Source organism: Nocardiopsis suaedae (assembly GCF_027706745.1).
GTDB lineage: Bacteria > Actinomycetota > Actinomycetes > Streptosporangiales > Streptosporangiaceae > Nocardiopsis_A > Nocardiopsis_A suaedae.
Map to the genome: position 1 here is coordinate 56,498 of NZ_JAQFWP010000001.1, position 114,667 is coordinate 171,164.

General features: G+C 73.4%; 100 protein-coding genes and 1 pseudogene (2 of these 101 cut by a window edge). 61 read left to right on the top strand and 40 right to left on the bottom strand.

The window, feature by feature from the left end:
- Window positions 1–716: the final stretch of a GTPase HflX gene (gene hflX, locus O4U47_RS00235; RefSeq protein ID WP_408638908.1), read on the top strand. It extends 748 nt beyond the left edge of the window; 716 of the gene's 1,464 nt are visible here — the last part of the coding sequence; the start codon falls outside the window, past its left edge; the stop codon is at window positions 714–716.
- 338 nt (window positions 717–1,054) lie between these two features.
- Window positions 1,055–2,263, top strand: a complete 1,209-nt coding sequence (locus O4U47_RS00240) for an amidohydrolase family protein (RefSeq protein WP_270674799.1) — start codon at window positions 1,055–1,057, stop codon at window positions 2,261–2,263.
- A gap of 1,040 nt (window positions 2,264–3,303) precedes the next feature.
- On the opposite strand, the gene holA is transcribed toward O4U47_RS00240, so the two are convergent.
- From holA to O4U47_RS00270, 6 genes are all read right to left on the bottom strand, one after another.
- The gene (gene holA, locus O4U47_RS00245) at window positions 3,304–4,278 is read right to left on the bottom strand and encodes a DNA polymerase III subunit delta (protein WP_270674801.1); all 975 of its coding nucleotides are present in this window, start codon (window positions 4,276–4,278) and stop codon (window positions 3,304–3,306) included.
- Entirely contained in the window at window positions 4,251–6,842 is a 2,592-nt protein-coding gene (locus tag O4U47_RS00250) for a ComEC/Rec2 family competence protein (protein WP_270674804.1), read from the bottom strand. The genes holA and O4U47_RS00250 overlap by 28 nt, the downstream gene beginning before the upstream one ends.
- Window positions 6,843–7,559: 717 nt before the next feature.
- The gene (locus tag O4U47_RS00255; RefSeq protein WP_270674805.1) at window positions 7,560–8,705 is read right to left on the bottom strand and encodes a helix-hairpin-helix domain-containing protein; all 1,146 of its coding nucleotides are present in this window, start codon (window positions 8,703–8,705) and stop codon (window positions 7,560–7,562) included.
- Between the two features lie 171 nt (window positions 8,706–8,876).
- Window positions 8,877–9,884, bottom strand: coding sequence for an aminoglycoside phosphotransferase family protein (locus tag O4U47_RS00260; RefSeq protein WP_270674808.1), 1,008 nt, complete (start codon window positions 9,882–9,884; stop codon window positions 8,877–8,879).
- Between the two features lie 120 nt (window positions 9,885–10,004).
- Window positions 10,005–10,271, bottom strand: coding sequence for a 30S ribosomal protein S20 (rpsT, locus tag O4U47_RS00265; RefSeq protein ID WP_270674811.1), 267 nt, complete (start codon window positions 10,269–10,271; stop codon window positions 10,005–10,007).
- Between the two features lie 257 nt (window positions 10,272–10,528).
- The gene (locus O4U47_RS00270; RefSeq protein WP_270674814.1) at window positions 10,529–11,554 is read right to left on the bottom strand and encodes a hypothetical protein; all 1,026 of its coding nucleotides are present in this window, start codon (window positions 11,552–11,554) and stop codon (window positions 10,529–10,531) included.
- 212 nt (window positions 11,555–11,766) lie between these two features.
- Between O4U47_RS00270 and lepA the strand changes: the two genes are divergently transcribed.
- Complete coding sequence (gene lepA, locus O4U47_RS00275) at window positions 11,767–13,608, top strand: translation elongation factor 4 (RefSeq protein ID WP_270674816.1); 1,842 nt, start codon at window positions 11,767–11,769, stop codon at window positions 13,606–13,608.
- Window positions 13,609–13,678: 70 nt separating this feature from the next.
- Here lepA and O4U47_RS00280 read toward each other — a convergent pair whose 3' ends face one another.
- Entirely contained in the window at window positions 13,679–14,734 is a 1,056-nt protein-coding gene (locus O4U47_RS00280) for a LacI family DNA-binding transcriptional regulator (protein WP_270674818.1), read from the bottom strand.
- Between the two features lie 111 nt (window positions 14,735–14,845).
- Between O4U47_RS00280 and O4U47_RS00285 the strand changes: the two genes are divergently transcribed.
- The 6 genes from O4U47_RS00285 to O4U47_RS00310 all read left to right on the top strand — a co-directional run bounded on the left by O4U47_RS00285 (window position 14,846) and on the right by O4U47_RS00310 (window position 22,028).
- Window positions 14,846–16,510 carry a glycoside hydrolase family 13 protein gene (locus O4U47_RS00285; RefSeq protein ID WP_270674820.1) on the top strand — a complete coding sequence of 555 codons (1,665 nt, stop codon included), beginning with the start codon at window positions 14,846–14,848 and terminating at the stop codon, window positions 16,508–16,510.
- A gap of 334 nt (window positions 16,511–16,844) precedes the next feature.
- Complete coding sequence (locus tag O4U47_RS00290; protein ID WP_270674824.1) at window positions 16,845–18,083, top strand: sugar ABC transporter substrate-binding protein; 1,239 nt, start codon at window positions 16,845–16,847, stop codon at window positions 18,081–18,083.
- Between the two features lie 4 nt (window positions 18,084–18,087).
- A complete protein-coding gene (locus O4U47_RS00295) occupies window positions 18,088–19,692 on the top strand; it encodes an ABC transporter permease subunit (RefSeq protein ID WP_270674826.1) in 1,605 nt (534 codons plus the stop codon).
- Window positions 19,692–20,579 carry a sugar ABC transporter permease gene (locus O4U47_RS00300; RefSeq protein WP_408638903.1) on the top strand — a complete coding sequence of 296 codons (888 nt, stop codon included), beginning with the start codon at window positions 19,692–19,694 and terminating at the stop codon, window positions 20,577–20,579. The genes O4U47_RS00295 and O4U47_RS00300 overlap by 1 nt, the downstream gene beginning before the upstream one ends.
- Window positions 20,580–20,750: 171 nt before the next feature.
- Window positions 20,751–21,338 (top strand): hypothetical protein, encoded by a 588-nt coding sequence (locus tag O4U47_RS00305; RefSeq protein ID WP_270674829.1) that lies wholly within the window; start codon window positions 20,751–20,753, stop codon window positions 21,336–21,338.
- Window positions 21,339–21,440: 102 nt separating this feature from the next.
- Window positions 21,441–22,028 (top strand): dihydrofolate reductase family protein, encoded by a 588-nt coding sequence (locus tag O4U47_RS00310; RefSeq protein ID WP_270674830.1) that lies wholly within the window; start codon window positions 21,441–21,443, stop codon window positions 22,026–22,028.
- Between the two features lie 111 nt (window positions 22,029–22,139).
- Here O4U47_RS00310 and O4U47_RS00315 read toward each other — a convergent pair whose 3' ends face one another.
- A complete protein-coding gene (locus O4U47_RS00315; protein ID WP_270674832.1) occupies window positions 22,140–22,562 on the bottom strand; it encodes a cupin domain-containing protein in 423 nt (140 codons plus the stop codon).
- A 52-nt stretch (window positions 22,563–22,614) separates the two neighbouring features.
- On the opposite strand from O4U47_RS00315, the gene O4U47_RS00320 reads away from it, so the two are divergent.
- On the top strand, window positions 22,615–23,625 hold the full coding sequence (locus O4U47_RS00320; protein ID WP_270674834.1) for a helix-turn-helix domain-containing protein: 1,011 nt from the start codon (window positions 22,615–22,617) through the stop codon (window positions 23,623–23,625).
- Here the strand turns inward: O4U47_RS00320 and O4U47_RS00325 are convergent.
- Entirely contained in the window at window positions 23,568–24,347 is a 780-nt protein-coding gene (locus O4U47_RS00325) for a MerR family transcriptional regulator (protein WP_270674836.1), read from the bottom strand. The genes O4U47_RS00320 and O4U47_RS00325 overlap by 58 nt on opposite strands.
- A 159-nt stretch (window positions 24,348–24,506) precedes the next feature.
- On the opposite strand from O4U47_RS00325, the gene O4U47_RS00330 reads away from it, so the two are divergent.
- Window positions 24,507–25,835: an erythromycin esterase family protein gene (locus O4U47_RS00330; protein WP_270674837.1), complete on the top strand. Its 1,329-nt coding sequence runs from the start codon at window positions 24,507–24,509 to the stop codon at window positions 25,833–25,835.
- On the opposite strand, the gene O4U47_RS00335 is transcribed toward O4U47_RS00330, so the two are convergent.
- The 3 genes from O4U47_RS00335 to O4U47_RS00345 all read right to left on the bottom strand — a co-directional run bounded on the left by O4U47_RS00335 (window position 25,814) and on the right by O4U47_RS00345 (window position 27,153).
- A complete protein-coding gene (locus tag O4U47_RS00335; protein WP_270674840.1) occupies window positions 25,814–26,185 on the bottom strand; it encodes a hypothetical protein in 372 nt (123 codons plus the stop codon). The genes O4U47_RS00330 and O4U47_RS00335 overlap by 22 nt on opposite strands.
- On the bottom strand, window positions 26,182–26,649 hold the full coding sequence (locus O4U47_RS00340; protein ID WP_270674843.1) for a hypothetical protein: 468 nt from the start codon (window positions 26,647–26,649) through the stop codon (window positions 26,182–26,184). The genes O4U47_RS00335 and O4U47_RS00340 overlap by 4 nt, the downstream gene beginning before the upstream one ends.
- Before the next feature lie 246 nt (window positions 26,650–26,895).
- Window positions 26,896–27,153, bottom strand: a complete 258-nt coding sequence (locus O4U47_RS00345) for a DUF6891 domain-containing protein (protein WP_270674847.1) — start codon at window positions 27,151–27,153, stop codon at window positions 26,896–26,898.
- 192 nt (window positions 27,154–27,345) lie between these two features.
- Between O4U47_RS00345 and O4U47_RS00350 the strand changes: the two genes are divergently transcribed.
- The 4 genes from O4U47_RS00350 (at window position 27,346) to O4U47_RS00365 (ending at window position 30,995) form a co-directional block, all read left to right on the top strand.
- A complete protein-coding gene (locus O4U47_RS00350; RefSeq protein ID WP_270674850.1) occupies window positions 27,346–27,939 on the top strand; it encodes a M48 family metalloprotease in 594 nt (197 codons plus the stop codon).
- Between the two features lie 109 nt (window positions 27,940–28,048).
- Complete coding sequence (locus tag O4U47_RS00355) at window positions 28,049–28,462, top strand: DUF6153 family protein (RefSeq protein WP_270674853.1); 414 nt, start codon at window positions 28,049–28,051, stop codon at window positions 28,460–28,462.
- Between the two features lie 66 nt (window positions 28,463–28,528).
- Complete coding sequence (locus O4U47_RS00360; RefSeq protein ID WP_270674856.1) at window positions 28,529–30,070, top strand: multicopper oxidase family protein; 1,542 nt, start codon at window positions 28,529–28,531, stop codon at window positions 30,068–30,070.
- Window positions 30,071–30,422: 352 nt separating this feature from the next.
- Window positions 30,423–30,995 carry a hypothetical protein gene (locus O4U47_RS00365; RefSeq protein ID WP_270674859.1) on the top strand — a complete coding sequence of 191 codons (573 nt, stop codon included), beginning with the start codon at window positions 30,423–30,425 and terminating at the stop codon, window positions 30,993–30,995.
- Between the two features lie 267 nt (window positions 30,996–31,262).
- Here O4U47_RS00365 and O4U47_RS00370 read toward each other — a convergent pair whose 3' ends face one another.
- A complete protein-coding gene (locus O4U47_RS00370; RefSeq protein WP_270674862.1) occupies window positions 31,263–31,436 on the bottom strand; it encodes a zf-HC2 domain-containing protein in 174 nt (57 codons plus the stop codon).
- Window positions 31,437–31,513: 77 nt separating this feature from the next.
- On the opposite strand from O4U47_RS00370, the gene O4U47_RS00375 reads away from it, so the two are divergent.
- The gene (locus O4U47_RS00375) at window positions 31,514–32,044 is read left to right on the top strand and encodes a sigma-70 family RNA polymerase sigma factor (protein WP_270674864.1); all 531 of its coding nucleotides are present in this window, start codon (window positions 31,514–31,516) and stop codon (window positions 32,042–32,044) included.
- Window positions 32,045–32,352: 308 nt separating this feature from the next.
- Here the strand turns inward: O4U47_RS00375 and O4U47_RS00380 are convergent.
- Window positions 32,353–32,844, bottom strand: a pseudogene (locus O4U47_RS00380) (Dyp-type peroxidase); the annotation flags it as partial.
- A 389-nt stretch (window positions 32,845–33,233) separates the two neighbouring features.
- Here O4U47_RS00380 and O4U47_RS00385 point away from each other — a divergent pair.
- Complete coding sequence (locus O4U47_RS00385) at window positions 33,234–33,629, top strand: Panacea domain-containing protein (protein WP_270675285.1); 396 nt, start codon at window positions 33,234–33,236, stop codon at window positions 33,627–33,629.
- A gap of 107 nt (window positions 33,630–33,736) precedes the next feature.
- Window positions 33,737–34,114 carry a hypothetical protein gene (locus tag O4U47_RS00390; RefSeq protein ID WP_270674867.1) on the top strand — a complete coding sequence of 126 codons (378 nt, stop codon included), beginning with the start codon at window positions 33,737–33,739 and terminating at the stop codon, window positions 34,112–34,114.
- Here O4U47_RS00390 and O4U47_RS00395 read toward each other — a convergent pair.
- Window positions 34,081–34,674: a copper resistance CopC family protein gene (locus tag O4U47_RS00395; RefSeq protein WP_270674870.1), complete on the bottom strand. Its 594-nt coding sequence runs from the start codon at window positions 34,672–34,674 to the stop codon at window positions 34,081–34,083. The genes O4U47_RS00390 and O4U47_RS00395 overlap by 34 nt on opposite strands.
- 194 nt (window positions 34,675–34,868) lie before the next feature.
- On the opposite strand from O4U47_RS00395, the gene hemW reads away from it, so the two are divergent.
- A complete protein-coding gene (hemW, locus tag O4U47_RS00400; RefSeq protein ID WP_270674872.1) occupies window positions 34,869–36,101 on the top strand; it encodes a radical SAM family heme chaperone HemW in 1,233 nt (410 codons plus the stop codon).
- A 40-nt stretch (window positions 36,102–36,141) separates the two neighbouring features.
- Here hemW and O4U47_RS00405 read toward each other — a convergent pair whose 3' ends face one another.
- The 3 genes from O4U47_RS00405 to O4U47_RS00415 form a co-directional block, all read right to left on the bottom strand.
- Entirely contained in the window at window positions 36,142–36,813 is a 672-nt protein-coding gene (locus O4U47_RS00405; protein WP_270674874.1) for a DUF4870 domain-containing protein, read from the bottom strand.
- A gap of 123 nt (window positions 36,814–36,936) precedes the next feature.
- Window positions 36,937–37,266, bottom strand: a complete 330-nt coding sequence (locus O4U47_RS00410) for a DUF4870 domain-containing protein (RefSeq protein ID WP_270674877.1) — start codon at window positions 37,264–37,266, stop codon at window positions 36,937–36,939.
- Between the two features lie 577 nt (window positions 37,267–37,843).
- Entirely contained in the window at window positions 37,844–38,656 is an 813-nt protein-coding gene (locus O4U47_RS00415; RefSeq protein ID WP_408638909.1) for a DUF3097 domain-containing protein, read from the bottom strand.
- 447 nt (window positions 38,657–39,103) lie between these two features.
- Here O4U47_RS00415 and hrcA point away from each other — a divergent pair, with 447 nt between their 5' ends.
- Genes hrcA through O4U47_RS00430 form a run of 3 tightly spaced genes read left to right on the top strand, consistent with a single transcriptional unit; the run spans window position 39,104 to window position 42,042 of the window.
- The gene (hrcA, locus tag O4U47_RS00420) at window positions 39,104–40,117 is read left to right on the top strand and encodes a heat-inducible transcriptional repressor HrcA (protein ID WP_270674882.1); all 1,014 of its coding nucleotides are present in this window, start codon (window positions 39,104–39,106) and stop codon (window positions 40,115–40,117) included.
- On the top strand, window positions 40,118–41,266 hold the full coding sequence (gene dnaJ, locus O4U47_RS00425) for a molecular chaperone DnaJ (RefSeq protein WP_270674884.1): 1,149 nt from the start codon (window positions 40,118–40,120) through the stop codon (window positions 41,264–41,266).
- Entirely contained in the window at window positions 41,266–42,042 is a 777-nt protein-coding gene (locus tag O4U47_RS00430) for a 16S rRNA (uracil(1498)-N(3))-methyltransferase (RefSeq protein WP_270674886.1), read from the top strand. The genes dnaJ and O4U47_RS00430 overlap by 1 nt, the downstream gene beginning before the upstream one ends.
- A 328-nt stretch (window positions 42,043–42,370) precedes the next feature.
- On the opposite strand, the gene O4U47_RS00435 is transcribed toward O4U47_RS00430, so the two are convergent.
- Both O4U47_RS00435 and O4U47_RS00440 read right to left on the bottom strand, forming a co-directional pair.
- A complete protein-coding gene (locus tag O4U47_RS00435; protein WP_270674888.1) occupies window positions 42,371–43,168 on the bottom strand; it encodes a hypothetical protein in 798 nt (265 codons plus the stop codon).
- Window positions 43,165–43,698 carry a SigE family RNA polymerase sigma factor gene (locus O4U47_RS00440; RefSeq protein ID WP_270675287.1) on the bottom strand — a complete coding sequence of 178 codons (534 nt, stop codon included), beginning with the start codon at window positions 43,696–43,698 and terminating at the stop codon, window positions 43,165–43,167. The genes O4U47_RS00435 and O4U47_RS00440 overlap by 4 nt, the downstream gene beginning before the upstream one ends.
- A 580-nt stretch (window positions 43,699–44,278) precedes the next feature.
- On the opposite strand from O4U47_RS00440, the gene O4U47_RS00445 reads away from it, so the two are divergent.
- The 8 genes from O4U47_RS00445 to O4U47_RS00480 all read left to right on the top strand — a co-directional run bounded on the left by O4U47_RS00445 (window position 44,279) and on the right by O4U47_RS00480 (window position 53,385).
- Window positions 44,279–44,665: a histidine triad nucleotide-binding protein gene (locus O4U47_RS00445; RefSeq protein ID WP_270674890.1), complete on the top strand. Its 387-nt coding sequence runs from the start codon at window positions 44,279–44,281 to the stop codon at window positions 44,663–44,665.
- A gap of 130 nt (window positions 44,666–44,795) precedes the next feature.
- Complete coding sequence (locus O4U47_RS00450) at window positions 44,796–45,893, top strand: PhoH family protein (protein ID WP_270674893.1); 1,098 nt, start codon at window positions 44,796–44,798, stop codon at window positions 45,891–45,893.
- Between the two features lie 45 nt (window positions 45,894–45,938).
- Entirely contained in the window at window positions 45,939–46,427 is a 489-nt protein-coding gene (gene ybeY / locus O4U47_RS00455) for an rRNA maturation RNase YbeY (protein WP_270674894.1), read from the top strand.
- A 1-nt stretch (window position 46,428) separates the two neighbouring features.
- Window positions 46,429–47,757: a hemolysin family protein gene (locus O4U47_RS00460; RefSeq protein ID WP_270674897.1), complete on the top strand. Its 1,329-nt coding sequence runs from the start codon at window positions 46,429–46,431 to the stop codon at window positions 47,755–47,757.
- Window positions 47,754–48,104 carry a cytidine deaminase gene (locus O4U47_RS00465; protein WP_270674900.1) on the top strand — a complete coding sequence of 117 codons (351 nt, stop codon included), beginning with the start codon at window positions 47,754–47,756 and terminating at the stop codon, window positions 48,102–48,104. The genes O4U47_RS00460 and O4U47_RS00465 overlap by 4 nt, the downstream gene beginning before the upstream one ends.
- 64 nt (window positions 48,105–48,168) lie before the next feature.
- Window positions 48,169–49,140, top strand: coding sequence for a GTPase Era (gene era / locus O4U47_RS00470; RefSeq protein ID WP_270675289.1), 972 nt, complete (start codon window positions 48,169–48,171; stop codon window positions 49,138–49,140).
- A 2,056-nt stretch (window positions 49,141–51,196) separates the two neighbouring features.
- A complete protein-coding gene (locus tag O4U47_RS00475) occupies window positions 51,197–52,036 on the top strand; it encodes a class I SAM-dependent methyltransferase (protein WP_270674903.1) in 840 nt (279 codons plus the stop codon).
- Between the two features lie 119 nt (window positions 52,037–52,155).
- Window positions 52,156–53,385 (top strand): MFS transporter, encoded by a 1,230-nt coding sequence (locus O4U47_RS00480; protein WP_270674905.1) that lies wholly within the window; start codon window positions 52,156–52,158, stop codon window positions 53,383–53,385.
- Here the strand turns inward: O4U47_RS00480 and O4U47_RS00485 are convergent.
- Window positions 53,349–53,873: a hypothetical protein gene (locus O4U47_RS00485; RefSeq protein ID WP_270674908.1), complete on the bottom strand. Its 525-nt coding sequence runs from the start codon at window positions 53,871–53,873 to the stop codon at window positions 53,349–53,351. The genes O4U47_RS00480 and O4U47_RS00485 overlap by 37 nt on opposite strands.
- An 80-nt stretch (window positions 53,874–53,953) precedes the next feature.
- Complete coding sequence (locus O4U47_RS00490; RefSeq protein WP_270674910.1) at window positions 53,954–54,754, bottom strand: IclR family transcriptional regulator; 801 nt, start codon at window positions 54,752–54,754, stop codon at window positions 53,954–53,956.
- Window positions 54,755–55,035: 281 nt separating this feature from the next.
- Here O4U47_RS00490 and O4U47_RS00495 point away from each other — a divergent pair, with 281 nt between their 5' ends.
- Together O4U47_RS00495 and allB are read left to right on the top strand one after the other, a co-directional pair.
- Entirely contained in the window at window positions 55,036–56,274 is a 1,239-nt protein-coding gene (locus tag O4U47_RS00495; protein WP_270675291.1) for a DUF6986 family protein, read from the top strand.
- Window positions 56,275–57,077: 803 nt separating this feature from the next.
- Complete coding sequence (gene allB / locus O4U47_RS00500; protein WP_270674912.1) at window positions 57,078–58,421, top strand: allantoinase AllB; 1,344 nt, start codon at window positions 57,078–57,080, stop codon at window positions 58,419–58,421.
- Between the two features lie 320 nt (window positions 58,422–58,741).
- Here the strand turns inward: allB and O4U47_RS00505 are convergent, their stop codons facing one another.
- From O4U47_RS00505 to uraD, 5 genes are all read right to left on the bottom strand, one after another.
- The gene (locus tag O4U47_RS00505) at window positions 58,742–60,241 is read right to left on the bottom strand and encodes a nucleobase:cation symporter-2 family protein (RefSeq protein WP_270674915.1); all 1,500 of its coding nucleotides are present in this window, start codon (window positions 60,239–60,241) and stop codon (window positions 58,742–58,744) included.
- A 157-nt stretch (window positions 60,242–60,398) separates the two neighbouring features.
- Entirely contained in the window at window positions 60,399–61,847 is a 1,449-nt protein-coding gene (locus O4U47_RS00510) for a nucleobase:cation symporter-2 family protein (RefSeq protein ID WP_270674918.1), read from the bottom strand.
- Between the two features lie 180 nt (window positions 61,848–62,027).
- Window positions 62,028–62,924, bottom strand: coding sequence for a factor-independent urate hydroxylase (pucL, locus tag O4U47_RS00515; RefSeq protein WP_270674921.1), 897 nt, complete (start codon window positions 62,922–62,924; stop codon window positions 62,028–62,030).
- Between the two features lie 188 nt (window positions 62,925–63,112).
- A complete protein-coding gene (gene uraH / locus O4U47_RS00520) occupies window positions 63,113–63,454 on the bottom strand; it encodes a hydroxyisourate hydrolase (protein WP_270674925.1) in 342 nt (113 codons plus the stop codon).
- Window positions 63,451–63,987 carry a 2-oxo-4-hydroxy-4-carboxy-5-ureidoimidazoline decarboxylase gene (gene uraD / locus O4U47_RS00525; protein ID WP_270674929.1) on the bottom strand — a complete coding sequence of 179 codons (537 nt, stop codon included), beginning with the start codon at window positions 63,985–63,987 and terminating at the stop codon, window positions 63,451–63,453. The genes uraH and uraD overlap by 4 nt, the downstream gene beginning before the upstream one ends.
- Window positions 63,988–64,447: 460 nt before the next feature.
- On the opposite strand from uraD, the gene O4U47_RS00530 reads away from it, so the two are divergent.
- The 4 genes from O4U47_RS00530 to leuA all read left to right on the top strand — a co-directional run bounded on the left by O4U47_RS00530 (window position 64,448) and on the right by leuA (window position 70,134).
- A complete protein-coding gene (locus O4U47_RS00530; protein ID WP_270674932.1) occupies window positions 64,448–65,248 on the top strand; it encodes a hydroxypyruvate isomerase family protein in 801 nt (266 codons plus the stop codon).
- A gap of 44 nt (window positions 65,249–65,292) precedes the next feature.
- Window positions 65,293–66,183, top strand: coding sequence for a 2-hydroxy-3-oxopropionate reductase (locus O4U47_RS00535; protein WP_270674935.1), 891 nt, complete (start codon window positions 65,293–65,295; stop codon window positions 66,181–66,183).
- A 150-nt stretch (window positions 66,184–66,333) separates the two neighbouring features.
- Window positions 66,334–68,064, top strand: coding sequence for a glyoxylate carboligase (gcl, locus tag O4U47_RS00540; RefSeq protein WP_270674937.1), 1,731 nt, complete (start codon window positions 66,334–66,336; stop codon window positions 68,062–68,064).
- Window positions 68,065–68,424: 360 nt separating this feature from the next.
- Window positions 68,425–70,134, top strand: coding sequence for a 2-isopropylmalate synthase (gene leuA, locus O4U47_RS00545; protein ID WP_270674938.1), 1,710 nt, complete (start codon window positions 68,425–68,427; stop codon window positions 70,132–70,134).
- Window positions 70,135–70,196: 62 nt separating this feature from the next.
- Here leuA and O4U47_RS00550 read toward each other — a convergent pair whose 3' ends face one another.
- The gene (locus O4U47_RS00550; protein ID WP_270674941.1) at window positions 70,197–71,111 is read right to left on the bottom strand and encodes a CAP domain-containing protein; all 915 of its coding nucleotides are present in this window, start codon (window positions 71,109–71,111) and stop codon (window positions 70,197–70,199) included.
- Between the two features lie 202 nt (window positions 71,112–71,313).
- Between O4U47_RS00550 and recO the strand changes: the two genes are divergently transcribed.
- From recO to O4U47_RS00570, 4 genes are all read left to right on the top strand, one after another.
- Window positions 71,314–72,042: a DNA repair protein RecO gene (gene recO, locus O4U47_RS00555; protein WP_270674944.1), complete on the top strand. Its 729-nt coding sequence runs from the start codon at window positions 71,314–71,316 to the stop codon at window positions 72,040–72,042.
- Complete coding sequence (locus O4U47_RS00560; RefSeq protein ID WP_270674947.1) at window positions 72,039–72,905, top strand: isoprenyl transferase; 867 nt, start codon at window positions 72,039–72,041, stop codon at window positions 72,903–72,905. Before recO ends, O4U47_RS00560 begins: the two co-directional genes overlap by 4 nt.
- On the top strand, window positions 72,902–73,705 hold the full coding sequence (locus O4U47_RS00565) for an SGNH/GDSL hydrolase family protein (protein WP_270674949.1): 804 nt from the start codon (window positions 72,902–72,904) through the stop codon (window positions 73,703–73,705). The genes O4U47_RS00560 and O4U47_RS00565 overlap by 4 nt, the downstream gene beginning before the upstream one ends.
- Window positions 73,706–73,814: 109 nt before the next feature.
- Entirely contained in the window at window positions 73,815–74,648 is an 834-nt protein-coding gene (locus O4U47_RS00570) for an SGNH/GDSL hydrolase family protein (RefSeq protein WP_270674951.1), read from the top strand.
- Window positions 74,649–74,727: 79 nt separating this feature from the next.
- On the opposite strand, the gene O4U47_RS00575 is transcribed toward O4U47_RS00570, so the two are convergent.
- From O4U47_RS00575 to O4U47_RS00590, 4 genes are all read right to left on the bottom strand, one after another.
- Entirely contained in the window at window positions 74,728–75,111 is a 384-nt protein-coding gene (locus O4U47_RS00575; protein WP_270674953.1) for a Fur family transcriptional regulator, read from the bottom strand.
- Complete coding sequence (locus O4U47_RS00580; RefSeq protein ID WP_270674957.1) at window positions 75,108–76,022, bottom strand: metal ABC transporter permease; 915 nt, start codon at window positions 76,020–76,022, stop codon at window positions 75,108–75,110. The genes O4U47_RS00575 and O4U47_RS00580 overlap by 4 nt, the downstream gene beginning before the upstream one ends.
- Window positions 76,015–76,857 carry a metal ABC transporter ATP-binding protein gene (locus O4U47_RS00585; RefSeq protein ID WP_270674960.1) on the bottom strand — a complete coding sequence of 281 codons (843 nt, stop codon included), beginning with the start codon at window positions 76,855–76,857 and terminating at the stop codon, window positions 76,015–76,017. The genes O4U47_RS00580 and O4U47_RS00585 overlap by 8 nt, the downstream gene beginning before the upstream one ends.
- A 111-nt stretch (window positions 76,858–76,968) precedes the next feature.
- Window positions 76,969–77,328, bottom strand: a complete 360-nt coding sequence (locus tag O4U47_RS00590; protein WP_270674963.1) for a DUF6703 family protein — start codon at window positions 77,326–77,328, stop codon at window positions 76,969–76,971.
- A gap of 252 nt (window positions 77,329–77,580) precedes the next feature.
- Between O4U47_RS00590 and O4U47_RS00595 the strand changes: the two genes are divergently transcribed.
- Window positions 77,581–81,261, top strand: a complete 3,681-nt coding sequence (locus tag O4U47_RS00595) for a CDP-glycerol glycerophosphotransferase family protein (RefSeq protein ID WP_270674966.1) — start codon at window positions 77,581–77,583, stop codon at window positions 81,259–81,261.
- A 96-nt stretch (window positions 81,262–81,357) separates the two neighbouring features.
- Here the strand turns inward: O4U47_RS00595 and O4U47_RS00600 are convergent, their stop codons facing one another.
- Complete coding sequence (locus O4U47_RS00600) at window positions 81,358–82,200, bottom strand: copper homeostasis protein CutC (protein WP_270674969.1); 843 nt, start codon at window positions 82,198–82,200, stop codon at window positions 81,358–81,360.
- 92 nt (window positions 82,201–82,292) lie between these two features.
- Here O4U47_RS00600 and O4U47_RS00605 point away from each other — a divergent pair, with 92 nt between their 5' ends.
- Both O4U47_RS00605 and O4U47_RS00610 read left to right on the top strand, forming a co-directional pair.
- Window positions 82,293–82,592 carry an antibiotic biosynthesis monooxygenase family protein gene (locus O4U47_RS00605; RefSeq protein WP_270674972.1) on the top strand — a complete coding sequence of 100 codons (300 nt, stop codon included), beginning with the start codon at window positions 82,293–82,295 and terminating at the stop codon, window positions 82,590–82,592.
- Window positions 82,593–82,765: 173 nt separating this feature from the next.
- A complete protein-coding gene (locus O4U47_RS00610) occupies window positions 82,766–84,157 on the top strand; it encodes a glycine--tRNA ligase (RefSeq protein ID WP_270674975.1) in 1,392 nt (463 codons plus the stop codon).
- Window positions 84,158–84,397: 240 nt separating this feature from the next.
- Here the strand turns inward: O4U47_RS00610 and trhA are convergent, their stop codons facing one another.
- A complete protein-coding gene (gene trhA / locus O4U47_RS00615) occupies window positions 84,398–85,108 on the bottom strand; it encodes a PAQR family membrane homeostasis protein TrhA (RefSeq protein WP_408638904.1) in 711 nt (236 codons plus the stop codon).
- Window positions 85,109–85,530: 422 nt separating this feature from the next.
- Between trhA and ppdK the strand changes: the two genes are divergently transcribed.
- The 3 genes from ppdK (at window position 85,531) to O4U47_RS00630 (ending at window position 90,645) form a co-directional block, all read left to right on the top strand.
- Window positions 85,531–88,212 carry a pyruvate, phosphate dikinase gene (gene ppdK, locus O4U47_RS00620; protein ID WP_270674978.1) on the top strand — a complete coding sequence of 894 codons (2,682 nt, stop codon included), beginning with the start codon at window positions 85,531–85,533 and terminating at the stop codon, window positions 88,210–88,212.
- A 195-nt stretch (window positions 88,213–88,407) separates the two neighbouring features.
- On the top strand, window positions 88,408–89,388 hold the full coding sequence (locus O4U47_RS00625) for a YdcF family protein (protein WP_270674980.1): 981 nt from the start codon (window positions 88,408–88,410) through the stop codon (window positions 89,386–89,388).
- Between the two features lie 3 nt (window positions 89,389–89,391).
- Entirely contained in the window at window positions 89,392–90,645 is a 1,254-nt protein-coding gene (locus tag O4U47_RS00630; protein ID WP_270674983.1) for a deoxyguanosinetriphosphate triphosphohydrolase, read from the top strand.
- Between the two features lie 410 nt (window positions 90,646–91,055).
- Here O4U47_RS00630 and O4U47_RS00635 read toward each other — a convergent pair whose 3' ends face one another.
- Entirely contained in the window at window positions 91,056–91,553 is a 498-nt protein-coding gene (locus O4U47_RS00635) for a DinB family protein (protein ID WP_270674985.1), read from the bottom strand.
- 10 nt (window positions 91,554–91,563) lie between these two features.
- Window positions 91,564–92,205 (bottom strand): class I SAM-dependent methyltransferase, encoded by a 642-nt coding sequence (locus tag O4U47_RS00640; protein WP_270674987.1) that lies wholly within the window; start codon window positions 92,203–92,205, stop codon window positions 91,564–91,566.
- Window positions 92,206–92,293: 88 nt separating this feature from the next.
- Here O4U47_RS00640 and O4U47_RS00645 point away from each other — a divergent pair, with 88 nt between their 5' ends.
- The gene (locus tag O4U47_RS00645; RefSeq protein WP_270674990.1) at window positions 92,294–92,899 is read left to right on the top strand and encodes a helix-turn-helix domain-containing protein; all 606 of its coding nucleotides are present in this window, start codon (window positions 92,294–92,296) and stop codon (window positions 92,897–92,899) included.
- A 307-nt stretch (window positions 92,900–93,206) separates the two neighbouring features.
- Here the strand turns inward: O4U47_RS00645 and O4U47_RS00650 are convergent, their stop codons facing one another.
- The gene (locus O4U47_RS00650; RefSeq protein ID WP_270674993.1) at window positions 93,207–93,380 is read right to left on the bottom strand and encodes a type II toxin-antitoxin system VapB family antitoxin; all 174 of its coding nucleotides are present in this window, start codon (window positions 93,378–93,380) and stop codon (window positions 93,207–93,209) included.
- A gap of 163 nt (window positions 93,381–93,543) precedes the next feature.
- Here O4U47_RS00650 and O4U47_RS00655 point away from each other — a divergent pair, with 163 nt between their 5' ends.
- The 12 genes from O4U47_RS00655 (at window position 93,544) to mmsB (ending at window position 108,556) form a co-directional block, all read left to right on the top strand.
- Window positions 93,544–94,572, top strand: a complete 1,029-nt coding sequence (locus O4U47_RS00655) for a LacI family DNA-binding transcriptional regulator (RefSeq protein WP_270674996.1) — start codon at window positions 93,544–93,546, stop codon at window positions 94,570–94,572.
- Between the two features lie 80 nt (window positions 94,573–94,652).
- Window positions 94,653–96,395, top strand: coding sequence for a ribulokinase (araB, locus tag O4U47_RS00660; RefSeq protein WP_270674997.1), 1,743 nt, complete (start codon window positions 94,653–94,655; stop codon window positions 96,393–96,395).
- On the top strand, window positions 96,392–97,087 hold the full coding sequence (locus O4U47_RS00665) for an L-ribulose-5-phosphate 4-epimerase (protein WP_270674999.1): 696 nt from the start codon (window positions 96,392–96,394) through the stop codon (window positions 97,085–97,087). Before araB ends, O4U47_RS00665 begins: the two co-directional genes overlap by 4 nt.
- Window positions 97,084–98,478 carry an L-fucose/L-arabinose isomerase family protein gene (locus O4U47_RS00670; protein WP_270675001.1) on the top strand — a complete coding sequence of 465 codons (1,395 nt, stop codon included), beginning with the start codon at window positions 97,084–97,086 and terminating at the stop codon, window positions 98,476–98,478. Before O4U47_RS00665 ends, O4U47_RS00670 begins: the two co-directional genes overlap by 4 nt.
- An 82-nt stretch (window positions 98,479–98,560) precedes the next feature.
- The gene (locus tag O4U47_RS00675) at window positions 98,561–99,874 is read left to right on the top strand and encodes an extracellular solute-binding protein (protein ID WP_270675003.1); all 1,314 of its coding nucleotides are present in this window, start codon (window positions 98,561–98,563) and stop codon (window positions 99,872–99,874) included.
- A 38-nt stretch (window positions 99,875–99,912) separates the two neighbouring features.
- Window positions 99,913–100,869 (top strand): carbohydrate ABC transporter permease, encoded by a 957-nt coding sequence (locus O4U47_RS00680; protein WP_270675004.1) that lies wholly within the window; start codon window positions 99,913–99,915, stop codon window positions 100,867–100,869.
- A complete protein-coding gene (locus O4U47_RS00685; RefSeq protein ID WP_270675007.1) occupies window positions 100,866–101,762 on the top strand; it encodes a carbohydrate ABC transporter permease in 897 nt (298 codons plus the stop codon). The genes O4U47_RS00680 and O4U47_RS00685 overlap by 4 nt, the downstream gene beginning before the upstream one ends.
- Window positions 101,763–101,841: 79 nt before the next feature.
- Window positions 101,842–102,879, top strand: a complete 1,038-nt coding sequence (locus O4U47_RS00690; RefSeq protein ID WP_270675010.1) for an arabinan endo-1,5-alpha-L-arabinosidase — start codon at window positions 101,842–101,844, stop codon at window positions 102,877–102,879.
- 79 nt (window positions 102,880–102,958) lie between these two features.
- Complete coding sequence (arfA, locus tag O4U47_RS00695) at window positions 102,959–104,485, top strand: arabinosylfuranosidase ArfA (protein ID WP_270675013.1); 1,527 nt, start codon at window positions 102,959–102,961, stop codon at window positions 104,483–104,485.
- Between the two features lie 14 nt (window positions 104,486–104,499).
- Window positions 104,500–105,612 (top strand): multiple monosaccharide ABC transporter substrate-binding protein, encoded by a 1,113-nt coding sequence (gene chvE, locus O4U47_RS00700; RefSeq protein ID WP_270675015.1) that lies wholly within the window; start codon window positions 104,500–104,502, stop codon window positions 105,610–105,612.
- A complete protein-coding gene (locus O4U47_RS00705; RefSeq protein WP_270675018.1) occupies window positions 105,609–107,192 on the top strand; it encodes a sugar ABC transporter ATP-binding protein in 1,584 nt (527 codons plus the stop codon). Before chvE ends, O4U47_RS00705 begins: the two co-directional genes overlap by 4 nt.
- Entirely contained in the window at window positions 107,189–108,556 is a 1,368-nt protein-coding gene (gene mmsB, locus O4U47_RS00710) for a multiple monosaccharide ABC transporter permease (protein ID WP_270675021.1), read from the top strand. The genes O4U47_RS00705 and mmsB overlap by 4 nt, the downstream gene beginning before the upstream one ends.
- Here the strand turns inward: mmsB and O4U47_RS00715 are convergent.
- Genes O4U47_RS00715 through O4U47_RS00725 form a run of 3 tightly spaced genes read right to left on the bottom strand, consistent with a single transcriptional unit; the run spans window position 108,461 to window position 111,640 of the window.
- Window positions 108,461–109,366, bottom strand: coding sequence for a carbohydrate ABC transporter permease (locus O4U47_RS00715; RefSeq protein WP_270675023.1), 906 nt, complete (start codon window positions 109,364–109,366; stop codon window positions 108,461–108,463). The two genes, mmsB and O4U47_RS00715, sit on opposite strands and share 96 nt — an antisense overlap.
- Window positions 109,363–110,298 carry a carbohydrate ABC transporter permease gene (locus O4U47_RS00720; RefSeq protein ID WP_408638905.1) on the bottom strand — a complete coding sequence of 312 codons (936 nt, stop codon included), beginning with the start codon at window positions 110,296–110,298 and terminating at the stop codon, window positions 109,363–109,365. Before O4U47_RS00720 ends, O4U47_RS00715 begins: the two co-directional genes overlap by 4 nt.
- Window positions 110,291–111,640 carry an extracellular solute-binding protein gene (locus O4U47_RS00725; protein ID WP_270675026.1) on the bottom strand — a complete coding sequence of 450 codons (1,350 nt, stop codon included), beginning with the start codon at window positions 111,638–111,640 and terminating at the stop codon, window positions 110,291–110,293. The genes O4U47_RS00720 and O4U47_RS00725 overlap by 8 nt, the downstream gene beginning before the upstream one ends.
- A gap of 134 nt (window positions 111,641–111,774) precedes the next feature.
- On the opposite strand from O4U47_RS00725, the gene dnaG reads away from it, so the two are divergent.
- Both dnaG and rpoD read left to right on the top strand, forming a co-directional pair.
- Window positions 111,775–113,658 carry a DNA primase gene (dnaG, locus tag O4U47_RS00730; RefSeq protein WP_270675029.1) on the top strand — a complete coding sequence of 628 codons (1,884 nt, stop codon included), beginning with the start codon at window positions 111,775–111,777 and terminating at the stop codon, window positions 113,656–113,658.
- Between the two features lie 71 nt (window positions 113,659–113,729).
- Window positions 113,730–114,667, top strand: partial view of an RNA polymerase sigma factor RpoD gene (rpoD, locus tag O4U47_RS00735; RefSeq protein ID WP_270675296.1) — the 5' portion only. It continues 211 nt past the right edge of the window; the window shows 938 of its 1,149 coding nt (coding positions 1–938); the start codon lies at window positions 113,730–113,732; its stop codon lies beyond the right edge, outside the window.

Consider the following 114,667-nt stretch of genomic DNA (forward strand, 5'->3'; position numbering starts at 1 on the left):
CCACCGCGCGCGAGATCAAGCGGGACCGGCGGCGCACCCGGCAGGTCCCGGCGGTCTCCATCGCCGGGTACACCAACGCGGGCAAGTCCAGCCTGCTCAACCGGCTCACCGGGGCCGGTGTGCTGGTCGAGGACGCCCTGTTCGCCACCCTGGACCCGACCGTGCGCCGGGCCCAGACGCCCGACGGGCGCGCGTTCACCCTCAGCGACACCGTCGGGTTCGTCCGGCACCTGCCGCACCAGCTGGTCGAGGCGTTCCGCTCCACCCTGGAGGACGTCGCCGACGCCGACCTGATCGTGCACGTCGTGGACGCCTCCCACCCCGACCCCGAGCAGCAGCTCGCGTCGGTGCGCGAGGTCTTCGCCGACATCGGCGCCCAGGACGTGCCCGAGCTCGTGGTGCTGAACAAGACCGACGCCGCCGACCCGGTCGACGTCAAGCGGCTGCGCACCCGCGAGCCGGACGCGGTCGAGGTCTCGGCCCGCACCGGCGAGGGCGTCGACGCCGTCATCGCGGCGGTCGCCGCCGCCCTGCCCGAGCTGCAGAACGAGGTCCGCGTCCTGGTCCCCTACGACCGCGGGGACCTGGTGTCCCGGGTCCACCAGGAGGGGCGCATCGTCTCCGAGGAGCACACCGGGGAGGGCACCGCACTGCACGCGTGGGTGCCCGCGCTGCTCGCCGGGAAGCTGCGCGAGTACGAGGCGGCCCTGAGCTGACCCGGCGGCCCGCCCGCCACGGGCGGGCGGCCGGGGCCGAACGGCGCGCGAACGGCGGAACCCTGCGCAGGGTTCCGCCGTTCGCTCTATCGTGGAGGTGCCCCGGGTACGGGGAGGCCCACGCGCCGCGGCGGATTCGCGGTGCGGAGGTGTACACGCCGTCCACGCATGAACTACCGTTCTGGGACACTGGCGGCGGGCCTCCCGAACACCCGGCGCCCACGCCTCCCCGGCCGAGTCGAGATCGAGGTCCGTCCATGTCCTCCCCGAAACCGTGCAGCGCCGCCCCCTCCGCCGCGGCGCGGCCGTGAGCGCCTCGGGCGGGAGCCGCTGAGACGATGACCGTGCGACTGCTCACCAACATCGGGCGCCTGTGGACCGGCACCGACCTGCTCAGCAACGCCGCCATGCTGCTGCACGGCGACCGCGTCGCCTGGGTCGGGGCGGCGGCCGACCTGCCGCAGAGCCTGCCCGGGGTCATCGACGACATCGTCGACGTCGACGAGGTCGACAACCTGGGCGGGGGACTGGTCACCCCCGGCCTGATCGACGCCCACTGCCACCCCGTCTACGCCGGGAACCGCTACGCCGAGGTGGCGATGCGCGCCGGGGGCGCCACCAAGTCCGAGATCGCCGGGGTCGGCGGCGGGGTGGCCTCCACGGTCACGGTGACCCGCGGGACCGACCCGTGGACGCTGTGCAACGCGGTGCGCGAGCGGCTGCGCTACTGGGTGCTGTCCGGGTGCACCACCGTCGAGGCCAAGACCGGCTACCACCTGACCCGGGACGGCGAGCTCGCCGACGTGCGGCTGCTGCGCACCCTGGAGGAGGAGCCGGGCATGCCGCGGCTGCACGTCACCTTCTTCGCGGCGCACGCGGTGCCGCCGGAGTACTTCGGCCGCCCGCAGGACTACGTGGACGCGGTCGCCTCCTGGCTCGGCGACGCCTCCCAGGCCGGGGCCGAGGGCATGGACGTCTACTGCGACAACCACCAGTTCACCGCCGAGGACGCGCAGCGGCTGCTGTCGGCGGGCCGGGCGTCGGGGCTCCGCACCCACCTGCACGCCTGCGCCAAGCCCCGGCACGGCGCCGTGCGGATGGCCGCCGACCTGCAGTGCTCCTCGGTCGACCTGCTGCACGAGATCGACGAGGACGACGTGCTGGCGCTGGCCAAGACGGCCACGCCGGTGGTGGTGTGCCCGACGACGTCGCTGATGGAGGGCTCCCGCCCGCCGGTGCGCACGCTGCTCGACCACGGGGTCCCCATGGCGCTGGGCACCGACCACAACCCGGGGCAGGCGGGGGCGACGTCGCTGCCGCTGGCCGTGTCGATGGCGGTGGCGATGTTCGGCATGAGCGTGCTGGAGGCGCTGCGCGCGGCCACCGCGGGCGGCGCGCACGCCCTGGGGTGCGGCGACCGCGGGGTGCTGGCCCCGGGCAAGTACGCCGACATCGTCCAATGGGACGCCGACCACGAGGGGGCGTTCGCGTGGTCGTACGGGTTGAAGTCGCTGCGCGTATGGCGCGGCGGCGAGACGATCCGCTGACGCATCGCGCCCTCGACCTCTCGACCCCCTGATGCGCCGGCTCGACCCGCCCTGAGTCCGGCAGGGTCGTGACCTGGGCGAACACTCCGCGTTAAGGGGTGGTCGGACCGCGAAGCGCGCTCAGCGACACCCGTGTGGGCCCCGGGCGTGCGAAGTCGACGATTCCAGAACAGGTTCTGGAAACGGAATGCCCGGTTCGTGCCTGCATGGAGCGTTCGCCTCGGGTGTCGGGGCGGGTCCAGGGGTGCCTGGGCGCCCCCGCCGGGCGTCCGGGGTCCACTCGGGGTCGATATCGGCTACACACAGTGACAGTGGGGGGCGGTAAACGGGCCTGCTGTGTTGTTTGGGCCCTTTCGGAGGCAGGACGTGTTCTGGAACCGCGATGACCGTGCACCTCCGCCGCCCGCGCCGCCCTGGGGCGTCGAACAGGGCGCAGGAGGAGCATCGACACCCCGAGGGCCAGGCGAACCGGACACCGGACAGGTGGCGGCTCGTCCGGAACTCGCCTTCCGGACGCCACGGGCGGCCCGGGTCCATCCTGCTTGGCAGATCCGCCACCCGATCACGCGAAAAGCGTCCATTTCACGACGCAGGATCGCCGCCCCCTTCGCGTCGCACCCGATACGCCCGAAATGTTCGACCCCGGTGGCCCGCCGCCCGGCCAGGGCCCGTCAGCGGGGAACCAGCCGAGCCGCCGCCCCCCCCGCACCGCGAGGAACCCGCCGGACGGCAGGCAGGGCCGGGGAACCGTCCCGCTCGGGCCGTCGCCGCCCACTGCGGTGACCACGGACACGCCCGGCAGTCGACAGCGCTGCAGGTAGGGCCGCCGATCCTTCGTCGTCGCTGCCTTCCGCCTGGCACCTCGGTGGCCTGGCGGACGGCCGGGGGCGTGAGCGGGGTACGTGCCGAGCCGTCCACCTGGACCGCGAGGGGCCGGCCGCCCGGCAGGGCCGGGGAACCGCTGGGCTGTTGCCGTCGCCGCCTACTGCCGTGCACCCCTGGGGCCGGTACTCGGCCGAGTGCTGGGCCCCGGCGATCCCTCAGCCCCTGCCCGCGTTGCGGGCGGTGGCGATTTCGATGACCGCGCGTTCCAGGGCGTAGGCCGGGTCGCGGCCCGCGCCCTTGATCAGGGCGTCGGTCTCGGCCACCACGCGCATGGCCCGTGCCACGCCCTGCGGGGTCCAGCCGCGGGCCTGCTGGCGCAGCGTCTTCAGCTTCCACGGCGGCACCTTGGCCCGCTTGGCGATCTCGGCCTCGGGGATCCCGCGCGGCGGCTGGGCGGCCATGGCGATGCCCCGGACCGCGCCCGCCAGGGCGCTGTTGATCAGCACCGGAGCCGTGCCCACCGACAGCGACCAGCGCAGCTGTTCCAGCGCCTCGGGCAGCCGCCCCTCCACGGTCCGGTCGGCGACGGTGAAGCCCGTGGCCTCCGCCTTGCCGGTGTGGTACCGGGCGACGGCGGCCGCGTCCACCCGCCCCTCGGTGTCGGCGATGAGCTGGGTGCAGGCGGCGGCGATCTCCCGCAGGTCGTTGCCGACCGCGTCGAGCAGGGACTGGGCCGCGTCGGCGGTGATCTGGCGGCCGCCCCGGGAGAACTCCTCCTTGATGAACGTGAGGCGCTCGGCGGGCTTGGTGGGCTTGGCGCACTCCACGCGGGCGGCGCCGGCCTTCTTCGCGGCGTCCAGCAGCGCCTTGCCCTTGGCCCCGCCCGCGTGGACGAGCACGAGGACCACGTCGTCGGCCGGGTCCTTGAGGTAGGCGGTGACCTCCGCGGCCAGGTCCTTGGTGAGGTCCTGGGAGGAGCGCAGCACCACCACGCGGCGCTCGCCGAACAGCGACGGCGAGGCGGCCTCGGCCAGCTTACCCGCGGTGACCTGCGCCGGCACCAGGTCGTGCACGTCCACCTCGGGGTCGCCGTCCCGGGCGGCGGCGACGAGCGCGGCGACGGCGCGGTCGACCAGCAGCTCCTCGTCGCCGACGACGAGGGTCACGGGGGAGACGGAGGTGGAAGCCATACGAGCAGCATGCCACGCGCGGGTGACCGAACGGGGCGGATCCGGGTGCCGCCCCGCTCACGCCGCCCCGCTGACGCCGCCCCGCTCACGCCGCCCCGCCCTCCCGCGCCCGGCCTCGTCCCCGCGCCCTGCTCCCCGTCCGCCTCCTTCCTTCCCCGGGGCACGGCCTCTGGGCCGCCTGGTCCGGGGACGACGGCGACGTCGCCGTGGAGGTCGGTGCGGTAGTGCTCCGCGGTGATCCCTTCGATGACGGCCAGGGTCTCCGGAGCCGGATGTCCGTACGCGTTGTCCCGTCCGACTGAGGTGAGGACCAGGCGGGCGCGCGTGGCGGCCAGAAACGCCTCCTCCTGTGTCTTCGCCCCGTGGTGGGGCGTCTTGAGGACGTCGACCCCCTGGGTGATGCTCTCCTCGCCCATCAGCGCGCGCTGCGGCGACACTTCGATGTCCCCGGTGAGGAGGACCGTCACCGGTGAGGCGTCGGCGCCGGGCGGCGGCGCCCACCGGGCGTGCAGCACCACACTGCTGTCGTTGCTATCGGCGTCCTCAGCGGTGGAGGTGCCGCCGGGCCACAACACGGTCAGCGTCCACGGACCCGCCGTCCAGACCTGTCCGGCCTCGGCGGCGTGGAGCGGGACGCCCTCGGTGCGCAGATGTTCGGCGGCGGGGGAGTCCTCGAACCCCGCAGGGGCCAGGGCGACGTGCGCGCGGCGTCCGCGGAGCGCGCCGAGGACATCGCCCGCGTGGTCGGAGTGGCCGTGGGTGAGGACGAGCAGCGACAGCCGGTCGACGTCCAGGTCGCGCAGGCAGCGGTCGACGCCGGCATCCTGTTCACCGGTGTCCACCAGCACGGCCTGCCCGTCCCCGCCGGCCAGGGCCAGCGCGTCGCCCTGGCCGACGTCGCAGGCGGCCACGGCCCACCCGTCCGGGGGCCAGTCCTTCAGGGCGCAGGTGGTCGCCGCGACCGAGACGGCCGCCGCCGTCAGGCCCGCCAGGAAGGCCTTCCGGGCGCGGCCGTGCAGCACCAGGACGGCGGCCACGAGGACGGCCAGGGCCAGCGCCCCGACGGCGTCGCCGCGCCAGGGCGGCGCCGTCAGCGGAGGTGCCGCCTGGTGCAGGTCGGCGGCGGCCTGGGCGATCGCGGCGATGCCGAGCACCGCGGTCCCGGGGACCCAGGCGAGCACCGGGGCGGCCGCGGGCAGGACCAGCGCGGCGACCGCGGTGGCGAACCCGCCCGCCATGGCGACGGGGACCAGCGGTGTGGCGGCGGTGTTCGCGGGAACCGCCACCCACCCCAGCTCGGGGGTGAGCAGCACCAGCACGGGGAGGCAGGCGAGCTGGGAGGCGAGGGCGACGGAGGCCGCGTCGGCGGCCCAGCGCGGCACGAGGGGGACGCGGGCGCGCAGGGCGCGGCTCCATCCGGGGGCGAGCACCATGATGCCGCCGGTGGCCAGGACCGACAGGGCGAAGCCGTAGGCGCGGGACAGGTCGGGGTCGAACAGGACCAGCGCCAGGACCGCCGCGGACAGGGCGGCCAGCCCGCTGCGGGTGCGCCCGGTGGCCAGGGCGGCCAGCGCGATCAGCGCCATCAGGGCGGCGCGCAGCACGCTGGGGCGGGGACCGGCGACCAGGACCATGGCGGCGATCAGGCACGCGGCGGCGGCCGCGGCGGCCCACGGGGGCAGGCGCGCCCACCGGGCAGCGGCGAGGGCGGCACCGGTCAGAACGGCCAGGTGGGTCCCGGAGACCACCATCAGGTGGGTCATGCCGGAGGCGCGGAACTCCTCGCGGACGGCGGCGGGGACGTGCGCGGCGTCCCCGGCCACGAAGGCGGGCAGGAGGGCGTCGGCAGGGGAGGGCAGGTCGGCGCAGGCGGCGTGCAGCCGGGCGCGGACCCGCCCGGCCCAGGCGTGGGCCCCCGGCGGCGGCCGGACCCCGTCGGGCGGACCCCGGACCAGGACGAGCGCCCGGGCGCGGCCGCCGCCGTCGGCGGGGACGACCGTGCCGGACAGGCGGAGGCGCTGCCCGGGGAGGAGGTCCCCCCAGCCGGGGCCGCTGGTGATGAGCACGACCGGGACGCGGGTGGGGAGGCGCCGGGCGCCGGGAGGCGTCACGGAGACCGTCATGGCGGCCGTGATGCGGCGGTCTCCGGCCGGGCGCGACTCGTTCCCGGCGCGGGCTCCGGCCCTGGGGCGCGGGGGTTCGGACAGCCCGACCTCCAGCTCGGCGACGGCCTCGCGCGCCGCGAGTCCGGCCACGGGCGAGCCCTCAAGGGAGGCGAGCCGTCCCGCGCAGGCGACGGCCGCCGCGGCGCAGCAGGCGAGCAGGGCGGCGAGCGCGGGCTTCCAGGGGGCGGGCCGACGGAAGGCCTGAAGGACGGCGCCGCCGGTGAGCAGGAGGAGGACCGCGGCGACCCAGGCGGCGGGGACGGCGCCCACGCCGATGAGGCACGCGGCCGTCACCCAGGCCCCGACGGCGGGCCCGACGAGCCGCAGGTCGTGGGACCCGGCACCGCCATCGTCGACGGAATCGGGAACGTCCGTCCCGAAGAGCACAGACGAGCGCAAGGGCCACCTCCGGACCGGAGAACCCGTCCGAGGCCGACCGGCCAAGGACGGAGGAGTGGGGGCATGGGCGGGCGGGAAGGCGGCGGGGTGCTCCGCCCCCGGAGCGCGGTCGAGTGCTGGGCCTCCGGAACGCCGGGGAGAGGGCGGCGACGACAGGAGGCTGCGGCCCTTTGGGGAGCGCTGTCGGCTGGCAGGCGTGTGCGTGGCCGCCGTGGACGGCGGCGACGGCCGAAGCGGGGCGGTTCCCCGGGTCTGCCTGCCGTCCGTTGGGCCTCTCGCGGTCCAGGCGGGCGGGCGGCTGGGCTGGTGCCCCGCTCACGGGTCCCGGCCGGGCGGTGGGTCGCCGGAGTACGGGGGAGAGGACAGGAGCAACGCGGATGGGGCCGGGGCCGGGCGCCCTGACCGGAGGCGCCCGGGGGAGGCACGTCATCCGGACAGCTCGTCCCATCATGCGAGAAACCCCGCCCCTGAAACCGGGCATATCAGACCACTTCACGCTCGTTGGCCGATCCAGCGCGGCGAACGAACCACCTGAAGGGCGATTGCGTGGCATGAGCACCGCCCTCGTCGCCCCCGCACCGCCCGACGGCGTTTCCGGGTGGGGCGCCGCCCCTTGTCGTCGCCGCCTTTTCCCCTACGGCGGCCCGCCGCTCGGCCGCGGCCCGTGAGCGGGGTATCTGCTCTTCCCCCGCCGCTGGACCATTTCTGCCCTGGGGGTCAAGGGCCGGGGCCGGCCACCTGGACCAGGTCCTTCAGTTCCGCGTAGCGCTTCTCTCCGATCCCCGAGACCTCCTGGAGCTGCTCCACCGCCTTGAAGCCCCCGTGCTCGGTTCTGAACGCGATGATCCGCTCCGCCAGCACCGGCCCCACGCCCGGCAGCGTCTGCAGCTGCTCCTGCGTCGCCGTGTTCAGATCGATGAGCGCCCCCTCCCCGCCTCCAGGCGGAGCGGCCCCGGGTGCGGGAGGCGGTGGCTGCTCGTACTCCTCGCCGACCAGGATCTGTTCGCCGTCGGCCAGCGGCCGCGCCAGGTTCAGGGTTCCGGTGTCGGCGCCGTCCGCCACCCCGCCCGCCTCCTCGATCGCGTCGGCCACGCGGGCCCCGGCAGGAAGGGTCACCAGCCCCGGGTCGTTCACCTCCCCGCCGACGTGCACGGTCACCTCCCCCTGTGGTGCCGCGCCCTCGGCGCCCGGTGGAGCCGGATCGGCGGAGGACCGCGCCGCCGGGGACGGTTCGGCCGGTGCCGACGCCGCGTCCGCCTGCAGCCGGGGCGCCGGGTCGCTCGCGGGCGGCCCACCGAGCGTGAACCACGCCGTCGCCGCCACCGCCGCCGCGCAGACGAGCAGCAGCCCGCCGAGCCCGGCCCGCCCCAACCGGGCGCGTCCGTCCGGCGCGCTCAACTGGAGGCGCTCGGCCAGCAGCTCCGGCAGCGACGGCCGGAGCGACGCCGCAGTCGCCTCGGTGTACCCGAGCGGCAGGGGTTCCTCGCCGCCTTCGCGCCCCTCACGAGGCGCGGGCGGTCGGTGCCGGGGACGGGAGGGGCCGGGCCCAGGCGCGGGCGGATCCGGTGAGGGCGTGTCGGCGTCGAGGGCGTACGGCGGTGCCGGGAGGTCCACTTCGGGGACGGGCTCCTCGGCGGGGCCGGGCGGGGGAGGGCCGTCCGGCGTGACGGGGGAGGGACCGCGACCGTACTCCACCGGCCGCCCCGGCGGCGCGCCCGGGGCGGCGCCGCCGAGCTCGGTCACCGCGCGGTCCGTGTGCCCGGCGCCGGGGAGGACGGGCCCGGTACCCGTGGCCGAACGCAGGCGGTCGGCCGACGTGCTGTGCGCTTCGGAGCGGCGGCCTCCGCCGCGGAATGGGGACATGGGGCCAGCCTGCTCCGCATCCGCGCCGAACGGCGGCCCGACCGGCGCGCTGTGGACAACCGGCGGGGACGCCCCCGTCGCGCCAGGAGGCCCCCGATGATCTCGACGACAGTGCTGTCAAGTACGCCGGAATGGCAGCACTCTTGTCGAGATCATCGCGAAGGGGGCCGCTCAGGCGTCGCGGAACGGGACGCCCAGTTCACCGGTGGCCAGGGTCCTCAGCCAGGCCGCCATGCTCGCGTCGCGGGCGCGTTCCACCTGCGGGCGCAGCTCGGGGAACACCCGCCCCCACGCCATCGCCCTGGACACCGGCCCCAGCCGCAGTGCCGTCTGCGCCTCCTCGCGCAGCTCTGCCATCGACCCCCGGTCGCTCCACGGCTCCAGATAGGCGTCGCGCAGCCGCGCCAGCTCGGCCGGGGTCGCACCGTACTCGGCGGCCGCGAACCGCAGCGGCACCAGCAGGCTGGTGAACGGGTGCGCCACCGACGCGTCCCCCCAGTCCGTGAACCGGTACCCGCCCTCCAGCAGGAACACGTTGCCCATGTTCAGGTCGGAGTGGTCCAGCGTCAGCGGCACCGGCGACGCCGCGAGCCGCGCCCGCAACCGCTCGAACTCCGGGCGGAACGCCTCGACTCCCTCGCGGTCCCGCCCCAGGTGCGCGGACACGCCGCGGTCGGCCAGCAGTTCGTTCAGCAGCGCCCCCAGCCGCCGCGGCCGCAGGTCGGGCACGCCCAGGGCGAGCATGTCCCGCACCCGCGGCGCCAGCACCCGCTGCAGCTGGGCGTAGGCCCGCAGCACCGACTCCCACAGCCCCAGGTCGCGCGGGCGCCCCAGCAGGTCGACCAGCGGAGGCCCGCCGTCGGGCAGCAGCGCCCATCCGCGCTTGGCGTCCACCGCGACGGGGGTGAGCACCCGCCCCGGCGCCCACGCGTGCAGCGCCCCGGCCAGCGCGGCCTCGAAGTCGGCGCCCGGCGCCCCCGCCTTGAACCAGACGGTGCCCAGCGAGGTCGCGAAGCGGGCCGTGGTCGACCAGGGCCGCACCCGCACCCGCGGGGGCACCGGCAGCAGGCTCCCGCCGCGCTCGGCGATCCGGCCCTCGACCCACGCGGTCACCTCGCCCCGCGGCCCCGGGTCCTCCCAGAGGGAGAGCCGGAGCGCGGCGTAGTCGACATCGTCCACGACGACCACGCTAGATCAGGAGCCGCCCCGCGTCCCGGGTCCGGGCGGAGACATGGGAAAGCGGGCCGCCCCCGTGTCGGGGACGGCCCGCGCACGCCCGGTACGGGCCGGGCGCCCTGCCTACTTCTGGAGCTGCTCCAGGCGCTTGGCGATGGCGCTCTTGCGGTTCGCGGCCTGGTTCTTGTGGATGATGCCCTTGCTGGTCGCCTTGTCCAGCTGGCGGGCGGCGGCGCGCTGCAGGACGACGGCCTGCTCCGCGTTCCCGGCCTCGGCCGCCTCACGGAACCGGCGGATGGCCGTCTTCAGGGACGACTTGACCGCTCGGTTGCGCAGACGAGCCTTCTCGTTCTGCCGGATGCGCTTCTTCTGCGACTTGATGTTCGCCATGCGAAAACGTGCTCCAGTGAAATTTCGGGTGGTGGGATCCTGGCGCGCGGCCCCTACCGCGGGCAGCCGTTCCGCGGTGGGCCGGGCGTGGACCGGCACCGGGTGTATGAGACCGAAGGGCTCAATCGAACGTGGAACGTCCGAGACACGGACTTCCATTATGCATCCGCAGGGGGAGTGCTTCCGCCGTGCCGGGCAAGGGACACGTCACGGAGACACGTCGCTGGGACCGTCACAGCGCAGCGGTGCCCGGCCGCTCAGCCGGACGGCTCCACCCACTCGGACACGTAAGCGTCCCACTCCTCGTCCGAGGCCGTGTCGAGCAGGTACAGCGCCACACCGGCGTCCCTGTCGCGCATCCGCGGCGCCCCCGCCTTGGTCATGCCGATCCGCACGGCCTCCAGCGCCGTGGCGGCGTCCTCGCTCCCGCTCTCAGGGCCCCACTCCTCGCCCTCATAGGCCGGAATGCCGAAGCGCACCGCCGTGTCCTCGACCCTCTCCTCGTCCAGGGCCTCAGCGGCCTCCTCGACCTGGCGCACCATGTACCCGCCGTACATCGACCCGACGGGCATCCCCGAGCCGTGACCCGGTATGACGACCACGTCAGCGCGCTCGGCGACGCGCCGCAGGTACCCCTTGGACCAGTACCGCTCGCCCCTGTCGATCGCGAAGTAGGGCACCCGCAGCCCCGGTACCAGCTCCACCGGGAGCGCCTGCACCGACAGCACCGCGTCGTCCCCGATCTCCTCCCGGACCGACTCCAGGAGCACCGGGTAGGAGGGGTCGTTCACCGACACCGGCGCCACGTCCAGGTGGACGCCCGCGAACCCGGCCCCGGCCATGCTCCCCGCGGCGGCCGAAAGCTCCTCCCGCCCCTCCTCGTCGAAGCGGTCCTCCACCAGGGACGACCCGTCCGCCCGGTGCCGCAGCCACGCCAGCACCCGCACGTCGGGCAGCTCCTCTGCGGCCCATGCCAGGAAGTCCGCCGCCTCCTCGGACCCGCCTGCGCCCTCGACCGTGCCGTCCGCGCCGATCGTCCCGGCGAGCACGTACAGCTCGCCGATGCCCGCCCGCTCCACGCGGGCCTTGAGCGTGTCCCGGTCGCCCGCCCCGCGCTCCCCGGTCAGCCATTCCCCGGACAGCCAGGCGGCGTCCCCGCCGGCGCCCGCCGCCCAGTCGGCCTTGTCGCCGGAGAACCGCATGCCCAGCAGTGCCCCGGCCGCCACGACGACGACCAGCAGCGCGGCCACACCCGCCGCGACGCGCTTCAGCAGCCACTTCACCGCATGTCTCCCGTTCTCCCGCCGTCGCATAGCCTGTGACCCGTACGCCCGGGGACACGGCCCGCCCGTACCGCCCGGAGGCCCACCGCGGCCCCGGCCGCCGGTGGACATGGGACCATGGAGGGCGGTACCCGCGCAGCACGGCCGCTCACGCGCCCGCGCGCGCACCCCTGCGTACCGATACGACCGACGACGAAGGTGAACGGAGCACGGTGGCACAGCCGAAACGGACCGATCCCGCGCTGATCCGCAACTTCTGCATCATCGCGCACATCGACCATGGCAAGTCGACGCTGGCCGACCGCATGCTCCAGTTGTCCGGCATCGTCGAGGACCGCCAGATGCGCGCCCAGTACCTGGACCGCATGGACATCGAGCGCGAGCGCGGCATCACCATCAAGTCGCAGGCCGTGCGCCTGCCCTTCACCGCGCTCGACGACACCACCTATGTGCTGAACCTGATCGACACCCCCGGGCACGTCGACTTCAGCTACGAGGTCTCCCGTTCGCTCGCGGCCTGCGAGGGCGCCATCCTGCTGGTCGACGCCGCGCAGGGGATCGAGGCGCAGACCCTGGCCAACCTGTACATGGCCCTGGAGAACGACCTCGCGATCATCCCGGTCCTGAACAAGATCGACCTCCCGGCCGCCCAGCCGGAGAAGTACGCCGAAGAGCTGGCAGGGATCATCGGCTGTGAGCCCTCCGACGTGCTCAAGGTCAGCGCCAAGACCGGCGAGGGCGTCGAGGAGCTCCTCAACGAGCTGGTGCGCCAGGTCCCCGCTCCGGTGGGCGAGGCCGACGCCCCCGCGCGCGCGATGATCTTCGACTCGGTCTACGACACCTACCGCGGCGTGGTCACCTACGTGCGGGTCGTGGACGGGGCGCTGAGCACCCGCGAGCGCATCGAGATGATGTCCACCGGCGCCACGCACGAGATGCTGGAGGTCGGCGTCATCTCCCCCGAGCCCACCAAGGTCTCCGGCCTGGGCGTGGGCGAGGTCGGCTACATCATCACCGGCGTGAAGGACGTCCGCCAGTCCAAGGTCGGTGACACCATCACCTCGGCCGCCAAGGGCGCGACCGAGATGCTCCCCGGCTACCAGGACGCCAAGCCGATGGTGTTCTCGGGGCTCTACCCCATCGAGGGCACCGACTACCCGGTGCTGCGCGACGCCCTGGAGAAGCTTCAGCTCAACGACGCCGCGCTGACCTTCGAGCCGGAGACCTCGGCCGCGCTCGGCTTCGGGTTCCGCTGCGGGTTCCTGGGGCTGCTGCACCTGGAGATCACCCGCGCGCGCTTGGAGCGCGAGTTCGACCTGGCGCTCATCTCCACCGCGCCCAACGTCGTCTACCAGGTGATCATGGAGGACGGCACCGAGCACACGGTGACCAACCCCAGCGAGTTCCCCGAAGGCAAGATCGACCAGGTCTTCGAGCCCGTCGTCAAGGCGACCCTGCTCTCGCCGTCCGACTACGTGGGCGCGATCATGGAGCTGTGCCAGGGGCGGCGCGGCACCCTGCTCGGGATGGACTACCTGTCCGAGGACCGGGTGGAGATGCGCTACACCCTGCCCCTGGCCGAGATCGTCTTCGACTTCTTCGACCAGCTCAAGTCGCGCACCAAGGGGTACGCCTCGCTGGACTACGACACCTCCGGCGAGCAGGCCTCCGACCTGGTCAAGGTCGACATCCTGCTGCAGGGCGAGGCGGTCGACGCCTTCTCGGCGATCGTGCACCGCGACCACGCCTACACCTACGGCACCGAGATGACCAAGAAGCTGCGCGAGCTGATCCCGCGGCAGCAGTACGAGGTTCCGGTGCAGGCGGCCATCGGCTCCCGGGTCATCGCCCGCGAGAACATCCGCGCGATCCGCAAGGACGTGCTCTCCAAGTGCTACGGCGGCGACATCAGCCGTAAGCGCAAGCTGCTGGAGAAGCAGAAGGAGGGCAAGAAGCGCATGAAGATGGTGGGCCGTGTCGAGGTCCCCCAGGAGGCGTTCATCTCCGCGCTGTCCACGGGCTCGGAGCCCAAGGAGGACGCGAAGAAGAAGTAGGCCGCGCCCCGCACCCCCGGGGCGAAGGTCCGACGGCCGCCCGCGCGCGCTGCGCGGGCGGCCGTTCGCGTCAGGCGCCGGCGCCGGGGCCGGCGGCGGCCGCCGCCGCAGGGGTGGGGCCGGCGTTCGGGGGCACCGCGGTCGAGGCGCGCACGACCAGTTCGGGGTCGAACAGGTACTCGTCGTGCGAGACGGTGTGCCCGTTGATGGCGTCGGTCAGGCTGCGCACCGAGGCGTGCGCCATGGCCTTGACGGGCTGGCGCACCGTGGTCAGCGGCGGGTCGGTGAAGGCGATGAGCTGGGAGTCGTCGAAGCCGACCGCGGAGAAGTCCCGCGGGACCGACAGCCCGCGCTGGCGGGCCGCGCGGATCGCCCCCAGGGCCATCAGGTCCGACCCGCAGACCAGGGCGGTCGCCCCTTCGCGCAGCAGCCGCACGGCCGCCGCGTACCCGCCCTCGACGCCGTACTGGGCCAGAGTCACCAGGTGCTCGGGGTCGAGTCCGTGCCGCAGCATGGCCGCGCGGTAGCCCTGCCTGCGCCGCTGCACCGGGACGAAGCGCTCGGGGCCGCTGGCGAAGCCGATGCGGGTGTGGCCGAGGGTGGCCAGGTGGTCGACGGCCAGCCGGGCGGCCTCGTGCTCGTCGCACGAGACGAACGCCGCGGGGACGTCCTCGGCGTACCCGTTGACCAGCACGATCGGCAGTCCCTGGGAGGTCAGGCGCCGGTAGCGGTCGTGGTCGGCGGTGGTGTCGGCGTGCAGCCCGGACACGAAGATGATGCCGGCGACGTTGCGCTCCAGCAGCATCTCGACATACTCGTCCTCGGTGTTGCCGCCGGGGGTCTGGGTACCGAGCACGGGTGTGTACCCGTGCTGGCCGAGTACCTTCTCGACCTCTTGGGCGAACATCGGGAAGACCGGGTTGTCCAGCTCGGGCACGACCATGCCGACCAGCCCGGCCGACCGCTTGCGCAGCCGTGCGGGGCGCTCGTAGCCCAGCACGTCCAACGCGGTCAGCACCGCCCGCCGGGTCTCGGCTCCCACCCCCGGCTTGTCGTTGAGCACGCGGGACACGGTCGCCTCGCTGACGCCCGCGTGCCGGGCGATGTCGGTCAGTCGTGGAGCCATGGGCAGCACTCTAATGCAGAATTCTCGGCAATCCTCCGCAAGATTTGGGTAAGATTGCGCAAGCTCTTGCAGAGCTCAGGAACATCCGGGTGATCGTGGAGGTACCCCCGCATGCCGCAGTCCCCTACGTCCCAGGCCCTCCGTGCGCCGGAGGAGGCCTCCGGCGCCCGCGCCGACTGGTGGCGGGACGCCGCCATCTACCAGGTCTACGTCCGCAGCTTCGCCGACTCCGACGGCGACGGCGACGGCGACCTGCGCGGAGTCCGGCAGCGCCTGCCCGAGCTGGCCGCGCTGGGGGTGGACGCCGTGTGGCTCACCCCGTTCTACGTCTCCCCGCTGGCCGACGGGGGCTACGACGTGGCCGACTACCGCGACGTCGACCCGCGCTTCGGAACGCTGGAGGACTTCGACGCCATGCTCGAGGCCGCCCACGGCCTGGGGCTCCGCGTCATCGTCGACGTCGTCCCCAACCACACCTCCTCGGAGCACCGCTGGTTCGCCGAGGCCGTGGCGGCCGGACCCGGCTCCCCCGAGCGCGCGCGCTACATCTTCCGGCCCGGAAAGGGCCCAGACGGTGAGCAGCCGCCGAACAACTGGCGGTCCATCTTCGGCGGCCCGGCCTGGACGCGCCTGAAGCGCCCCGACGGCACGCCCGAGGAGTGGTACCTGCACCTCTTCGCCCCGGAACAGCCCGACCTGGACTGGACCAACGCCGAGGTGCGCGCCGAGTTCGAGGACGTGCTCCGCTTCTGGCTGGACCGGGGCGTGGACGGCTTCCGCATCGACGTCGCGCACGGGATGGTCAAGGACCCCGCGCTGCCCGACATCGACGACGGCGCCAAGCCGGACCTGCTGGACGGCTCCACCCGGCTGCCCTACTTCGACCAGGACGGGGTGCACGAGATCTACCGCGACTGGCGGCGGATCGTCGATTCCTACCCCGGCGAGCGCGCGCTCGTGGCCGAGGCGTGGGTGGAGGACTCCGAGCGGGTGGCGCGGTACGTGCGCCCCGACGAGCTGCACCAGGCCTTCAACTTCGAGTACCTGGGGGCCGGGTGGGACCCGCAGGAGGTGGCGCGGGTCATCGACGCGACCCTGGAGGCCAACGGGAAGGTCGGGGCGCCCACCACGTGGGTGCTGTCGAACCACGACGTGACGCGCCACCGCACGCGCTTCGGCGGGCCCGAGGGCGGGCTCAAGCGCGCGCGGGCGGCCGTGATGCTCACCCTGGCCCTGCCCGGCTCGGCCTACCTCTACCAGGGGGAGGAGCTGGGGCTGCCCGAGGTGACGGACCTGCCCGAGGAGGCGCTGCAGGACCCGACGTGGGAGCGCTCGGGGCGCACCGAGCGCGGCCGCGACGGCTGCCGGGTGCCGCTGCCCTGGGAGGGCGGCCGCGCCCCCTACGGCTTCGGGCCGGACGGCAGCGAGCCGTGGCTGCCGGTGCCGCCGGAGTGGGCGGGCCTGAGCCGGGAAGCGCAGAACGCGGACCCCGGGTCGGTGCTGGCGCTGTACACCGAGGCGCTGCGGCTGAGGCGCGGAGTGGTGGCCGAGACCCCCGGTGACCTCGGTCTGGAGTGGGAGCGGTCGGCCCGCGGCGTGCTGCGGTTCCGCCGCGGGGACCGGTTCGCCTGCGCGGTGAACATGTCGGGCGCCCCGGCCGAGCTGGACGGCGTCGGCGAGGTGCTGCTGGCCGGCGGCGGGGTCGAGCACCGGGACGGGGCCGCGGTGCTCCCGCCGGACACCGCGGTCTGGTTCGTGCCGCAGGCCGGGGCCTAACAGGAAGGACCCTTCCGAGGGAGGCGGCGGGCGCCGCCTCCCTCGTCGGCGTGCCCGCGAGGGGCGGGGCGCCGGGCCGGGTGCCGGGTCGGTCGGCGGCGCAAGCCGAACGCAAGACAGCGGCAAGGTTTCCGGGATGTTTCCGGATTGTGATGGAAAATACCTGCAATTTCTTGCAAGGCTTGCGGAAGGTAGGGGGCACGGGCGCGGCCCCGCTCCGCCGCCGCCGACACCGCGGGGACGGCCCCGCGGCCCCGCCGAACGGCGCCCCCGCCGTCCACCACCCCCGACCGCCGCTGCCAGGCGGAAGCGGCCGAGACGAGGAGAACCCCCGATGAGACCGAGAACCGCCACACCGCGCGCTCTCGCCGGCGCCGCCGCCCTCGCCCTCGCGGCGACGGCCTGCGGCTCCGGGGAGCCCGCCGAGGACGCCGCGGGCAGCCTGGTCATCTGGGCCGACCCCGAGCGCACCGACGTCCTGCAGCCCTTCGCCGAGGAGTTCGGCGAGGCCAACGGGGTCCGGGTCGAGGTGCAGTCGCTGCCCGTCGACGACATCCAGGGCGACTTCGTCACCGCCCACGAGGCCGGGTCCGGCCCCGACATCCTCGTCGGCGCCCACGACTGGATCGGCAACCTGGTCCAGAACGGCGCCATCGACCCGGTGCAGCTGCCCGGGGACGCCGCCGAGCGCTTCGACGAGGGCGCCGTCGAGGCCGTCACCTACCAGGGCCGGCTCTACGGCGTCCCCTACGCCATGGAGTCCCTGATGCTGGTCCGCAACACCGAGCTGGCCCCCGAGGCGCCCGCCACGGTCGAGGAGATGGTGGAGACCGGCACGGCCCTCAAGGAGGACGGCGAGGTCGAGGAGGCCCTCGGCCTCCAGGTCAGCCAGACCGGTGACCCCTTCCACCTGCAGCCCTTCTACACCTCCGCGGGCGGCTCCCTGTTCGGCACCGACGACGAGGGCGACCCCGACCCCTCCGACCTGGGCGTGGGAACCGACGCCTCGGTCGAGGCCATGGAGAAGGTCGCCGAACTCGGCGAGGAGGGCGAGGGCGTGCTCAAGCGCTCCATCGACGGCGACAACGTCAACGGCCTCTTCGAGCGCGGCGAGACCCCCTACTTCGTCACCGGCCCCTGGTCCCTGGCCGGGATCAAGGACGCGGGCGTGGACTACGCCATCTCGCCGGTCCCCGGGTTCGAGGGGATGGACGAGGCGCGCCCCTTCCTGGGCGTGCAGAGCTTCTTCGTCGCCTCCGGCGGCGAGAACAAGGTGCTGGCCGAGGAGTTCATCGTCAACAACGTGGCCCAGCCCGAACTGGCCACCGCGCTGTACGAGGCCGACCCGCGCCCGCCGGCGCTGCGGGAGGTCTTCGAGGCCGCCGAGGCCGACGACCCCGACCTGGCGGCGATGATGGAGGCCGCCGGGAACGCCGAGCCCATGCCCGCCATCCCCGAGATGAGCGCGGTCTGGGACCCGTTCGGCAAGGCCCAGGCGGCCGTCATCGGCGGTGAGGACCCCGCCGGTGCCGTGGACTCCGCCGAGCAGGCCATCTCCGAGCAGATCGGCTGATCCAGTGGCGAGGCAGAGCGGCGGGGCGGGCGCGCCGAAGGCGCCCGCCCCCCTCCCCGGAGCACGCCTGGTCCCGCGCGGCGGCATCGCCGGGCACCTGGTCAAGGCGGTGCTGCTGGCCGTGTCGGTGGGGGTCGCGGTGTGGGCCGCGCTCCCCCTGGCGGCGGCCGGGAACTGGATCGGACTGGCCGCCGTGGTGGCGGTCACCGCCCTGGTCTTCTGGATCTACCTGTCCAAGCGGCACATCCCCGCCAAGTACCTGCTGCCCGGCGTCCTGCTGCTGGTCGCCTTCCAGGTGGTGCCGGTGCTGTACACCATCGGCACGTCGGTCACCAACTACGGCGACGGTCACCGGGGCACCAAGGAGCAGGCGATCGCGCAGATCGAGGCGGCGTCGGTGGCGCAGGGCGAGGGTGCGGACGACTACGTGCTCACCCTGGCCGCGCGCGGCGGCGCCGCAACCGGCGACCTGGTCTTCCTGCTGACCGCGGACGACGGCCGGGTCCTCGCCGGGGACGCCGACGGCCTGGAGCCGGTGTCGGACGCGAGCACCGGACCCACCGGAAAGGTCACCGAGGCGGACGGGTACACGCTGCTCACGGCAGCCGAGGCGGGCGGGCGCAGCGAGGAGATCTCGGAGATGGCGGTGCCCGCCGAGGAGGGCACCGGAATCCGCGCCAGCGGGCTGTCGGCCGCCTACGAGGGCCGGGCGACGCGGGTCTACGACGCCGACTGCGACTGCATCACCGACACCTCCACCGGCGAGGTGTACACCGCGGACGACGAGCGCGGGGCGTTCTACAACGAGGACGGCGACCGCCTCTCCCAGGGGTGGCGGGTCGGCGTCGGCGCGGACAACTACGCGCGTGTGGTGGCCGACCCCGGGATCGCCTCCTCGTTCTTCTCCATCCTGGGGTGGAACGTGGTGTTCGCGGCGGGGACCACGTTCGGCGTGTTTGTGCTCGGCCTGTCCGTGGCGCTGGCGATGCACACCCGCCGGCCGCTGCGCGGCAGGACCGTGTACCGGCTGCTGCTGGTGCTGCCGTACGCGATGCCCGCGTTCGCGATGATGCTGCTGTGGCGGGACATGTTCAACGCCGACTTCGGGCTCATCAACCGGATGCTCGGCACGGACGTGGACTGGCTGGGCGGCACCGCCACCGCGCGCGCGGCGGCGCTGACCATCAACATCTGGCTCGGGTTCCCGTACATGTTCCTCATCGCCACAGGGGCGCTGCAGGCCATCCCCCGGGAGCTGGTCCAGGCGGCGCGCATCGACGGGGCCGGGGCCTGGCAGGCGTTCCGCAACGTCACGCTGCCCCTGCTGATGGTGGCGATGGCCCCGGTGCTGATCGCCACGTTCGCGTTCAACTTCAACAACTTCAACGCGATCTGGCTGACGACCGAGGGTGGGCCGTTCCCGTCGGACAGCCCCATGGCGGGGACGACGGACCTGCTGATCACCTACACGTACCGGCTGGCGTTCGGCGGGCAGAGCGCGCAGTACGGCTACGCCGCGGCGATCTCGGTGTTCATCTTCCTCATCGTCACCCTGATCTCCTATCTCAGCCTGCGCAGGAGCGCGGCGCTGGAAGAGGTGAACCGCTGATGGCGCAGTCGACGACGGTGCAGCGGCCGATGCGGCGCCGGGCGTCCCGCCGCACCTTCGGCCACATGTGGCGGCACCTGTTCCTGCTGGCGATGACCGCGTTCGCGGTGTTCCCGGTGCTGTTCGTGGTGTCGGCGGCGCTGAACCCGCTGGGCACGCTCAGCAGTGCGCAGCTCGTGCCGACAGGGGTGAGCACGGACAACTTCGCGCAGCTGCTCACCGAGACCCGCTTTCCCCGCTGGTACCTGAACTCGCTGGTGCTGGCGGTGTCGAACGCGGCGGCGACGGTGTTCCTGTCGGCGCTGGCGGCCTACGTGTTCAGCCGCTTCCGCTTCCGGGGGCGCCGCGTCGGGCTGTACGGGCTGCTGATCATCCAGATGTTCCCGCAGTTCCTGGCGATCGTGGCGATCTACCTGATGTTCTCGGCCGTCACCGACCTGCGGCCGGAGGTCGGGTTCGACACGCACTGGGGGCTGCTGCTCGTGTACATGGGCGGGGCGCTGAGCATCAACACCTGGCTGATGAAGGGGTTCTTCGACACCCTGCCGAGCGAGCTGGACGAGGCCGCCCGGGTGGACGGGGCCACGCACGCCCAGATGTTCTTCCGCATCCTGGTGCCGCTGGTGACACCGGTGCTGGCGATCGTCGGGCTGCTGGTGTTCATCGCGACGGTGAACGAGTTCATCATGGCGAGCGTGTTCCTGCGCGACCCGGACTCCCAGACGGTGGCGCTGGGGCTGGCGGCGATGGTCGCCGACCAGCGGGACAGCAACTTCGGCATGTTCGCGGCGGGGACGCTGCTGCTGGCGCTGCCGGTGCTGGCGGTGTTCTGGTACCTGCAGCGCTTCATCGTCGAAGGGCTGACGAGCGGAGCCGTGAAGGGGTAGGTATGTGGGCCCCGCCCGCCAGAAGGGCGGGGCCCGCCGACCCGTCGGAGGCGGGGCACCCGTGAGGGGCGGTCGGGGAACCAGGGGGGTCCGTGCCGCGTCGGATGTGTGGTCCTGTCAGGACCCCTCTCTCCGCCATCCCCCGTCCCGGAGGCGCCAGTGCTCTCCTTGGTGAACGTGAACCCCCTGGTCATCGGATCCGTCGACAAGTCGGACGTGCTGTACGGAGGGTTGGAGTACGAGCTGCGCTCCACCGACGGGGCGGTGCTGGCCCGGGCCCGTGAGGACCTCGGCGACTCGACGGGGAAGCGGCTCGTCCGCTCGTTCATGCGCACGATGACCAGCACCCGGAGCCTGGTGGTGGAATCCCCTGACGGGGAGACGCTCCACCTCCAAGAGGAGCGCACTCGCAGGGAGTCCCGCACGTCGGTGAGCACCGCCGCGGGTGTCCTGATCGGCACCGTCACCCTCACCGAAAGGTTCGGTGCGTCGCGCCGCTTCGCCGTGCACGACGCCTATGGGCGGGACATGGCGTCGTTCGGCATCAGCGGCCCGAAGAACATGTGGGAGGGGTGCCCGGTCACCGGACCGGACGGGCGGCCCCTGGCCGACATCGCGATCACGGGGCGCCGGAACAAGACGCTCACGTACTTTCCCGACTTCACGGTCCACCAGCGGGTGGCCTTGCCCGACCCGTTGCCGCTCCTGCTGCGCGTGGCCGCGATGCCGCTCGACTACGCGGAGATCGAGGATCCCTGACCGGCCTCCGGAGCCGTCGACCGTTCACCGGGCGATGAGTTCCCGGTCCCTACGGGGTCAGAGGGATGACGGAGCAACGAGCGGCGGCGGAAGGACGGAACCATGGGCAAGGTCATCGCGATCGAGCACCTGAGCCTCGACGGGGTCATGCAGGCGCCGGGCGGCGTCGACGAGGACCCCCGGGACGGGTTCGACCAAGGCGGGTGGGCCGCCCAGCGCGGCCAGGACCCGCGGCTCCAGGGGGCCATGGGGGAGTACATGTCGGGGGACTGGTCGCTCCTCCTCGGACGCAGGACCTACGTCCAGTTCGCCGGGTTCTGGCCCAAGCTGGACGACAACCCGTTCAGCAAGGCCCTGACGGAGGCGCGGAAGTACGTGGTGTCGTCGACGCTGACCGAGCCGCTGCCGTGGGAGAACTCCGAACTGCTGAAGGGGGAGGTCGCCGGGTCCGTGGGGACGCTGAAGGAGCGGGTGGACGGCAACCTGGTGACGATGGGCAGCGGCGACGTCGTGCGCGCGCTGCTGCCGCACCGTCTGGTCGACGTGCTGCTGCTGGCCGTCCACCCGGTGGTGCTCGGGTCGGGCCGCCGCCTGTTCCCGGAGTCGGGCCCCGGCCCCGAGAACCTGCGCCTGCTGGGCAACGTCACGACCGACAGTGGCGTAGTGGTGTCGACCTACGCCCCGGAGTGACCCGGGAAGCGCGAGGCCTCGGCAAGGATGCGGGACACTTCGGCTGGGGCCTCACGCCGCTCCGCTCGCTGCGACCTCCGGGAGTCGGTGGGAGAGGAGCGGCGGGGCCGTTCACTCGTTGAAGGTGCGCCCTGATGTCGCGGCGATCCCGTCAGGGAGAGGGCCGTCGTGGTCGCCGACGTTCACGGTGCCTGAGAGTTCGAACATCAGGATCGACGCACCGCCCGGGGAGACCGGGCGGTGCTCCACCCCGCGCGGGACCGTGAACGCCTGGCCCGTCGCCAACACGACCTCGCGCTCGGTACCGCCCTCGCGTAGGCCGATGCGCAATTCGCCCTCGATGACGAGGAAGAACTCGTCGGTGTCCTCGTGGGAGTGCCAGACGAAGTCGCCCTTCACCTTGGCCAGGCGGACATCGTAGTCGTTCACCCGCAGGGCGATGCGCGGGTCCCACGTCCTATCGATACGGGAGAGGGAGTCCTGCAGGTCGACGGGCTCACCGGAGCGGACGGGGCGTGTGTTCTCGGTGCTCATGTCAGGGATTCTTCCGGTGTCCGGGAGCGCACGTCAGTGATAGGAATCGCCTATGCCGCAAGCATCCTCGCAAAGCGCCCCAGAGCCGCACCGCGTCGTGCTGATCGCCGACCACGGCTCCAACCCCTTCGAGATGGGTGTCGCGACCGAGCTGTTCGGCCTCAGACGCCCCGAGCTGGACATCCCCTGGTACGACTTCTCCATCTGCGCCCCTGAGACGGGCGTCCGGATGCACGAGGGGATGTTCCACCTGGCGGCCGCCCAAGGGCTGGACGCCGTCCAGCGGGCCGACACCGTGATCGTGCCCAACCGGCCGGATCCCTTGGCCGGAGCCTCACCAGCCGTCGTGGAGGCGGTCCGGGGCGCCGCAGCGCGCGGGGCGCGGCTCGTCGGCTTCTGCACGGGCGCGTTCACCCTCGCGGAGGCCGGCGTCCTGGACGGCCGCCGCGCCACCACCCATTGGCGGTGGGCGCAGACGTTCACCGCGCGCCACCCCCGGGTCGACCTGCGCCCCGACGTGCTGTTCATCGATGACGGCGACGTGCTGACCTCCGCGGGCAGTGCGGCCGCCCTCGACCTCGGCCTGCACCTGGTGGCCCGGGATCACGGGGCGGAGGTCGCGGCGGCGGTGGCCCGGCGGCTGGTCTTCGCCGCCCACCGGGACGGCGGCCAGCGCCAGTTCATCGAACGGCCCCTCCCGCGGCTGCGGGACTCCTCGCTGGGCCCCGTCCTCGACTGGGCGCGCGAGCGCCTGGTGGGCCCACTCACCGTCGCCGACCTCGCCCGCCGCGCGGGCGTCAGCCCCGCCACGCTGCACCGGCGCTTCCGCGCCGAGGTCGGTGCCACCCCGATGGAGTGGGTCGCCGGTGAGCGCGTGCGGCTGGCCTGCCGCCTCATCGAGCGGGGAGAGGAGGGCACCGAGCGCGTGGCCCACCTCAGCGGGCTGGGAACCGGTGCCAACCTGCGCACGCAGATGCGCCGCCGGACCGGGGTGACGCCGAGCGCCTACCGTGCCCGGTTCGCCGCGGAGAAGGCCCCCGCCCCGGCCGCCGTGGCGAGGTAGGCCTCCAGCTCGCGGGCGCCCGCCAGCATCGCCCTGCTCCGGGCGTTGATCCCCGCCCTCCACTCATCGAGGGTCGCCCCCAGGTATGACGGGTCGCCCGCGCCGCGCAGGCGGTCCAGGAAGTCCCTGATCCTCGTCAGCGGGAACCCTCCCCGGCGCAGCTCCCGCGCCGCATGGGCGTCGCGGGCGGCCTCGGGGGAGTAGACCCGGTACCCGGTCGCCCGGTCGCGTTCGGGGCGCAGGATTCCCACGCGCTCCCACGTGCGCAGCGTCGCCGGGTGCAGCCCGACCTGGTGGGCCAGCGCTCCGACGGTCAACGGCTCTGCGGAGGCGGCGACGGCACGCCCCCGGGGCGCATGCGGGGACGGCTCGGGCGGGGACGCGAGCAGCGCCTCCAACGCGTCCTCCACCTCGTCCAGGGTCTCCCTCTCGTGCAGCAGTGCCGCGTGCGCCCGGTCGATGATCCGGAACATCGCCTCGTCCTCGCCCCGGTTGGCCGCGTTCAGCACTTCTGTTGCCGTCCGGTGGCCGAAGCCCCGCCGCAGCGCGAGGAACGCCCGCAAGGCCTGGGCGTGGACGGCGCCGTACCTCCTGTACCCGTTCGCGCCGCGCTCGGCGGGCGGCAGGATCCCCTGCTCCTCGTAATTGCGCACGGCCTGGGCGGACAGCCCGTGCTCGCCCGCCAGGTCGGTCGGGCGGAACGCGGTGGAGCGGGGCGGCATGGTCCTCCGGTTGAAGGTTTCCGCGGTCGTTGAGCGGTTGATGGAGCAAAAGTCTCAACGGTTCCTTCAAGGATACGGTCGAAGGCACTTCGATCGTGCAGAGGGCGCGGACGGCGCCGCTGTGCGTTGAAACCCCTGCGGAGGAGAGGCGGTCCCGGAATGCCCCTGGACAAGGACGGAGAGAAGTTCGGTTTCGGTGAGGAAGGAGGAACGGCCGGAGAGGCCGTCGCCCGCTACCTCGACACGCTCGGCAGCGCACCGGCCCTCCTCGGGCTCGGTGAGCCGACCCATGGCGTCGAATCGTTCCCGCAGATGCGCAACCGGATCATCGAGTACCTGGTGCGGTACAAGGGATTCCGGTCGGTCGCCCTAGAGAGCTCCTGTCTGGCGGGCCGCATCGTCGACGCCTTTGTCACCGACGGCGAAGGCGGTCTGGACGAGGCGATGGCGCGCGGCTTCAGCCACGAATTCGGTTCGCTGCCCTCCAACCGTGCCCTGGTGGCCTGGCTGAGGGAGGTCAACGCGGACCGGGAACCCGCCGACCGGGTCAGGTTCTACGGCTTCGACGGGCCGATGGAGATGATGTCCGTCCCCAGCCCGCGCGCCGCGCTGATGGAGGCGCACGGGTACCTGGTCGAGCACATGGGGCAGGCGCGTGTCCGGCACGCTGCGGACCGGATCGACGGGCTCCTCGGCTACGACGGCGTCTGGGCCTCCAGCGCGGCGATGATGGACGCCACGCAGTCGGTGGGGGACACCCAGGCCGCGCGCGCTCTGCGGCCCATTGCCGACGACCTCCTCGCTCTCATGGAGGCCGAAGCCCCTACGCTCCGCGAGGCGTCGTCCGACGCCGCCTACCAGGACGCGCACATGCTCATCCGGACCGCCCTGGGCCTGCTCCGCTACCACTCGGCCATGGCATGGGCGGCCCCGATGCCGGAGCGGCTTGCGGCGCTGGGCGGCCTGCGGGATGCGCTGATGGCCGAGAACCTGAGGGCCGTCGTCTCAGCGGAAGCGGAGCGTGGGCCGACCCTGGTGTTCGCGCACAATACCCACCTTTGGAAGCGGCGGACCGCGATGGACATGGGCGGTATGGCCGTGCAGTGGTGGTGTGCGGGAGCCCTGGTCGCCCCCGAGCTCAAGGACCGGTACGTCGTCATCGCCTCGGACATGGCCGAAGCGGAGGGCACCGACGCCGCCGAAGGCGCCCCGGACAGCCTGCAAGGGGTGCTCTCACAGGCGGTCGCCCCGGAAGCCTCGCGCGCGCGGGAAGGCGCGCTCTTCCCGGTCGACGCGGTGCGCGAGGTGCGCTCGGGAGGAAGGGCCATCCAAGCCAGAGGCGACCTGAAGGACCCGCGCTACATCCCGATCGACGGGCTCGACGGCATGAACGCCATCGCGTTCATCCAGGGCCGGGGGAGCGAGCGCGTCCTCTGGGGCGGCCAGGAGGGCGGCGGAGGCGGCGATCAGCCTTCCCGCCCCTCCTGACTCCGCCGGACCGAGGGGTGCTGAGGCTCCTGCACCACGCGCGGTCGCTTCAGGCCCTGCAGCGGCTCGCGCGGGGTTCGACCGCCGTCGGCTCCAGGGGCGGAAGGGATGCGGCGCACCGCCAGCAGGCCGCCGACGCCGGGGACCAGGGCGAGGAGCCGGGCCGCCGGGGTGGCCCGGCCGTACGCCCACACCCCGACGGCCGCGAACAGGTAGGAACAGCCGTGCACCGGCCCCAGCAGTGACGACGCCGCCTCGTGGTGGACCGTGGCCAGGTTGGCCAGCATGAGCAGCAGCGAGGCGAACTCGATGTGGGCCCCGATGCGCAGGACGACGGGGTTCACGCTCACACCCCGGTGGTGGAGCCGGGCCTGACGATCATCAGGACCGTGACCACCACCCACAGCAGGTTGAACACCCCGGTGACCATCGCCAGGCGGGCGGGGGGAACGGAGCCGCCCTCGGCCTCCCCGCCGTCCAGGGCCGCGATCTCCCGGGCCTGGTCGGGGAGGATCTTCAGGGCCAGGACGGCCGCGGCCGCGGCGGTCAGCACGATCGACACGAGCAGCCACGCGTCGCCGAGCACTCCTAGGGCGCTCGCGGTGGCGAACCCGAAGACCGGGACGGCGATCCCGACGTAGGCGTACACGCGGCAGAGCCGGTGCAGCAGCCGCAGGGTGCCGAGGCCTTCGTGCGGGGGCTCCGACGCGTGGGTGCGCCGCAGGGCCGGAGGGAACATGCTGGCGGCGACGGTGACCGGGCCGATGGCGATGATCGCGGCCACGACATGCAAGGAGAGGAAGAGCTTGGCCATGGTCAGCGCTCCGGGCCCGAGCAGGGGCGCGGGGCGGAGGCTCTGCCCGGTATCGGCGGACCGGAAGCGGGCATGGCGGTACAGGGGCGCATCGACACTCCTTCAGGAACGGTGGAGAATCCGGCGACGGCCGGTGCGCCCTGAAAGCTAGTGCCGTGCCACGGTGTGGGCCCAGTGGCAGGGCGGACACGTTCCCCCGGGAAACTGCCACGCAGGCGCGGCGCCCCTCCGCTCGTCCTCCGGCCTCTACTGGGGCAGGCGGCGGCGCCACTCCATGGGGGAGATCTCGATCCGTGTGCCAGGGGCGCCGTCCCAGTGGGCCGTGAGGCCCGCCTCTTCGAACCGGGCGTGACCGCGGCGGACCAGTAGCCGTGCCAACTCCTCGGCGTCCTCCACGGCCTCGGCGTCCGGCTCGGGCGCCGCCCGCTTCTCGGCCGCCTCCCCGGCCTCCGCCAGGCGCGTCGCCCAACCGACCACGACGTCGGCGATCTCGTCGCGCGGCACCGGCCGCGACACGACCGGGCCGCGGTGCCGTCGCCGGTCTCGGCGTCGAGGATGAACGGCGTCCAGGGCACGCCGTCGACGTCGTGCTGCACCGGCTGCTCCTCCCAGCCGAGCCGCCGGTAGAAGCACTGGGCCGCCTCGTTGCCGTGCCCGGTGTACAAGCGCAGCCGTTCCACGCCGTGTACCCGCGCGATGCCGGTGAACCCGTCCACGCTTCTGGGTGTGCGCTGGTGGCGCGGCGTGCGCGAGGCCCGGCGGCGCGGTGCCGGTGCGGGGGTGGTCGCCGACGACCGGCCGATGGCCATGGCGGTCCCCGGGCGGCGCGGCGGCGTCGTGCTCTCCCGGGGTCTGCTGCGCCTGCTCAGCCGCGAGCAGCTCGGCGTGGTGCTCCGGCACGAGCACGCCCACCCGCGGCACCGCCACCACGTCTACGCTGCGGCGGGGGCGCTGGCCGCCGCGCTCTTCCCGCCGCCGGCGCCGGTCCACCGTCGGCTCCGGTTCGACCTGGAGCGCTGGGCCGACGAGGAGGCGGCCGCGGCGGTCGGCGACCGGGGGCTCGTCGCCCGCACCATCGCGCAGGCCGTCCCGGCCGCGCCGGGCCCGGCGCGGCACCCGGGGCTGGCCGACTTCCAGGTCGTGCGGCGGGTGGAGGCGCTGCTGGGCGAGCCCCCGGCGGCCAACCCGGTGGCCGGTCCGGCCCTCCTCGGCGGCACCGGCGCCGCCTCCGGGGGAGTGGCCTCCACCTGTATCGAACTGCACCACATCGCCTTCCTCCTCCTGCTGTGAGGGGCACCACGCGGTGAATGGGGGCGGGCGGTCGGCTCATGCGGCACGCTGGGACCGAAACGAGCGGAAAGAGCGGGGGACGATGCGGCCGACGAGGACGGGCGGGCGCGTGCCGCGCCGCCCCGCGGGGGCGTACGCGGCCGTGGTCACCGCCCTGCTGCTCGCGGCCTTCGCCCTGGTCGCGCACCACGGTTCGGTGCCCCGGCAGGCACTGCAGGCGGCCGCTCCGGCCCCCGCCGCGGCAGCGGCGGCCGAGACCCCGGAGGTCCCGCACGCCCACCCCGCGCCGACCGCCCTGTCCGAAGCGGCGCCCTCCGGCCATGACCACGGCGGACAGGACGACTGCGGCCCGGCGTCGGGCACCTGCCAGAGCGCCAAGGCGGCCGTCGACGTGGCCCTGCCGCCCCGCGCCCGGCTCGTCCTCCCCGGCCCGGCGCCGCGCCCGCTCCCCCTGCCGCACGCCGCGCGCGCGGCCCCGCCCACCCCGCCCGAGCTGGCAGAACTGTCGATCCTGCGGATCTAATACCCGGCACTCTCAGCACGCCGAATCCGATCCGCACATCCCTTTCACGCGAAGGACAGTTCAGTCATGCCCGAATTCAGCCGCCGCTCCTTCATCGGTGCAGGCGCCGCCGTCTCCGGTCTGGGCCTGCTCGCGGCCTGCGGCCGCACCGGGCCCGCGGGTCCCTCCGCCGGGGCCCTCGTCACTCCCGCCGACGCCATCGTCGATGCCGTCGAGAAAGAGCGCGCGGGTACCGGCAAGGAGCGCGCGTTCACCCTGCGCGCCGCCGAGTCCGAACTGGACCTCGGCGGCCGCACCGTGCGCACCTGGAGCTACGGGGACGCGCTCCCCGGCGGGGAGCTGAGGGTCTCCGCCGGGGACACCCTCAAGGCCACCCTGGAGAACCGCCTTCCGGACCCCACCTCCGTGCACTGGCACGGCCTGGCCCTGCGCAACGACATGGACGGGGTCCCACCCGTCACCCAGAAGGCGGTGCGGCCCGGCGAGGACTTCACCTACCGGTTCATCGTGGACACGCCGGGGACGCACTGGTTCCACCCGCACGTGGGCACCCAGATCGACCGGGGCCTGTACGCGCCGATCATCGTCGACGACCCTGACGAGCCGCTCGCCTACGACGAGGAGTGGGTGGTGATGCTCGACGACTGGCTGGACGGGGTCGACGGCACCACCCCCGACGCCGTGCTGGAGGAGGTGCGCGGCGGCATGGACCACGGCGGCCACGGCGGCCACGGGGAGGGCGGCGGCATGGGCGACGGGCCCATGCGCATGGGGAACACCCTCATGGGCGCCTCCAGCGACCTGCTGGGCGGCGACGCCGGGGACATCTACTACCCGATGCACCTGATCAACGGGCGCCCCGCGGGCGACCCGCGGACGTTCACGGCCGAACCGGGGGCGCGGCTGCGGCTGCGCCTGGTGAACGCCGGGGGCGACACCGCCTACCGGGTCGTCCTGGGCGGGCACCGGATGACGGTCACGCACACCGACGGCTACCCGGTGGAGCACCGGGAGGTCGACGGGGTCGTGCTCGGCATGGGGGAGCGCTACGACGTGCTGGTGACGCTGAAGGACGGCGTATTCCCGCTGGTGGCGCTGGCCGAGGGCAAGGACGCCACGGCACTGGGCGTGGTGCGCACCGGCTCGGGGCGGGCCCCGGGCGGGGACGTGCGCCCCGACGCGCTCGACGGGGAGATCGTGCACGCCACGGAACTGAAGGCCGCCCCGGAGGTGCGCCTGGAGAAGCGGAGCCCGGAGGCCGAGCACACGATCGAGCTGACCGGCGGCATGGGCGCCTACGACTGGGCGCTCAACGGGCGGAGGTTCGACCACGACGACCCGACGAAAGGCGCCTACAAGTGCGAGCAGGGGCAGCGCGTACGGGTGGTGTTCAAGAACTCCACCATGATGTGGCACCCCATGCACCTGCACGGCCACACGTTCCAGATCGCGGGAGGCGGCCCGAGGAAGGACACCGTCATCGTGCTGCCCGGTGAGTCGGTGAAGGTCGACTTCGAGGCCGACAACCCGGGCCAGTGGCTGGTGCACTGCCACAACATCTACCACGGCGAGGCCGGAATGATGGGCCTGCTCGCCTACACGGTGTAGCCGTCGCCCGGGGTGCGTCCGCGCATCCCGGGGAGTCCCGGGTCCGGGCGGCGGCGCATCGCCGCATCGCCGCCCGGACCACGGTCGCGTCCGCTGGAGCGGTGGAGGCTCCGTTCGGCCGGTTCTGCGCTGCGACGCGTGGCGCGGGGCGGGGCGGCGCGTGGCGCGGGGCGCACACCGGCCCGGCGAACGCCGTCCGGCGCTGGGGCTCGGCTCGCCCAAGGGGCGCCGAAGCACCCGCGGGGCCCCTGCGGGGCGGCGGCCACCCGGGGACCGCCCCCGACGGGCGCCGATTCCGGCACTTCGGGGGCCGTGGCCGGGCCGGATCGGGCGGTGCGAAGATGATCGCACCATGGCGAGGGCAGAGACGTTCCGCACCGTCCGCGCCGGGGTGTTCGCCTCGGTGTCGGTCGGTGTGTCCGCCGCCGGGCACGCCGCCATGTCCGACCACGTCCTCCCGCCGGTGGGACCGGTGGCCGGGTTCCTCCTCCTCTTCACACTCGCCTGGGCCGCCGCCGAGAAGGAGCGCGGCCTGGCCGGGATCTGCGCCCTGATGCTGTGGGGGCAGCTCGCCCTCCACCTGCTGTTCTCCTTCGCCCAGGCGGGCGCCGGATCCCACCACGCCGGGGCGGCTGGGGCCGCCGAGGCGGGCGCCGCGGTCGCCGACGGCGGGACGGGGATGCTGGCCGCGCACATGGTCGCCGCGTTGATCAGCGGATGGTGGCTCCGCCAGGGCGAGGCCGCCCTGTTCGGCCTGCTCCGCCTCCTAGGGCTGCTGATCCTGCCGGTCCTGCTGGTCGGGGGCTCCGGAGCCGCCGCCCCGCCGCCCCCGTCCACGCGCCGCCCCGACCGGGGCGACGGGGGCCGCATCGCCCGCGGCCTGCGCCACACCGTGGTGCTGCGCGGCCCACCGCTCCGCTGCTGAGGCCTCCGCACACCCGTTCCGCGCCCCGCACCGGGGCACGCGCCGGAACGCCGCTGCCGGAGGCGTGAATGCGTCCATCCTGCGGTCGGCCGCGTCGCCGACCGTCTCCGTCGTGCGCATCGGCCTCCGTCGCGGAGCCGCCGGTGCGCCGGTCGCCGCTGCCACGGTCGCCCCGCGGGCGCGGGGCGCTGCGCGGCGACGCGTCTCAGCAGCAGAGGAACGGCCTTGCAACCACCATGTACGAGGACCCCGCTCCGCTTCGCCCTCTCACCGGCCGCCCTCGGCGGCGTCGAGGAGGCCCTCCAGCGCCCAGCAGGCGTCGAGCCAGCGGGCGCACCCGGCGCACGCGGACAGGTGCCTGCGGACGGCCCGCGCGCCCTGGCCGGTCCCCTCGCCGTCGATCTCGGCCGACAGCGCCGTCCGGCATTCCTCGCATGTCACCCGCCCATGATCGCCCATCGCCCGGCCGGGGCGGGCCGTCGTCCGGTGCGCTCCGACCGGCGGACGGGAGGGGCGCGGTGAACGACGAGGAACTGACCGCCCTGGCCGGGACGGCCGGCCGGGGCGACGACCGGGCGCTGGAACGCCTGATCGCCGAGACCAGGGAGGACCTGGCCCGGTTCATCGCCCACCGCGTGGACCCGCTGTGGGTGGAGGAGCTCACCCAGGAGACCTACGTGCGGGCCATGACGGCGCTGCCCGGGTTCGCCGGGCGCTCGTCCGTGCGCACCTGGCTGAAGTCGATCGCCCGCAGGGCCGTGGCCGACCGCTACCGGTGGACCGCGGCGCGCCCCCGGACCACGGTGCTGCCGGAGGACCCGGCCGGGAGCGGCCTCCTGGCCGACCGCGGGGCCCGGTTCGAGGAGGAGATCGCCCTGGGAAGCCTCCTGGCCGACATCTGCCCCGAACGGCGCCGGGCCTTCGTGCTGACCCGGGTCCACGGCTACTCCTACGCCGAGGCGGCCGAGGAGCTGGGGGTGCCGGTCGGGACGGTGCGCTCGCGGGTGGCGCGGGCCCGCTCCGACCTGATCCGGGCGATGGCCGCCTGATCCGCGAAGCGCGGTTCCCGGACCGGGCAAGGAGCGGGGAACCAACGCCCCCGCCCGTCCGACCGACGGAGTGCGGTCGCCACATCCGCGCGGTAGAGAACCGGTGAAAGCCCTGTGGCCGGCCCGGCGGAGCCCTGCCGGGCCGGCCACAGGCGGAGCCGTGAGCCGCGGGGGAGCGTCCCTGCGCCCGCCGCGCGCTGCCCCCCGAGCCCGCGGGGACGAAGACCCGGTGGAGCAACGGGGCACCGGGACGCGCGGCACTGAGGACGCGGCCGTACAGGTCACGCGGCGCTCAGGTCACGCGGCGCTCATGACGTGAACAGGCCCTCTCCGATGAAGCCGTCCTCCCCGTGCCCGGGAGGGACGGCGAACACGGCCGAGCCGATGGCGGCCACCCACTCGTTGAGCAGGTCGAGTTCGTCCAGGCGCTTCTGGATCGGCACGAACTGGCGGACCGGGTCGGCCTGATAGGCGGCGAAGAGCAGCCCCGCCGCGTCCGCGTCGTCCCGGTCGACCAGCTCATAGTTGTAGCCGCGCCGGAAGAACCGCGCGTCCGGGTCGTCCGAACGGGCCCGTCGGATGTGGGCGAACTCGCCGATCCTCGGGAACCCCAGCGGCGTGACGGCCGTGAAGTCCGGCTCGTCGTGCTCGCGCGCCCCGGTCAGCGGGGCGCCGTCCGACAGGCGCCTGCCCACGGCCTCCTCCCTGCCCGGCCGGTCGAGCCGGTCCCAGGCCTCCAGATCCATGGCGATCCGGCGGAGCACCAGGCCCGTCCCGCCGCGCAGCCACCCCGGCCCCTCTCTGACGGCCGGGGGCGTCTCCGACGGTCTGGCGCGGGTGCGGGCGGGTTTCGGGCCCGCCCAATCCCGCCAGGTCAGGAAAGAGTGTCCTGTACCTGCGTCGACCGCCGGTGCTCCGTGTTGCAGACGGCAACGACGTGGATGTTTTTAGTAGTTTTGCCAACACCGAGCGTTGCAGGGGGTAGATTTGTCGCACCCCAGGGGTACAGAAATACATGCAAATCGGACATACGATTGAGTTGGGATCCCTGACGTGCCCGCCGCCCCCCACGTGCGACCCGCAGTCGTCAGTCAGATGCACAGTGCGACCGACAGGAAGGGAGACCGCCGTGGCTAGCGCACATGACGTAGCCGCTTACGTCCTGTCCAAGGTCGGCCCCGTGTCCACTATGAAGCTTCAGAAGCTCGTCTACTACTCGCAGGCGTGGTCGCTGGTCTGGGACGAGGACCCCCTGTTTCAGGAGCACATCGAGGCATGGGCCAACGGTCCTGTCGTACGTGAACTGTTCGCGGAGCACCGCGGACAGTTCTCCGTTGGGGAGTGGCCTCGTGGCGACGTCGACCAGCTGACTCCTGACCAGCGCAAGAGCATCGACGTTGTGGTCGACGCCTACGGGAAGCTGACGGGGAAGCAGCTCAGCGAGATGACTCACAATGAAGACCCGTGGAGGAAGGCTCGTGCGGGTCTTCCCGCCCACGTCGGCAGCAATGCTGAGATCTCGCCGGAAGCAATGAAGGAGTTCTACGGCTCGCTGCTCGACAGGGACGACGCCGAGACCGTATGAGCAAGGGCAAAAAGCAGAAGCGCGTTCCCGCTTCGGCCCTACCTGCGCAGCCCAGTCGTGTACCTCGTCGGCTCCCTGCCAGCCACGCCCCTGAGGGGGAAAGCCCCATGTGGAGGCTCTCGCTGCTTGACCGTGAGTACCAGGGGAGTTGGTCCTGGGGAGTTGATGAGGCCACCCTTCTCAAGATCATCTCTCTCCTCAGTGAGATGGAGAGTCTGACATGGAAAGAGATCCTTAACCAGCAGACCGGGGGCAATAGACGTCGCGGCGCCAGGAACAAGTTCATTCCTGTTGAGAATCTTTGCCCGGAAGCCCAGAAACGCTTGAGTGAGCTGAAATTGGAAGAGTGGGACGAACTCTTCCGTTTTCGCGAGGGCAACATGGGGCGACTATGGGGAATTGTGATTCCGGAGGGGCCCCGCGTTTTCTACCCGATCTGGTGGGATGCAGATCACAAGGTCTGCCCGGGGAAGGACCGAGACTGACGAGCGCCCCGCTCCCACATGACGGATTGGGGCGGAGATTGGTTGTCCGCGGCACGGGGAAGGCGGTCAGTCGGCGCGGCGCCGTCGCCTGAGGAGGGTCGAGACGACCAGGTAGAGGAGGGCGGGGCGGTCAGGTCCGGGAGGTCGGTGTCCTCGCCCACCGCGAAGGGGAAGGCTCCGCTGATGGGGTGGCCGTCGCCGGAGACGACCCTCCAGCGCACCACGTAGCCGCCGTCCGGTAGGGCCCCGGACAGGCGTTGGGAGACCTCGTCGCCGTCGATGGCCGGGCCGCCCCGGGAGACCTGGGCGCCCTCGGCGTCGAGGACGGTCACCGCCGCGCCGACGTCCATCACCTCGCCGCTGAAGACCAGCGTCACCTCTTCCGGCCCGGTGGTCAGGCGCTCCTCGTCCTCGGGGCCGGAGGAGACGAGCCGGTCGTGCGCCAGCGCGGGTGCGGCCGGGGTGGTGAGGACCGCGGCGAGGGCGAGCAGGGCGCCGACGACCGCGGCCCGCAGGCGGCGGCCGCGCGTTCGGTCCGGGCCGGTGATCCTGGTGAGCACTGTGCCTCTGCCTCCCCGCCGAGCCGTTCCGGTGCCGCTTCCTCGGTAGTCGGAGGGCCGGGGGCGGTGGTTCCCGCGAATCCGTCTCCGGTCGCCGAGGCGGCGAGGGGCGCGTCGTGGCCGGGGGACGCGTGCGCGCGGGCGGGTTCCGGCGCTCGGCGCGGGCATCGTTCCCGATCACCGACACTGGAGGCATGCCTTCTGTTGTCCTCGACGGTGACCCCGTTCCGTCGGACGGGTCCCTGCCCGACGCCTCGCTCAAGGGTCTCGGGGAGCGGCCCTTCGGGGTGTACGTCCACGTGCCCTTCTGCGTCACCCGGTGCGGGTACTGCGACTTCAACACCTACACCGCCGAGGAGCTCGTCTCCCGGGACGGGACCGCCACCGCCTCCCGGGACGGGTACGCCGACCTCGCCGTGCGCGAGGTCCGCCTCGCCGGGCGGGTGCTCGGGGACGCGCGCCTGCCCGTGCGCACCGTCTTCGTCGGCGGCGGAACGCCGACACTCCTTCCCCCCGAGGACCTGGGCCGGGTCCTGGCCGCGATCGAAGAGGAGTTCGGTCTCGCCCCCGGCGCCGAGGTCACCACCGAGGCCAACCCCGAGACCGTCGACGCCGACTACCTCAAGCGCCTCCGCGACGCCGGATTCACGCGCGTCTCCTTCGGCATGCAGAGCGTCCGCCCGCACGTGCTGGAGGTGCTGGAGCGCACCCACACCCCCGGGCGCCCGCAGCAGTGCGCCGCCTGGGCGCGCGAGGCCGGGTTCGAGCACGTCAACCTCGACCTCATCTACGGAACCCCCGGCGAGACCGACGACGATTGGCGCGCCTCCCTGGAGGCCGCCCTCGAGGCCGACCCCGACCACGTGTCCGCCTACTCCCTCATCGTGGAGGAGGGCACCCGCCTCCACGCGCGCGTGCGGCGGGGCGAGCTGCAGGCCCCCGACGACGACGTGCTGGCCGACCGCTACCTGATCGCGGACACGATGCTGGAAGGCGTGGGCCTGCACGCCTACGAGGTCTCCAACTGGTCGCGCGGCGTCGACGCCCGCAGCGAGCACAACCGCCTGTACTGGACCGGCGGGGACTGGTGGGGCGTCGGTCCCGGCGCCCACAGCCATGTCGGCGGCACCCGGTGGTGGAACGTCAAGCACCCCGCCGCCTACGCCGCCCGCCTGGCGCAGGGCATCTCGCCGGGCCACGCGCGCGAGGTGCTCACCGAGGACGAGCGCCGGTTCGAGCGCGTCCTCCTGGAGCTGCGCATCGCCGAGGGATGCCCCCTCGACCTCCTTGAGGCGGATGGGAGGGCGGCCGCCGCGCGCGCCGTCGCCGAGGGCCTGCTCGACCCCTCCGCACACGAAGACGGCCGCGCCGTCCTCACACGGCGCGGCCGCCTCCTCGCCGACGCGGTGGTCCGCGACCTCACCTGAGGCCGCCGCCGCGCGGCACCGCTGGAACGCGGGCCGGGTCCTACTTGGCGACCGGGATGCCGAAGGGGTACTTGAACCAGACCCCCTTCTTGGCCTCGGAGTTGGCCTTGATGCCGAAGTAGATGGCCAGCCCGAGGGCGATGAGGTAGGTGAGGATGCCGATGATGACGAACATCAGCAGCCCGCTGACGAAGTAGGCGATGATCATCGCGACCTGGAAGTTGCTCGCCTGGGCCAGGTGGTGCTTGGCGAACGGCGACGCGTCGCTCTTGGCGAAGTACAGGATGATCGGGAGAAGCGGGATGAACGCGCCGCCGATGTGGGCCGCGGCGACCAGCCCCTCCTCATCGGGCCGCATCTGGCCGTAGCCCTGCTGGGCGTACCCCTGCTGGTAACCGCCCTGCTGGCCGTACACCTGGTCGTAGCCGGGCTGCTGCTGGTAGCCGCCCTGCTGGGGGTACTGCTGCTGCTGGTAGGGCTGCATCTGCTGGCCCTGCTGCCCGTAGCCGGGCTGCTGCGGCTGCTGCGGCTGCTGCCCGTATCCGGGCTGGCCGCCCGTGGGCTGGCCGTAGCCCGGCTGGCCCCCGGTCGGCTGCCCGTAGCCGGGCTGCTGCGGGGCGGGCGGCTGTCCGTAGCCGGGCTGCTGCGGCTGCTGGCCGTAACCCTGCTGGGGGTGGGGCTGCTGCCCGCCGGGCTGGGGTGGGTAACCCATGGTCGGTCTCCTAGGTCGATCAGGTCGTTGAGCCGGAAGCGCTCTGCGGAGCACGCAGAGGGGTCGGTCGCCGGCCGAAGGGGCAGGGGCCGGCCGTCGGCCGGCGCCGCGGGGCGGCGCCGGTCACTTCACGAGGCGGACGGCCACCGGGTACCGGTACCACCCGCCCTTGTTGGCGTTGGCGGCGGCCAGCACGCCGAACACGATGGACAGCCCCCAGACCAGTGCGATCAGCACCGATCCGATCCACACCACCGTCGGTGTCAGGAACGCGAGCACAATGTAGACGATCCACGCGAGGGCGTAGGGGATGAGCAGGGTGAGTTGGAAGTTCAGCGCCTCGGAGGAGTGGTGGCGGGCGAAGGCCGACCGCTGCTTCTGGCTGGCGTGCACCAGCAGCGCCGGCAGCCAGCCCAGGCAGGCCACCACGATGCCGGACAGGTGGGCGATCATCGCCCAGCTGGGGTCCTCCGCCGAGGGCGCCGGGCCCGAGCCCGGGACCGGGCCGCCACCCGGGAACCCGGGGACCGCCGGGCCCGGCATCCCGCCCATTGCGGGCTGCTGTCCCGTCACGGGCTGACCGGGCGCACCCTGGCCCGGGGCGGGCGCCCCGGGGGGAACGGGGCCGCCGGGAGGTGCCATCCGCGGGCCGCCCTGCGGCCCTCCCTGCGGCTGCTGCTGGGGGTACGGCGACGGCTGCGGGGCGGTACCGGGGTATCCGCCGCCGGGGTGCGGCGCCTGGGGCGCCGGGCCTCCGCCCGGCGGGGTGTGCCCCGGCTGCTGCGGGGGCGGCCCCTGCGGCTGCTGGGGCGACTGCGGCGCGAACCCCGGCCGGCCGCCGGTTCCAGGGCCCGAGGCGCCGGGCGCGGCTCCGCCCGGTCCCTGCGCGGGGTCCTGGGGCTGGTGCTGATTGGGCGGGGTCTCGCTCATGTCGTCCCTATTGGCTTGCCGATTGCGTGGTGCCGCGGTCCGGGGAGGGCGCCTGCGGGCGCCCGGCGACCGCGCGCCGCGCCGATACTGCGGTTCCGCCCTAGTCTTGCATCGCGGGCGGCACCGTGACGAAGTCGATCAACTCTTCGACGCGCCCGAGCAGCTCCGGTTCCACGTCCTTGTACGACCGGACCGCGCCGAGGATGCGCCGCCACGCCTCCCCGGGCTCCTCGCGGATGCCCAGCGCCCGCAGCACCCCCTCCTTCCAGGGCGTGCCGCGCGGCACCTCCGGCCAGGCCCCGATGCCCAGCACCGAGGGCTTCACAGCCTGCCACACGTCGATGAACGGGTGACCGGTGACCAGCACGTGCGGGGAGGAGACCCGTTCGGCGATCCGGCTCTCCTTCGACCCCGGGACCAGGTGGTCCACGAGCACGCCGAGGCGCCGCTGCGGGCCCGGCCCGAACTCCTCCACGATGGCCGGGAGGTGGTCGACGCCCTCCAGGTACTCCACGGCCACGCCCTCGACGCGCAGGTCGTGGCCCCAGATCCGTTCGACCAGCTCGGCGTCGTGCACCCCTTCGACGTAGATGCGGCTCTCCCGCGCCACGCGCGCGGACGCCCCGCGCACCGCCACCGAACCGGAGGCGCTGAGCAGTGGGCCCGAGGGCGAGGGGGAGGGGGAGGAGGGCCGGACCGCCGTCGCGGGCCGCCCGTCGACCAGGAACGCCGCGGGCTCCAGCTGGAAGACGCGGGTCGCCCCCTGCCGGTCCTCCAAGGTGACGGTCGACTTGTCCCAGGCCACCACGGCCCCGCAGAAGCCCTCGTCGGCCGATTCCAGGACGAGGCCCGGCTCCAGCTCGACCTCGGCGACACGGTCCTTGTGCGGCCGCCGCCAGTCGCCCGCCAGCACGTCCGAGCCGTATCTGTCGGAATTCTTAGGCACGGCGGGGATTGTAGTGGCAGACGGGGCGCGGAGCCGGGGTCTCCGTGATCCGGGGCGGGCCGCGCGGGGTGGGCAAGGCCACGTGCGGCGCGTGGGGCCCGTGGGGGTGCCGTGCCGCCCGGGGCGGCCGCCGAGCCGCGGCCGCCGCACCCCGGGGATCCCCGGCCGCGGCCCCCGCCTCCGCGCGGTCCGCGGCGCCCCGCCGCAGGTGGCCCCCGGGTGTCGGCGATGCGACGTCGGGGTGCGCGCATGTGCCATGCTCCGGAGGGCCCACCGCGGTGCCGCGCCCCGGCCGGGGCGTCCGGAGCCGTGCGCGGCCCGGACCGCGGCCTCCGTCGGGGCAGGTCCCGAGGCGGTTGGACCGGGGCGCATAGAATTAGCACTTAAGACCACGGAGTGCCAGGAGGTGAGCGCGTGCTCGACGACCGCAAGCTGGCCGTTCTGCGTGCCATCGTCGAGGACTACGTGTCCACGAACGAGCCGGTGGGCTCCAAAGCCCTCGCCGAGCGCCACTCCCTGGGCGTGTCCCCGGCCACGATCCGCAACGACATGGTGGCGCTGGAGGAGGAGGGCTACATCGCCCAGCCGCACACCAGCGCCGGGCGCATCCCCACCGACAAGGGGTACCGCCTGTTCGTCGACCGCCTGTCCACGGTCAAGCCGCTGTCGGCGGCCGAGCGCCGCGCCATCGAGTCCTTCCTGGGCGGCGCCGTCGACCTGGACGAGATCGTGGCCCGGACGGTGCGCCTGCTGGCGCAGCTCACCCGGCAGGTCGCCATCGTCCAGTACCCCTCCCTCACCCGCTCCTACGTCCAGCACGTGGAACTGGTGCCGCTGGGCCCGCACCGGGTGATGATGGTCCTCATCACCAACACCGGCCGGGTCGAGCAGCGCGTCATCGACCACTTGGACGCCGTGGACGAGGAGGGCGTGGACCGGCTGCGCCAGATCCTCAACCAGACCACCGCCGGGCAGTGGCTGACCGACGTCCCGGGCGCCGTGGCCGACCTGGCCGCCCAGGCGCCCCCCGAGGACCGGCAGATGACGGCCTCGGTGCTGTCGGTGCTGCTGGAGACCCTGGTCGAGCGGCACGAGGAGAAGGTGGTGCTGGGCGGCACGGCCAACCTGGCACGGATGGGCTTCACGGCCGGCCTGCGGGACGTGCTGGAGGCCCTGGAAGAAAACGTGGTCCTGATCCGTTTGCTCGGTGAGGCGGGTGATCCCTCCATGCTGACCGTGAGCATCGGCGCGGAGAACCCCTACGAGGGCCTGAGGGGCACCTCCATCGTCTCCGCCGGGTACGGGATGGGCGATCAGACCCTGGCCAAGCTCGGGGTGGTCGGACCGACACGCATGGACTATCCGGGAACGATGGGAGCGGTACGCGCGGTGGCTCGGTACATTTCTTCGATTCTGGCGGGGCAGTAAGTGGCGAGAGACTATTACGAGATCCTCGGTGTGCGCCGGGACGCGTCCAAGGACGAGATCAAGAAGGCGTACCGTCGGCTCGCTCGGGAGCTGCATCCCGACGTCAACCCCGACCCGGCCACCCAAGAGCGCTTCAAAGAAGTGACCCAGGCCTACGAGGTCCTCTCCGACGACGAGAAGCGCCGCATGTTCGACATGGGCGCCGACCCGTTCGCGCCCGGCGGCGGGGCGGGCGGCCCCGGCGGCGGCTTCGGCGCGGCCGGGTTCCCCTTCGACGACATCATGAACGCCTTCTTCGGCGGCCAGGCCGGGGGCGGCCGGGGCGGCGCGCGGGACCGGGTGCGGCGCGGGCGCAGCATCAAGATCCGCGTCGAGCTGGACTTGTCCGAGACCGCGTTCGGCGTCACCAAGGACGTGACGTTCCCGACCGCCGTCCTGTGCGACACCTGCCAGGGCGAGGGGACCGCCAAGGGCACCAGCCGCCACACCTGCGACATGTGCCAGGGCCGCGGCGAGGTCTCCCAGGTCACCCGGTCGTTCCTGGGCCAGGTCATGACGACCCGCCCGTGCCCGCAGTGCTCGGGCCAGGGCAGCGTCATCACCGACCCGTGCGCGGACTGCGCGGGAGAGGGGCGCCAGCGCGAGCGCGTCACCCGCAAGGTGCAGATCCCCGCGGGCGTCGAGGACGGCACCCAGATCCAGCTCGCCGGGGAAGGCGAGGTGGGGCCGAACGGCGGGCCGCGCGGCGACATCTTCCTGGAGATCGTGCAGCGCCCGCACCCGGTGTTCGAGCGCCGCGGGGACGACCTGCACTGCACGATAACGGTGCCGATGACCGCGGCGGCGCTCGGCGCCTCGTTCACCTTCGAGACGCTCGACGGCACCGAGGAGATCGACCTGCGTCCGGGCACCAACTCCGGGCACGTCATCACCCTGTCCGACAAGGGCGTCAAGCACCTGGACGGCGGCGGCCGCGGCGACCTGATGATCCAGGTCGACGTGGAGACCCCGGCCAAGCTCGACGAGGAGCAGGAGGCGCTGCTGCGCAAGTTCGCCGAACTGCGCGGCGAGACCCAGCCCCCGGGCAGGTTCAGCCCCGGGCACAGCGGGCTGTTCTCCCGGTTGCGGGACGCCTTCGGGGCCCGCTGATGACCGCTCCGGTCTTCCTCGCCGAGGAGGGCGGGCTGGACGGCGACACCGCGGTGCTGCGCGGCCCCGAGGGGCGGCACGCGGCCGCGGTGCGCCGCATCGGGCCGGGTGAGGAGCTCGACCTGGTGGACGGTGCGGGCGTGCGCGCCCGGTGCACCGTCACCGAGGTCGGCAAGGACACGGTGGTGTGCGCGGTGCGCGAACGGCGTACCGAGCCCGAGCCGCGCCCGCGCCTGACCGTGCTGCAGGCGCTGCCCAAGGGGGACCGCGGCGAACTCGCCGTGGAAATGATGACCGAGGCCGGGGTGGACCGGATCGTGCCGTGGGCGGCCGAGCGGTGCGTCGCCCGGTGGAAGGGCGACCGCGCCGCCAAGTCCCTGGCCAAGTGGCGCTCGACGGCGCGGGAGGCCGCCAAGCAGGCCCGCCGCGCCCGGGTGCCCGAGGTCGCCGAGCCGGTGGGCCGGGACGGCGCCGCGGCGCTGCTCGGCAAGGCCGGCCTGGGGCTGGTGCTGCACGAGGAGGCGGGGTCGCCGCTGTCGCAGGTGGTCCTCCCCGGCGTCGGTTCCCGCGGAGAGCACGGTGCCTCCGGAGGACCCGATGAGGGCGAGGGGATCGTGCTGGCCGTGGGCCCCGAGGGCGGGGTGAGCGAGGCGGAGTTGGAGGAGTTCGACGCCGCCGGAGCCCGGCGCGCCCTGCTCGGGCCGACGGTGCTGCGCACGTCGACCGCGGGCGTCGCGGCGCTGGCCGTGCTGCAGGCGCGCTGCGGCCGCTGGTGAGACGCCGCTGGTGGGACTGAGACGCCTGGGCCGCTGCGCTCGGCGCGGGGGCTTCGCTCGTGGTGGTCGCGTGCGGTCGCCCAGCAGGAGGTGGAGAGGTACGTCCTCTGGAGTGGCTGAACCCGCGCTTGTAGCGTCGTTTTCCCGAAGATCAACGGGCGTCGGGGCGCCGCCGGAGGGATCCGGTGGCGCCCCGTTCTTCTCTTACGGTTCTCAAGCACCCGCACCGCGCCGGGCCCCGGCGGGCTGGCCGGGCGGCGCCCGCCGACACGTAGGGCGGCGTTCAGGGCCCTGAAACGGTCAGGGCCCTGAACGAGGGCCGCACCCGCTACTCCGCGGGTGCGTCCGTCGTTCCGCCGTCGGTCGTCCCGCCTGTGCCGGGGTCGGGTGAAGGCGTTCCGCCGCCTCCGTCGGTGCCGCCGTCGCCGCCCCCGTCACCGCCGGTGTCGCCACCGCCGTCACCGGAGCCGTCGTCGCCACCGCCGCCGGTGTCGCCGCCCCCGTCACCGCCGCCGTCGCCGGAACCGTCGCCGCCGGTATCGCCGCCGGTATCGCCACCGCCGTCACCAGGGGGCTGGTCCGGGTCGCACTCGGGGTCCGGGGCGGACGCGCCGTCCCCGGGTGCCTTCGACTCCTGCTCGCTCGTCGCCGTCGGCACGGGCGGGTCCCCGTCGGGCGGCGGGGTGCGGCAGTGCTCCGGCATGCCCGTGATGCTGCTCTCGCCGTCCTCGTCCGCGTCCGGAGAAGGGGCGCCGCCGCCGTTCCCGCCCGCCCCGCCGCCGTCCTGCGAGGGGCGCTCGGCATGGCCGGTGTCGTCGGTGGCCTCGCCCGCCCCGCCGCCGTCCGGCCGCTCCTGTTCAGGGGTCCCGGCCTCGTGGGCGGCGAAGAAGATCTGCTCGCGCAGCTGCGGCGTGCCCATCAGCACGCTCCCCGCGATGGCGGCCGCCGCGCCCACCGCCATCACCGGGCGCAGCCAGGGCAGCCCCGTCCACAGCGGAGAGCGCCGGTTCTGGGTGCGCTCCCTGATCGCGCTCAGCGCCTCAGGGGACGGCTCCACGGAGTCGGCCTCCGCGCGCAGGACCGCGCGCAGCCGCTCCTCGGTGCCCTCGTCGAATGGTTCGCTCATGTCGTCTGCTCCAGAACCGAGCGGAGCGCGGCGATGCCCCGTGCCGTATGGCTCTTGACGGCGCCGCGGCTGATGCCCATCGCGTCCGCGATCTGGGCCTCGGACAGGTCGCCGTAGTAGCGCAGGACGATGGCCTCCCGCTGGCGGGTCGGCAGCTTGCGCAGCGCGGCGATGACCGCGGCGCGCTCAAGCTCGCCCAGGGCGCCCTGCTCGGCGCTGGGCGCGTCGGGCAGGGCCTTGGGCGCGTGCTTCTCCACCACCGCCCGGTGCCGCAGTACCGAGCGCGCGCGGTTGACCACCGACTGGCGCAGGTAGGACAGGGCCTTGTTGGGGTCCCTGAGCCTGCGCCAGGCGCCGTGCATCGCCACGAAGGCGTCCTGGACGACCTCCTCGGCGGTGGCGTGGTCGCGCACGAGGAGGGCCGCCAGCCGCACCAGCGGCCGGTAGTGCTCGCTGTAGAGGCGGGTCACGGCCTGGTCCGCGTCCCACTCGATCGCTGTCGCTGCCGCCGCGGTCGTCCCCGCGACCATGGTCTCCGTCACGTCCGTTCGACGCGCGCCCTTGTCGCCGGGTTTACGAAAGGGCATACCTATTCTTCTCGTTGAGGAGTGTGGTCCTGCACATGCCACCGCGCGTGCACCCCGGCGCCGGTCCGCGGGGGAGGGGCCCCGGGGGTGAGGAGGACGCCATGGGCGAAGCCACGCGAAGGAACAGAATAGCCCGCAACGGCGGCGAATCGCGGAGGGTTCGCCGATTGTGCTTCCCCGCCGCACGCGGCCGCAACCTCACGGATGGGTCACGGTCCGGGCGTCGGCGCGGTGCGGTCCTCCCGCCGGGCCGCGGACCACGGTAGAGGAGCGGGGGCGGCGCCCGCTGCGAAACGGCCGGAAGCCGCCGGATCCGGAACCGAAGGTCCCGAACCGGGCGCACCGGCGGTCCCGGCGGCGGCCGCGGCGACGGACCCGGTCCGGCGCGGTCCCCCTCGCCGTCCCCCGTCTACGGCATGATGGGTGCGGGCCCGGAACACCCTCCGAACGGTCCCCGGCGGCCGCCGGGCGGTTCGAGGGGGCGGAGCCCGGCCCCGGGGGCCCACCAGGCCGCCCCCGGGGGATGCGATCAGCGACCGGATGGGAGAGGACGCAGGTGGCCCAGAGCGACCCCGAGTGCCTGTTCTGCAAGATCGTCGTCGGCGAGGTGCCGGCCGAGATCGTCCGCGAGGGCGAGCGCACGGTCGCCTTCCGCGACATCAACCCGCAGGCGCCCACGCACGTGCTGGTGATCCCGCGCGAGCACCACCCCGACGTGGCCGCGGCGGCGCGCGCGGGGACCGGGCTGGTCGACGAGCTCGCCCGGGAGGCCCAGGAGGTCGCCCGGGGCGAGGGCATCGGCTCCGACTACCGCCTGGTCTTCAACACCGGCACCGGGGCCGGCCAGACCGTCTTCCACGTGCACGCCCACCTGCTGGGCGGGCGCGGCATGGAGTGGCCCCCCGGGTAGGCGCCGGGCGGGGCCGGGAGCCCCTGGGAACAAACCGGGCCCAGGGCCCATTGGGATAAGGTGAAGGGGTCGCCGCAAGCGACCACGTGGAACGCGAGAGGCAGGGGCGAGAAGGCCGCGAGGCCGACCCATGGTCGAGACAACGCAGAACAGCACCCAGGTCAAGATCGTCGTGCCGGAAGAGCACATGATGGTCGCCCTGCTCGGTCCCGAGGACGAGCTGCTCCGCACCGTCGAGAGGGCCTTCGAGAGCGACATCCACGTCCGCGGCAACGAGATCACCATCAGCGGCTCCCCCGAGGAGACCTCGCTGGTCGTGCGGCTCATCGAAGAGCTGCTGGAACTGGTGAAGAACGGCACGCACATCACCCCCGACGCGATCGACCGCACCCTGGCGATGCTGCGCGAGCCCTCCGGCGAGCGCCCCGCCGAGGTCCTGACCGCCGACATCCTGTCGGCGCGCGGACGGACGATCCGCCCCAAGACGCTCAACCAGAAGCGCTACGTCGACGCCATCGACCGGCACACCATCGTGTTCGGCATCGGCCCGGCCGGGACCGGCAAGACCTACCTGGCCATGGCCAAGGCGGTCAAGGCACTGCAGAACAAGCAGGTCAACCGGATCATCCTGACCCGCCCGGCGGTCGAGGCCGGCGAGCGGCTCGGGTTCCTGCCCGGGACCCTGTACGAGAAGATCGACCCGTACCTGCGGCCGCTCTACGACGCGCTGCACGACATGCTCGACCCGGACAGCATCCCCAAGCTGATGTCGGCGGGCACGATCGAGGTGGCCCCGCTGGCCTACATGCGCGGGCGCACCCTCAACGACTCCTTCATCATCCTCGACGAGGCGCAGAACACCTCGCCCGAGCAGATGAAGATGTTCCTGACCCGGCTCGGCTTCGGCTCCAAGATCGTCGTCACCGGCGACGTCACCCAGGTCGACCTGCCCAGCGGCACCTCCAGCGGCCTGAGGACGATCGAGAACATCCTCTCGGGGATCGACGACATCGGGTTCCGCCGCCTGGCCAGCGAGGACGTGGTCCGGCACAAGCTGGTGAGCGCCATCGTGGACGCCTACGGGCGCTACGACGGCGGCCGCGCCCGGGACCGCGACCGCGGCCAGGGGGGCGACCGGGGCCACGGCGGCGGCCGTGACCAGGGTCGGGGACAGAGCCAGGGCCGGGGCCGGCAGGCCGAGCAGGGCCGCCGGGCCGAGGGCGACTGAGCCCCCGGCGGAGCAGCGGAGCACACGAGTAAGGCGCGCAAGACGATGAGTATCGACGTCGCGAACGAGTCCGGCGTCCCGGTCGACGAGACGGCCCTGTCCGAGCTGGCCCGCTACGTCCTCGACGCGATGCGGGTGCACCCGCTCGCCGAGCTGTCGGTGGTGCTGGTGGACGAGGAGCCCATGGCCGAGCTCCACCAGCGGTGGATGGACCTGCCCGGACCCACCGACGTGATGTCCTTCCCGATGGACGAGCTGAGGCCCGGCGGCCCGGAGCGCACCAGCGACCCGGGCCAGCTCGGCGACGTCGTCATCTGCCCGCAGGTGGCGGCCCGCCAGGCCGAGGAGGGCGGGCACGGCGCCCAGGACGAGCTGGACCTGCTGTGCACGCACGGCATCCTGCACCTGCTCGGCTACGACCACGGCGAACCCGACGAGCGGGCGCAGATGTTCGGCCTGCAGGCCGAGCTGCTCATGGGGTGGCGGCCCAGCGCGGCGGAGGCCTCGCGCACCGCCGAGACCCGGGAGGGGTGAGGTGGCCACCGCGCCGGTCGCGTTCCTCGCCGCCGCGGCGTTCGGCCTGGCGGCCGCCTTCCTGGTGGCCGCGGAGATCGCCGTCACCCGGGTCGCCGCCGGGGCCGCCGGGCCCGCCGGCGCGCTCCCCGAGCGCCGCCGCGCCCGGCTGGAGGCGCTGACCTCCGACTCGGCGCGCACCCTCAACCTGGTGCTGCTGCTGCGGGTGGCCTTCGAGGTGCTGGCGGTGGTCGCCTTCGGCGTCGGCGCCGTCACGCTGTTCGGGCCCACCTGGGGGGCGGCCGCCCTCACCGCCGCGGTCATGTTCCCGGTGGAGTACGTCCTCATGGGGGTCACCCCGCGGATCCTGGGGCGGCAGTTCTCCGTGCAGGTCGGCGAGGCCACCGCGGTGCTGCTGGCCTGGCCCGCGGTCGTGCTGGGGCCGCCCGCGCAGCTGCTGGTGCGGCTCGGGCGGGCGCTCACCCCGCGCAACAAGGGCGAGCGCGGCGGGCCGTTCAGCAGCGAGGAGGAGCTGCGCCGGCTGGTCGACCTCGCCGAGCGGGGGCACGTCATCGACGCCGACGAGCGGCAGATGATCCACTCGGTGTTCAAGCTCGACGACACGGTGGTGCGGGAGGTGATGGTGCCGCGCACCGACATCGTGTTCGCCTCCGCCGCCGACGACCTCGACGCGTGCCTATCGCTGGCCCTGCGCAGCGGCTTCTCCCGCATCCCGGTCACCGGGGAGGACGAGGACGACGTCGTCGGCATCGTCTACCTCAAGGACCTCACCGCCCGGATGCGCGACCACTGGGCCGAGGCCGAGGCCGCCACCGCGGCCGGGACGGCGGCACCGCCCGTGCCGTCGGCGCGGGCGGCCATGCGCCCGGCCTCCTACGTGCCCGACTCCAAGCCCATCGACGAGCTGCTGCGGCAGATGCAGCGGCAGCGCATCCACATGGCGGTGGTGATCGACGAGTACGGCGGCACCGCCGGGCTGGTCACGATCGAGGACATCGTCGAGGAGATCGTCGGGGAGATCACCGACGAGTACGACGACGAGGTGCCGCCCATCCAGGACCTGGGCGAGGGGCGCGCCCGGGTGACCGCGCGGCTGCCGCTGGGCGAGCTCGCCGGGCACTTCGGCGCGGACCTGGACGCGCCCGACGTGGACACGGTGGGCGGGCTGCTCGCCTACGCGCTGGGCCGGGTGCCGATCAGCGGGTCCCAGGCCGACTACGCTGGGCTGAGGCTCACCGCCGAAGACCCCGCCGGCCGCCGCAACCGGACCGCGACGGTGCTGGTGGAGCGGCTGGACCCGCCACCCGGACCGGACGAAGGAGAGCAGTGACCGACACCAACGCCCCCGAGCTGGGCGCCGAGGACAGCAAGCTCGTCACCCTCGCCCGCGCCTCGCGGGCGCGCACCGGCGCCGCCGAGGGCGCGGCGGTGCGCGACGAGACCGGCCGCACCTACACCGCCGTCACCGTGGAGCTGCCGCACCTGCGGCTGACCGCGCTGCAGGCCGCGGTGGCGGCCGCGGTCGCCAGCGAGGCCGAGCACCTGGAGGCCGCCGCGGTGGTGACCGAGGAGGAGGCGCTGCGCGGCGAGGACCGCGACGTCGCCGCCGACCTCAAGACGGGCGTGCTGATCACCGCCGCCCCCGACGGCACCCCGGGCTCCGTCGACCGCACCTGACCCGGGCCGGGCGGGGCACCGCGCCCCGCCCGCCCCACCCCGCATGATTCGAGACATGACGACCATGGACGAGCTCGACCTCGACAGACTCCGCGCCCCGCTGCCGGGCGCCACCGCCGTGCCCGAGGGGTTCCGCAGCGGCTTCGCGTGCTTCGTGGGCCGCCCCAACGTGGGCAAGTCGACCCTGATGAACGCGCTGGTGGGGCAGAAGGTCGCCATCACGAGCAACCGCCCGCAGACCACCCGGCGCACGGTGCGCGGCATCGTGCACCGCGAGGACGCCCAGCTCATCGTGGTCGACACGCCGGGGCTGCACAAGCCCCGCACCCTGCTGGGGGAGCGGCTGGACAGCCTGGTGCGCTCCACCCTGGTCGAGGTCGACATGATCGGCTTCTGCGTGCCCGCGGACGAGCCGATCGGCCGCGGAGACACCTACATCGCCCGCGAGCTGGCCGCCCAGCGCGACACTCCGGTGGTGGCCCTGGTCACCAAGACCGACAAGACCGACCGCAAGCGGGTCGCCGAGCAGCTCCTGGCCGTGCAGGAGCTGGGGGAGTGGGCCGACATCGTCCCGGTCTCGGCCGAGAGCGGCGAGAACCTGGAGGAGGCGGCGGGGGTGCTGTGCGCCCACCTGCCGGAGGGGCCGCCGCTCTACCCCGACGGCGACCTGACCGACGAGCCGGACGAGATGCTGGTCGCCGAGCTGGTCCGGGAGGCCTCCCTGGAGGGGGTCCGCGATGAGCTGCCGCACTCCATCGCGGTCGTGGTCGACGAGATGACCGACCGCCCGACCACCGCCCCGGGCCGCGAGTTCACCGACATCTACGCGTCCCTGTACGTCGAGCGCTCCAGCCAGAAGGCCATCGTCATCGGCACCAAGGGGGCGCGCCTGCGCCACGTGGGCATCGAGGCCCGCCGCCAGATCGAGGCCCTCCTGGGCCGGAGGGTCTACCTGGACCTGCGAGTGAAGGTCGCCAAGGACTGGCAGCGCGACCCGAAGCAGCTCCGGAGACTGGGCTTCGACCAGCAGACATAGGCGGCTCGGCGGGTACCCCAGTGACGGGCCCCGGCCGTCCGCCGGGCCGCCGGGGTGCGAGGTAGAGGGCGGCGACGAAGGTCGGCGGTCCTACCTGGAGCGTTGTCGGCTGCCTGGTGTGTGCGTGGTCCCGGTGGCCGGCAGCGACGGCGAGAGCTGGGCGATTCCCCGGGCCTGCTTGCCGGGCGGCGGGTTCCTCGCGGTCCGGGTGGGCGGGGCGGCTCGGCCGGTACCCCGCTGACGGGCCTCGGCCGTCCGCCGGGTCGCCGGGGTGCCAGGTGGATGGGCGGCGACGGCAGAAGCGAGCCGGTTCCCCGGACTTGCCTGTCGTCCGGCGGGCTCCTCGCGGTCCGGGTGGGCGGGGCGGCTCGGCCGGTACCCCGCTGACGGGCCTCGGCCGTCCGCCGGGTCGCCGGGGTGCCAGGTGGATGGGCGGCGACGGCAGAAGCGAGCCGGTTCCCCGGACTTGCCTGTCGTCCGGCGGGCTCCTCGCGGTCCGGGTGGGCAGCGAGGGGGCGCCCGGGGGACGCAATCCGGGCATACCGGGCGCAGGTGGGAGGGTTCGGCGATCCCCTGTGGCGGATTCACCACCCGATCACGCGAGAAGCGTCTCTTTCGCCACGCTGGATGCCCGAGGGGGTTCATGGTGCCCTAAAAGCGGGTTCCGGTTCGCCGGGATGCGGCCGATTGCCCGGATCCGGCGGCGGTCTCAACCAACGTGCACCCCTCGACGGAGATCCTCTCGCATGGTGAGACTCGGGGGTCGGGGTTCGCCCTCTCTGGCGCCCGGACCCGCTCCTGCCGGGCCCGCACCGAACCCGGCAGGGCTGTGACCTGGGTGAACACTCCGCGTTAAGGGGTGAGAGGGCCGGAAAGCGCGCTCAGCGACCCCCGCGAGGGCTCCAGGCGTGCGAAGTCGACGATTCCAGAACAGGTTCTGGAATCGGAATGCCCGGTTCGTGCCTGTATGAGGCGTTCACCTCGGGCGCCGAGAGGTCGCGGGAGTGTCCGGGCGCCCCCGCCGGGCGCCTTGGAGTCCACTCCGGGCCGATATTGGCTACACGCAGTGACAACGGGGGCGGCAAACGGTCCCAGTGTGCCGTTTGGGGCTCTCCTGGGGGCAGAACGTGTTCTGGAATCGCGATGACCGCGCACTCCCGCCGCCCGCGCTACCGCTCCGGGCTTCGATCAGGGCGCAGGAGGAGCCTCGGCCCCCTCGGAACCGGGCGAAACAGACACCGCGCCGGTAGCGGCCGGGCCGGAACCCGCCTTTCGGGCGCCACGCGCGGCCCGGGGCCATCCCGCGCGGCGATTTCGCGACCTGATCACGCGACAAGCGCCCATTCCACGACGCAGGATCGCCGCCCCCTCCGCGATGATCTCGACGGAAGTGCTGTCATTCCGGCGGTTTTGGCAGCACTTTTGTCGAGATCATCGCGAGGAGGGCGCCCCGGTGGCCCGACGGACGGCCGGGGCCCGTGAGCAGGGTACCGGCCGAGCCGCCGCCCACTCGGACCGCGAGGAGCCCGGCGGACGGCAGGCAGGCCCGGGGAAGCGCCCCGCTGCTGCCGTCGCCGCCAACCACCCCGACCACGCACACACCGCGCAGCCGACAGCGCCACCGCAAGGGCCGCCGACCTTCGTCGTCGCCGCCATCAACCCCGCACCCCGGTGGCCCGCCGCCCGGGCGGGGCCCGTCAGTGGGGTACCGGCCGAGCCGCCGCCCACTCGGACCGCGAGGAGCCCGGCGGACGGCAGGCAGGCCCGGGGAAGCGCCCCGCTCTCGCCGTCGCCGCCATCCAGGGCGACCACGCACCCACCCGGCGGCCGACAGAACAGCATGTAGGACCGCCGACCTTCGTCGTCGCCGCCATTCACGGCGACCACGCACACACCGGGCAGCCGACAGCGCCACCGGAAGGGGGCGCTGCCCTCCGCCGCCGCCTCCGCGGGCGGCCTCCGCCGTCGGTCCTTCTCATCCCCTCGATATGAAAATGATAATCATTGCGCTACTCTGTCGGAACCCCACCCGTCTGTCTCCTCCAGGGAGGATCCGATGGCCGCAGAGCGGAAGTCGCCGCACCCCGTACGCCTGGGCACCGTCCAGGAGACGCTCCTGATCCCGCTCTACGGGCGCGCGGTGGAGAGCCGCAAGGCCGAAGCGGTCCTGCGTGATCCGGTGGCCGAGGAGATGGTGGCCGCGATCGACTACGACTTCTCCCGCTTCGACGGCGGGTCGAGCCTGATCGGCGCGGTCCTGCGCACCCACCTCTTCGACCACTGGGTGCGCGGCTTCCTGGCCGACCACCCGGATGCGACGGTGGTGGAGATCGGTACCGGGCTCAACACCCGTCATGAACGCGCCGACAACGGCCGTGCCCACTGGTTCGAACTCGACCTGCCCGACGTCATCGAGGTGCGGCGCACCTTCTTCGCCGACACCCCGCGCCGGACCATGCTCGCCGCTTCGGTCCTGGACGACGGCTGGACCGCCGCGCCGCTCGCCACGGACGGCCCGTACCTCCTGGCCGCCGAAGCGGTGCTGCCCTATCTCCCCGAAGAGGACGCGCGCCGCGCCTTCGACCTGCTCGGCGAGCGCTTCCCCGGCGCCCTGCTCGCGTTCGACACCACCGGCCCCGGCATGGTCGACACCCAGGACGGCCACGACGCGCTCAGCAAGGTGGAGGCGCGGCTCCGCTGGAACTGCCCGGACCCCGGGGTGCTGGAGGACTGGCGTCAGGGCAACCGCCTGCTCGCCTCGCACACCTTCACCACCCTGCCCGCCGAGGTGCACGACGGGCTGCCCGCGGAGTACCGGGACATGATCGCCACCATGGCGGAGATGCGGCTGCCGCAGGTCGAGGACTACCGGCTCAACCTCCTCCGGCTGGGGTGAGGCCCCGGACTCCGGCTGGGGTGAGGCCCCGGACTCCGGTTGGGGTGAGGCCCCGGACCGTGCGGCGGGGTCCCCGAAAACCACTTGCCGGTGGCCCGCGCCCCCGTGACACTCGTCCGGTGAGCGAGTCACCCGGACCGAGCAGACGCCTCGTCCTCCTCCTGGCCGTCACCTGCGGGGTCGCCGTCGGCAACCTCTACTTCCCCCAGGCCGTCACCCCGCTGATCGCCGAAGGACTGGACACCGCCCCAGAATCCGCCGCCATGGCGGCGACCGCCGCCCAGCTCGGGTACTCGGTCGGCATCCTCCTCCTCGTCCCCCTCGGCGACCGCCTGCCCAATCGCCCCCTCATCTCCGGTCTCCTCGCCCTCACCGGGGCCTTCCTCCTCGCCGCCGGGCTCTCGCCCGCCCTTCCGGTGCTCGTGGCCGCGGGCGGGCTGGTCGGCACCGCCACCGTCGCCGCGCAGCTCATCGCCCCCATGGCCGCCGGGCTGGCCGCCGAGGACCGGCGCGGGCAGGTGATGGGCACGCTGCTCAGCGGTTCCATCGGGGGCATCCTGCTCGCCCGCGGCTTCGGCGGGGTGCTGGCCGACCACCTGGGCTGGCGCGCCCCCTACCTGGTGGCGGCGGTCGCCGTGCTCCTGCTCGCCGCCGTCCTCGCCGTCACGCTCCCGGTCACCGCCCCCTCCACCCGCCGGTCCTACCCCTCCCTGGTCGCGGCGTCGCTGCGGCTGCTGCGCACCGAGCCGGACCTGCGCCGGTCCTGCCTCTACCAGGCCTGCGTCTTCGGCGCCTTCTCCGCCGCCTGGACCGGCATGGCCCTGGTGGTGACCGGTCCCGTGTACGGGCTGAACGCCTCCACCGTCGGGGTGATGGCGCTGGTCGCGGGCGTCACGATGGCGCTGACCCCGGCCGCCGGGCGCTGGGTGGACCGGCGCGGCCCCGACGCGGTCGGGCTGGTCTGCATGGTCGGCGCCCTGGCCTCGGCCGGGGTGCTCGCCGCGGGGAGCGCGGGCGGCGCGTGGGGCCTCGCCGCCCTGACCGGCGGCATCCTGCTGCTCGACGTGGCGATGCAGTCCGGCATGGTGGCCAACCAGTCCCGCATCTTCGCCCTGCGCCCCGACGCCCGGAGCAGGATCAATACCGCCTACATGACGTGCGCGTTCCTCGGCGGCACCGCCGGGTCCTGGCTCGGCGTGCAGGCCTACGCCCTGGTCGGCTGGCCGGGCGTGTGCGCGGTGGCGGCCCTGCTGTGCGCGACGGCGCTCGGGCGGCACCTGCTGCACCTGTGGAGCCCGGTCCGCCCCGCCGATCAGACGGCGGGCGTGTTCGCCGACCCCGGTGAGTGAGGCGGGTCGGCGGCATCGGGCGCCGCCCGACCCTCAATGCCGCGGTGGGCGTCGAGCCCGGCCACCGTGAACTCGTCACGTTCCGCGTCGGCCGTGACGCCGAGTTCGCGGAGCGCTCGGCGGACGGGCGTGCCTTCGTCCGGTACCTCTTCGCCCTCCCAGAGGTGCAACGGCCCTAGGGCGAGGCCTCCGGCACGCCAGACGGCCGCGTTCTCCTCTCCGGTGCCGCCGAAGTACTCGGATTCGAGGAAGGCCACCGCCCCGCCCTCCGACCACTCCGTGAGAAGCCGCTCAAGCCCGGCGGTGAGGGTCCAGAAGCCGGGGAGCGGGGGGTCGGACTCCTCTCCGAGCGCGGTCAGGAGGGTGCGGGTCATCGGAATGAGCGCCAGCCCCCGCCGGAGAGGTGCGATCCGGGCGGAGGGCAGCTCCGCGGCCGCCGCTGCGAGCAGGCCGGTGTCCGCCACCACGGCCTTGAGGTCGTAGGCCACTCCCGTCTCCCCGTCCGTCCGTGCCCTGCCCGTCTTCGCTTTGGCGTCCGCGCCCTGCCGTCCGGCGCCGCGCCGACCGCTCAGCTCTGGTGGTTCAGGTCCCCGGCCAGGGAGTAGGCCGTGCGCTGCACGATCGGCGCCGCCTTCTCCACGAACTCCCAGCTCACCCGGGCCTCCGGCCCCGAGATGGACACCGCCATCATCGCCGGGCCGCCCTGCACCGGCACCGCCAGGCACCGCACGCCGATCTCCTGCTCACCGTCGTCGATGGCGTAGCCGCGGTCGCGGATGCGCCCCATCTCGTCGGCGAAGTCCTCGGGCGTGGTGATGGTGCGGTCGGTCGCCGCGGGCATCCCGGTGCGGCGCACCGTCGCCAGCGCCTCGTCCGGCGGGAGCTGGGCCAGCAGCGCCTTGCCCACCCCCGCCGAGTGGGGCAGCACCCGCCGCCCCACCTCGGTGAACATCCGCATCGCGTGCGGCGAGGGCACCTGGGCGACGTAGACCACCTTGTCCCCGTCGAGCATGGCCAGGTTCGCGGTCTCGCCCAGTTCCTCCACGAGCTGGGCCAGGTGCGGGCGCGCCCAGGTGCCGAGCATCCGCGACGCGCTCTCGCCGAGCCCGATCAGCCGCGGCCCCAGCGCGTACCGCCGCGAGGGGAGCTGGCGGACGTACCCGTTGTCGACCAGGGTGCGGATGATCCGGTGGATCGTCGGCAGCGGCAGCCCCGAGGAGTCGGCCAGCTGGCTCAGGGAGATCTCGCCCCCGGCGTCGGCCATGATCTCCAGCAGCGCGAACGCCCGGTCGAGGGACTGTACCCCGCCGGCGCGCGCCCGGGTGGCGCCGTCGGCGGCGCCGTCGATCGAGGTCTGTGACGTTGCCAAGGGTCTCAAGCTCCCATCGCGAGGATCGTGCGGTCTCATTCTGCGATACGGAAGTCGGCCGACGCCAACCGCGCGCCCGCTCACTCCCACCCCCCTCTTGTTGTTCCGAATTGTAGAAGTTAGTGTCCGCTATATAAAAGACCTAGGGGTGGGCGGATTGCCCGCGCCGCGCCCGGGGCACGCCCCGGGCGCACACGGCCACGCGATGAGGAGAGCGCCACGTGGGTGGACTGGAGCCAACGGAGGGTGAACGCTGGGTCGCCGGAGCCGGCCTGGAGGAGATGGGCGACGCCCTCGACGGCCGCCTCTCGGCCGCCGACGCCCGGCTGCTGAGCCAGTACCCCGGCGACGCCGGGCGGCGCCAGCCGGTGCACACCGTCTACATCCCCGCCGACCAGGTCCGGGCGGGCGTCTGCGAGGCGTGGGGCGCCCAGGCCCTGGCCTCCCTCGACGAGTTCGGCCCCGACGCCGCGACCCTGGCCGAGGCCACCGGCATGGACCCCGGCGCGGTCGCCGGAGCGCTCCCCGCCGTTCGGGCCAAGCTCGCCGAGGAACCGGTCGAGGACCTGCGCATCGACCTGGAGGACGGCTACGGCGCCCGGGGCGACGAGGAGGAGGACCGCGACGTCGCCGCGGCCGTGCGCGCCGTCGCCGCCGACCTGGAGTCCGGCCGCGCCCCCGCCTACGTCGGCATCCGGATGAAGGGCATGGAGGCCGCCGGGCGCCGCCGCGGTATGCGCAGCCTGGCCATGTTCACCGGCGGCCTCCTGGAGGCGGCCGGGCGGCTGCCCGAGGGCTTCGTGTTCACCCTGCCCAAGATCACCTCCGTGGAGCAGGTCGAGGCGATGGTGTGGGCCGCCGAGCACCTGGAGAAGCGGTTCGGCCTGCCCGCCGGGCGCCTCGGCTTCGAGCTGCAGATCGAGACCCCGCAGTCGGTCCTGTCCCCGGACGGCACCACCGCGGTGGCCCGCATGATCCACGCGGGGGAGGGCCGGGTCACCGCCCTGCACTACGGCACCTACGACTACAGCGCGGCCGTGGGCGTGACCGCCGCGTTCCAGAGCATGGCCCACCCGGCCGCCGACCACGCCAAGGCGGTCATGCAGCTCGCCGCCGCCGGGACCGGCGTGTGGCTCTCCGACGGCTCCACCAACATCCTGCCCGTCGGCACCCGCGAGGAGGTGCACGCCGCCTGGCGCCTGCACGCCGGGCTCGTGCGGCGCTCCCTGGAGCGCGCCTACTACCAGGGCTGGGACATGCACCCGGCGCACCTGCCCACCCGCTACCTGGCGACGTTCGCCTTCTACCGGGAGGCCTTCGGCCCGGCCGCCGCCCGCCTCAAGGCCTACCTGTCGGCGGCGGGGGGCGGCGTCGCCGACGAGCCCGCCACCGCCCAGGCGCTCGCCTCGGCACTGGTGCGCGGCTGCAACTGCGGCGCCCTGGCCGAGGACGAGGTCGCCGAGGCGACCGGTGTCGGTGCCGAGGTGCTGCGCGGCTTCGCCAATCGCCGGGTGGGCTAGGACGGCCATGGGAGGGATCCGAACCGCCGCTCCGGATCGGGGACGCGCATGGCGGCCCGGTCGCGGCCCCGCTGAGCCGGGGGCCGGACCGGAGGCCGCGCATGCGCCCGTCCCCCCGGTGCCGTGCGGTACCGGAGCCTCCCACGCGCGCGCGTGCCGAGCCGCCGCCCGTTGCCGTACGGGCACCGTGCGGCGCGGATGCACGCTGGACGAGACCCTCGCAGGCTGTGCGCCCTGGGGGCTGTGCGCATGGCGCTTCCAGCTCGCCACCTCAGGGGGAGCCCGAGCGCCGTAGGCCCGTCGTGCCCCGTACGGCCCCCGGTCCCCGGCACGGCGTCCCTATGGCGGCGCGCCGTGGGCCCGTCGCCGTGCGCGGAGGACCGACGAGAGCAGGCGGGAGGGGCGCCCTCCGTCTCCGGGTGAGCCGATCCGTGAGGCGGGCGCCCGAACCGCCCCGGCCGTCCGCCGGAGACGGCCCCGGTGATCCGTGAGCCCTGGACCGCCATGCCCCCTAGAGGCGTGTGCGGGTCCAGCGGAACCGGGGCGTGACACCGCTCCGGCGGACGGTGGTCCACCTGCTCCCGCCCCTTCGCGCCCGCACGGCGGCAGGGGATCTGTACGGGCGCATGCACCGCCCGGCAGGGACACCGCGCCGTGAACGCCATCGCGTTTCCCGGCGGCGACCCCGACGACCATATGGCCGGTCGCACGGGGTCCTCCTGGCCGTGTCGGACACATCGGACGCGTGGGCCGCACCGGGCGGGAACGACCTGCGACGATTACGACAGAGACGACGGAGAACCATGTCTGGAAACGAATTCGACCTCGTCCTGCGCGCCGGGCGCGCCGTCACCCCGGAGGGGGAGCGGGCCGTGACCGTGGGCGTGCGCGACGGGCGCATCGCCGCCGTCGAGGACGCCGGCGCCGCCCTGGAGGGCGCCCGCACCGTGGACGTGGCCGAGGACGAGGTGCTGCTGCCCGGCCTCGTCGACAGCCACGTGCACGTCAACGAGCCCGGCCGCACCGAGTGGGAGGGCTTCGCCAGCGCCACCCGCGCCGCCGCCGCGGGCGGTGTCACCACCATCGTCGACATGCCGCTGAACAGCGTCCCGCCGACCACCACCGCCGAGGGGCTCCGCGTCAAGCGCGAGGTCGCCGAGGGCCAGGTCGCGGTGGACGTGGGCTTCTGGGGCGGCGCCGTGCCGGAGAACAGCGCCCCCGGCGCCACCGGCGAGCTGGCGGCCCTGCACGAGCGCGGCGTCTTCGGCTTCAAGGCCTTCCTCTCGCCCTCGGGCGTCGACGAGTTCGGCCACCTCACCCCCGACCTGTACCGCTCGGCCACCGCCGCCATCGGCGCCCTGGGCGGCCAGATCATCGTGCACGCCGAGGACCCGACCCTGCTGGACTCCGCACCGCAGGCGCACGGCGCCGACTACGCCGGATTCCTCGCCTCGCGCCCCGACGAGGCCGAGCACGAGGCGATCCGGCTGGTCATCGAGACCGCCCGGCGCACCGGCACCCGTTCGCACATCCTCCACCTGTCCACGGCCACCGCCCTGCCGATGATCGAGAGGGCCCGCGCCGACGGGGTCCCGCTCACCGTGGAGACCTGCCCGCACTACCTGACCATCGCCGCCGAGGAGGTGCCCGCGGGCAACACGAGCTTCAAGTGCTGCCCGCCGATCCGCGGCGCCGCCAACCGGGACGCGCTGTGGCGGGCGCTGGCCGAGGGCACCATCGACTGCATCGTCAGCGACCACTCGCCGAGCACCCCCGACCTGAAGACCGACGACTTCGGCAGCGCCTGGGGCGGCGTGGCCGGGCTCCAGGTCGGCTTCCCCGCGGTGTGGAGCGAGGCGGCCGAGCGCGGCCACTCCCTCGCCGACGTGGTGGCCTGGATGTCCTCCGGCCCCGCGAAGGTGGCCGGGCTGCCCGCCAAGGGCGCCCTCGCGGTGGGCCGCGACGCCGACTTCGCGGTGGTGGCCCCGGAGGCCTCCACCACGATCGACGCCCGCACGCTCCAGCACAAGAACCCGGTGAGCGCTTACGACGGCCGGACGCTCAAGGGCGTCGTGCGCGCGACGTACCTGCGCGGGGACAGGATCGACCTGGACAAGCCCGCAGGGCGCCTCCTGGACCGCCCCTGAGTCGGCACTGAGATGGCTCAGAGGCGGCTCACGCCCGCCTCTGAGGCGCGCGCTGTCCCCACCGCGTGAGCAGCCTGTGGGGCGTTCTCCGAACAGCTGAGGCGCAGTGGGCCGCCGAGACGGCGATGGGCCCGGGACCGAAGTCCCGGGCCCATTCGTGTGTTCTCGCTAGCGGGCGCCCGCCGTACAGGGCGCCCGTCGTACAGGGTGCCCGTCGTACGCGGCGGCCGCGTACCGACGTGGCCCAACGGGCCCCGGCGCTCTGTCCTGGAGCTTCCCAGGGTTCTCAGAACCCCTGCCCTAGGAGGGGCCCCAGGCCGCTAGTCCGCGTCCTTGGCGAGTTCCCCTCCCGGTTCGCGCTGGTCGGGCGTCCGGTACGCGGCGTCCGCCGACTCGGTGTACTTGGCCTCGCCCGGCCCGGCCGTGCGCAGCTCCTCGCCGTCGATCTCCGGGGTGTCGCCCGCCCTCGGCCTGCCGATGACGTTGAAGCAGATGTTCAGCACGATCGCCACGATCGCCGCCCCCACGATGCCCGAGTGCAGCACCAGCGCCACCTGGGGCGGGAAGCCCTCGTAGAACTCGGGCACCGCCATCGGGACGATCCCGAAGCCCAGCGACGTGGCCACCAGGATCAGGTTGAGGTTGTTGTCGAAGTCGACCTTGGCCAGGGTGCGCACGCCGCTGGCGGCCACCGAGCCGAACAGCACCAGCCCGGCCCCGCCCAGCACCGGCATCGGGATCGCGGCCACGACCCGGCCCAGCACGGGGAACAGCCCCAGCACGATGAGGATGCCCGCGCCGGTGGCGACCACGTACCGGCTGCGGATCTTGGTCAGCGCCAGCAGGCCGATGTTCTGCGCGAACGAGCTGCCCGGGGTGGAGTTGAGCAGCGGACCGATGATGGAGGCGCTCACGTCCGCCCGCAGGCCGGCCGAGATGCGCTTGGCGTCCACCTTCGACCCCGTGATCTCGCCGACCGCGATGATGTGCGAGGCGCCCTCGGTGAGCACCACCAGCATGATCACGCACATCGTCAGGATCGCCGCCACGTCGAACACCGGCATCCCGAAGTGCAGCGGCGAGCCGAGCGCGAAGTAGGCGCCGTCGGGCACCGACCCGAAGTCGGTCTTGCCGAACGGCAGTGCGATCAGCGTCCCGGCGACCAGCCCCAGCAGGATGGACACCCGGCCCAGCAGGCCGGGCAGCACCCGGGAGAACAGCAGCACCAGCGCGAGGGTGGCCCCGGCCAGCGCCAGGTTCCCCATGGAGGGGTGGCCCGACTCGGCGCCGTCGATCACCCACCCGGCCGCCACCGGCATCAGCGAAAGCCCGATCACGGTGATGATGCTCCCGGTCACCTGCGGCGGGAAGAACCGCACCAGGTGGCCGAAGAACGGGGTCAGGCACAGTGCGAACACTCCGCCGACCAGGGAGGCGCCGAAGACCACCGGCAGCCCCTGTTCGGCGGCGATCGCGGTCATCGCCGATACCGGGACGAACGAGGAGGCGACGACGATGGGCAGCTGGGCGCCCATGCGCCAGGGGCCCAGACTCTGCAGCAGGGTCGCGATGCCCGCGACCAGGAGGGCGCCGCTGACCAGGATGCCCAGGTCGGACGGGTCCAGCCCGGCGGCGCCGCCGATGACCAGCGCGGGGGCGACCGCGCCGGCGTACATGGTCAGGATGTGCTGCAGCCCGTAGAGCAGCAGCAGCTTCGGGGGGAGTCTCTCGTCTTCAGGGCGGTGGGGGGTGGCGGTGTCTCCCTCGGCTCCGGCCTTCGTTGTGGCCTGGGTGTCACGGTCCGGCTTTCCGAATCTCATGGCCAGTTTCCAGCCTTCGGTCTTGGGTTCGCACCGTCCCGAGGTGCGGGGCACTCCACCCGGGGGGACACCGTCCCGGGGTGCGGCCGAACCCGGTGTGTGGGAAGGGCGGGCGGCCCGGTCGCGCCCTGAGGTCCGGGGCCGCCCAGCCGGCGTGTCAGCCGCCCTCGGGGCGGGCCGACGGTGCGGATGCCGGCGCTGCGGCGGAGGCGCCCGCGGGAGCCTCCGCCGCGCCGCCGCCGGGGACCTCGCCCCCGGCGGCGGAGGATTCGGGGCCGCGTCCGCCGCGGCCCAGGGTGAAGAGCACGTTGAGCCCGATCGCGACCGCGGAGGCCCCGACGATGCCCGAGTGCAGGACGGTCGCGGCCCAGCCCGGCAGCCCCTCGTAGAAGTGGGGGAAGAGCATCGGGGTGAGCCCGGCCGCCAGGGAGGCGCCCACGAGCACCAGGTTGAGCTGGTCGGTCAGGTCGGCCTCGGCGATGGTCTTGACGCCGCTGGCGGCGACGGTGCCGAACAGCACCAGCCCGGCCCCGCCCAGCACCGGCATCGGGATCGCGGCCACGAACCGGCCCAGCACCGGGAACAGGCCGAGCGCCACCAGCAGCCCGCCCGCCCAGGCGACGACGAACCGGCTGCGCACGCGGGTCATGGCGACCAGGCCGATGTTCTGGGCGAAGGAGGAGACGGGGAAGGTGTTCAGGACCGGGGCGAGCGCGGACGACAGCGCGCTCGCCCGGATGCCGTCGGAGATGCGCCGCCGGTCGATGCGGGCGCCGACGACGGCGCCCACGCCCATGATGTTGGCGGTCCCCTCGGTGAGCACGACCAGCATCACGATGCACATGGTGACGATGGCGGCGGGGTCGAAGGCGGGCATCCCGTAGTGGAAGGGCTCGGGCAGGGCGAACACCGGCCCGTCGAGCACCCCGGAGAAGTCCGTGCGGCCGAAGGCGGCGGCGACGGCGGTGCCGGCGGACAGGCCGATGAGGATCGCGAACCGGCCCAGCACCCCGGGCACCCGGTTCAGTGCCAGCACCAGCGCCAGGGTTCCCAGGCCCAGGCCGAGGTCGGCGGTGGCCGGGGTGCCTCCCGCGCCGCCGTCGACGATCCACCCGATCGCGACGGGGAACAGGGAGAGCCCGATGACGGTGACGATGGTGCCGGTCACGATGGGCGGGAAGAAGCGCACCAGCGACCCGAAGAACGGGGTGATCGCCAGGGCGAACAGGCCCGCGGCGAGGCTGGCGCCGAACACGGCGGGCAGTCCGCCGTCGGCGGCGATGGACTCCATGGCGCCGACCGGGACGAAGGTGGCGCCGACGACGATGGGCAGCTGCGAGCCCAGGCGCAGGCGGGGCGGGCCGAGGGTCTGCAGGAGCGTGGCCAGCCCGGCCAGCAGGGTGGTGGCGGCGATCATCACCGCGGTCTCGGCGGAGTCGAGCCCGGCGGCGGTGCCGATGATCAGCGGCGGGGTGATCAGCCCCGCGTACATGGTGAGCAGGTGCTGCAGTCCGCCGACGAAGTACTGGCCGGCGCTGAGGCGGCGGTCTTCGGGGCGGGGTGAGGGGACGCCCGGGGCGTCCCCGCCGGATGGGTCGTTCGGCATGGGAGGTGACCTGTCCCGTGTGTCAATGACAGGTCGCGGCCTCAGGGAGCGGGGCCGGCGGCCTGGATGCGGGTACGCGTACGGGCCGCGGCGCCGGCCGTGGCGGCCGGGCGGGCGGCGGTGCGGTTCGCAGAGGGCGGCGCTGGGCCCCGGAGGAGACAGGGGCCCAGCGCACGGGCCTTACACGAAGCCGGGGACGGTCTCCCAGGCGCGGCCGGCCTCGGGGGCGTCGTCGCGCTCGACGACGGCCTCGATCAGCCCGTAGGGCCGGTCGGCGGCGAAGAACACCTCGTTGGGGTTGTCCAGGCCGAACGGCGACAGGTCCACCAGGAAGTGGTGGTTGTTCGGCATGGAGAACTTGATCTCGGCGATCTCCGGGTGGGCCTCCAGGACGGCCTTGCCCATCGCGTAGAGGGTCTGCTGCAGCGCGAGGCTGTGCGTCTCGGCGAAGGCCTCCAGGGCGAGGGCCTTCACGGACTCATAGGTCTTGTCCCACTCGACGCCGGTGCCGATGTAGCGCCAGCGGGCGGTGACGTCCGTGGCGAGGATCCGGTCGTCGGTCTCGGCGAGCGTCGTGTACTTGGTCTTCGGGTACCCGTGGAACTCCGACCCGGTGGACTTGAGGACGGTGAGCCCGGAGAACCCGGACACGACCCACTCGGAGTCCCCGTCCTTGGTCACCACGGCGGTGCGGGTCTCGGCGCCCTTGCGCACGAACGCGTGGTCGTGGGGGCCCTCGCCGGTGGCGATGCGCTCCCAGGTGTACTCCTCGACCTCCTGGCGCGCGCCGTACACGTACTCGTGCTCGTCGACGAAGTGGCGGGCCATCTTGAGGGCGAAGTCCTCGATGGCGCCGACGCCGCCCCACTCCTTGGCCTTGGCGTAGACCGTGTTCTTCTGGGTGTCGGTGGGAAGGCACGTGCCGTTGTCGCCTTCGGTGTGCACCGTCTCCAGGTCGCCGCGGAGCTGGGAGCCGTAGTTGATGTCCTTGATGCCGTGCACCGGGGTGTCCCGGGTGATGTGCACCAGGCGGACCTCGGCCTTGCCGTACTGGTTGTCTCCGAGTCGGATGCCCATGTGGGTCGTCTCCTGATCTCTGTGCTCGAAACACTATTCACAGAAGTGCCGTTGCCGCTCGGGCCCGCCTGCCGGGCCGGTGTCGGGGAAGGGAGCGGACGGCGTGCGACGAGGGAGGACCGCTGTGGTCATGCGGAAGGACCTGTCACCGCACTCGGATTGGGAGGGTGCTTCTCCGGCTGCTGCTGTCAGGACCCCCTGTAGGTCGAGAAGGCGAACGGGCTCAGCAGCAGCGGGACGTGGTAGTGGGCGTCCTCGTCGGCCAGCTCGAACGCGATGGTGACGTCGGGGTAGAACCCCTTCTGCCCGGTGCGCTCGAAGTAGGCCGCGGTGTCGAAGACGACCCGGTAGGTCCCTGCGGCGAGCTGGTCGGGGCCCAGGTCGGGCACCCGGCCGTCCTCATTGGTGGTTCCGGCGGCGACCGGCTTGTAGGCCGACCGGTCGGCGTCGGCGGCCTCGAGCCGGACCGGGACGCCCGCGGCGGGGCGGCCCAGGGCGGCGTCGAGGACGTGGGTGGTCACGTGGCTCATGCGTCGTCCAGCACCTTTTCCACGCGCAGCAGCGCGATCTTGCGGAACTCCTCGCCGACGACCGACTTCTCCCGCGCCGGGTCGTTGCCCAGGCGGGCCTTGAGGTCGCCGAGGAGGTCTTCGGGCGAGCGGCCGCTGGCGCACACCAGGTAGATGTGGCCGAACCGTTCCTCGTAGGCGGCGTTGGCGGCTTTGAAGGCCTGCTCGGTGTCCTCGCCCCCGGCGGTGACCGCGGCCTGCTCGCCGCGGGACCACCGGGACTCGGTGTCCGTGCCGGAGGCCTTCTCGCCGATCCGGGGGTGGCGCGACAGGGCCGCGTCCACCTCGGCGGCGGTGAGCGGGCTGGCCTGCGCGTCGGCGGCGGCCAGCAGCGCCTCCCGGGTGGCGAAGGGCCGTTCGGCGTCGAGCGCCTCGACCCACCGGTCCACGTTCAGGCAGCGCGCGAACTCTTCGCGGAAGGCCGGCGAGGACAGCGCGTTGACCCGGTCGAGCCCCGGGTCCCCGGTGGGCCGGGGCGTCGGGGATTCGGGCATGGCGGCTCGCTTCCTTGTGTCGGTCCGGCCCGCGGGGCGGCGGGGCGGGGTGTGGGCCCTCGGCGGTGCCCGGTCGGGATCCGCCTGGGCGCGCTCGGCCGCTGCACGGCCGGTGGCCGGTGCGCGTTCACCCGCTGCTCCCCGCTCCGGCGAGCGGATTTCGTAGAGCAGAAACTCGCTTTTACATCTCGGACTGTAGCCCCGGTCACAGTGGGGTTGTCAACACGGGGTCCCGGCCGGAGCGGTGCCGGGGCGCCCGCGGCGCCCGTGACCACCGGTGTACCCGTCGGTGAGCCGTGCCATATGTGACCTGTGTCCCATGATTCGACCTTATGCGTGCGATGAGACCAGGTGGGCGGATCGCCGGAGGGGAGTTGACAAGCCCGGGTGCGGGTCGCAGACTCGAATCATTCCTTCAAGTGAAAACTCGTTTCCACATTACGAAAGGGGAGAGCGCGACATGAGCCACTCGCTGCGCTACACGGTGAACTGCTCGCTGCTGTTCACCGAGCTGCCGCTCAACGAGCGTCCCGCCGCCGCCCGCAAGGCCGGCTTCGACGCCGTGGAGTTCTGGTGGCCCTTCGCGAGCCCCGTCCCCGCCGACCGCGAGGTCGACGCCTTCGTCCAGGCGATCGCCGACGCCGGCGTCCACCTGAGCGGGCTCAACTTCTTCGCCGGCGAGCTGCCCGGCCCCGACCGCGGGGTGCTCTCCCAGCCCTCCCGCGCCCAGGAGTTCCGCGACAACCTCGACGTCGTGGTCGGCATCGCCCGCCGCACCGGCACCACGGCCTTCAACGCCCTCTACGGGCTGCGCCAGGACGGTGTCGACCCAGCCGAGCAGGACCGCGTCGGCCTGGAGTCGATCGTCGCCGCCGCCGAGGCGGTCGCGGCCGTCGACGGCACCGTCCTCATCGAGCCCGTCAGCGGCTCGGACGGGTATCCGATCAAGACGGCCGCCGACGGCCTGGAGGTCGTCGGCAAGGCCCGCGCCGCCGGCGCGGCCAACGTCGCCCTGCTCGCCGACCTCTTCCACCTGGCCGTCAACGGCGACGACGTGGCCGCCGCGGTGCGCGACCACGCCGCCGAGTTCGGGCACGTGCAGATCGCCGACGCCCCCGGCCGCGGCGAGCCCGGCACCGGCGGCCTGCCCATCGCCGACCTCCTCGCCGCCGCCCAGCGGGGCGGCTACGACGGCTACGTGGGCCTGGAGTACAAGCCGACCGTGCCCACCGCCGAGAGCTTCGGCTGGATCGGCCGCTGACCGGCCGCCGCACCCCGACCACCGTTCCGAAAGGAAGCAGCCACATGTCCCAGCCGCGCACCATCGCCTTCATCGGCCTCGGCATCATGGGCCTGCCCATGGCCGTCAACCTCGCCAAGGCCGGCTACGAGGTCACCGGGTACAACCGCAGCCCCGAGAAGGCGCAGAAGCTCGCCGAGCAGGGCGGCAAGGCGGCCTCCACGGTCGCCGAGGCGGTCGCCGGCGCCGACGCCGTCATCACGATGGTCCCCGACTCCCCGGACGTCGAGGAGGTGCTGCTGGGCGAGGACGGCGTCTACGCCAACGCCCGCTCCGGCGCCCTGGTCATCGACATGAGCACCATCCGCCCCGACGTGGCGCGCGACGTGGCCGCCAAGGGCGCCGAGCGCGGCCTGCGGGTCCTGGACGCCCCGGTCAGCGGCGGCGAGGCCGGAGCCGTCGAGGCGAAGCTGTCCATCATGGTCGGCGGCGCCCAGGAGGACTTCGAGGCGGCCCGCCCGCTCTTCGACGTGCTGGGCACCACCCCGGTGCTGGTCGGCCCCTCGGGCGCCGGGCAGACCGTCAAGGCCGCCAACCAGCTCATCGTGGCCGGCAACATCCAGCTCGTCGCCGAGGCGCTGGTCTTCCTGGAGGCGCACGGCGTCGACACCGAGGAGGGCCTGAAGGTCCTCAACGGCGGCCTGGCCGGAAGCACCGTGATGACCCGCAAGGGCGAGGGCATGCGCAACCGGCAGTTCGCCCCGGGCTTCCGGATCGAGCTGCACGACAAGGACATGAAGATCGTGACGACCGCGGCCCGCGAGGCCGGTGTGTCGATCCCGCTGGGCGCGCTGGTGGCGCAGTTCGTGGGCGCCCTCAAGGCCCAGGGGCACGGCGGCCTGGACCACTCCGCGCTGCTGAAGCTCGTGGAGCAGCTCTCCAGCGAGCAGAAGTAGGAAAAGGGTTCCCGCCGCGGGACGGCCGTGGACGGTTCGCGACTTACGTGTGTGTGCTCCGCGCGAGCCGCCGAGGCCTGGGTGTTGGCCGCACCCTTGGTCCCGCAGGCGGGCCCATCGACCCCCCTAGCACTGAAGGGTTCACAGCAAATGGTACAGATGCCCGCCATGAACGCGGCCGTCGAGGTCCTGAAAGACGAGGGCGTCGACACCGCCTTCGGCTGCCCCGGCGCCGCGATCCTCCCCTTCTACAAGGCTCTCGAGCAGGTCGGAGGGATCGAGCACCTGACGGTCCGCCACGAGGAGGGCGCGACCCACATGGCCGACGGGTGGGCCCGCACCACCGGCAAGGTGGGCGTGGCCATCGGCACCTCCGGCCCGGCCGGGACCAACATGATCACCGGCCTGTACACCGCGATGGCCGACTCCATCCCGATCGTGTGCATCACCGGCCAGAACCGCACCGACCTGCTGGACAAGGAGGGCTTCCAGGCGGTCGACATCGTCGAGATCGCCAAGCCCGTCACCAAGTGGGCCGTGCAGATCAAGGAGCCCGGGACCGCCCCGTGGATCTTCCGCGAGGCCTTCCGGATCGCCCGTGAGGGCCGCCCGGGGCCGGTGCTCATCGACATCCCGCTGGACGTCGCCCAGCAGGAGATCTCTTACGACCCCTCCATCGACGCCCCGCTGCAGGTGCACGACATCGTTCCGCACCGCCCGCGGGTCGAGCGCGCGCTGGACATGCTGCTGGAGGCCGAGCGCCCGCTCATCCTCGCCGGCGGCGGCATCATCATCTCCGAGGCCTCCGAGGAGCTGACCGAGCTCGCAGAGCTGCTGCGGGTCCCCGTCCAGGTGACCCTCATGGGCAAGGGGTCCTTCGACGAGGACTCCGACCTGTACGCGGGCATGACCGGCGTGCAGACCTCCCAGCGCTACGGCAACGCCTCGTTCCTGGAGTCGGACCTGGTGCTGGCGGTGGGCGCGCGCTTCGCCGACCGGCACACCGGCGCCATCGACGTCTACCGGGGCGACCGGAAGTTCATCCACGTCGACATCGAGGCCACCCAGCTCGGCCGGGTGTTCGAGCCCGACCTGGGGATCGTGTCCGACGCCCGGCTGTTCCTGCGCGAGCTCATCGACGCCGCCAAGAAGCGCTCCGCCAAGGCGCGGGTGGGCGCGTGGATCGAGCGGGTCGGCGAGCTCAAGCGGACCCTGGGGCGGCGCGAGGACTTCGACAGCGTGCCGGTCAAGGCACCGCGCGTCTACAAGGAGATCAACGAGGTCTTCGGCGAGGACGCCTACTTCGTCACCGCCATCGGCCTCTACCAGATCTGGGGCGGCCAGCACCAGAAGGCCTACAAGCCGCGCCACTACCAGATCTGCGGCCAGGCGGGCCCGCTCGGCTGGGAGATCCCGGCGGCCATCGGCGTCAAGAAGGCGCTGAAGGACACCGAGCCCGACGCCGAGGTGGTCGGCGTCGTCGGCGACTACGGCTTCCAGTACATGGTCGAGGAGCTGGCCGTCGCCGCGCAGTACGACGTGCCGTTCGTGATCATCATGCTCAACAACGAGTACCTGGGGCTGATCCGCCAGGCGGAGATCCCCTACGACATGAACTACCAGGTCGACATCCACTACGACGACCACGGCACGGACAGCGTCAAGATCATGGAGGCCTACGGCTGCTCCGGGCGCCGCGTCTTCGACCCGTCGGAGATCCGCGAGTCCATCGAGTGGGCCCGCAAGCAGGCGCAGGCCACCTCCCGGCCCGTGCTCGTGGAGATCATGATCGAGCGCGAGGCCAACACTCCGCACGGCCCGGCGATCGACGCCGTGAAGGAGTTCGAGCCCGCCCCCGAGCCGCAGGGCCAGGGGGCATGAGACGGGGGCGCGGCGGCCGCGGAGGCGGAAGGCCGTCACGCCCCCACGGACCGGTTGCGTCGGTGGCCACTTGGCCGGGCCACCGCCGTACACCGGCACCCGGCGGGGCGCATCGGTGGTCACTTGGCCGGATCACCGCGGCGCCCCGCCGCTTTTCGCATCCGCCTCTGGGGGGACAGGGGGCGTTCCTCACTCCGCGTCCACGGGTCTGCTACGGTGTTCACCGTTATGCTGCGCGAGCTGCTCCTCCTTAGCGGCCGCGGCGGGGGTCGCTAGAGGTCGACTCCCTCGCCGCGGGGCTTCGGCATGCTCTTGTCGGCCGTTTCGACACCGCGTGACCTTTTCCGAGGAGCCTTTTCCATGGTGCCGCAGCAGCAGCCCAGTGGTATGCCTTTCCAGCGCTACGCCCCTTTCACCCCGGTCGACCTGCCCGACCGCACCTGGCCCGCCAAGACCATCACCGCGGCGCCCCGGTGGCTGTCCACCGACCTGCGCGACGGCAACCAGGCCCTGATCGAGCCGATGGACGCCGAGCGCAAGCACGAGATGTTCGACCTGCTGGTCCGCATGGGCTACAAGGAGATCGAGGTCGGCTTCCCCTCGGCCAGCCAGACCGACTACGACTTCGTCCGCGCCCTGATCGAGCAGGACCGCATCCCCGAGGACGTGCAGATCTCGGTGCTGACCCAGGCCCGCGAGGACCTGATCGAGCGCACCGTGCAGTCGCTGGCCGGGGCCGAGCGCGCCACCGTCCACCTGTACAACGCCACCGCCCCGCTGTTCCGCCGCGTCGTCTTCGGCGTGGACCGCGAGGCCTGCAAGCAGATCGCCGTCGAGGGCACCCGCCACGTGATGCGCTTCGCCGAGAAGTACCTGGCCGACAGCGAATACGTGGGCTACGAGTACTCCCCGGAGATCTTCATCGACACCGAGCTGGACTTCGCCCTGGAGGTCTGCGAGGCGGTCATGGAGGAGTGGAAGCCCGGCCCCGGGCGGGAGATCATCCTGAACCTGCCGGCCACCGTCGAGCGCGCCACCCCCAACGTCTACGCCGACCAGATCGAGTGGATGAGCCGGAACCTGTCCCACCGCGAGCACGTATGCCTGTCGGTGCACCCGCACAACGACCGCGGCACCGGCATCGCCTCGGCCGAGCTGGCCGTGATGGCCGGGGCCGACCGGGTGGAGGGGTGCCTGTTCGGGCACGGTGAGCGCACCGGCAACGTCGACCTGGTCACCCTGGGCATGAACCTGTTCAGCCAGGGTGTGGACCCGATGGTGGACTTCTCCGACATCGACGAGGTGCGGCGCATCACCGAGCACTGCACCCAGCTGCCGGTGGCCCCGCGCCACCCCTACGGCGGCGACCTGGTCTACACCGCGTTCTCCGGCTCGCACCAGGACGCGATCAAGAAGGGCTTCACCGCCCTGGAGGCCGAGGCCGAGGCGGCCGGGGTCCCGGTGTCCGAGCACGCCTGGGGCGTTCCCTACCTGCCGATCGACCCCAAGGACGTGGGCCGCGACTACGAGGCGGTCATCCGCGTCAACAGCCAGTCCGGCAAGGGCGGGGTGTCCTACGTGCTGCAGCGCGACCACGCCCTGGACCTGCCGCGGCGGCTGCAGATCGAGTTCTCCCACGTCATCCAGGGCCACACCGACACCGAGGGCGGGGAGTTCAGCGGCGAGCAGATCTGGAAGGCCTTCCGCGACACCTACCTGTCCGAGGAGGGGCGCGCCGGGGTGCTGGCGCACCGCTCGCAGAACGGCGACGACGGGTACCGCATCGAGGCCGACGTGCGGCTGGACGGGCAGATCCGGGAGATCACCGGCACCGGGCAGGGGCCGCTGTCGGCGTTCTGCGACGCCATGGCCCAGGTCGACGTGAAGGTCCGGGTGGTCGACTACGTCGAGCACGCCATGAGCGAGGGCAGCGACGCCCGCGCCGCCGCCTACGTCGAGGCCGACGTGGACGGCACGGTGGTGTGGGGCGTGGGGATGCACCACAACATCACCACCGCGTCGCTGAAGGCGGTGTGCAGCGCGGTCAACCGCGCCGCCGCGCGCGCCTAGCGCGAACGGGGGGCGCCCCGGGCCCGGGTCCCGGGGCGCCCCCCGTTCATGCCGCCGACTCCTTAGGAGTAGCCGAAGTTCTGCGCCCAGTAGCCGTCCGTCTCGCCGACGCCGACGGCCGTGAAGCCGCAGTTGAGGATGTTCTTGCGGTGGCCCTCGCTGTTCATCCAGCCGTCCATGACCGCCTCGGCCGAGGTGTAGCCCGCCGCCACGTTCTCCCCGCCCCAGGCGGTGTACCCGGCCTCGGCGGCGCGCTCGGCGGGGCCGACGCCCTCCGGCGTGTCGTGCGACATGTAGTCGCGCTGTGCCATGTCCCTGCTGTGCTTCTGCGAGGCGTCGGTCAGCTTGGAGTCGATCTGCAGCGGCCCGCACCCGGCGTCCGCGCGCTCCTCGTTGGCCAACGAAACCACCTCACGGGTGAGCGCGGAACCGGAGCCCTGGGCGCCGACGCCTCCGCCTGAACCGCCGGACCCGCCGGAGTCCCCCGAGGAGGAGTCGGACGCGCCGTCCTCGCGGTCGCCCTCACCGTCTTCAGAGGGCTCCTCAGAGGCGCTCACGCTGTCCTTGCCGGAGGCGGCCGACTCCGCGCCGCCGCCATCGCCCCCGGAGCTTTCAGAGCCCCCGGCGCCGTTCCGGCCGCCGGAGCCGCCCGCGCCTCCGCTCTGGGCCCCGTCGCCGTCCCCGGAGTCGGGGAAGAAGTCCTCGGCGGCCGGGGGGAGGCCGTCGTCGGCGCCGGTCCCGGCCCCGGCTCCGGAACCGCTCCCGGGCAACGCGGCCTGCGACGCCGGCTCGGGGCCGCCCGCCGTGGCCAGCACCAGCGCCGCGGCTGTGCCCAGGCCGACCGGCAGCGCCAGCACGGTCGCCAGCATCACGCGCCGTCCGGTGCGCGGGCCGCGCCCGGCCTCGGCGGACCGCGCGCGGCGGCCGCGGGCCTCGCGCCGGTCGCGTGGGCCGTGCCTTCGGCGTCCTCGTCCCATCGGGTCCTCCCGTTGCTCGGGTGGGAAGCGGGGTGTGCGCGTGATCGTAGAGCAATATGGCTGATTTGCCGATATCGCGGGGGTTTTCGCAGTTCGCCGGCATGGCGCGGAGCGGCCCGGGGCAGGGCGGCCCGGGGCGGGGCGGGCACGGCGGCGCCGGGACGCGTTCGGCGCGGCGCCGCGCATCCGCGACAATGGTCAGGTGAGCCTTTACCGCGACGAGGGGGTCGTCCTCCGCACCCAGAAGCTGGGGGAGGCCGACCGCATCGTGACCCTGCTGACCCGGCGCACCGGACTGGTGCGGGCGGTCGGCAAGGGGGTGCGCCGCACCAAGTCGCGCTTCGGGGCCCGGCTGGAGCCCTTCAGCCACGTCGACCTGCAGCTGTACACCGGCCGCACCCTCGACGTGATCACCCAGGCCGAGACGGTGCGCCCCTACGGCGAGCGCATCGTCGCCGACTACGCCCGCTACACCGCCGCCACCGCCATGCTGGAGACGGCCGAGAAGGTGGTGGCGGTCGAGAAGGACCCGGCGCTGCGCCACTTCCTCCTGCTCATCGGCGCGCTGCGTACGCTGGGCGAGGGGGAGCACGAGCCGCGGCTGGTGCTCGACGCCTACCTGCTGCGGTCGCTGGCCGTGGCGGGGTACGCGCCCGCGCTGGGCGAGTGCGCCCGCTGCGGCGGCGCCGACCCGCGCGGGTTCGCCGTGCACGCCGGGGGAGCGGTGTGCGGGGTGTGCCGCCCGCACGGATCGGTCCACCCCGCGCCGGAGACCGTCGCGCTGATGGGCGCGCTGCTCGGCGGGGACTGGGCGGCGGCCGACGCCAGCGCGGAGCGCCACCGGAGCGAGTGCAGCGGCCTGGTCGCCGCCTACCTGCAGTGGCACCTCGAAAACGGAATCCGATCCCTGCGCCTAGTGGAGCGTTCGTGAGCCTGTTCAACCCGTCCGCGTCCAAGTCCGGCCGGGGCTATGAGCCCCCGTCGCCGCACCCCAGCGGGGCGCGTCCGCCGGTACTGCCCAAGGCCGTGGTCCCCAAGCACGTCGCCATCGTCATGGACGGCAACGGCCGCTGGGCCAAGGAGCGCGGGCTGCCCCGCACCGAGGGGCACAAGGCGGGCGAGACCTCCCTGTTCGACGTCATCGAGGGCGCCCTGGAGATGGGCATCCCCTACCTGTCGGCGTACGCCTTCTCCACCGAGAACTGGAAGCGCTCGCCCGAGGAGGTGCGCTTCCTCATGGGGTTCAACCGCGACGTCATCCGCCGCCGACGCGACGAGCTGCACGCCATGGGCGTGCGGGTGCGCTGGGCCGGGCGCCGCGGCCGCCTGTGGAAGAGCGTCATCTCCGAGCTGGAGGACGCCGAGGAGATGACCAAGGACAACACCGCGCTCACCCTGCAGTTCTGCGTGAACTACGGGGGGCGCGCCGAGATCGTGGACGCGGCGGCCGAGCTCGCGCGCGCTGCCGCCGAAGGGCGCATCGACCCGGACAAGATCTCTGAGTCCGACTTCGCCGCACGCCTGGACGAGCCGGGGGTGCCCGACGTCGACATGTTCCTGCGCTCCTCGGGCGAGCAGCGGTTCTCCAACTTCCTGCTCTGGCAGTCGGCCTACGCCGAGTTCGTCTTCCTGGACACGCTCTGGCCCGACTTCGACCGGCGCCACCTGTGGCACGCCTGCGAGGTCTACGCCTCACGGGACCGCCGCTACGGCGGCGCCGAGCCCAACCCGCTGCCGGGGCCCTCCGGCGCCTCCGACCGGGCAGGCGCGAACCAGGGGGAGGCGGCCGAATGAGCGCGGACGACCTGCTCACGCGCACGCCGCTCACCTATGTGGCCGTGGGCGACAGCTTCACCGAGGGCGTCGGCGACCCGGGGCCGGACGGCGCCTTCCGCGGCTGGGCCGACCGGTTCGCCGAACACCTGGCCGCGGCGGTCCCCGAGGTGCGCTACGCCAACCTGGCGGTGCGCGGCAAGCTCATCCGCCAGATCGTGACCGACCAGCTGCCCCGCGCGCTGGAGCTGGAGCCGGACCTGGTCACCCTGTGCGCGGGCGGCAACGACGTGCTGCGCCCCGGCGCCGACCCCGACGCTCTCGCCCGCATCCTGGAGCACGCGGTCCGGCGGCTGCGCGCCCAGGGCGCCGAAGTGGTGCTCTTCACCGGGGTGAACATCTCCGACGGTTACATGCGGGCCAGGATCGGCCACTTCGCGCGCTTCTACCTGAACATCCGCTCGATCGCCGACCGGCACGGCTGCCGCGTCGTCGACCAGTGGTCCATGGGGGCGCTGACCGACCCGCGCGCCTGGGACGACGACCGCCTCCACATGTCGCCCGAGGGGCACCGGCGCCTGGCGCTTAAGGTGTGCGAGGCCGTCGGCGTGCCGGTGGAGGGCTCGGGGGACGAGCCGTGGCCCCCGGCCCCCGCCGCGGACGGGCGCGCCGACGCGGCCCGGGAGAACCTGCGCTGGGCGCGGGAGTTCCTGGTCCCGTGGATCGGGCGGCGCCTGACCGGCCGCTCCTCGGGGGACGGCGTGCGGGCCAAGCGGCCCGACGCGCTCCCGCTGCGCCCGCATGACCCCGCCGACCGGTGACGCGGCGTGACCGTCCGGGTTCCGTGGGGACCGTGACGGCCGTTACAAAACTGATCAACCCCGTAACCTACTGTCGCGTAACCAGGGGTCCGAGGGGCATCATCGTCCCATGAGCGGCTTGGACACTGGGCAGGACATCATCTCTTATGTGGCTCTCGGTGACAGCTTCACCGAGGGCCTGGACGATCCCTATCCGGACAGCGACCGCACCCCTGACGGGCGCTTCCGCGGCTGGGCCGACCGGCTCGCGGAGCACCTGGCCGCGGCGGTCCCCGAGGTGCGCTACGCCAACCTTGCGGTGCGCGGCAAGCTCATCCGCCAGATCGTGCGCGACCAGCTCCCGCGCGCCGTCGAGCTGCGGCCGGACCTGGTCACCCTGTGCGCGGGCGGCAACGACATCATCCGCCCCGGGAGCGACCCCGACCAGGTCGCCGAGGTCTTCGAGGGCGCGGTGCAGCGGCTGCGCGCCACCGGGGCGCACGTGGTGGTGTTCACCGGCATGGACACCGGCTTCCAGCCGGTCATGCGGCACCTGCGCGGCAAGGTGGCCACCTACAACATGCACGTGCGGGCCGTCGCCGACCGGCACGGCTGCACCGTCGTCGACCTGTGGGCGATGCGGATGCTGCAGGACCCGCGCGGGTGGAGCTGGGACCGGCTGCACCTGTCGCCGGAGGGCCACCGCCGCCTGGCGCTGCGCACGGCCGAGCTGATCGGGCTGGCGGTCGAGTCCGGCTGGGACGCGCCCTGGCCGCCGGAGCCCCCGAAGGACTGGCGCTCGGCCCGCCAGGAGGACCTGCACTGGGCGCGGGAGTTCCTGGTCCCGTGGATCGGGCGGCGCCTGACCGGCCGCTCCTCCGGCGACGGGCTGTCCCCCAAGCGCCCCGACCTGGAACCCCTCCGCTGCGGCGGCCGCGGTTCCGCATCGTCGCGCCGCTCCTAGGACGGCCCCTCCTCCGCGGAGGAGCCCATCACGCGCGCAGGGGCGCGCTCCCGCCGGGAGCGCGCCCCTGCGCCTTCCGTCAGTTGGCCCGCGCCGAGCAGTCGGCGCAGGTGCCGAAGACCTCGACGGTGTGCGTCACCTCGGTGAACCCGTGTTTGGCGCCCACCGCCTCGGCCCACTTCTCCACCGCGGGGCCCTCCACCTCCACGGCCCTGCCGCACCCGCGGCAGACCAGATGGTGGTGGTGCGCGTCGCTCGCGCAGGCGCGGTAGACGGCCTCGCCCTCGCCGGTGCGCAGGACGTCGACCTCGCCGGAGTCGCTGAGCGCCTGCAGGGCCCGGTAGACGGTGGTCAGGCCGATCTTCGACCCCTCGGCGCGCAGGTCGGCATAGAGGTCCTGCGCACTGCGGAACCCGCTGGCCTCGTTCAAGGCCTGCTTGACGGCCTCGCGTCGTGTACTCACCTGGATACGCTCCCCCGTTCGGTCTGGGGCATCGTACCGACCGTACCCGGGTCGTCCGGACCAGGGGACGGCCCGTCCGCGCGCACCCGTGCACGTCCGGTGGCGGCGCGCAGGACGTACCCCGCCGCCACGGCCACGGCGAAGACCGCCAGCGTCAGCAGCACGATCGCGGCGCCCGGCGCCACGTCGACGTAGAACGCGCCGGTGAGCCCGCCCAGCGAGCACAGCAGGCCGATCGCCATCGCCAGCAGGGCGGTCACCCGGAAGCTGCGCGCCAACTGCTGGGCGGCGGCCACGGGGACCACCATGAGCGCGCTGACCATGAGCACGCCCACCACCCGCATGGAGACCACCACGGTGAGCGCGGCGGTGACCGCGATCACCAGGCTCAGCAGGCGCACCGGAAGCCCCGAGGCGCGGGCGCTCTCCTCGTCCTGGCAGAGCACGAACAGCTCCCGCCAGAAGAAGCCGATGACCGCCAGCACCACGGCGGCCAGGGCGACCACCACCGCGACGTCCTCCTCGCCGACACTGCTGACCGATCCGAACAGGAACCCGGTCAGGGTGGCGCTGTTGGCGCCGGGCGCCAGCCCGATCAGCAGCACGCCCCCGGCGATGCCGCCGTAGAAGAGCAGGGCCAGGGCCACGTCGCCGCCGGTGCGGGCGCGCACCCGGATCAGCTCGATGGCGGCGGCTCCCACCACCGACACGGCCAGCGCCAGCAGCAGCGGCGAGGTCTGCGTCAGGTAGCCCAGGGCGACGCCGGTCAGTGCGACGTGGCCGATGCCGTCGCCGAGCAGCGCCAGCCGCCGCTGCACCAGGAACACCCCGATGACCGGTGCCACCAGCCCCACCAGCGCGGCGGCGATGAGCGCGCGCTGCATGAAGTCGTACTGGAGCATCTCAGTCACGGCGGGGCACCTCGAACTCGGGCAGTGCGGACGGCGCGGCGGCGGCCTCGGCGTCGGCGTGCGGGTGGACGTGGTCGTGGCCGGGGCGGGCGCACGCGCCGGAGGGGCGCGGCACCGGGCCGTCGTGGACCACCCGGCCGCCGGACAGCGCGACGCCGCGCTCCAGCAGCGGCTCCAGCGGGCCGCTCTCGTGCAGGACGAGGAGGATCGTGGAGCCGCGCTCGCGCAGGGCGGTGATGGCCGCGGCCAGGGCGCGCTGGTTCTCGGAGTCGACCCCGGCCATGGGTTCGTCCATGACGAAGGTGTCCGGGCGTGCGGCCAGGGCGCGGGCGATGAGCACGCGCTGCTGCTGGCCCCCGGAGAGCTCGTGCACCGAGGAGCGGGCCATCCCGGCCAGGTCGAGGGCGTCCAGGGCCTCGTCCACGGCGGCCCTGTCGGAGGGCGCGGACCAGCGCAGCCTCCGGCGGCGGGCGATCTGCCCGGAGGCGACCACCTCGCGCACGGTGGCGGGCACGCCGCCGCCCGCGGTGAGCCGCTGCGGCACGTAGCCGATCCGCCCCCAGTCGCGGAACCGGCGCAGCGGGGTGCCGTGCACCTCCACGCTGCCCGAGACCAGCGGGACGATGCCCAGCATCGCCTTCATCAGGGTGGACTTGCCCGAGCCGTTGGGGCCGAGGATGGCGAGCACCTGGCCCCGGGGGACGGTCAGATCGACACCGTGCAGCACGGGCACGCGGTCGTAGGCGACGACGGCGTTCCGGACGAGGAACGCGGGAGGCGCGGACCCCGGGCCGCTGTCGGCCCCGGCGCGCTCCGCGACGGATTCTGCGGTCACCGCCCCATGGTGCCGAAAACGAAAATGATTGTCAAAATAGCGCGGTACTCTACACCACTCCCGCCCGGAGGGGAAGAGGGGGAGTGGAACGCGTGGACCCCGCGGCGCGTCCTAGGCCACCGCCTGGATGACCCCCATCGCCGCCAGGCCCGCCACCACCACGACGCGCATCAGCCGCTCGCCCGACCGCAGGTTCGGCCAGGCCAGGAACGCCAGCCAGCCGATGAACGCCGCCAGCGCCACCAGCAGCGCCCCGCCCAGCGGCCCCGGCAGCAGCAGGCCCGTGATGAACACGGCCGCCATCGCCACCGGGAGGATCCACCGCGGCGCCTGGTGCAGCCACACCAGCGGAACCGCACTGACCTGTTCGACGCGTCGGCGCAGCGGTCCCGCGCCGGGGGTGAAGAACGAATCGCCCGTCGGAAGCGGGCGCCCCGCCCGCCGGAACCCGTCGTCGCGCTTGGCCGCCACGCGCACCCTCCGCACATTCGCCGTCCCTGCGTGGGAAGCCTACTCTCCGGCCCTCGCTAGGATGCATCGTCAGGAGGGGAACAGCGGCAACGCATGATCCTTACCGGACGTTCACGCGTACCGCCTTAGAGTAGTCGGGCGAACGCCGGCCCGGTGAGCGCCGACCGCGCGGACCGCGCCTTCCGTCGGCGTCGCCCCCCGCGTCCCCGCCGCGCCCGCTCCGCAGAAGACCTACCGGGAGACTGTTTTTCCGTGCCGAAGCTCAGCGTCATCGTCGCTTTCGACGTCACCGAGCCGCATCTGCGCCCGACTCTGGACTCCCTGTCGGGGAGCAGCACAGGCGGCCGCGACCTGGAGATCGTCCTGGTCCCCCTGGCCTCGGGGGAGCGGCGCGGGGAGGACCCCCGCGAGGACGACCGTGCCGAGGCGTCCTCCGAGGGCGCCGACGACGACTCCGCCGCCGACGACGACCGGGAGGAGGACGGCACCGATTCCTCCGGGTCCTCCGACGCGGCCGAGCCCGCCGAGGGCGAGGACGGCGAGGCGGTCGGCCCCGTCCGCGAGGAGGGGCGGGCCACCGCCGAGGAGTTCGCCGCCGCCCCGCCCGAGGGCGTCGCGGCCGTGCTGGTGCGCGAGCCCGCCGCCGGGCGCGCGGCGGCCCGCGCCGCCGGGGCCGCCGCCTCCTCCGGCGACCTGCTGATGTTCCTCGACGGCGGCGACACCCTGCCCGGCTACGCCCTGTCCTACCTCGCCGACTCCCTGGAGGCCTCCGGGTCCCAGGCCGCCACCGGCAATGTGTACCGCTTCAACGACCTGGGCGCCCGGCCCTCGTCGCGGCACCGCAAGATCTTCGGCAAGCCCCGCACCGGCGTCGACGTGCACGCCACCTCCTCGCTGCTGCGCGACCGCCTGTTCGGCAACAAGCTCTGGCGCCGCGACTTCTGGGAGTCCCTGCCCGACCTCGGCCTGGACGACGCCGACGAGGACCTGGCCGCGGTGCGCGCGCTGTTCGCCGCCGCGGCCGTCGACGTCCTCCCCGCCCCGGTGCTGCTGCGCCGCGACCGGGCGGAGGGGCCGCCGCTCAGCGACACCGCCGTGCTCGACCGCCGCCTGCGCGCCGTCGCCGCGCTCTCCACCTCGCTGTCGGCCTCCGACCGCGACCTGTGGGACGCCCACGCGTTCCGCAACGACGTGCGCTCGGTCCTGCTCGCGCTCGACGACGCCGACGACGAGGGCCGCGCCCGCTTCCTCGACCTGGTCGGCGACCAGCTGTCCGGGACCGCCCCGGCGGTGGTCGACGGGCTGGCCCCGCTGCACCGCCTCAACCTCCACCTGGTGCGCTGCCGCGACCTGGACCGCCTCCTCGAGGCCGTCACCTTCCAGAAGAGCGTGGAGCTGAAGAAGGCCCCGGTGGTCCGCCGCGGCCTGCAGTACTTCGTGCGCTACCCCTTCTTCGAGGACCCCGCGGCCGGGGTGCCGCGCGACGTCTACCGGCTGCAGTCGGAGCTGAAGGTCCGGCAGAAGACCGAGCGGGTGGAGTGGCGCGGCGGCAAGCTCGTCGTCGGCGGCCGTGTGGGCGTGCTCAACCTGCGCGCCGGGCGCCGCTGGCAGCAGCAGCTCCTGGCCTTCGCCGTCAACGCCGACACCGGCCGCCGCATCCCCGTGCCGGTCAAGGTGCTGCGCGCCGCCGAGTACCGGCTGCCCGACCTGCCCGACGCCGCCCGCCACGACTACGGCGGCTTCGAGATCACCGTGGACCCGGCCCGGCTGCGGCTGGCCGGCAAGTGGCGCGCCACCTCCTGGAAGCTGGAGCTGGTGGTGGTCAACCGCGGCCTGGTGCGCCGCCGCATCATCGCCAACCCGGTGTCCGGCCCCGCCGAGCGCCCGCCCTACCGCCGCATCACCGGCGACGTGTGGCTGCGCCCCGAGTGGGACCGCGACCGCCACCTCTCCCTGGCCGTCGCCCCGGTGCGCGCCCGCGTCATCGGGCAGGGGCTGGAGGACGCCCCGGGCGGACCGGTGCTGGCGCTGCGCGGCGAGTACGTCTCCCCGCCCGCCGCCTCCTGCACCGCCCTGCGGCTGACCCGCCGCCCCGGCACCGCCCGCCTGGAGTACCCGCTGGAGGCCGCCGACGGCGGCTTCACCGCCCGGGTGCCCGTGGCCGACCTGCTGGCCGGGGCCGTCGACGAGGGGCCGGGCCTGCTGCGCCAGGAGCGGTGGACGGCCGCCCTGGCCGCCCCCGACGGCACCGCGCTGCCGCTGGTGCTGCCGGACGAGGCCGGTACCCCCACCCACCCGGTGGGCGACGGCCGCCACGAGGTCGCCGTGCAGCGCACCGGCACCGGCTACCTGCGGCTGCGCGCCGGGTGGGCGCACCCGGTCGTGCGCGGCGCCCGCTGGGAGGACCGCGACCTGGTGCTCACCGGGCACTACGGCGCCTCCTCCGACACCGAGCTCGTGTTCAAGGCGCGCGGCCGCGACGAGGAGCACCGGGTGGCCCTGGAGCGCGACGGCGCCTCCTTCACCGCGCGCCTGGACCCCTCCGCCATCGCGACCCTCTCGGGCACGCTCCCGCTGCCCGCCGGGACCTACCAGCTGTGGGCGCGCGTGGCGCTGGACGACGGCACCACCCGCGACGTCGGCGCCGAGATCGACCCGGACGTGGTGCGCGAGCTGCCGCTGCGGATGGACACCGGGGAGCGCGGCTACACCTTCGCCGACTCCGGCTTCGACACCCCCGTGCTGCGGGTGGACAGCGACCTGCGCCCCGAGGAGCGCGGCTCCTTCGCCCAGCGCACGCTGCGCGAGGAGGTCTACCCGGCGCTGCGCCGCGAGCCGGTGCGCGAGAGCGTGCTCTTCGACAGCTACACCGGGCGCCAGTTCTCCGACAGCCCGCAGAGCATCTACGCCGAGCTGCGCCGCCGCGGCGGGCAGTGGGCCGACCACCCGATGTCCTGGCTGGTCAAGGACGGGCAGGTGAACCTGCCGGAGGACCTGGAGCCGGTGCGGCACAACGGCCGCGACTTCTACGAGGCGCTGGCCCGCTCCCGCTACATCGTCACCAACTCCCGCCAGCCGGCCTGGTTCGCCCGCCGTCCCGACCAGGTGGTGGTGCAGACCTGGCACGGGTCGATGCTCAAGCGCATCGGCTTCGACATCGAGAACATCCGCGGCAAGTCCCGCGACTACCACGACAAGCTGGCGTGGGAGACGCAGCAGTGGGACTACCTGGTCTCGCCCAGCCCCTGGGCGACGCCCATCCTGCGCCGCGCCTTCCGGTTCGACGGGGAGATCCTGGAGACCGGCTACCCGCGCAACGACATCTTCTTCGCTCCGGACCGGGAGGAGATCGCCGCCCGGACCCGCCGCGCGCTGGGGCTGCCCGAGGGCAAGAAGGTGGTGCTCTACGCGCCCACCTGGCGCGACGACAAGTACTACACGCGCGGCAAGCACAAGCTCGACCTGCACCTGGACCTGCGCAGGATGTACGAGAAGCTCGGCGACGACCACGTGCTGCTGGTGCGGCGGCACCCGCGGGTGGTGGACAGCGTGCCGATCGTGGGCGAGGACTTCGTCTGGGACGTCTCGCTCTACCCGGAGATCATGGAGCTGTTCCTGATCACCGACGTGCTCGTCACCGACTACTCGTCGATGATGTTCGACTTCGCCAACACCGGGCGCCCGATGCTCTTCTTCACCTACGACATCGAGAGCTACCGGGACAACCTGCGCGGGTTCTACTTCGATTTCGAGGAGACCGCGCCGGGCCCGCTGCTGACCGAGTCGGACGAGGTCATCGCGGCGCTGCGGGACATCGACGCGGTCGCCGACGCGGCCGCGGACACGTACCGGGCCTTCACCGAGCAGTTCTGCCCGCTGGACGACGGCGGGGCCGCGGCCCGCGTCGTCGACCGGGTCTTCGGCAAGGACTGACCGGGCGGTCCCCTCCGCTCGTTGATCTCGGGAGAAACGACGCTACCCGCGCGGTTTTAGGGGCGTTTCTCCCGAGATCAACGCGGGATGTCGGTGTCAGGGCGCGACGGCCCCGCGCGCCGCGCGCATCACCCGGACGATCTTCTCGGCCGAGTTGACCGTGCGCACGTCCTCCGGCGGCACCGTCCCGCCGCCCATCCGCACCCGCGGGTTGCGGTGGCGCACGGGGGAGGGGACCGTGTCCATCGCGGAGAAGTGCAGTTCCCGCGCCCCGGTGCGGGCGACCAGCTCGGCGGCGTTGCCGTCGCGCACCCCGCCCCCGGGCATCACCGCGATCCGCCCGGCCGCGCGCCGCACGAGCTCGGCGATCAGGTCGGCGCCCTCCGGTGCGCTCGCCTGCTGCCCCGAGGTCAGCACCCGGTCCACGCCCATGCCGACCAGCGCCTCCAGCGTGCCGACCGGGTCGGCGCACACGTCGAAGGCCCGGTGGAAGGTGGTGCCCATCCCTTCGGCGGCGGACAGCAGCCGCTTCATCGCCTCCCGGTCGACCTCCCCGTCGGGGGTCAGGACCCCGAGCACCACCCCGTGCGCCCCGGCGCGGGTGAACGCCCGCACGTCGCGCTCCATGGCGTCCAGCTCGCCGGAGTCGTAGACGAAGTCGCCCCCGCGCGGCCGGACGATGGGGAAGACCGCGATGCCCGGGGCGGCCTCCAGGACCGCCTCGACGGTGCCGATGCTGGGCGTCAGGCCCCCGTCGACCAGGGCCGAGACCAGCTCGACGCGGTCGGCCCCGGCGCGCTGGGCGGTGCGCGCCCCGGCGGCGCCCTCCACCACGATCTCGAAGGCCAGGGTGCCGGGAGCGGCCGCGGGGCCGGTCTCGGGTCCGGTGGCGCCGGCGGTGCCGGGAACGGCGGTGCTGGGAACGGCGGGTTCGGTCACGGCGGGGCCCTCCTGTCACGGGTGCGGTCTAGACCAGTACACCACTCCGGCGGGCGGACCGGGCGCCGCCGCGGCGGTGGGATGATGGAGCGGTGATCGTCATCACCCGTTACACCGTTCCCGCCGAGCAGGTCGAGGACTTCCGCGCGCGTGCCGCCGAAGCGCTGCGCGTCCTCGGCGCCCGCCCCGGGTTCGTCGGTTCGCGCGTGGGCCGCGCCGCCGACGACCCCGAGCTGTGGACCGTGGTCACCGAGTGGGAGGGCGCCGGGCACTACCGCCGCGCCCTGTCCGACTTCGAGGTCCGCATGGCCGCTGTGCCGCTGCTCTCCCAGGCCAGGGACGAGCCGACCGCCTATGAGATCGTGAACGTCCCCACGCCCGGGGGCGGCTAAATCGGTCGCAGGGGCCGCCGCTCCCGCGTATCGTCGGGGGAGCGGGGCGCCGGTGACGGCGCCCTCACTCACCGGTCCCGGGGCCGCGCCCGGGAGACCGGTCCGACCGCACACCACCGAATCGCCGACGCGCGATCCGCCGACCGCCAGCCGGATGGAGAGTCAGAGAGAACATGGCCGCCAAGTCTGAGGCAATGGACAAGCTCGTCAACCTCGCGAAGCGCAGGGGGCTGGTGTACCCCTCCAGTGAGATCTACGGCGGTCTGCGCGCCTCTTGGGACTACGGCCCGCTGGGTGTGGAGCTGAAGCAGAACATCAAGCGGCAGTGGTGGAGGTCGGTGGTCCAGGAGCGCGACGACATCGTCGGCCTGGACTCCAGCGTCATCCTGGCCCGCGAGGTGTGGGAGGCCTCCGGCCACGTGCAGGCCTTCGTGGACCCGCTGACCGAGTGCCAGTCCTGCCACAAGCGCTTCCGCGCCGACCACCTCATCGAGGCCTACGAGGAGAAGCACGGCCGCGAGCCGGAGAACGGCCTGGCCGACATCGCCTGCTCCAACTGCGGCGCCAAGAGCTCCTTCACCGAGCCGAAGATGTTCAACGGCCTGCTGCGCACCTACCTGGGCCCGGTGCAGGACGAGACCGGCCTGGCCTTCCTGCGCCCCGAGACCGCGCAGGGCATCTTCATCAACTACCTCAACGTGCAGCAGAGCGCGCGCAAGAAGATCCCGTTCGGCATCGGCCAGGTCGGCAAGTCCTTCCGCAACGAGATCACCCCGGGCAACTTCATCTTCCGCACCCGCGAGTTCGAGCAGATGGAGATGGAGTTCTTCGTCAAGCCGGGCGAGGACGAGGACTGGCACCAGTACTGGATCGACCAGCGCATGCAGTGGTACCTCGACCTGGGCGTGGGCAAGGACAACCTGCGGCTGTACGAGCACCCGCAGGAGAAGCTCTCGCACTACTCCAAGCGCACGGTCGACATCGAGTACCGGTTCAACTTCCAGGGCGCCGAGTGGGGCGAGCTGGAGGGCGTCGCCAACCGGACCGACTACGACCTGAGCACCCACTCGGAGAAGTCCGGCGCGGACCTGTCCTTCTTCGACCAGGAGAGCAACGAGCGCTACGTCCCCTACGTCATCGAGCCGGCGGCCGGTGTCGACCGCGCGATGCTGATGTTCATGCTCGACGCCTACCGCGAGGACGAGGCGCCCAACGCCAAGGGCAAGATGGAGAAGCGCTCGGTCATGGCGCTGGACCCGCGCCTGTCGCCGGTCAAGGCCGCGGTGCTGCCGCTGTCGCGCAACTCCGACCTGTCGCCCAAGGCCCGCGACCTGGCCGCGCGCCTGCGCAAGCGGTGGAACACCGAGTTCGACGACGCCGGTGCGATCGGCCGCCGCTACCGCCGCCAGGACGAGATCGGCACCCCGTTCTGCGTCACGGTCGACTTCGACACCCTCGAGGACGACGCCGTGACGGTCCGGGAGCGCGACACCATGTCCCAGGAGCGCGTCTCGCTGGACCGGGTGGAGACCTACCTGTTCGAGCGGCTGCCCGCCGGCTGCTGAGCCGCGCGCCCCGAGGCGCGCGGGAAGCACAGGAGAGAGGCGGCCGGACCCGGGGGGATATGGTCTCCGGCCGCCTCCGCTGTGGACCCCCGGTGCACATGTCCGGGAGAACCTGTTCTCACGCTAGCCCGATATGCGCCGTCGGGTAAGAGGTTTCCGCCTCGGTGCCCGCCCGTGTAAGCGAATCGTGATTCCGTGCGTGACCGGCGCGGCGAGAACACGTCCCACCGGCGAACGGCCTCAGGCCTGGGCGTAGACGACCATCGACACCGCGATGTAGTGGCAGATGTAGGCGGCGATGGTCAGCGAGTGGAACACCTCGTGGAAGCCGAACCAGCGCGGGGCGGGGTCGGGCCGCTTGGCCCCGTAGACGACGGCGCCGGCGCTGTAGAGGAGGCCCCCGGCCAGCACCAGGATCCAGGCGGCCGGGTGCATCCCCTGGACGAGCTGGGGGATGAAGAGCACCGCCACCCAGCCGATGGCCAGGTAGAGCGCGGTGGACAGCCAGCGCGGCGCGTTCAGCCAGAACATCTTGAACAGCACCCCGGCCACGGCGCCGCCCCAGATCAGCGCGGTCATCGCGGTGCGCAGCGGGTCCTCGAGCACCAGCACCACGAACGGCGTGTAGGTCCCGGCGATGATCAGGTAGATGTTGGCGTGGTCCATGCGGCGCAGCACCGCCACCGCGCGGGAGGACCAGCGGCCCACGTGGTAGACGGCCGAGGTGCCGAACAGCAGCACCGCGGCCAGCGCGTAGACCGCGGCGCAGATCCGCGCGGCGGTGGTGGGCGCCAGGGCGGTCAGGACGATGCCCGCGGCCAGCGCGGGCGGGGCGGTGCCCAGGTGGAGCCAGCCGCGCAGTCTGGGTTTGACCGACCGCAGCAGCTCGGCCGGGCCGGTGCGCGGCGGCTGCGACCCCCCGGTTCCGGGGGGTGCGGATGGTGCGGTCACGGCGTGCCTTCTTCCTCGTGTGGGGGCGGGGCCCAGAAAGCGGCGGCGCTGCGCGGCGGCGCCGCGGGGGGCGGCCCCGGACCGACTCTACCTACGGTCGCGTAGGTTACCTACCAGTAGAAATGTGGGGTGCGGCACAGGGGGCAGTGGTCTTTTTCGGGGGTCTGGGCCCCGGCGCGGCGGCCGCCGCCTGCTACCGTGCTTGCAAGCGTCCCTGACCACGCCGATCGCCTGCGTCCCGCAACCCCGTTTCTTTTCTCCGACCCAGGGGAACGTCTACCCTTCCTGAACCATTGGTCTAGACCATTAAAATCCTGATGACCAGTGAAGATGTGAAGGGAGAGCGGGGAATGAAGGAGGCAGGCGGCCGGATTGGTCCACGGACGCGACGAGATCGAGCGGTCCCGTCGGAGGAGATCCACGTGCTCACGTACGTCTACGAGTTCAGCGAAGGCAACAAGGACCTGAAGGACCTGCTGGGCGGCAAGGGCGCGAACCTCGCCGAGATGACCAACCTGGGTCTGCCGGTCCCGCCCGGGTTCACCATCACCACCGAGGCCTGCCGCGCCTACCTGGAGAGCGGCGGCATGCCCGAGGGCATGGCCGGGCAGGTCACCGAGAAGCTCACCGCCCTCGAAGCGGCCATGGGCAAGCGGCTCGGGCAACCCGACGACCCGCTCCTCGTCAGCGTCCGCTCGGGGGCCAAGTTCTCCATGCCCGGCATGATGGAGACCGTCCTCAACATCGGGCTCAACGACGATTCGGTAGGCGGGCTCGCCGCCCAGTCGGGCGACGAGCGCTTCGCCTGGGACTCCTACCGCCGCCTCGTCCAGATGTTCGGCAAGACCGTGCTGGACATCGACGGCGACCTGTTCGAGGACGCCATCGAGGAGCGCAAGCGCGCGATCGGCGCCGACGGCGACCTCGACCTCGGCGCCGAGGACTTCCGCGCCCTCGTCGCCGCCTTCAAGGACATCGTGCTGCAGGCCTCCGGCCGCCCGTTCCCCACCGACCCGCGCGAGCAGATGGACCTGGCCGTCCGGGCCGTCTTCGACTCCTGGAACGCCCCCCGCGCCGTGCTCTACCGGCGCCGCGAGCGCATCCCCGCCGACCTGGGCACCGCGGTCAACGTGTGCGCCATGGTCTTCGGCAACCTCGGGATGGACTCGGGCACCGGCGTCGCCTTCACCCGCGACCCGGCCACCGGCCGCCAGGGCGTCTACGGCGACTACCTGCAGAACGCCCAGGGCGAGGACGTCGTCGCCGGCATCCGCAACACCGTGCCGCTGGCCGACCTGGAGCGCATCGACGAGGCGAGCCACGACGAGCTCATGGGCATCATGCGCACGCTCGAAGAGCACTACCGCGACCTGTGCGACATCGAGTTCACCATCGAGCGCGGCAAGCTGTGGATGCTGCAGACCCGCGTCGGCAAGCGCACCGCGGCCGCCGCGTTCCGCATCGCCGACCAGCTCGTCGAACAGGGCATGATCACCCCCGACGAGGCGATCACCCGGGTCAACGGCGACCAGCTCGCCCAGCTCATGTTCCCCCGCTTCGACGAGGCCGCCCCGCGCGACGTCCTCGGCCGCGGCATGAACGCCTCCCCGGGCGCCGCCGTGGGGCGCGCCGTCTTCGACTCGGCCGCCGCCGTCAAGCGCGCCCGCGCCGGGGAGAAGGTCGTGCTCTGCCGCCGCGAGACCAACCCCGACGACCTGGAGGGCATGCTCGCCGCCGAGGGCATCCTCACCAGCCGCGGCGGCAAGACCTCGCACGCCGCCGTCGTCGCCCGCGGGATGGGGACCACCTGCGTGTGCGGCGCCGAGGAGCTCGACATCGACGTCAAGGAGCGGCGGATGACCGCCCCCGGCGGCCGGGTGGTGGAGGAGGGCGACCTCATCTCCATCGACGGCAGCACGGGCGAGGTGTTCCTCGGCGAGGTGCCGGTGGTCGACTCCCCGGTCGTGCGGTACTTCGACGGCACCCTCGACCCGGAGGGCGAGGAGGCCGACGACCTGGTGCGGGCCGTGCACCGGGTGATGGGCCGCGCCGACGCCGACCGGCGCCTGGGCGTACGGGCCAACGCCGACACCCCCGAGGACGCCGCCCGCGCGCGGCGGATGGGCGCCCAGGGCATCGGGCTGTGCCGCACCGAGCACATGTTCCTCGGTGAGCGGCGGCCCCTGGTCGAGCGGCTCATCCTCGCCGAGGACGGGGCCGAGCGGGACGAGGCGCTGGAAGGGCTGCTGCCGCTGCAGCGCACCGACTTCACCGGGATCCTGGAGGCCATGGACGGGCTCGCGGTCACCGTCCGCCTGATCGACCCGCCGCTGCACGAGTTCCTGCCCGACCTCACCGAGCTGTCGGTGCGGGTGGCCCTGGCCCAGGAGCGCGGCGAGCGGCACGACAACGACCGGCGGCTGCTGCGGGCCGTCCAGCGGCTGCATGAGCAGAACCCGATGATGGGGCTGCGCGGCGTGCGGCTGGGGCTGGTCGTCCCCGGCCTGTTCACCATGCAGGTGCGGGCCCTCGCCCAGGCGGCCGCCGAACGGCTGCGGGCCGGCGGCGACCCCCGGCCCGAGGTGATGATCCCGCTGGTGGGCACCGTGCAGGAGCTGGAGATCATCCGCGAGGAGGCGGTGCGCACCGTCCGGGAGGTCGCCGAGGAGTACGGCGTGGAGCTGGAATTCCCGATCGGCACCATGATCGAGCTGCCACGGGCGGCACTGACCGCCGGGCAGATCGCCGAGAGCGCCGAGTTCTTCTCCTTCGGCACCAACGACCTCACCCAGACCGTCTGGGGCTTCTCCCGCGACGACGTGGAGGCCTCGTTCTTCTCCCAGTACCTGGAGAAGGGCGTGTTCGGGGTGTCGCCGTTCGAGACGATCGACGTCGAGGGGGTCGGGCGCCTGGTGCGCGCCGCCGTCGAGGAGGGGCGGGCCGCCCGGCCCGACCTGAAGCTGGGCGTGTGCGGCGAGCACGGGGGCGACCCGGCGTCGGTGCACTTCTTCGACCGGGTGGGGTTGGACTACGTGTCCTGCTCGCCGTTCCGGGTGCCGGTCGCCCGTCTGGAGGCCGGTCGCGCGGCCGTCCAGGAGGGGTGAGCCGGGGCCGACGGCGGCCGGAACGGGCCGGCGAGGTGCGGGGAGGGGCATGTCACGACATGAGACCTTCCCGTAATATGATCTCGACCTTCGTGGTGAGCGCCCCGTCCACTACTCTGTGGGCGCCGGACACGAGCGCCCGCTCCGGCGCGGTTGTCGGTTATGGTCGGGCGAACCACACGATCGGCCCCGGGGGTGAAGGTGCGGACAGCCGGCGAGGGACGTGCGGACGAGCCGCGCGACGGGCGGCCTGACGGCGGCCCCCCGCAGCCCGAGGCGACCCAGGTCTTCGAGCGGCCCCGGTCCGCCGGAGCCGAGGCCACGCGGGTCTTCACCCGCCCCGGCGGCGCCCCGGGGCCCACCCCCGAGATCATCGACGACCTGGACGACCCGGACGGCCTGGACCGCCTCCGCGGGGGCGACACGTTCGGTGGACCCGAGCCGGACCCGTGGGACCCCGGCGGCCCGGACGGGCCCGGCGACCCGCCCGGCCCCCGTGAACGGGGGAGAGGCGGCGGAGGGCGCCCGCCGCGCCGGCGCCCCCGCATCCGCCTCGGCCGCATCATCGCCCTGCTCGTGGTCGCGGCCATCGCACTTCCCCCCGCCACCTGGGCCTGGGTGTGGTGGACCGCCCGCCAGGACGAGCGCCCGCCCTCCGACACGATCCTGGTCCTGGGCGCCAGCCAGTACAACGGGCGCCCTTCGCCGATCTTCGAGGCCCGGCTGGAGCACGCCGCCCACCTCTACGAGGAAGGGGTGGCCCCCACCATCGTCACCGTCGGCGGCAACCAGCCCGGCGACAACTACACCGAGGGCGGCTCCGGCCGCGACTGGCTCGTCGAACAGGGCGTCCCCGCCGAGTCGGTCGTCGCCGTCGAAGAGGGCAGCAACACCCTGCGCAGTGTGGAGGCCGTCAGCGACGTCCTCCGGGACAACGGGTGGACCAGCACCGTCATCGTCACCGACCCCTGGCACAGCCTGCGCTCCCGCCTCATGGCCGAGGACCAGGACATGGAGGCCCACACCTCGCCCGTGCGGTCGGGGCCCGCCGTCATCGAGCGCGAGACCCAGCTCTGGTACATCACCCGCGAGACCGGGTCGCTCTGGTACTACTGGCTCTTCGGCGACAGCGCCGACGCCGACCTCGACATCGACGCCGGAACCGACGCCGCCTAGCCCATGGCCCTTCCCGAGGATGAACGGGCGCCCGGCGGCTACACCCGCCGCGACCGGGAGCGCCGCGCCCCCGAACCGCCCAAGAGCAGGGCGCGCGGCCCCTTCGAGCGCGACCGGGCCCGCGTCCTGCACAGCTTCGCGCTGCGGCGGCTGGCCGCCAAGACACAGGTGGTGCGGCCCGGGGCCAGCGATTTCCCGCGCACCCGGCTCACCCACTCGCTGGAGTGCGCCCAGATCGGGCGGGAACTCGGGGCGGCCCTCGGGTGCGACGCCGACCTCGTCGAGGCGGCCTGCCTCTCGCACGACCTGGGGCACCCGCCGTTCGGGCACAACGGGGAGCGCGCCCTGGACGCGGCGGCGGCCGCCTGCGGCGGGTTCGAGGGCAACGCGCAGAGCCTGCGCATCCTCACCCGCCTGGAAGGCAAGGTCGTCGGCGAGGACGGGGCCGGGGCCGGGCTCAACCTGACCCGGGCCAGCCTCGACGCCACCATGAAGTACCCCTGGCAGCGCGGCGGGGGAGGGGGAGACGGGCGCAAGTTCAACTGCTACCCCGACGACGCCCCGGTCTTCGACTGGGTCCGCGGCGGCGCGCCCGAGGGGAGGACCTGCTTCGAGGCGCAGGTGATGGACTGGGCCGACGACGTCGCCTACTCGGTCCACGACGTGGAGGACGGGCTGTACGCGGGGCTGGTCCGCCTGGACGCGCTGCACAGCCCGGCCGAGCGCGCGGCGGTGAGCGCGACCGCCGCGGGGCGCTACACGGACGCCCCGGCCGAGGAGCTGGAAGAGGCGTTCACCGGCCTGCTGGCCGAGCCGTTCTGGCCGCGCCGCTACGACGGCGGCCTGGAGTCGCTGGCGGCGCTGAAGAACCTCACGAGCGAGCTCATCGGAAGGCTGTGCCGGGCGGCCGAGGGCGCCACCCGGGCCCGCTACGGTCCGGCGCCGCTCACCAGGTACGCCGCCGACCTGGCGGTGCCGCGCCGGGCGCTGCTGGAGTGCGCGCTGCTGAAGGCCGTGGCGGCGCACTATGTGATGGAGCGGTCGGAGGCACTGGCCTACCAGGCCCAGGAGCGGGAGCTGATCGCCGAACTGGTCGAACTGGTGCTGCACGGCGCACCGCACACCCTGGACCCGCCTCTGCGCCCGGCCTTCACCGGGGCGAAGGACGACGCGGCGGCGCTGCGCGTGGTGGTGGACCAGGTGGCGTCGTTGACCGACACGTCGGCAGCGGCCTGGCACACGCGTCTGAAGAACTGACGAGGCACACCGGCGCCCGGTTCGCGGCGCGGGCGGGTGGATGGACGCCCGATGCCAGGGCGGGGCGGTCGTCGGCGTTGCTGGTGCGGGTTCGGCGGTCGGGGGTGTATCCCCGCCCTCCGTTGGTGCGTGGTCGCCCTTGCTCGGCGGGCCCACCCTGCCCCGGTGCGCGCGGTGGTTCCGGGTGGGCGGCCTCCTTGCGCTTCCGACCAGGGCAGGAGGCCGTCCTCCCGCCGCCGTCACCGTCCTCGATGGTTTCCGCTGGAGCGGTTGAACCCGTGCCGTTCGGGTTCTCCTTCGACGGGCGGCCGAAGGCCGCCTCGCCCTCCACGGGGACCGTGCCCACGCCGTACACCCGACAGCGCCGCCGGATGGGCCGCCCCCTTGGCTCGTCGTCGCCGCTCCGTCTGTCAGCGCCCGGTCGTGCCGTCGATCAGTTCGCGCACGATGTCGGCGTGGCCCGCGTGTCTGCCGGTCTCTTCGATCATGTGCGTGAGCGCCCACCGGACGCTGGGAGCGGGGCGTCCTCCCGGTCGGGGGACCGGTGCGGCGAGGTCGGTGCAGCCGTCGAGGACGCCGTTCGCGCGCTCGACCGCCTCCCGGTAGCGGGCCACGACCTCGGCCGCGCCGTCCGTCGGCGCCGCGTGGAACGTCGCCTGCCAGTCGGCCACCTCGTCTCCCAGGAACATCGAGCGCTCGACGCAGGTCAGGTGGTTGAGCAGGCCCAGCAGGTTCGTTCCTGTGGGCACCGCGGCCGTCCGGACCTGTGGCTCGGGCGCGCCGTCGACCTTCACGGCGATCGAGGTGCGCAGGTAGTCGAGGAATCCGCGCAGGACTTCGGCCTCGCCGCTCCCGGTCCGGGGCGGCGGGGTGTCACGGCGGCGGTCGCGACGTGGAGCGGTGGACACGGTGCTCTCCTTACTGGCCGTCGGCCCGGGCAGTGCGGCGGACGAGCAGGACGTGGTCGACGACCTCGGCGGTCTGCCCGCCTGGTCCGCTCGCGATTCGGCGGGGCGAATCGGCCCGTTCGACCGTCCATCCCGCCGGGTCCAGGCCGATGTCCGCCGCGACCTCTCCCGGGCCCGGGAAGCGGGCGTCGGGGTCCTGGTTCCACGACCAGGGCGCCGTCGAGCCGTGGTCGACGACCAGCAGCCGCCCGCCCGGGTGCAGCGCGTGCGCGGCCGAGCGCAGGACGGCCGTCCTGTCCAGCTCGAAAGGGGTGTGCAGGTAGTGGGCGCAGATCAGGTCGAACTCGCCCTGGGGGAAAGGGCCGCGCAGGTCGTGCCGGACGGCGGTGACGCGGCCGCCGAGGCCGCGGGCGGCGGCAAGGGCGGCGAGCCGGTCGACCGCCACATCCGAGATGTCGGCGGCGGTCACCCGCCACCCCTGTTCGGCGAGCCACAGCGCGTCGCCGCCCCCGCCTGAGCCGAGGTCCAGCGCCTCGCCCGGCGACAGGCCGGTGGCCGTCTCGGTGAGCCGGGCGTTCGGCCGCGGCCGGGGGGCCGCCGGTCGCGCCGCGTACAGGTCGTCCCAGAACGCGGCCGCATCGGTGGCGTTCATCCGTGCTCCTTCCGTCGGTGCGGGCCAAGTGTCACCGGGCGCCCCTCGGCATGGCACGAGAACTTGCGGTTCTGGCAAGGTGGCCCCCATGGATCGCGAAACGGGCGAGGTGCTCGACGCGGTGGGGCCCAGACTCCGCGCGCTGCGCCGCCACCGCGGCATCACCCTCGCCGGCCTGGCGGCGGCGACCGGCGTATCGGAGAGCACCCTGTCCCGGCTGGAGAGCGGTCAGCGCCGGGCGACCCTGGAGCTGCTGCTGCCTCTGGCGCGCACCTACGGCGTTCCGCTGGACGAGCTCGTCGGCGCCCCGCGCACCGGCGACCCCCGCATCCACCTCACGCCGATCCGGCGCTTCGGGATGACCTTCGTGCCCCTGTCCAGGCGGCCGGGCGGAGTGCAGGCCTTCAAAATGATCATCCCCGCCCGGGCGGAACCGCTCGAACCGACACCGCAGACCCACGACGGCTTCGAATGGCTGTACGTGCTCAACGGGCGCCTGCGGCTCGTCCTGGGCGACCGTGACCTGGAATTGTCGCCAGGGGAGGCGGCCGAATTCGCCACCTCCTCGCCGCACTGGCTGGGCAGTGCCGACGGTGGCGCCGTCGAATTGCTCATCCTGTTCGACCCGCAAGGGATGCGGGCCCATGTACACGCCGGCCCCCACCCGCCTTCTCGCAGCGGAAAGCAGTGGTGAACCGGCATGCCGGCCGATGGGGGGCGGTCTCGCATTGTGTCGGTGGGCTGGTTCGGGCGAGCTGATGGTGGTCCGTGCGCGGGTCCATGGAGAGCGGTCTGAGACCTCCGGCGAGTTGCTCTAGGAACTCGGCGATCACGGATCCGGTCGTCGCCGGACCGGCTTCGGAATGAATGACGGAGCAAACGAAAAGGTCGGTCTCGGACCCGGTCTTCCGCAAATATTCGATCCAAGCGGATGGGGCGACCAGATGTGTCCCCGTCATTCCGGCTCCTCGGAGTCGGGGAACCGAGGGCTCCGCATCTCCTCAAGGCCCCCTTCCCGGCCCACACCGCGGAGGCTGAGGAGGAACTCCTGGCTGAGGGGGGCCAACGGCGCGCCGGAGGGCGAGGTCGACGGCCTCGCGCTCGGTGCGCACCTCGAACTCGTCCGTGGCGGCGGCGATCAGGTCGTCGTCGATCCCGATGTCGATCCTCCTCATACACCCAACTCCGCACATCGAACGTGTACACCGGTGACCGGTTGCGCAAAGTGATCCCGCGAGCGGGGACCGTGATCTCCCTCCGCCCCCTTGACGGCGTGAATGTTAGCGCTAACAATGTCACCCACGTCACAGCTCCCCGAGTGCAGTGGAGGAGGGACCCATGGCGGCCCCACCCGGGCGTATGCCCGTCATGGCCGATGTCGCGCGGGCGGCGGGGGTCTCGCACCAGACCGTCTCCCGTGTGCTGAACGGGCACCCGAACGTGCGCGCCGAGACCCAGGCGCGGGTGCTCGCGGCCATCGACGAGCTGGGCTACCGGCCCAACTCCTCGGCCCGCGCCCTGGTCACCCGGCGCACCGGGGTGATCGGGGTGGTCGCGGTGGACACCGCCCACTACGGCCCCGCCCGTACCCTCACCGGGATCGAGCACGCCGCCCGCGCCGCCGGGTACTACCTCAGCGTGGTCACCCTCACCGAGGCCTCCGCCGGGCAGGTCCGCGAGGCCATGGACCACCTGGCCCGGCAGTCCGTCGAGGGCTACGTCGTCATCGCCCCGCAGCGCTCGGTGCTGGAGGGCATGCCCGAATGGGCCGGGGGCGCGCCGGTCGTGGCCGTGGAGGGCGGGGAGGCGCGCGAGCTGCCCGTCGTCTGCGTCGACCAGGAGGGCGGCGCCCGGATGGCCGTGCGGCACCTGCTCGAACTGGGCCACCGCACCGTCGGCCACATCGCCGGGCCCCGCGACTGGCTGGAGGCCGAGGCCCGCGTCGCGGGCTGGCGCGGCGCCCTGGAGGAGGCCGGCGCCCCGGTCGGCGCGCCCCTGTTCGGCGACTGGCGCCCCCGCTCCGGCTACGAGCTGGCGGGGAGCCTGGTCGAGCGGGACGCCCTGCCGACCGCCCTGTTCGTGGCCAACGACCAGATGGCCGTCGGCGCGCTGCGCGCCCTCGCCGAGGCCGGTGTGCGCGTCCCCGACGACGTCTCCCTGGTCGGCTTCGACGACGTCCCCGAGGCCGCCTACTACTCGCCCCCGCTCACCACGGTCGCCCAGGACTTCACCGAGGTCGGCCGCCGCGGCATCGGCATCCTGCTCGACCTGCTGGACAGCGGGGAGCCCGCCGCCGAGTCCGCCGCCCGCGAGGTCGTGCCCGCGCGCATGGTCGTCCGCGCGAGCTGCGGCGCCCCCGCCCGCTGACCCCCGGCCCCCGCCCGCTGTTCCCCGACCCCCGCCCGTAGAGCCCGCCGCGTCCGACGCCCGCCCCGAGAGGACCCCCCGTGACCGCCGCTGTTAACGCTCACAACATCCCGGCCGGCGCCGCCGTGGTCGGCGTCGACTTCGGCACCCTGTCCGGGCGCGCCGTGGTGCTTCGGGTGCGCGACGGCGCCGAGCTCGGCGCCGCCGAACACCCCTACGCCCACGCCGTGCTCACCGACCGCCTCCCCGGCGGCGGCCCCGCCCTGGCCCCCGACACCGCCCTGCAGGTCCCCGAGGACTACCGCGAGGTCCTGCGCCGCGCCGTCCCCGCCGCCCTGGCCGACGCCGGGACCGACCCCGCGGACGTCATCGGCATCGGCACCGACTTCACCGCCTGCACCGTCCTGCCCACCACCGCCGACGGCACCCCGCTGTGCGAGGTCCCCGGCTTCGCCGACCGCCCCCACGCCTACCCCAAGCTCTGGAAGCACCACGCCGCCCAGCCCGAGGCCGACGCCATCAACGCCCTGGCGGCCGAGCGGGGCGAGCCCTGGCTGGCCCGCTACGGCGGCAAGATCTCCTCCGAGTGGGAGTTCGCCAAGGGCCTGCAGGTGCTGCGCGAGGACCCCGAGGCCTACGGCCGCGCCGACCGCTGGATCGAGGCCGCCGACTGGATCGTCTGGGAGCTGTGCGGCCGCGAGACCCGCAACGTCAGCACCGCCGGCTACAAGGGCATCCACCAGGACGGCGCCTGGCCCGCCCGCGACTTCCTCGCCGCCCTCGACCCCCGCTTCGCCTCCTTCGCCGAGGACAAGATCGCCTTCCCCCTGTCCCCCCAGGGCGAGCGCGCCGGGGGCCTGACCGCCCGCGCCGCCGCCTGGACCGGCCTGCCCGAAGGCACCCCCGTGGCCGTCGGCACCATCGACGCCCACGTCACCGCCGCCTCCGCGGACACCGTCGCCCCCGGCGAGATGCTCGCCATCATGGGCACCAGCACCTGCCACGTGATGAACGCCGAGGCCGGTGCGGGCGCCCCCGCCGAGGTCCCCGGCATGTGCGGGGTCGTGGACGGCGGCATCGTCCCCGGCCTGTGGGGATACGAGGCCGGACAGAGCGGCGTCGGCGACATCTTCGCCTGGTTCGCCGACTCCTTCGCCGGGGGCGCGGCCTCCCGCGAGGCCGCCGAGAACGGCGAGTCCCTGCACGACCTGCTCTCCCGCCGCGCCACCGGGCGCCCGCCCGGCGCCCACGGCCTGGTCGCCCTCGACTGGCACAGCGGCAACCGCTCCGTCCTGGTCGACCACGACCTGTCCGGCGTGATCGCCGGGCTCACCCTGGCCAGCCGCCCCGAGGACGTCTACGCCGCCCTGGTCGAGGCCACCGCCTACGGCGCCCGCACCATCGTCGACGCCTTCGAGACCTCCGGGGTGCCGGTGCACGGCTTCACCGTCGCCGGCGGCCTCAAGCGCAACCCCTTCGTCATGGGCGTCTACGCCGACGTGCTGGGCCGCCCCCTGCACCTGGCCGACTCCGACCAGGCGCCGGCCGCCGGCGCCGCCGTCCACGCCGCCGCGGCCGCCGGGGCCTACCCCGGCATCCCCGAGGCCGCGGCGGCCATGGGCGGGCGCACCCGCGACGCGGTGCTGCCCGACCCCGCCCGCACCGCCGCCTACGACCGCCTCTACGCCGTCTACACCGACCTGCACGACCACTTCGGCCGCGGGGGCAGCGACGCGCTCCACCGGCTGCGCGCCATCCGCAACGCCGCCCTGAACGGGGACGGGGCGCCCGCCGGGGCCGAGCACGAGGAGGGGATCCGATGACCACCGCCCTGCCGCCGGAGGCCGCCGCGGCCGCGGAGCGCACCCGCCGCGAGGTGTGCGACCTCCACGCCGAGCTGCCCCGCTGGAACCTGGTCACCTGGACCAGCGGCAACGTGTCGGCGCGCGTCCCGGGCACCGACCTGTTCGCCATCAAGCCCAGCGGCCTGTCCTACGACGAGCTCACCCCCGCCTCGATGGTGGTCTGCGACCTGGACGGCACCCCCGTCGACGGCGAGCGCAGCCCCTCCAGCGACACCGCCGCGCACGCCTACGTCTACCGCGAGATGCCCGAGGTCGGCGCCGTGGTGCACACCCACAGCACCTACGCCACCGCCTGGGCCGCCCGCGGCGAGGCCATCCCCTGCGCCATCACCGCGATGGCCGACGAGTTCGGCGCCGAGATCCCGGTCGGCCCCTTCGCGCTGATCGGCGGCGACGACATCGGCCGCGGCATCGTCGCCACCCTGCGCGGCCACCGCTCCCCGGCGGTGCTCATGCGCAGCCACGGCGTCTTCACCGTCGGCAAGGACGCCAAGTCCGCCGTGAAGGCCGCCGTGATGTGCGAGGACGTCGCCCGCACCGTGCACATCGCCCGCCAGGGCGGACCCGTCGAACCGCTCCCGCAGGAGCACGTCGACGCCCTCTACGACCGCTACCAGAACGCCTACGGCCAAAGGAGACAGCACCCGTGAGCGACCTTCCCCGCATCGGCCTGCTGGGCATCATGCAGCCGCTCTACGACGACATGCTGCCCGGCATCACCGAGCGCCAGCACGCCTACGCCCGCGAGGTCGCCGACTCCCTGGAGGGCGTCGCCGAGGTCACCGTCGCGCCCCCGGCGCGCGGCCGCGCCGACGCCGAGGCGGCGGTGCGCGGCTTCGAGGACGCGGGCCTGGACGGCGTCCTGGTGGTCATGCTGACCTACGGGCCCTCGCTGCGCGTCACCCGGCTCTTCCAGCACATGCGCCTGCCGGTGTGCCTGGCCAACATCCAGCCCGAGTCGGAGATCACCGACCGCTGGGGCATGGCCGAGATGACCTATAACCAGGGCATCCACGGCGCCCAGGACACCGCCAACGCCATGGTCCGCGCCGGGCTCCCCTTCGACGTGGTCACCGAGGACCGCCGCGCCCCCGCCTTCCGCGAGCGCGTCGGCCGCTGGGCCCGCGCCGCCCGCGCCGCCACCGCCCTGACCGAGCTCAAGGTCGGCGTGTTCGGCTACCCCATGAACGGCATGGGCGACGCCCGCGTCGACGAGAGCGAGCTGCTGCGCAGCCTCGGCCCCGAGGTCGTGCACATCGCCCAGGGCGAGCTGCGCCGCACCATGGAGGCGCTGACCTCCGAGGAGGTCGCCGAGCTGCTGGAGGCCGAGCGCGGCCGCTTCGAGATCGACGACCGCCTGTCCAAGGAGGAGCTGGACGACCACGCCCGCCTCCAGCTCGGCCTGGAGCGGGTGCTGGAGCGCCACGGCTGCTCGGCCTACTCCACCCACTTCGACGCCCTGGGCGAGGACGGCCGCTTCGCCCGGCTGCCCATGGCCGCCGCATCCAGCCTGATGGCGCGCGGCTACGGCTTCGCGGGCGAGGGCGACGTGCCCGCCGCCGCGCTCGTCTACGCCGGGCACCGGCTCAGCGGCATCGGGCACTTCACCGAGATGTACGCGATGGACTTCCCCCGCGACGCCATCCTCATGAGCCACATGGGCGAGGGCAACTGGAAGGTCGCCCGGGACGACGAGCCCGTGCGGCTGATCAAGCGCCCGCTGGCCATCGGCGGCCTGGACGACCCGCCCACCCTGCTGTTCCGCATCCAGCCCGGCCCGGCCACCCTGGCCAGCCTGGTCACCCTCGGCGGCGGCCGCTTCCGCCTGGTGGTGGCCGAGGGCGAGGTGCTGGACGAGCCGCCCATGCCGTCCCTGGAGATGCCCTACGGCATGTTCCGCCCCGACAGCGGGGTGCGCGGCTGCATGGACGGGTGGCTCGCCGCGGGCGGCACCCACCACATCACCATGACCCCCGGCCGCACCGCCGCCGACTGGGAGTCGTTCTGCACCGCCGCCGGGGTCGAGTACCGCCCGGTCTGACCCGCCCCATCGGCGCCGCCCTCCGCGCGGGGGAGCGGCGGCGCCCTCCTCTCCCGACTCCGCGACGTCACAGGAGCACCCCATGAACGTCGACCCGCCCCACCCACCGCTCCCCGGGATCGGCCGCCGCGCGCTGCTGGCCGGCGGGCTCGGCGCCGCCGGGCTCGCCCTGGCCGGCTGCGGGGGCACGACCGCCGCGGCGACCGGCGCCCCCGTCCCGATCCGCCAGTGGAACCTGTTCACGGGCGGCGACGGGGCCCGCATGGTCGAGATGCACGACCGGTTCGCCGACGAGCACCCCGAATACGACCTGCGCCCCACCACCTACCTGTGGGGCAACCCCTACTACACCAAGTTCGCGATGGGCGCCGCCGGCGGCCGCTCGTTCGACATCGGCACCCTGCACCTGTCCCGGGTCAAGGGCATGGGCGCCGGAACCCTCATCGACCCGGTGCCGCGCGACGTGCTCGCCGAGTTCGGCATCACCGAGGAGACCGTCCGGCCCGCCCTGTGGGAGAAGGCCACCGTCGACGGGGAGCTGTACGCGATCCCGCTCGACACCCACCTGGTGGTCACCTACTACAACCGGGAGGTCTGCGAGCAGGCCGGGGTGCTGGAGTCCGACGGCACCCTGGTGCGCACCTCCGGCGTGGAGGACCTGTTCGACGTGCTGGCCGCCGTCAAGGAGGTCACCGGGCACTTCGGCATCGTCATGGACACCACCGGGGCCTGGCGCCAGTTCTGGTCGCTGTACCGCCAGCTCGGCGGGGAGATGGCGCTGGAGGACGAGCTCGGCCTCGACGACGACAAGGCGCTGCAGAGCCTGGACTTCCTGCGCCGCGTCAGCGAGGAGGGCCTGGCTCCGAAGGCCTCCGACGCCCCCGGCACCCCCGCCCGCTTCCAGAACGGCATCGCCGGGCTGATGCTCGCCGGGAACTGGGAGCTGCCCACCATGCAGGACGCGGGCATGGACTTCGGGATGCGCCCGTTCCCCGGCGTCTTCGGCGACGAGCTGGGCCAGGGCGACTCCCACGTGTTCGTGCTGCCGCACCGGCGCGAACCCGACGAGGAGGCGGTCCGCGCCTCGGTGGCCTACGCCGCCTGGATGCTCAAGAACAGCATCATCTGGGCCGGGGGCGGCCACACCCCCGCCTACCTTCCGGTCGCCGAGAGCGAGGACTACGCCGCGCTGGAGCCGCAGGCCGAGTACCGCGCGGCCGCCGACGACGTGCAGCTCGACCCGGACGCCTGGTTCAGCGGGTCGGCCGCCGCGCTGATGTCCGAGGCCAACTCGGTGATGGCGGGCGTGCACAACGGCTCCTCCACCCCCGAGGAGACCCTGGCCGCCTTCAAACGCGCCGTCCAGAAGCTCATCGACACCCCGCCCCCGGTCTGACCGGGGCCCACCCCTCCGGCACGCTCTTGGAGTCCGCCATGACCGCACCCCCGACGGCGGGCCGGGCGAGCAGATCCGACACCGGCGGAACCTCCGCCACCGGCTCTGAGCCCCGGCGCGCCCGCCGCGCCGACCTGGCAGGCCCCGCCCTGGTCCTGCCCTTCGCCCTGCTCTTCGTTCTGTTCCTGCTCTGGCCGCTGGCGGCCGGACTGTGGACCAGCTTCACCGACCGCTCCCTGGTCGGCACCGCCCCCTCGTTCGTCGGCCTGGACAACTGGGCCGAGATGGCCGCCGACCCGATGGTGTGGCGGTCGCTGTGGACCACCCTGCTGTTCACCCTGCTCACCACCCCGCCGCTGGTCGCGGTCGCGCTGCTGATGGCGGTGCTGACCCAGCGGGCCGTGCGCGTGGGCTGGTTCCTGCGCTTCTCCTTCTTCTCCCCGTTCCTGCTGCCGGTCGCGGTGGTCTCGCTGATCTGGGTGTGGATCTACCAGCCCGGGTTCGGCATGCTCAACGGCGCCCTGACCGGTCTGGGCCTGCCCGAGGTGAACTGGCTGGGCGACGAGGGAACGGTGCTGCTGTCCATCGCCATCACCACCGTGTGGTGGACGGTCGGCTTCAACTACCTGCTCTACCTGGCCGCCCTGCAGGGCATCCCGTCCCAGGTGTACGAGGCCGCCTCGCTGGACGGGGCCGGGGCCTGGCAGCGGTTCCGCCGCATCACCCTGCCGCTGCTCAACCGCACCACCGCCATCGTCGTGCTGCTGCAGATGGTGGCCTCGCTCAAGCTCTTCGACCAGGCCTACCTGATGACCAACGGCTCGGGCGGCCCGGACTACGCCGCGCGCCCGATCATCGGCTACATCTTCGACAGCGGCTTCACCAACCTGCGCATCGGCTACTCCTCGGCCATCTCCTACCTGTTCTTCGCCGTGATCATCGCGGTCTCCGCCCTGCAGTTCTGGCTGTTCACCAGGAAGGAGAACACCGCATGAGCGCCCCGACCGAGGCCGCCCCCGCCGCCGCGCCCCGCACCGCGGCGCCCGTGCCGCAGGCCCCCCGCCGCCGGCGGCGCATCTCCCCGACGGGGGCCGCCGCCACCGTCTCCGCCGTCGTGCTGGCCCTGCTGTGGCTGCTGCCCCTGGTGTGGGCGGTCCTGACCTCGCTCAAGCCGGAGGCCGAGACCACGGCCGTGCCCATCCGGTGGCTGCCCGTCGAGCCGACCGTCGAGGCCTACCGCCTGGTCATCGCCCGCGGCGACATCCAGCAGTGGCTGGTGAACAGCACCGTCATCTCCGTGCTGGTGACCGCCCTGACCCTGGTGATGTGCGCGATGGCGGCCTACGCCTTCTCGCGCACCTCCTTCCGCGGCCGCAACGCCCTGCTGCTGCTGTTCATCGCCGGGATCATGGTGCCGCCGCAGGTGCTGATCGTGCCGCTGTTCGACCAGATGCGGCTGCTGGGCATGGTCGACACCTACTGGGGCGTGGCCCTGCCGCAGGTCGTGGCCCCGGTCATGATCTTCATCCTCAAGCGGTTCTTCGACGCCATCCCGCGCGACTACCTGGAGGCCGCGCACCTGGACGGCGCCGGGCACCTGCGGGTGCTCACCTCGGTGGTGCTGCCGATGTCGGGCCCCATCCTGGCCGCCGTCGGCATCTTCACCTTCGTCCAGGCCTGGAACAACTTCCTGTGGCCGTTCGTGGCGACCACCGACCCCGCCCTGATGACGGTCCCGGTCGGCCTGGGCACCGTGCAGGGCGCCTACGGCATCCAGTACGCCCAGCAGATGGCCGCCGCCGTGCTCGGCGCGGCGCCCCTGATCGCGGTGTTCATGGTCTTCCAGCGCCAGATCGTGCGCGGCGTGACCGACGCCGGGCTGAAGTAGCCCCACCCGCCCCCGTCCCCGATCCGAACACCCGCCACCAGCACCTTCGCAGCACCCCCCCTGAACCGGAGGTACCCCCATGCCCCGCACCCGCACCCCGCTGACCGCGGCGGCCGCCGCCGCGGCCCTGGCCGCCCTGGCCGCGTGCGCGCCCGCCCCGCAGGGCTCCACCGCCTCGGCGGTGTCGGCCGACTCCGCCGCCCCGCCGCCCCCGCTCACCGGCGACACCGGGGTCCACGACCCCGGTCTGGTCGCCGGAGGGCCGGGGGAGGACTGGTACGCCTTCGGCACCGGAGACGCCGGCATCGGCGACGGCAACATCCGGATGTTCACCTCGCCCAACGGGAGCCACTGGGAAGAGGGCCGCACCGTCTGGGACACCAAGCCCGCCTGGCTGTCCCAGGAGATCCCGGGCGTGGAGAACCTGTGGGCGCCCGAGGTGTACGAGCACGACGGCACCTACTACCTGTACTACTCCGCCTCCACCTTCGGCTCCCAGCGCTCCCTCATCGCCCTGGCCACCAACACCACCCTCGACCCGGACGACCCCGACTACGAATGGGTGGACCGCGGCAAGGTCTTCGAGAGCCACGAGGGCGACCCCTACAACGCCATCGACCCGGGCATCACCGAGGACTCCGACGGGAACCCGTGGATGGCCTTCGGCTCCCACTGGGGCGGCATCTACATGGTCCCCCTGGCCTGGCCGGACGGGAAGCCCGCCGACGGCGCCGAGCCCTTCAGGATCGCCGACCGGCAGGAGGGCGCCAACCGCATCGAGGCCCCCTACATCGCCGAGCACGGCGGCGACTACTACCTCTACGTCTCCTTCGACGCCTGCTGCCAGGGCACCGACAGCACCTACAAGATCGCCGTCGGCCGCGCGGACGAGCCCACCGGCCCCTTCACCGACGCCGACGGCGTGCCCATGACCGAGGGCGGCGGCACCGTCATCCTCGCCGACCGCGGCGAGGACGTCGCCGCCGGCGGACAGTCCCTGTCCGGGGGGCACATCGCCTACCACACCTACGGCCCCTACGGCACCCCGGGCGACTTCCGCATGGGCATCGAGCCCGTCCAGTGGACCGGCGACGGCTGGCCCGTCCTCGCGCACTGAGCGCACCGAGCCCACCGAGCGACCACCGCCCCGGGGCCCACCGGCCCCGGGGCCCCGACCACCCCAGAGAGGACCCCGCGTGCACAAGGCCGAACTCACGCTCGACCCCGCCTTCGCCGTGGCCCCCGTCCACCGCAGGCTGTTCGGCTCCTTCGTCGAGCACATGGGCCGCTGCGTCTACACCGGCATCTACGAGCCCGACCACCCCTCGGCCGACGCCGACGGCCTGCGCACCGACGTCGCCGCGCTCATCCGGGAGCTGGGCGTGACCACCGTGCGCTACCCCGGCGGCAACTTCGTCTCCGGCTACCGGTGGGAGGACGGCGTCGGCCCCAAGCAGGACCGCCCCGTCCGCCGCGAACTGGCCTGGCACAGCACCGAGACCAACCAGTTCGGCCTCGACGAGTTCATGCGCTGGGCCCGCGGCCTGGACATCGAGCCGATGATGGCCGTCAACCTGGGCACCCGCGGCATCCAGGAGGCCCTGGACCTGCACGAGTACGCCAACCACCCCGGCGGCACCGCGCTCAGCGACATGCGCGCCGCCAACGGCTCGCCCGACCCGCACGCGATCCGCATGTGGTGCCTGGGCAACGAGATGGACGGCCCCTGGCAGCTCGGCCACAAGACCGCCCGCGAATACGGGCGCCTGGCCGCCGAGACCGCCCGCGCCCTGCGCACCGCCGAACCCGGCCTGGAGCTGGTCGCCTGCGGCTCCTCGGGCCGGTCCATGCCCACCTTCGGCGCCTGGGAGGCCGAGGTCCTCGGCGAGTGCTACGACGAGGTCGACTTCGTCTCCCTGCACGCCTACTACGAGGAGTACGACGGCGACCTGCGCAGCTTCCTGGCCGCCCCGGCCGACATGGACCGCTTCATCGAGGAGGTCGTGGCCACCGCCGACCACGTCGGCGCGCGCCGCAAGAGCTCCAAGAAGATCATGCTCTCCTTCGACGAGTGGAACGTGTGGTACCTCAGCCGGTTCCAGCGCGAGCAGGCCGAGGACCCGCCGACGGACTGGCCGGCGGCCCCGCGCGTCATCGAGGACCGCTACAGCGCGGCCGACGCCGTCGTCGTCGGCGGCATGCTCAACAGCCTGCTCCGCCACGCCGACCGTGTCACCGCCGCCTCCCAGGCCCAGCTCGTCAACGTGATCGCGCCGATCATGACCGAGCCCGGCGGCCGCGCCTGGCGCCAGAGCATCTTCCACCCCTTCGCCCGCACCGCCGCCGCGGCCCGCGGGCAGGTGCTGCGCGTCGAGCCCTCCGCGCCCCGCCACGACACCGCCCTCTACGGGGAGGTGCCGCTGCTGGACGCCGCCGCCACCCACGACTCGGCGTCCGGCCGCGCCGCCCTCTTCCTCGTCAACCGCTCCACCGACACCCCCATGGAGGTCTCCGTGGACCTGCGCGGCCTGGGCGGCATGGAGGCCGTCTCCGCGCTCACCCTCTCCGACGACGACGTGTACGCGGCCAACACCGCCGACGACCCCGACCGGGTCGCCCTGAAGGAGAACAAGGACGTGCGCCTGGACGGCGGACGCCTCACGGCGGTCCTGCCGCCGGTCTCCTGGACCTGTGTGGAACTCGCGGGCACCGCGCCCGCCTAGAGGAGGCGAGACAGATGGACACGACGCGCAAGCACCCCGCCCGGCGCACGGCCCTGGCGGCCGCGGCGCTGGGCGCCGCCCTGTCCCTGGCCGCGACCGCCTGCGGCGGCGTCGGCGACGCCGCCCGCCCCGAGGGCGAGAACGGCACCGTCGGCATCTCCATGCCCACCAAGTCCTGGGAGCGGTGGGTGCAGGACGGCGACAACATGGTCGCCGCCCTGGAGGAGGCCGGGTACGGCGCCGACCTGCAGTACGCCGAGGACGTCGTCGAGGACCAGGTCGCCCAGATCGAGAACATGATCACCAAGGACGTGGACGTGCTCGTCGTCGCCCCCGTCGACGGCGAGGCCCTCACCGACGTCGTCCAGCAGGCCGAGGACGCCGACATCCCCGTGCTCGCCTACGACCGGCTGATCATGGACGCCGAGGGCGTGGACGCCTACGCCACCTTCGACAATTTCAAGGTCGGCGAGCTCCAGGGGCAGTACATCGCCGACCAGCTGGACCTGGAGAACGAGGAGGGCCCCTTCACCATCGAGCTGTTCGGCGGCTCGCCCGACGACAACAACGCCTACTACTTCTTCGACGGCGCCATGTCGGTCCTGCAGCCCTACATCGACGACGGCGTGCTGGAGGTGCCCAGCGGCCAGACCGAGATGAACCAGATCGCGACCATGCGCTGGGACGGGGCCGTGGCCCAGGACCGGATGGACAACCTGCTCGGCGCCCACTACTCCGACGAGGAGCTGGACGCGGTGCTCTCGCCCTTCGACGGCATCAGCACCGGCGTCATCTCCTCCCTCAAGGGCGCCGGATACGGCACCGGCGACAAGCCGCTGCCGGTCGTCACCGGCCAGGACGCCGAGACCGCCTCGGTCAAGTCCATCATCGACGGCGAGCAGACCCAGACGGTGTTCAAGGACACCCGCGACCTGGCCGACGCCGCCGCCGGGATGGCCGCCTCCCTCGCCCAGGGCGAGGAGCCGAAGGTCGACGACACCGAGTCCTACGACAACAACGCCAAGGTCGTGCCCGCCCGCCTGTTGGAGCCGGTCTCGGTGGACGCCTCCAACTACGAGGAGGTCCTCATCGACAGCGGCTACTACGAGGAGTCGGACCTGAAATGACCGCCGCCGACCACTGGGGGCCGCCGGCGCTGAGCATGCGCGGCATCCGCAAGACCTTCCCGGGCGTGGTCGCCCTGGACGGGGTCGACCTGGAGGTCCGGCCCTCCGAGATCCACGCCGTCACCGGGGAGAACGGCGCCGGGAAGTCCACCCTGATGAAAGTGCTCAGCGGGGTGCACCCGCACGGCACCTACGAAGGGCGCATCGAGGTGGAGGGGAGCGAGCGCCGCTTCTCCTCCACCTCCGACAGCGAGCGCGCCGGGATCGCCATCATCCACCAGGAGCTGGCGCTGGTCCCGCAGCTCAGCATCGCCGAGAACGTGTTCCTCGGCAATGAGCGGGCCCGCCGGCGCTTCGGCCTGGCCGTCGTCGACCAGGAGGTCTCGGTCGCCCGCGCGCGCGACCTGCTGGAGCGGGTCGGCCTGGACGCCGACCCCTCCGCCCCGCTGGGCGAGCTCAGCGTGGGCCGCCGCCAGCTCGTGGAGATCGCCAAGGCGATCGCCAAGCAGGTGCGGGTGCTCATCCTCGACGAGCCCACCTCCGCCCTCAACGAGGCCGAGAGCGACGCCCTGCTGCGCCTGCTGCTGGAGTTCAAGGAGCAGGGCATCGCCTCCATCCTCATCTCCCACAAGCTCGGCGAGGTCACCCGGGTCGCCGACCGGATCACCGTGCTGCGCGACGGCCGCAGCATCGAGACCCTGGACGGCGCCCGCGGGGAGGTCACCGAGGAGCGCATCATCCGCGGCATGGTCGGCCGGGACCTGGAGCACCGCTACCCCGGTCCGCCCGGCGGCGCCGGGCCGGTGCGCTTCGAGGTGCGCGACTGGACCGTGGACCACCCGGTGCAGCGGGGCCGCCGCATCGTCGACGGCGCCCACCTGGAGGTGCGCGCCGGGGAGATCGCCGGGCTCGCCGGGCTGATGGGCGCGGGCCGCACCGAGCTGGCCATGAGCCTGTTCGGCCGCTCCTACGGGCGGTACGTGCGCGGCACCCTGCTCAAGGACGGCACCCCGCTGGCCCCGCGCCACCCGGCCGAGGCCGTGGCCGCCGGGATCGCCTACGTGCCCGAGGACCGCAAGGAGCTCGGGCTGGTCCTGGACGACCCGGTGCGCTCCAACCTGACCCTGGCCGGGCTGGGCCGCCTGGGCCGGGGCGGGGTGGTGGACGCGGCCGCCGAGCACGCCGTCGCCGAGGACCTGCGCACCCGCATGGGGGTGCGCTGCCGCGACAACGGCCAGGCGGTGGTCGAGCTCAGCGGCGGCAACCAGCAGAAGGTGGTGCTCGGCCGGTGGGTGTACACCCGCCCCGACCTGCTCGTCCTGGACGAGCCCACCCGCGGCGTCGACGTCGGCGCCAAGTACGAGATCTACGAGGCGGTGCGGGCGATGGCCGCCGAGGGGGCGTGCGTGCTGCTCATCTCCTCGGAGCTGCCCGAGCTGCTGGGCATGTGCGACCGCGTCTACGCCATGTGCGAGGGGCGGATCACCGGCTGCCTGCCCGCCGACGAAGCCGACCAGGAGGCACTCATGACGCTCATGACCGGCGCCCCGCCCGCGGGCGCCGCCGAGGGGGGCCGGTGAGGGCCGCGGCGGCCGGAGGGGCCGCCTCGGTGCGCGCGGCGCTGCGCGGCAACGCCCGCCGCTACGGCATGGTCATCGCCCTGGCCGCGATCGTGGTGCTGTTCCAGATCCTCACCGGCGGGCTGCTGCTGCGCCCCGCCAACGTCAGCAACCTCGTCCTGCAGAACTCCTACGTGCTCATCCTCGCCGTGGGCATGATGCTGGTGATCATCACCGGGCACATCGACCTGTCGGTGGGCTCGGTCGTGGCCTTCACCGGCGCCGTATCGGCCATCATGCTCGCCGAATGGGGGCTGCCGCTCCTGGTGGTCCTGCCGCTGGCGGTGCTGGTCGGCGGGTTGATCGGCGCCTGGCAGGGGTTCTGGGTGGCCTATGTGGGGCTGCCCGCCTTCATCGTCACCCTGGCCGGGATGCTCGTCTTCCGCGGCCTGACGCTGCTCGTGCTCGGCGGCGAGTCGGTCGGCGACCTGCCGTCCTCGGCGCGCAGGCTGGCCACCGGGTTCGTGCCGGGCTTCGAGGCCGGCGGGGTCGACCTCGTGCCGCTGGGCCTGGGCGCCGCGGTGGCGGCCCTGGTCGTCGTCGGCCTGCGCACCTCCCGCTCCCGGGCGCTGCGGCACGGGATCCGGGTGGTGCCCGCGCCCGCCGCCCTGGCGGTGCAGGCGCTGGCCGTGGCGGCGGTGCTCGCCCTGTGCGCCGCCTTCGCCCTGCACAGCGGGGTCCCCTGGGTCGGCGCCCTGCTGCTGGTGCTGATCGCCGGGTACGCGCTGTTCATGGCGGCCACCGTGCCCGGGCGCCGGGTCTACGCCACCGGCGGCAACCCCAAGGCGGCCGAGCTGTCCGGGGTGCGCACCAAGCGCACCGTGTTCTGGGTGTTCGTCAACATGGGGGCGCTGTCGGCGCTGGCCGGGCTGGTCTTCACCGCCCGGCTCAACCTCGCCGCGCCCGGCGCGGGCACCATGTTCGAGCTGGACGCCATCGCCGCCGCCTTCATCGGCGGGGCGTCGGCCTCGGGCGGCGTGGGCACCGTCGTCGGCGCCGTGGTCGGGGCGCTGGTGATGGGCGTGCTGAACAACGGCATGTCCATCATCGGGCTCGGCGTGGACTGGCAGCAGGCCATCAAGGGCCTGGTGCTGCTGGTGGCGGTCGCCTTCGACGTGCTGGGCAAGAAGGGGACGCTGGCCTCCGGCCTCGAAGGGCTCCGGGGCCTGTTCGGAGGGCGCGGAGGCGGCCCCTCCGGCACCGCCGGGACGGACGGCGCCGGGGAGGGGTCACCCCTTCATGGCGCCGCCCAACGAGAACCCGCCGCCCAGGAAGCGGGCGACGGCGGCGTAGAGCAGCACCACCGGCAGGGTGTACAGCAGTGAGTACGCCGCCAGCGGTCCGTAGTCCATCGAGCCGTACTGCCCGAAGAAGGTGTAGATCCGCACGGCGGCCGGCAGCCGCTCGGGGGTCTGCAGCAGCACGAACGGCACGAAGAAGTTCCCCCAGGCCAGCACCAGGGTGAACACGCCCACCACGGACAGGCCCGGCAGCGCCAGCGGCACCACGACGCGCAGCAGCGACTGCCGGGCCGAGGCCCCGTCCGCCCACGCGGCCTCCTCCAGCTCCACCGGGATGCCGTCCAGGAAGCTCTTGGTGAGCCAGATCCCGAACGGCATCCCGGCCGCGGCCAGGAACAGCATCACGCCCCACCGCGAGTCCACCATCCCGACGCGGGAGAACAGGCTGTACACCGGCACCATGATCGCGGTGATCGGCAGCCCGGTGGCGAAGAGCACCGTGTAGAGGAACGGGCGGCCGAAGCGCAGCTGGAAGCGGGACAGCGGGTAGGCGGCCAGCACCGAGGCGACCACGGTCACCAGCGCCGCGCCGCCGCACATCCACAGCGAGTTCGCCAGCGGGACGAACAGGGTGTCCGGGGTGGCCACGGTGGCGAAGTGCTCCAGCGTCGGCTCCCGGGGCAGCCGCGCCCGGGAGGCGGCCTCGGAGTCGAAGGCCGCCGCCAGCCACAGGGCGGGCAGGGCGAACGCTGCGGCGAGCAGCGCCAGCAGGGCGTGCACCACCGCGGCGGCGGCCGCCCGCCGGGGCGCGGCCACCGTCCACGGGCGGGGGCCGCGCCCCGGCGCCCGCCCCTGCCGGTCCCTCCGCACCGTCCGTGCCGTCCGTGCCGTCATCGGACCTCCTCGGGACGGAGCGTGCGCAGGTACACCGCCGAGAACAGCCCCGCCACCGCCAACAGCGCCAGGGCGACCGTCGTCCCGTAGGCGATGTCGCCCATCCGCAGCGCCTCGGTGTACATCAGCAGCGGCAGGGTGGTGCTCCGCCCGCCCGGGCCGCCGGCGGTCATCACGTAGATCAGGGTGAACACCTGCACCGTCTGCAGGGTGACCAGGAGCAGGGTCGCGGCCACCGTGCGGCGCAGCAGCGGCAGCACGATGTGCCGCACCACCCCCGCGGTTCCGGCCCCGTCGACCCGGGCCGCGTCCTTGAGGTCCCCGGGCACCTCGGACAGCGCCGCCGAGTAGGCCATCATCGAGAAGGCGGTGCCCTTCCAGGCGTTGGCCAGGACGACCGCCAGGATGGGCACGGTGGTCAGCCACGCCTGCTCCGGCGCGCCCAGGGCGCCGAGCACCCGGTTCAGCGTCCCCCCGCTCTCCAGGAACGCCGCCCACACGAACCCGGCGACCACCTCGGGCAGCACCCAGGCGCCGACCACGATGCCGCCCACGACCGACCGCACCCACGGGCTCCGGCCCTGCATCAGCAGGGCCAGGAGCATCCCGAGCGCCGTCTGCCCGACGATGCCCGAGCCGATCAGGAAGACGGCCGTGAGGACGGTGGCGTTCAGCACCTCCGGGTCGGTGACCAGGCGCTCGAAGTTGGCGAGCCCGACGAACTCGGTACGGGCCGCCCCGGGGCCGGTCAGGGCGGCGTTGGTGAAGGAGGCCCACAGGGTCCAGACGACGGGGGCGGCGAAGAACGCGAGCAGCAGCACGGCGGCCGGGGCGATCGGCGCCACCCGGGCGGCGGGGGAGGGGAGGAGCGGGTGGCGCCCCGCCCGTCCGCCCCGCGCGCCGCCCGAGCGCCCCGGTGCCCCCTCACCCACCGGTGACCTGGTCCGCGCCGACGATCTCCTCCAGTTCGCGGTCGTAGGCGGCGGCGGCCTCCTCCGGGGTGGCGTCGCCGAGCAGCACCGACTCGGTCGCCTGCTGGACCGCCTGCGACACCCGCGGGTACTCGCCGTAGGCGGGCCGGAAGTGCGTCACGTCGACCAGCTCGTTGGCCTCGGGGACGATCGGGGAGCGCTCCTGGTACTCCTCGGACTCGGCCACGTCGGCCCGCACCGGGATCTGCGCGCCGCGCACCGCGAACTCGGCGGCGTTCTCCTTGTTCAGGGCCATGGCCATGACCTCCCACGCCAGGCCGGGGTCGGCGGTCTGCGCGCCCATGGCCAGGGTCCAGCCGCCGGAGAGGCTGGTGGCGCCGGGGGCGGAGCCGTCCTGGGTGGGCATGGCGGTGAACGCCATCTCCTCCTCCCATTCGGGCCAGGGGCTGGCGCCGCCCTCGATCCAGGTCTGCGTGGCCCACGACCCGTCCAGGCTGATGGCCATCTCCCCCTGGGGCATCCGCTCCTCCAGGTTGAGCGTGGGGGCGTTGGCGTTGAGCATGTCCCGGGTGTCCAGGGAGAGGCCTTCGGAGTAGACGGTGTCGTAGAACTCCAGGGCGTCGACGAACCCCTGCGACCCGGCCGTCCACGTGCCCGACCCCTCGTCGTAGAGGCGGTCGGGGGTGCCGGTGAGCAGCATCTGGAAGCCCTGCATCGAGGACACCTCCCCGGCCGGGGTGCCGCCGAACAGGTTGAACGCGGTCACTTCGTCGCCGAACTCGTCCTGCACCGCGCGGGCGGCCTCCAGGACGGCGTCCCAGTCCTCCGGCTCCCAGGGCACCGCGACCCCGGCCTGCTCCAGCAGGGTGCGGTTGTACCAGAGGCCGCGGGTGTCGGTGCCGAGCATCACGCCGTAGCGGGAGCCGTCCCGCGCGGTCACGGCGGCATCGGCCTGCTCGCTGTACTGGTCGGCGTCCTCCCAGGACGCCCAGTACTCGTCGAGGGGGTGCAGGTACCCGGCCTCCACGTCCTGGTTGATGGTGAAACTGTCCTCGTAGAGGATGTCGGGGGCCTCGGAGGCCGACTGGTTCATCAGGTTGACCTGGGTCTGGTAGTCCTCGGCCGGGGCCTCGATGGGGTGCAGGTCGACGGTGACGCCCTCGTTGGCCGCCTCGAACTCCTCCTTGACCGTGCGCATGATCGCGTCCGCCGCGCGGAACGCGCCGAAGTCCTGGTAGACGACCTTCACCGTGCCGGGGTCGCGCCCGCTCCCCTCGCACCCGGCCGCAGCCGGGAGCGCGGCCAGGAGCAGCGCGGCCGCGGCCGCCGGTGCCCGCTTCATCGGCCACCTCCTCATCTGCGCACCCCGCCCGTGTGAGGTGCGCCACTCGAATGTCGCACGAGTGGGCCCCGCCGATCCACGGCCCCCTGAGGCCCCTGCGTCCGGAGTCACGGCCGAGGACTACCCTGGCGTGCGTGGCAGGACGGATCAGAGACGAAGACATCGCCCTCGTGCGCGAGCGCTCCCCCATCGCCGACGTGATCGGGGAGTACCTCCAGCTCCGCAACGCGGGCGGCGGCTCGCTCAAGGGCCTGTGCCCCTTCCACGACGAGAAGTCGCCGTCCTTCAACGTCACCCCCTCGCGGGGCCTCTACCACTGCTTCGGCTGCCAGGCCGGCGGCGACGTCATCACGTTCGTCCAGGAGATGGACCACATCTCCTTCGTCGAGGCCGTCGAGGCCCTGGCCGCCAAGGCCGGGATCCGGCTGCGCTACGAGGAGGGCGGGTACACCCAGCGCGGCGACCAGGGGCAGCGGCAGCGGCTCATCGAGGCGCACCGCGCCGCGCAGGAGTTCTACGCCGGGAAGCTGCTCGCCCCCGAGGCGCGGCACGCGCGGCGCTTCCTCACCGACCGGGGGTTCGCCCGCGCCGACGCCGAGCGGTTCGGGGTGGGGTACGCCCCCGGCGGGTGGGAGGCGCTCACCGCGCACCTGCGCGGCAAGGGCTTCAGCGACAAGGAGATCGTCACCGCCGGGCTCGGCGGCCAGGGCCGCCGCGGGGCCTACGACAAGTTCCGCGACCGCCTGGTGTGGCCGGTGCGCGAGGTCACCGGGGAGACCGTCGGCTTCGGCGCCCGCAAGCTCTCCGACCGGGACGACGGGCCCAAGTACCTCAACACCCCCGAGACCCCGATCTTCAAGAAGGGCCACCTGCTCTACGGCCTGGACATGGCCAAACGGGAGATGGCCCGCAGCGGCAGGGCCGTCATCGTCGAGGGCTACACCGACGTCATGGCCTGCCACCTGAGCGGGGTGCCCACCGCCGTCGCGACCTGCGGCACCTCCTTCGGGGAGGACCACGTCAAGCTGCTGCGCCGCATCCTGCTGGACCGGGGCGGCGCCAACGCGCGGGTGGTGTTCACCTTCGACGGCGACGCGGCCGGGCGCAAGGCCGCCGTGCGCGCCTTCGCCGAGGAGCACAACTTCGCCGCCGAGACCTTCGTCGCCGTCGAGCCGGACGGGCTCGACCCGTGCGACCTGCGGCTGCAGAAGGGCGCCGAGGCGGTCGAGCACCTCATCGGGGACGCCAAGCCGCTGTACGAGTTCATGGTCCGCGAGGTCATCGAGCGCTACGACCTGGACACCGCCGAGGGCCGCATGGCCGGGCTGGACGCCGCCGCCGAGATCGTGGCCAGCATCCGCAACGAGGGCGTGCGCAAGCTCTACGGGGTCCACCTGGACCGGTGGCTGGGCATCATGGACGAGGAGTTCGTCCGCCGCCGGGTGGAGCAGCACGTGCGCGGCGCCCGCACCGGCGGGGGGAGGCCGCGCGGCGGCCCCGCCCCGGCCGCGCCGCCCGGGGCCGCCGGGGCGGCCCCCTACGACCTGCGCGACCCCTCGCTGCACCGGGAGCGCCAGGCGCTCAAGATCGCGGTCCAGGCGCCCGGCCTGGCCGCCGGCTTCGACGAGCTGGACGAGGACGCCTTCACCGCGCCGCAGCACAAGGCGGTGCTGGAGCTCATCCGCGCCCAGGGCGGGGTGGCGGCCGCCGGGGACGGCGCCCAGTGGGCCGCCCGGCTGCGCGAGGCCGCGCCCGACGAGGAGCGGCGGGCCTTCGTCACCGCGCTGGGCGTGGAGCGGGTCGAGGTCGACGGCGAGCTGGACGAGCGCTACGCCCGCAACATCATCGACACGATCCTTGTTCATTCCGCCAACCGGGCCGAGGCAAACCTCAAATCGCGCCTGGCCCGGCTCGACCCCGCCGCCGACGCCGCGGAGTACAACCGCGTCTTCGCCGAGCTTCTCGCCGCCGGCCAGCGCAAACGCGCGGTGCGCGAGCGCATCGCCGGGGCGGGGTAGCAGTGAGGTGACAATACTGGTTCTCTCTATTCGGCTGCATGAGCGGGCACACTGTAAGGGTGGCTCTATCGGTGCTGCCCAGCGAAACGCCTCCGGTCCGGCAGGTGGCGCAGCTGGTCGCGGGCTCCGGTGCCGGGGAACCGGTCACCGTGGCCGACGTCGCCACGGCCCTTGAGCGGCTGGACCTGTCACCCGACGCCCTGGACCAGGTCGTCCGCGGACTCGTCCGGCACGGGGTCGACGTCGTCGACCCGGCCGCCGAGGAGGCCGCCCCGGCCGACCCCGGCCGCCGCGCGTCCACCAGCGACCTGGTCCGGATCTACCTGCGCGAGATCGGGCGCGTTCCGCTCCTGACGGCAGAAGAAGAAGTCGAACTGGCCAAATCGATCGAGGTCGGGCTGTTCGCGGCGGAGAAGCTGCGCCAGGCCCGGTCGGGTCCGGTGCCCGTGCAGATGGGCCCCGGGCTCGCCGAGGACCTCGACCACCTCGTCCGCGAAGGCGAGCGCGCCAAGCGCCGCCTGATCGAGTCGAACCTGCGCCTGGTGGTCTCCATCGCCAAGCGCTACATCGGCCGGGGCCTGCTCTTCCTGGACCTGATCCAGGAGGGGAACCTGGGGCTCATCCGCGCCGTGGAGAAGTTCGACTACACCAAGGGATTCAAGTTCTCCACCTACGCCACCTGGTGGATCCGCCAGGCCATCACCCGCGCCATCGCCGACCAGGCGCGGACCATCCGCATCCCGGTGCACATGGTGGAGACGATCAACAAGCTGATGCGGGTGCAGCGCCGGCTCCACCAGGAGCTGGGGCGCGAACCCACCCCGGCCGAGCTCTCCGGGGAGCTCGGGTGCGGCGACGAGCGGGTCCAGGAGATCCAGCGCATCGCCCAGGAACCGGTGTCCCTCCAGGCCCCCATCGGGGAGGAGGACTCCGACTTCGGCGACTTCATCGAGGACTCCGACGCGGTGGTCCCGGTGGAGGCGGCCGCCTTCATCATGCTCCAGGACCA

What these genes read in the sequence shown, in the direction of transcription:
- O4U47_RS00450 (WP_270674893.1), top strand. Translation starts at nt 44,796, where the DNA reads ATGGTCGAGACAACGCAGAACAGCACCCAGGTCAAGATCGTCGTGCCG.
- uraD (WP_270674929.1), bottom strand. Translation starts at nt 63,987, where the DNA reads ATGCCCGAATCCCCGACGCCCCGGCCCACCGGGGACCCGGGGCTCGAC.
- chvE (WP_270675015.1), top strand. Translation starts at nt 104,500, where the DNA reads ATGGACACGACGCGCAAGCACCCCGCCCGGCGCACGGCCCTGGCGGCC.
- O4U47_RS00300 (WP_408638903.1), top strand. Translation starts at nt 19,692, where the DNA reads ATGGCGCAGTCGACGACGGTGCAGCGGCCGATGCGGCGCCGGGCGTCC.
- ybeY (WP_270674894.1), top strand. Translation starts at nt 45,939, where the DNA reads ATGAGTATCGACGTCGCGAACGAGTCCGGCGTCCCGGTCGACGAGACG.
- O4U47_RS00550 (WP_270674941.1), bottom strand. Translation starts at nt 71,111, where the DNA reads ATGGGACGAGGACGCCGAAGGCACGGCCCACGCGACCGGCGCGAGGCC.
- O4U47_RS00680 (WP_270675004.1), top strand. Translation starts at nt 99,913, where the DNA reads ATGACCGCACCCCCGACGGCGGGCCGGGCGAGCAGATCCGACACCGGC.
- gcl (WP_270674937.1), top strand. Translation starts at nt 66,334, where the DNA reads ATGGTACAGATGCCCGCCATGAACGCGGCCGTCGAGGTCCTGAAAGAC.
- O4U47_RS00240 (WP_270674799.1), top strand. Translation starts at nt 1,055, where the DNA reads ATGACCGTGCGACTGCTCACCAACATCGGGCGCCTGTGGACCGGCACC.
- O4U47_RS00505 (WP_270674915.1), bottom strand. Translation starts at nt 60,241, where the DNA reads ATGAGATTCGGAAAGCCGGACCGTGACACCCAGGCCACAACGAAGGCC.
- O4U47_RS00360 (WP_270674856.1), top strand. Translation starts at nt 28,529, where the DNA reads ATGCCCGAATTCAGCCGCCGCTCCTTCATCGGTGCAGGCGCCGCCGTC.
- holA (WP_270674801.1), bottom strand. Translation starts at nt 4,278, where the DNA reads ATGGCTTCCACCTCCGTCTCCCCCGTGACCCTCGTCGTCGGCGACGAG.
- O4U47_RS00610 (WP_270674975.1), top strand. Translation starts at nt 82,766, where the DNA reads ATGGCCGCCAAGTCTGAGGCAATGGACAAGCTCGTCAACCTCGCGAAG.
- O4U47_RS00330 (WP_270674837.1), top strand. Translation starts at nt 24,507, where the DNA reads ATGCCCCTGGACAAGGACGGAGAGAAGTTCGGTTTCGGTGAGGAAGGA.
- O4U47_RS00645 (WP_270674990.1), top strand. Translation starts at nt 92,294, where the DNA reads ATGGATCGCGAAACGGGCGAGGTGCTCGACGCGGTGGGGCCCAGACTC.
- O4U47_RS00535 (WP_270674935.1), top strand. Translation starts at nt 65,293, where the DNA reads ATGTCCCAGCCGCGCACCATCGCCTTCATCGGCCTCGGCATCATGGGC.
- O4U47_RS00715 (WP_270675023.1), bottom strand. Translation starts at nt 109,366, where the DNA reads ATGACGGCACGGACGGCACGGACGGTGCGGAGGGACCGGCAGGGGCGG.
- O4U47_RS00435 (WP_270674888.1), bottom strand. Translation starts at nt 43,168, where the DNA reads ATGAGCGAACCATTCGACGAGGGCACCGAGGAGCGGCTGCGCGCGGTC.
- uraH (WP_270674925.1), bottom strand. Translation starts at nt 63,454, where the DNA reads ATGAGCCACGTGACCACCCACGTCCTCGACGCCGCCCTGGGCCGCCCC.
- pucL (WP_270674921.1), bottom strand. Translation starts at nt 62,924, where the DNA reads ATGGGCATCCGACTCGGAGACAACCAGTACGGCAAGGCCGAGGTCCGC.
- O4U47_RS00725 (WP_270675026.1), bottom strand. Translation starts at nt 111,640, where the DNA reads ATGAAGCGGGCACCGGCGGCCGCGGCCGCGCTGCTCCTGGCCGCGCTC.
- rpsT (WP_270674811.1), bottom strand. Translation starts at nt 10,271, where the DNA reads ATGGCGAACATCAAGTCGCAGAAGAAGCGCATCCGGCAGAACGAGAAG.
- era (WP_270675289.1), top strand. Translation starts at nt 48,169, where the DNA reads ATGGACGAGCTCGACCTCGACAGACTCCGCGCCCCGCTGCCGGGCGCC.
- O4U47_RS00325 (WP_270674836.1), bottom strand. Translation starts at nt 24,347, where the DNA reads ATGCCGCCCCGCTCCACCGCGTTCCGCCCGACCGACCTGGCGGGCGAG.
- O4U47_RS00705 (WP_270675018.1), top strand. Translation starts at nt 105,609, where the DNA reads ATGACCGCCGCCGACCACTGGGGGCCGCCGGCGCTGAGCATGCGCGGC.
- O4U47_RS00530 (WP_270674932.1), top strand. Translation starts at nt 64,448, where the DNA reads ATGAGCCACTCGCTGCGCTACACGGTGAACTGCTCGCTGCTGTTCACC.
- O4U47_RS00685 (WP_270675007.1), top strand. Translation starts at nt 100,866, where the DNA reads ATGAGCGCCCCGACCGAGGCCGCCCCCGCCGCCGCGCCCCGCACCGCG.
- O4U47_RS00365 (WP_270674859.1), top strand. Translation starts at nt 30,423, where the DNA reads ATGGCGAGGGCAGAGACGTTCCGCACCGTCCGCGCCGGGGTGTTCGCC.
- O4U47_RS00410 (WP_270674877.1), bottom strand. Translation starts at nt 37,266, where the DNA reads ATGATCGCCCACCTGTCCGGCATCGTGGTGGCCTGCCTGGGCTGGCTG.
- O4U47_RS00285 (WP_270674820.1), top strand. Translation starts at nt 14,846, where the DNA reads ATGCCGCAGTCCCCTACGTCCCAGGCCCTCCGTGCGCCGGAGGAGGCC.
- O4U47_RS00390 (WP_270674867.1), top strand. Translation starts at nt 33,737, where the DNA reads ATGTGGAGGCTCTCGCTGCTTGACCGTGAGTACCAGGGGAGTTGGTCC.
- O4U47_RS00475 (WP_270674903.1), top strand. Translation starts at nt 51,197, where the DNA reads ATGGCCGCAGAGCGGAAGTCGCCGCACCCCGTACGCCTGGGCACCGTC.
- O4U47_RS00650 (WP_270674993.1), bottom strand. Translation starts at nt 93,380, where the DNA reads ATGAGGAGGATCGACATCGGGATCGACGACGACCTGATCGCCGCCGCC.
- O4U47_RS00690 (WP_270675010.1), top strand. Translation starts at nt 101,842, where the DNA reads ATGCCCCGCACCCGCACCCCGCTGACCGCGGCGGCCGCCGCCGCGGCC.
- O4U47_RS00655 (WP_270674996.1), top strand. Translation starts at nt 93,544, where the DNA reads ATGGCGGCCCCACCCGGGCGTATGCCCGTCATGGCCGATGTCGCGCGG.
- O4U47_RS00340 (WP_270674843.1), bottom strand. Translation starts at nt 26,649, where the DNA reads ATGGCCAAGCTCTTCCTCTCCTTGCATGTCGTGGCCGCGATCATCGCC.
- O4U47_RS00570 (WP_270674951.1), top strand. Translation starts at nt 73,815, where the DNA reads ATGAGCGGCTTGGACACTGGGCAGGACATCATCTCTTATGTGGCTCTC.
- O4U47_RS00350 (WP_270674850.1), top strand. Translation starts at nt 27,346, where the DNA reads ATGCCGGTGAACCCGTCCACGCTTCTGGGTGTGCGCTGGTGGCGCGGC.
- O4U47_RS00405 (WP_270674874.1), bottom strand. Translation starts at nt 36,813, where the DNA reads ATGGGTTACCCACCCCAGCCCGGCGGGCAGCAGCCCCACCCCCAGCAG.
- O4U47_RS00675 (WP_270675003.1), top strand. Translation starts at nt 98,561, where the DNA reads ATGAACGTCGACCCGCCCCACCCACCGCTCCCCGGGATCGGCCGCCGC.
- O4U47_RS00495 (WP_270675291.1), top strand. Translation starts at nt 55,036, where the DNA reads ATGGGCGACGCCCTCGACGGCCGCCTCTCGGCCGCCGACGCCCGGCTG.
- O4U47_RS00310 (WP_270674830.1), top strand. Translation starts at nt 21,441, where the DNA reads ATGGGCAAGGTCATCGCGATCGAGCACCTGAGCCTCGACGGGGTCATG.
- O4U47_RS00510 (WP_270674918.1), bottom strand. Translation starts at nt 61,847, where the DNA reads ATGCCGAACGACCCATCCGGCGGGGACGCCCCGGGCGTCCCCTCACCC.
- hemW (WP_270674872.1), top strand. Translation starts at nt 34,869, where the DNA reads ATGCCTTCTGTTGTCCTCGACGGTGACCCCGTTCCGTCGGACGGGTCC.
- O4U47_RS00440 (WP_270675287.1), bottom strand. Translation starts at nt 43,698, where the DNA reads ATGGTCGCGGGGACGACCGCGGCGGCAGCGACAGCGATCGAGTGGGAC.
- O4U47_RS00630 (WP_270674983.1), top strand. Translation starts at nt 89,392, where the DNA reads ATGGCCCTTCCCGAGGATGAACGGGCGCCCGGCGGCTACACCCGCCGC.
- O4U47_RS00430 (WP_270674886.1), top strand. Translation starts at nt 41,266, where the DNA reads ATGACCGCTCCGGTCTTCCTCGCCGAGGAGGGCGGGCTGGACGGCGAC.
- O4U47_RS00255 (WP_270674805.1), bottom strand. Translation starts at nt 8,705, where the DNA reads ATGTCCCCATTCCGCGGCGGAGGCCGCCGCTCCGAAGCGCACAGCACG.
- O4U47_RS00315 (WP_270674832.1), bottom strand. Translation starts at nt 22,562, where the DNA reads ATGAGCACCGAGAACACACGCCCCGTCCGCTCCGGTGAGCCCGTCGAC.
- O4U47_RS00385 (WP_270675285.1), top strand. Translation starts at nt 33,234, where the DNA reads ATGAAGCTTCAGAAGCTCGTCTACTACTCGCAGGCGTGGTCGCTGGTC.
- O4U47_RS00565 (WP_270674949.1), top strand. Translation starts at nt 72,902, where the DNA reads ATGAGCGCGGACGACCTGCTCACGCGCACGCCGCTCACCTATGTGGCC.
- O4U47_RS00280 (WP_270674818.1), bottom strand. Translation starts at nt 14,734, where the DNA reads ATGGCTCCACGACTGACCGACATCGCCCGGCACGCGGGCGTCAGCGAG.
- O4U47_RS00320 (WP_270674834.1), top strand. Translation starts at nt 22,615, where the DNA reads ATGCCGCAAGCATCCTCGCAAAGCGCCCCAGAGCCGCACCGCGTCGTG.
- O4U47_RS00640 (WP_270674987.1), bottom strand. Translation starts at nt 92,205, where the DNA reads ATGAACGCCACCGATGCGGCCGCGTTCTGGGACGACCTGTACGCGGCG.
- O4U47_RS00445 (WP_270674890.1), top strand. Translation starts at nt 44,279, where the DNA reads ATGCGATCAGCGACCGGATGGGAGAGGACGCAGGTGGCCCAGAGCGAC.
- allB (WP_270674912.1), top strand. Translation starts at nt 57,078, where the DNA reads ATGTCTGGAAACGAATTCGACCTCGTCCTGCGCGCCGGGCGCGCCGTC.
- O4U47_RS00290 (WP_270674824.1), top strand. Translation starts at nt 16,845, where the DNA reads ATGAGACCGAGAACCGCCACACCGCGCGCTCTCGCCGGCGCCGCCGCC.
- O4U47_RS00665 (WP_270674999.1), top strand. Translation starts at nt 96,392, where the DNA reads ATGACCACCGCCCTGCCGCCGGAGGCCGCCGCGGCCGCGGAGCGCACC.
- leuA (WP_270674938.1), top strand. Translation starts at nt 68,425, where the DNA reads ATGGTGCCGCAGCAGCAGCCCAGTGGTATGCCTTTCCAGCGCTACGCC.